Raw genomic sequence first — 110,571 nt, forward strand, 5'->3', positions numbered from 1 at the left:
GGGGTCGCCTTTCTTTGCTTACTTTCTTTGGCGAGACAAAGAAAGTAAGTCGCCCGCCGGGGCGAGACCCGGCCAACTGTCCGTCGCAAGGCAAACAACTCAAATTCAAACCAACACCCACATCAACGTAGCCAAGGGCGGCAAGTCCACAACCACCGAGTCGACTTTCCCATGCCAAGCCAAAGCCTCACTGGCAACCACCCCATTCCCCACCCCACTCCCCCCATAAACAACCCCATCGGTATTGATGATCTCCCGATAGGACCCCGAACAAGGCACCCCCAACCGATACCCATGCCGAACCACAGGCGTGAAGTTGCAGACAGCCAAAACGAACGCCCCATCCCGCCCCCGACGAACAAACGCAAACACCGACTGCGCCGTATCGTCATGCACCAGCCACTCGAACCCCGCCCCTTCATGGTCGAGCTCGTGCAGCGCCGGATAGTGCCGATACACGTTGTTGAGATCCCGCACCAGCCGCCGCACCCCTTGATGCGATGCGTGCTCGAGTAGATGCCAGTCGAGGCTGCGATCCGCATTCCACTCCGCCACCTGCGCGAACTCGCAGCCCATGAACAGCAGCTTCTTCCCCGGATAGGCCCAGAGATAGCCGTACAGGTTGCGCAGCCCCGCGAACTTCTGCCACTCGTCGCCCGGCATGCGCGCGATCATCGAGCCCTTGCCGTGCACCACCTCGTCGTGCGAGAACGGCAGCACGAAGTTCTCGCTGTGCGCGTACATCAGCCCGAAGGTGATCTCGCGGTGGTGATGCGGCCGGTACAGCGGGTCCTTGCCCGCGTAGGCCAGGGTGTCGTTCATCCAGCCCATGTTCCACTTGTAGTGGAAGCCCAGCCCGCCGTCCTCGGGCGGCCGTGTCACGCCGGGGAAGCTGGTCGACTCCTCGGCGATCGTCACCGCGCCGGGGCGCTCGGTGCCCACCACGCGGTTCATGCGGCGCAGGAACTCGATCGCCTCGAGGTTCTCGCGCCCGCCCTGCGCGTTCGGCACCCACTCGCCGGGCCCGCGGCTGTAGTCGCGGTAGAGCATCGAGGCCACGGCATCCACGCGCAGGCCGTCGATGCCGTAGCGCTCGAGCCAGTACAGCGCATTGCCCACGAGGTAGTTGCGCACCTCCGTGCGCGACCAGTTGAAGATCAGCGTGTTCCAGTCGTTGTGGAAGCCCTCGCGCGGATCGGCGTACTCGTACAGCGCCGTGCCGTCGAAGCGGCCCAGGCCGTGCGCGTCGGTCGGGAAGTGCGCGGGCACCCAGTCGAGGATCACGCCGAGCCCGGCCGCATGGGCCGCGGCCACGAAGAAGCGGAAGTCGCTCGGGGTGCCGAAGCGCGAGGTCGGCGCATAGAGGCCGATCGGCTGGTAGCCCCAGGAGCCGTCGAACGGATGCTCGGTGATGGGCAGCAGTTCGATGTGCGTGAAGCCGAGGTCGCGCACGTAGGGCACCAGGGTGTCGGCGAGCTCGATGTAGTCCAGCCATTCGTGGCCGTTCTTGCGCCGCCACGAGCCCAGGTGCACCTCGTAGATGCTGATCGGCGCATCGCGCCCGTTGGCCTTGGCGCGGCCCGCGGGCATGGTGGCGACCGGCGGCAGCGGGCGCACCACGCAGGCGGTGTCGGGCCGCAGCCGCGACGAGAAGGCGAAGGGATCGGCCTTGCGCAGCAGCTCGCCCTGCGCCGACAGGATCTCGAACTCGTAGGCATCGCCCACCGCCACGTGCGGCGCGAAGACCTCCCACACGCCGCATTCGCGGCGCAGCCGCATCATGTGGCGCCGGCCGTCCCAGTTGTTGAAGTCGCCGACCACCGACACGCGGCGCGCATTCGGCGCCCAGACCGCGAAGGCCACGCCCTTGACGCCGTCCATCTCGCGCAGGTGCGCGCCCAGGCGCTCCCAGGGCCGCAGGTGCGTGCCCTCGGCCAGCAGCCAGATGTCGGTGTCGCCGAGCACGAAGGGAAAGCGGTAGGGGTCGTCGATGCGCGAGACGTGCGAGCCCCAGTCGACCTGGAACGCATAGCCCATGCGCGCCTCGGCCGCGGGCACCAGGCCCGCGAAGATGTCGGAGCCCTCGTGCCGCTCGAGCGTGGCCAGCGGCCAGCCGGTGCGCGCATGCAGCACCGTCACGCCCTGCGCGCCGGGCAGCAGGGCGCGCACCACCAGGCCGCGCGAGGTCTCGTGCGGGCCGAGCACGCCGAAGGGGTTGCCGTGCTCGGCGCGCATCAGCGCATGGACTTCGGCTTCGGGCAACTGCGTCGGGGCCATGGCGTGAGCGACCAATCAATCGGTGGTGGGATGGGCGGCGGGCTCGCCGAAGAAGGCGCCGAAAGGCGCCAGCGCGAGCGTGCGCCCTTCGGCGCCGCCGAGCGTCGCGGTCGAGGCCAGCGGCGCGTCGGCCAGCGGCCGCAGGTCGTCGCGCAGCACGATCGACACCGGCGCCGGGCCGAGGTTGAACACGACCTGCAGTGAACGCGCGCCCTCGCGCCGCTCGAACCACAGCACCGGCTCGGGCGCGTCGAAGAAGGCGATGGCGGCCGTGTGCAGCAATGGCTGCGCGCGGCGCCAGTGCAGCATCGCGCGGCTGAAGGCCAGCATCGAGTCGGGATCGGCCTGCTGGCGGTCGACCGCCAGCGGCAGGTGCGCGGGCGACATCGGCAGCCACGGCGTGCCGGTGGTGAAGCCGCCTTGCGCATCGTCGCCGCGCCAGGGCATCGGCGTGCGGCAGCCGTCGCGGCCCTTGAACTCGGGCCAGAAGGCGCGGCCGTAGGGGTCCTGCAGCAGCTCGAACGGCACCTCGGCCTCGGGCAGGCCCAGTTCCTCGCCCTGGTAGATGCCGGCGCTGCCGCGCAGCGACAGCAGCAGCGCGAGCCACAGCCGGTCGCGCCGCGCATCGGGCGCGCCGCCGTCGCTCCAGCGCGTGGCCACGCGCGGCACGTCGTGGTTCGACACCGCCCAGCAGCCCCAGCCGCCGGTGGCCGCGAGCGCATGGTCGAGCGCCTCGACCTGCTGGCGCAGGTGCTTCGCCGTGTGGTCGGCGGTCAGCAGGCTGAAGCTGTAGGCCAGGTGCAGGCGCCGGTCGCGCGCGGTGTACTGCGCCATCACGGGCGGCGCGTTCTCGTCGCCGACCTCGCCGAGCGCGACCGCGCCGTGGCGGTCGAGCAGGGCGCGCAGCCGCTCGAGGAACAGCAGGTTCTCGGACTGGCTCTTGTCGTACAGGTGCTGCTGCATCGCATAGGGGTTGTCGGCGCGCACCGTGCTGACCTCGCCCACCGACTGCGCCGAGGCCGGCGGGTTGCTGCGCAGCAGGGCGTCGTGGAACTGGTGGTTGCAGGCGTCGAAGCGGAAGCCGTCGACGCCGCGCTCGCACCAGAAGCCGACCTCGCCGAGCAGCGCGTCCTGCACCGCGGGGCAATGGAAGTTGAGATCGGGCTGCTCGGCCAGGAAGCTGTGCAGGTAGTACTGGCGGCGGCGCGAATCCCATTGCCAGGCCGGCCCGCCGAAGACCGAGAGCCAGTTGTTGGGCGGCGTGCCGTCGGGCTTGGGGTCGGCCCACACGTACCAGTCGGCCTTGGGGTTGTCGCGGCTCGCGCGGCTCTCGGCGAACCAGGCATGCTGGTCGGAGGTGTGCGAGAGCACCTGGTCGATGATGAGCTTCAGCCCCAGTTCGTGCGCCCGCGCGAGCATGGCGTCGAAGTCGGCCAGGGTGCCGAACATCGGGTCGACCGCGCGGTAGTCGGCCACGTCGTAGCCGAAGTCCTTCATCGGCGAACGGAAGAAGGGCGAGACCCAGATCGCGTCGACCCCGAGCGAGGCCACGTGCGGCAGCCGCGCCGTGATGCCGGGCAGGTCGCCGATGCCATCGCCGTTGCTGTCCATGAAACTGCGCGGATAGATCTGGTAGATCACCGCGCCGCGCCACCAGTCATCGCTCTTGCTGCCGTTGCTGCTGCCCATGCTGTCCCTTGGTCTGAAATCATTGTGGCATGCGAAATCCGGGCCAGCGGTACGCTCGTGCGCGCCCCGCGACTCTCTACACTGCACGCCCTCCATGACAGAGACGATTCCCCACGCCGCCGCGGGTTCCCCGCCTCCCGTTCCCGATGCCGAAGGACTGCCCGCGCTCGAGCGCCGGCTCGCGCGCGACCTCGACATCCTGGGCTGGCGCGCCCGCGCCTGGATGCCGCCCTGCGAACACGAGGGCGAGGCGGTGCTCGACGTGGCCATCGTCGGCGGCGGGCAGGCCGGGCTGGCCGCGGCGGCCGCGCTGGCCCACCAGGGCATCCGCGCCGTGGTGTTCGACCGCGCGCCCGAAGGGTTCGAAGGGCCCTGGGTCACCACCGCGCGCATGGAGACGCTGCGCTCGCCGAAGGAACTCACCGGCCCGGCGCTGGGGCTCGCGGCGCTGAGCTTCCGCGCCTGGTTCGAGGCCCAGCACGGCAGCGCCGCCTGGGCCGCGCTCGACAAGATCCCGCGGCTGCAATGGATGGACTACCTGCGCTGGTACCGGCGCGTGATGGCGCTCGAGGTGCGCAACGACTGCGCGGTCACGGCGATCGTGCCCGAGGCCGGCGGCGCGCTGATGCGGCTGAACCTGCGCACGCCGGCCGGCGCGCGGCGCGTGTTCGCGCGCCGCTTGGTGCTGGCCACCGGGCGCGACGGCCTTGGTGGCCCGGCGGTGCCGGATTTCGTGGCCGGCCTGCCGCGCGAGCGCTGGGCGCATTCGTCCGACGCCATGGACTACGGCCGGCTCGCCGGGCTGCGCGTGGGCCTGATCGGCGCGGGTTCCTCGGCCATGGACAGCGCCGCCACCGCGCTGGAGGCCGGCGCCCACAGCGTCGAGCTGCTGATCCGCCGCCTCGACCTGCCGCGCGTCAACAAGGGCAAGGGCGCCGGCGTGCCGGGCCTGACCCAGGGGCACTACGACCTGCCCGACGCGCACAAGTGGCGCGTGCGCCACTACATCAACCGGCTCAACGTGCCGCCGCCGCACGGCAGCACCCTGCGCGTGTCGCGCTTCGCCAACGCCTTCTTCAACTTCGGCTGCCCGGTCGAGGCGGTGGCGCTGGCCGGCGACGGCGCGATCCGCGTGGCGACGCCGCGCGCGGATTTCGAGTTCGACTTCCTGATCGTCTCGACCGGCTTCAAGGTCGACTGGGCCGCGCGCCCCGAGTTCGCCGCCATCGCGCCCCATGTGCGGACCTGGAAGGAGCGCTATCTGCCCGCGCCCGGCGAGGAGGACCAGGAGCTGGCCGATTCGCCCGACCTGGGCCCGGTGTTCGAGTTCAAGGAACGGGTGGCCAGCGCGTGCCCGGGGCTGGCGCGCATCCACTGCTTCTGCTATCCGGCCGCGCTCTCGCACGGCACGGTCTCGGGCGACATCCCGGCCATCAGCGACGGCGCCAAGCGGCTGGCCGCGGGCATCGCGGGGCTGTTCTATCGCGAGGACTTCGAGCGGCATTTCGCGAACATCGAGGCCTATGCCGAGCCCGAGCTGTACGGTGACGAATGGACGCCCGCGCCACCGCCCGACCGGCGGCCGGCACCCAAAGCCCGCTGAATGGCCCGGCCCGGCGGGAGCCCGGCGGCCGGGGCGCGATAATCCGCCTTCCCGGCCGCCCCGCGCCGGGCTCCTGCCGAAGCCCCGTCATGAACCCCAGCTACAAACCCAGCGACGTCGAGTCCGCTGCCCAGGCGCAATGGAGCGCCGCCGATGCCTACCGCGTGACCGAGGACGCGAGCCGCAAGAAGTACTACGCCTGCTCGATGCTGCCGTACCCCAGCGGCAAGCTGCACATGGGCCACGTGCGCAACTACACGATCAACGACATGCTCACGCGCTACCTGCGCATGAGCGGCTACAACGTGCTGATGCCCATGGGCTGGGACGCCTTCGGCCTGCCGGCCGAGAACGCGGCGCTGAAGAACGGCGTGCCGCCGGCCAAGTGGACCTACGAGAACATCGCCTACATGAAGGGCCAGCTCCAGGCCATGGGCCTGGCGATCGACTGGAGCCGCGAGATCGCCACCTGCGATCCGAGCTACTACAAGTGGAACCAGTGGCTGTTCCTGAAGATGCTCGAGAAGGGCATCGCCTACCGCAAGACCCAGGTCGTGAACTGGGACCCGGTCGACCAGACCGTGCTGGCCAACGAGCAGGTGATCGACGGCAAGGGCTGGCGCACCGGCGCCACGGTCGAGCGCCGCGAGATCCCGGGCTACTACCTGAAGATCAGCGACTACGCCGAGGAACTGCTCGAGCACACCCAGCACAAGCTGCCGGGCTGGCCCGAGCGCGTCAAGCTGATGCAGGAGAACTGGATCGGCAAGAGCGAGGGCGTGCGCTTCGCCTTCACCCATGACATCCAGGGCGCCGACGGCCAGCCGATCCAGGACGGCCGCATGTACGTGTTCACCACGCGCGCCGACACCATCATGGGCGTGACCTTCTGCGCCGTCGCGCCCGAGCATCCGCTGGCCGCGCATGCCGCCACGCTCGATCCCAAGGTCGCGGCCTTCATCGAGGAATGCAAGAGCGGCGGCACCACCGAGGCCGAGCTCGCCACGCAGGAGAAGAAGGGCGTGCCCACGGGCCTGACCGTGACGCACCCGATCACCGAGGAGCAGGTACCGGTGTGGGTCGGCAACTACGTGCTGATCGGCTACGGCGACGGCGCCGTGATGGGCGTGCCCGCGCACGACGAGCGCGACTTCGCCTTCGCCAACAAGTACGGCATCGAGATCATCCAGGTGGTGCTGGTCGACGACGAGCCGCACTTCGACTATCACAAGTGGCAGGACTGGTACGGCGACAAGCAGCGCGGCGTGACCATCAACTCCGACAACTTCAGCGGCATGTCGTACAAGGAGGCCGTGGCCGCCGTGGCGCATGCGCTGGGCCAGAAGGGCCTGGGCGAACTGCAGACCACCTGGCGCCTGCGCGACTGGGGCGTGAGCCGCCAGCGCTACTGGGGCACGCCGATCCCGATCATCCATTGCGAGGAGCACGGCGCGGTGCCGGTGCCCGAGAAGGACCTGCCGGTGGTGCTGCCCACCGACTGCGTGCCCGACGGTTCCGGCAATCCGCTGAACAAGCACGAAGGCTTCCACGCCGGCGTGGTGTGCCCGGTGTGCGGCAAGGCCGCGCGGCGCGAGACCGACACGATGGACACCTTCGTCGACTCGTCGTGGTACTTCATGCGCTACTGCGATCCGAAGAACGACCAGGCGATGGTGGCCGAGGGCGCCGACTACTGGATGCCGATGGACCAGTACATCGGCGGCATCGAGCACGCCATTCTTCACCTGCTGTATGCGCGCTTCTGGACCAAGGTGATGCGCGACCTCGGCCTGGTGAAGGCCGACGAGCCCTTCAGCAAGCTGCTGACCCAGGGCATGGTGCTCAACCAGATCTTCTACGCGCGCAACGAGAAGGGCGGCAAGGACTACTTCCCGCCCTCGGAAGTCACGCCGGAGCTCGACGCGCAGGGCCGCATCGTCGGCGGCACCGCGGCCGACGGCACCAAGGTCGAGTACGGCGGCGTCGGCAAGATGGGCAAGAGCGAGCGCAACGGCGTCGACCCGCAGGACCTGATCGAGAAGTACGGCGCCGACACCGCGCGCCTGTACACCATGTTCACGGCGCCGCCCGAAGCCACGCTCGAGTGGAACGACGCGGCCGTCGAGGGCAGCTACCGCTTCCTGCGCCGCGTGTGGAATTTCGGCGCGGCGCAGTCGGGGCTCGCGGCCCCCGCGGGCGGCAAGCCGGCCTACGGCAAGCCGGCCCAGGCGCTGCGCCGCGAGGTGCACACCGTGCTGCGCCAGGTCGACTACGACTACCAGCGCATGCAATACAACACCGTGGTGTCGGGCGCGATGAAGCTGCTCAACGCGCTCGAGGGCTTCAAGCCCGACGGCAGCGCGGGCGACGCGGCCGCGCTGCACGAAGGCTTCGGCATCCTGCTGCGCTGCCTCTATCCCGCCACGCCGCACATCGCCCAGCAGCTGTGGACCGAGCTCGGCTACGACCAGGCGCTCGGCGCCCTGCTCGACGCGCCCTGGCCCACGGTCGACGTCGATGCGCTGGCGCAGGACGAGATCGAGCTGATGCTGCAGGTCAACGGCAAGCTGCGCGGAAAGCTGCTGGTGCCGGCCGGCGCCTCCAAGGACGAGATCGAGAAGCTCGCGCTGGCCTGCGAGGACTTCACCACCTTCGCGCCGGGCGCGAGCGCCAAGCGCGTGATCGTGGTGCCGGGCCGCCTGGTCAACGTGGTCATTTGAACAAGCCAAGCATGAACATCCGCACTGTCTCGCTGCCGCGCCGCGGCTTCCTCCTGGGCCTGGCGGCCGGCGGCGCCTCGCTGGGCCTGGCCGGTTGCGGCTTCGAGCTGCGCAAGCCGCCGGTCTTCGCCTTCAAGTCGATCGCGGTCTCGGGCAACTCGGCGCTGGTCAACCAGATCCGCCGCAACCTGCGCGCGGCGGGCACGGTGACCTTGCTGCCGGGCGACGACAAGAGCGCCGAGGCGGTGCTCGACATCCTCGGCGAGGACCGCGAGCGGCTGGTGGTGTCGACCAACTCGGCCGGCCTGCTGCGCGAGATCCAGCTCGTGCTCAAGGTGCGCTTCCGGCTGCACGCGCAGGGCGGCAAGGACCTGCTGGCGGCCACCGAGCTCATGCAGACGCGCGACCTGACCTTCAACGAGACCAATGCGCTGGCCAAGGAAGGCGAGGCCGACCTGTTGTTCCGCGACATGCAGATCGACATCGCCCAGCAGCTGGTGCGCCGCCTCGGGGCGGTGAAGACGCTGTGACCGGCCGCTGACGCGATGCAGCTTGCCAGCGCCCAGCTTTCGGCCCACCTGCAGAAGGGGCTGAAGCCGCTCTACACGATCCACGGCGACGAGCCGCTGCTCGCGCAGGAAGCGGCCGACGCCATCCGCGCGGCGGCACGCGCGCAGGGCTACACCGAGCGCAGCTCGTACACCGTGGCCGGCGCGCACTTCGACTGGAGCGCGGTGCTCGCGGCCGGCGGCTCGCTCTCGCTGTTCGCCGACAAGCAGATGGTCGAGATCCGTATCCCCTCGGGCAAGCCCGGCAAGGACGGCAGCGCCGCGCTGCAGCAGATCGCCGAGGGCGCGGCCGCCAACGACAGCACGCTCACGCTGGTGATGCTGCCGCGGCTGGACAAGGCCACGCGCACCGGCGCCTGGTTCTCGGCGCTCGAGAACAACGGCGCCAGCATCCAGGTCGACCCGATCGAGCGCGCCGCGCTGCCGCAGTGGATCGCGCAGCGCCTCGCGCTGCAGGGCCAGCGCGTGAAGCCCGGCGACGAGGGCCAGCGCACGCTGCAGTTCTTCGCCGACCGCGTCGAGGGCAACCTGCTCGCGGCGCACCAGGAGATCCAGAAGCTCGCGCTGCTGCATCCGGGCGGCGAACTCGGCTGGGAAGAGGTCGAGGGCGCGGTCAACAACGTCGCGCGCTACGACGTCTTCAAGCTGTCCGAGGCCGTGCTGGGCGGCAACCCGCAGCGCGTGGCGCGCATGCTCGACGGCCTGCAGGCCGAGGGCGAGGCCGAGGTGCTGGTGCACTACACGCTGGCCGAGGACATCCGCGCGCTCAAGCGCGTGAAGGACGCCATGGCCGCGGGCCGGCCGCTGCCGATGGCGCTGCGCGAGAACCGCATCTGGGGCCCGCGCGAGCGCGCCTTCGAGCGCGTGCTGCCGCGGCTGGACGACCGCATGCTGGCGCGGCTGCTGCGCGCGGCGCACCTGGTCGACGGCATCGTCAAGGGCCTGAAGCAGCCCGACTGGCCGGCCAGCGGCTGGCAGGCGCTGCAGCGGCTGGCGCTGATGCTGTGCCGGGCCTGCGGCAACGGTGGCGCCGCGGCACCGCGCCGCGCCTGAATTCCCGGCGTCAGCCGCCCGCAGGGTTGGCGTGGGAAAATGCCGCCCATGAACGCGTTCAATGTCAGTGAACACATGCAGACCCTGGGTCTGCAGGCAAAAACGGCCACCGCCCTCATGGCGCGAGCGGATGCAGCTACCAAAAACGTAGCGTTGAAGGCGCTGGCCCGGCGCCTGCGCGAAGCCGGCGCGGTGCTCGCCACGGCCAACCAGAAGGACCTCGAGCGCGCCACGGCCGCCGGCCTGTCGGCGCCGATGGTCGACCGCCTGAAGCTCGGGCCCAAGGTGATCGAGACCGTCGCCCTCGGCTGCGAGCAGCTCGCGGGCATGGCCGACGTGATCGGCGAGATCATCGGCATGAAGCAGCAGCCCAGCGGCATCCGCGTCGGCCAGATGCGCGTGCCGATCGGCGTCTTCGGCATGATCTACGAGAGCCGTCCCAACGTGACCATCGAGGCCGCGAGCCTGGCGATCAAGTCGGGCAACGCCGCCATCCTGCGCGGCGGCTCGGAGGCCATCGAGTCGAACAAGGCGCTGGCCCTGCTGGTGTCCGAGGCGCTGGCCGAGGCCGGCCTGCCGGTGGAGGCGGTGCAGCTGGTGCAGACCACCGACCGCGAGGCCGTCGGCCAGCTGATCGCGATGCCGCAGTTCGTCGACGTGATCATTCCGCGCGGCGGCAAGGGCCTGATCGAGCGCATCAGCCGCGACGCCAAGGTGCCGGTCATCAAGCACCTGGACGGCAACTGCCACGTCTACGTCGACGACACGGCCGAGTTCGGCATGGCGCTGCGCATCGTCGACAACGCCAAGACCCAGAAGTACAGCCCCTGCAACGCCGCCGAAGGCCTGCTGGTGGCGGCCTCGGTGGCCGAGGACTTCCTGCCGAAGATCGGCGCCATCTTCGCCGCCAAGGGCGTCGAGATGCGCTGCGATCCGGCCGCGGCCCAGATCCTGCGCGCCGATGGTGCTATCGATCCGGGAGCAAAGGTGGTGGACGCGGTCGAATCCGACTGGTCCGAGGAATACCTGGCCGCGGTGATCAGCATCAAGGTGGTGGCGGGCCTCGAGGAGGCCATCGCGCACATCAACCACTACTCGAGCCACCACACCGACGCGATCGTCACGCGCGACCACGTGAATGCCCAGCGTTTCCTGCGCGAGGTCGATTCGGCCAGCGTCATGGTCAATGCGAGCACACGCTTCGCCGATGGTTTCGAGTTCGGCCTGGGGGCCGAAATCGGCATCAGCACCGACAAGTTCCACGCCCGCGGACCGGTGGGCATCGAAGGGCTGACCTCGCTCAAGTACGTGGTGCTGGGGCAGGGCGAAGTCCGGACCTGAGGGGGCGCGACGGGCGCCGTCCGGTGCTCTTCGCGTCGGTGGTGCGTGTGGATTCCACGTAGGCCGTGGTGCTTGTCATCGGGGGGCGCGTCCCCAAATCCTAGAATCCCGCATACCTTTAAGTAGAAAACAAAGAAGGCCGCCGCATGGTTCCGCATCTCGTCACAGCCTTGACCGGCCCGATCAACGAACTGGAGCAGCGGGTGCTCGACTCGATGCCCGCCATCGAGCGCTGGTTCCGGCTCGAATGGATGGAGCACACGCCGCCGTTCTACAGCGCGGTCGACATCCGCAACGCGGGCTTCAAGCTGGCACCGGTCGACACCAACCTCTTCCCCGGTGGCTGGAACAACCTCACCAAGGAAATGCTGCCGCTGGCGGTGCAGGCCGCGCAGGCCGCGATCGAGAAGATCTGTCCCGAGGCGCGCAACCTGCTGGTGATTCCCGAGAACAACGCCAAGAACAGCACCTTCTACCTGGCCAACGTGGCGCAGATGGTGCGGATCTTTCACATGGCCGGGCTCAACGTGCGCGTGGGCTCGATCGATCCGGCGATCAAGTCGCCCAAGAAGATCGAGCTGCCGCACGGCGACACCGTCACGCTCGAGCCGGTGGTGCGCACCAAGCGCCGCCTGGGCCTGAAGAACTTCGATCCCTGCACCATCCTGCTGAACAACTCGCTCTCGGCGGGCACGCCGGGCATCCTCGAGGACCTGCACGAGCAGTACCTGCTGCCGCCGCTGCACGCGGGCTGGTCGGTGCGCCGCAAGAGCAACCACCTGCACAGCTACGAGGAACTGTCCAAGCGCTTCGGCAAGCTGCTGGGCATCGATCCCTGGCTCATCAACCCGATCTACGCGCGCGCCGACGGCGTCGACCTGGCCGAGGGCCGCGGCCTCGACGTGCTGACCAGCCACGTCGACGCGGTGCTGACCAAGGTGCGCCGCAAGTACAAGGAATACGGCATCAACGAGAAGCCCTTCGTGGTGGTCAAGGGCCAGAGCGGCGCCGAGGGCCCGCGCGTGCTGACGGTGCGCGACGCCAAGGAGGTCGAGGGCCTGGCGGGCAAGGTGCGCGCCGCGGCGGCCCGGCCGGCCGGTGCGCGCGAGCCCGGCGAGATCATCGTGCAGGAAGGCGTGCTGACCAACGAGCGCGTGCACAACGGCGTGGCCGAGCCCGTGGTCTACATGATGGACCGCTACGTGGTCGGCGGCTTCTACCGCGTGCATGCCGACAGTGCGCCCGACGAGAACCTCAAGCTGCCCGGCGCGAGCTTCGTGCCGCTGGCCTTCTCCGAGAGCGCGCACCTGCCGCAGCCCGGCGCCAAGCCCGGCGCCAGCGCGCCCAACCGCTTCTACATGTACGGCGTGGTCGGCCGGCTCGCGATGGTCGCCGCCAGCTACGAGATGGAAGCCACCGACCCGGACGCCGAAGTCTACGAATGACCCCCACCGCGCGCCGTGTTTGCGGCCCGCGCGGGTGACGGCAGAATAGCGGCCCCACAGCAACGGAAATCAAAGGGCGGCGAGGGCGAGGATCGAGGCGCGGCGGATGCCACCGTCCGCCGATGCGCGCCCCCTGGCATACCTGATGCGTCGTCATCGCGAGCCGCCGGCCCTTTTCCCATCGACCTCGTGTCAGCCCCCAAATCCCTCTCCGCCGGCCTGATCGTCGGCGCCATCGGCGTCGTCTATGGCGACATCGGCACCAGCGTGCTGTATGCCGTCAAGGAAGTCTTCGGCCACGGCCACGTTCCCTTCACCGTCGAGAACGTCTACGGCATCCTCTCGATGTTCGTCTGGACGCTCACCACCATCGTCTCGCTCAAGTACGTGGTGCTCGTGCTGCGTGCCGACAACGAGGGCGAGGGCGGCCTGGTCGCGATGCTGGCGCTGGCCTCGCGCGCCGTGGCCGACAAGCCGCGGCTGCGCCACCTGCTGCTGGTGATCGGCATCTTCGGCACCTCGCTGTTCTACGGCGACGGGGTCATCACGCCGGCGATCTCGGTGCTCTCGGCGGTCGAGGGCCTGGAGGTGGTGTCGCCGCACTTCAAGCACTACGTGATCCCGATCACCCTGGTGGTGCTGTTCTGCCTGTTCGCGGTGCAGAAGCACGGCACCGCGGGCATCGGCCGCTTCTTCGGGCCGATCACGGTGGTGTGGTTCCTGGCGCTGGCGGTGCTCGGCGTGTGGCACATCGTCGACCACCCCGAGATCCTGAAGGCCCTGAGCCCGTTCTACGCGCTCAAGTTCATCTGGGACAACCCCGGCACCAGCTTCATCCTGCTGGGCGCCATCGTGCTGTGCGTGACCGGCGCCGAGGCGCTGTACGCCGACCTCGGCCACTTCGGCAAGGCGCCGATCCGCATCGCCTGGTTCACCGTGGTGATGCCGGCGCTGATCCTCAACTACTTCGGCCAGGGCGCGCTGCTGCTGGCCAACCCCGAGGCGGTGAAGAACCCGTTCTTCATGATGGCGCCCGAGTGGGCGCTGATCCCGCTGGTGCTGCTGGCCACCGCTTCCACGGTGATCGCCTCGCAGGCCCTGATCACCGGCGCCTTCAGCGTCACGCGCCAGGTGATCCAGCTCGGCTACCTGCCGCGCCTGAACATCGAGCACACCAGCGTGCGCACGGCCGGCCAGATCTACATCCCGCTGGTCAACTGGGGTCTGTTCGTGGCGATCGTGCTGGCGGTGGTCATGTTCCGCTCCTCGAGCAGCCTGGCCGCGGCCTACGGCATCGCCGTGACCACCGACATGCTGATCACCACGGTGCTGACCTTCTTCGTGATCCGCTACGCCTGGAAGCTGCCGCTGGCGCTGTGCATCGCCTCGACCGCGGCCTTCTTCTTCATCGACTTCATGTTCTTCGCGTCGAACCTGCTCAAGCTGCCCGAGGGCGGCTGGTTCCCGCTGGTGATCGGCGGCGCGGTGTTCGTGCTCATGATCACCTGGAAGGAAGGGCGCCGCCTCATGGGCGAGGTGCAGCGCTCCGATGCGATCGAGCTGAAGGCCTTCCTCGATTCGGTGTTCGAGAACCCACCGGTGCGCGTGGACGGCACCGCCGTGTTCCTCACGGCCGAGCCCGGCGTGGTGCCCAATGCGCTGCTGCACAACCTCAAGCACAACAAGGTGCTGCACGAGCAGAACCTGTTCGTCACCGTGCGCAACCACGAGGTGCCATGGATCCCGATGGACAAGCGCATCGAGATCGAGCCGCTGGGCCGCCATTGCTGGCAGGTGATCGTGCACTACGGCTTCAAGAACGACATCGACCTGCCGCGCGCGCTCGACAACGCGCGCCTGCGCGGCTGCCAGCTCGAGCCGATGCTGACCAGCTACTTCCTCTCGCGCGACGTCGTGATCCCCACGCTGGGCAGCGGCATGGCGCCCTGGCGCGAGAAGCTGTTCGCGCAGATGCACCACAACGCGAGCGGCGCGGCCGCCTTCCTGGGGCTGCCGAACAACGCGGTGGTGGAGCTGGGCTCGAAGATCGAGATCTGAGGCCGGCCCGCGCGCCTCAGCGGAAGTCGTCCGGCCGTTCCTGCGCGAGCCGCGCCATGTGCGCCGCGATCGCGCCGGGCGTGGTGAACCAGATCTCGCCGCGGTCGCGCGCGAGCGCCAGCTGCGCCAACACGCCGCGCAGGTGGCGCAGCCGGTAGGGCTGGCCCACGATGTAGGGATGTAGCGCGAGGCCCATCACCAGCGGCTGGGCGCGCGACTGCAGCAGCATTTCCTCGAAGTTGTCGAGCACCATCGCGCAGAAGTCCTTCGCGTCCATCAGCCGGCCCACGATCATCGGGATGTCGTTGAGCTCCTGCGGATAGGGCACCGACCAGATCGCGCCGCCGCCGCGCGTGCGCATGCGCACCGGCTGGTCGTCGTGGCACCAGTTGAGCGTGTAGCCGTAGCCGGTCTCGGCCAGCAGGTCGGGCGTCAGCGGGCTCTCGGAGATCCATGGCGACAGCCAGCCCGCGGGCGCCTGCCCGCTCTCGCGCGCCATGCGTTCGCGGCAGCGCACCAGCAGCGCGCGCTCGTGGTCTTCGCCGAGCGCGCCCTGGCGCTCGGCATTGCTGTGGCCATGGCCGATCAGCTCGTCGCCGCGCGCCACCACCGCCTGCACCAGTTCCGGGCAGTGGTCGTACAGGGCCGTGTTGACCAGCGCGCCCGTTGGCAGCGCGAGCGCGTCGAACAGCTCGAGGCAGCGCCAGGCGCCCACGCGGTTGCCGTATTCGCGCCAGCCATGGTTGAGCACGTCGGGCTGTGGCGAGGCCGGGCCGAGGCAGGCGCCCAGCCCGTCGCCGAAGGCGAAGTGCTCGAGGTTGAAGCCGAGGTAGACCGCGAGCCGCGCGCCGTTGGGCCAGCGGTAGTCGGGCCGGCGCGTGATCGGCCGGTAGTCGAAGCGGTCGTGCGAGGGCAGCAGTTCGGGCCAGCGTGTCGTCATGCCCAGGCCGCCTGCAAGCCTCGTGCCCGATGGTCGACATATCGATCGGAAATTGTTGACCATCGTTCGGCCAGCGCGGGCCGGCGCGGGCGGCCCGGCACAATCGCGCGATGCGTTTCTTCAAGGACCTGAGCCTCTCCGCTTTCACCGCCGGCTTCGTCGCCGTGCTCGTCGGTTTCACGAGTTCGGTGGCCATCGTGTTCCAGGCCGCGCAGGCCTTCGGCGCCACGCCCGAGATGGTGGCCTCGTGGATGTGGGCGCTGGGCATCGGCATGGGACTGGCCTCGGTGCTGCCCTCGCTGTGGTGGCGCAAGCCCGTGATGATCGCCTGGAGCACGCCCGGCGCCGCGGTGCTGGCGGTGGCCGGCGCGGGCCATGGCATGGGCGAGGCGGTCGGCGCCTTCGTCGTCTGCGCGCTGCTGATCGTGCTGGCCGGCGCCACCGGCTGGTTCGAGCGCGTGATGAACCGCATCCCGATGGCCATCGCCTCGGCGCTGCTGGCCGGCGTGCTCGCGCGCTTCGGACTCGCGGCCTTCACCGCGGCGCAGACCGCGCTGCCGCTGGTGCTGCTGATGCTGGCCACCTACCTCGTGGGCAAGCGCTGGCTGCCGCGCTACGCGGTGCCGCTCACGCTGCTGGTGGCGATCGCCTTCGCGGCCGCGCGCGGCGAGCTCGCCTGGTCGGCGGTGCATTTCTCGCTGACCTGGCCGGTGTTCGTCATGCCGGTGTTCCACTGGCAGGCGATCGTGAGCCTGGCGCTGCCGCTGTTCGTCGTCACCATGGCCTCGCAGAACCTGCCGGGCGTGGCGGCGATCCGCGCCGCCGGCTATGGCGAGCTGCCGGTCAGCAAGCTCATCACGATCAGCGGCCTGACCACGCTGGTGCTCGCGCCCTTCGGCGCCTTCGCGCTCAACCTCAGCGCCATCACCGCCGCGATCTGCATGGGCCGCGAAGCCCACGAGGACCCTGCGCGGCGCTACACCGCGGCCGTGAGCTGCGGCGCGATCTACGTCGTGATCGGCCTGTTCGGCGCGGCCGTGACCGGGCTGCTCACGGCCTTTCCGAAGGAGCTGGTGGCGGCCATCGCGGGGCTCGCGCTGCTCGGCACCATCGGCGGCGGGCTGGCGGCCGCGGTGCGCGACGAGCCGCACCGCGAGGCCGCGCTGATCACCTTCCTGGTCACGCTCTCGGGCGTGACCATCGCCGGCATCGGCTCGGCCTTCTGGGGCGTGGTGGCGGGCGTGTTCGCGCTCGCGGTGCAGCGGCTGGGCAACCGGCCGGGCCCGCCAAAAGCCCCGGCCGGCCAGGGCCTCGCCGCTTCCGGCAACATCGCGACCGACAGCAGCAACATGGCGGCCCCGCCGGGCGCCGGAAAGACTTCCTGATGAAAAACATCCTCTTCGTGGCCGACCCGCTCGATCACTTCAAGATCTACAAGGACACCACCTTCTCGATGATGCGCGAGGCCCAGCGCCGCGGCCACCGCATCGCGGCCTGCCTGCCGCAGGACCTGCAGTGGGTGTCGGGCGGCAAGGTCACGGCCACGGTGCGACAGGTCACGCTGACCGGCGACCCCAAGGACTGGTACGCCGTGGACATCGTCGAGAGCAAGGCGCTGGCCGATTTCGACGCCGTGCTGATGCGCAAGGACCCGCCCTTCGACGCCGAGTACATCTACGCCACCCACCTGCTCGAGCAGGCCGAGCGCGAGGGCGCGCGCGTGGTGAACAAGCCGCGCGCGCTGCGCGACCACCCCGAGAAGCTCGCGATCATGGAGTTTCCGCAGTTCACCGCGCCCACGCTGGTCACGCGCAGCGCGCAGGCGGTGCGCGACTTCCATGCGCAGCACGGCGACATCATCCTGAAGCCGCTCGACGGTATGGGCGGCATGGGCATCTTCCGCGTGAAGCAGGACGCGCTGAACCTCGGCTCGATCGTCGAGACGCTCAACAAGGACGGCGCCGAAACCATCATGGTGCAGCGCTTCGTGCCCGACGTGGTCGAGGGCGACAAGCGCATCCTGATCATCGCGGGAGAGCCCGCGCCCTTCGTGCTGGCGCGCATCCCGCAGGGCACCGAGGTGCGCGGCAACCTCGCGGCCGGCGGCAAGGGCGTGGCCCAGCCGCTCACGCCGCGCAACCGCGAGATCGCCGAGATCGTGGGCCGCGCGCTCGCGCCGCGCGGGCTGCTGCTGATCGGCCTCGACGTGATCGGCGACTCGGTGACCGAGATCAACGTGACCAGCCCGACCTGCTTCCAGGAGATCACCGAGCAGACCGGGTTCGACGTGCCGGCGATGTTCGTCGATGCGCTGGAGGCGCATCTGAAGCAGGCGGCCTGAGGGCCATGAAAAAGGCGCCCGGGGCGATCTTCGCCCCGGGCGCCTTTTTTTCGATCCCGAGGAAGCCGGGATCGCCGATCAGAAGTCGACCGTGGCCGACAGGCTGAAGGTGCGCGGGTTGCTCAGCACCAGGTAGCCCGAGCCCGGATAGCCGCCCACCGAGGCCCAGTAGTTGCGGTCGGCCACGTTCTCGATGCGCGCGCGCAGGGTCAGCAGCTTGCCGTTGCCGACTTCGGTGACGTAGCGCGCACCCACGTCCAGGCGCGTCCAGCCGGGCACGCGCAGCGTGTTGATCGCATCCGCGTAGCTCGAGCCGCTGGTCACGACGCGGCCGTTGAGCGACAGGCCCTGCACGCCCGGCACGTCCCATTCGACGCCGATGCTGCCCTGCGCCTTCGGCACGCCGATCACGCGCTTGCCATCGGTGGTGAGGCTGCCCGTTTCCTTCTGCTTGGCGTCGAGCCAGGTCACGCCACCGAGCACGCGCAGGCCCTTGGTCGCCTCGCCGAAGACGTTGAGCTCGACACCGCGGTGGCGGTCCTCGCCGCCGGCCTGGAACGAGCCGTTGGCCACGAAGGCGCGCGGCTTCGCGGTGCTGAACAGCGCCAGGCTGCCGCCGATGCGGCCGGCGTCGTACTTGACGCCGATTTCCTTCTGCTTCGACACGTAGGGACGCAGCGACTGGCCGGCGTTGAGCACCGGCTGGCCGTTCGATTGCGCGGGAGCGCTCTCGCCGGGCGACAGGCCCTCGATGTAGTTCGCATAGACCGACAGGTCCTCGCGCGCCTTGAACACGATGCCGGCCACTGGGCTGGTGCGGCTCTGGTCGTACGAGGTGACGGTGCCGCCGGCCGAGGTCAGCTTGCCGCCGCTCACGATCTGGTAGCTGATGTCGCTGGTCTCGATCGACTGGCGGCGCACGCCGAGCGTGACGAGCAGGCGGTCGTCCAGGAAGGACATCGTGTCGCCGATCGCCACGCTCTTGAGCGTGATGGTGCCGTTCAGGCGCGGGCTCGCGAGGTTGTTGCCCAGGTAGGTGAGCTGCGTGGGCAGGTAACCGCGCGGGTAGTAGATGTTGCTGGCGAGCGTCCCGCCGGTGCCCAGGCCCAGGCCGTAGGCGTTCTTCTTGTCGAGGTCGAAGTAGGAGTAGCCCAGCACCCACTCGTGGCCCACGCTGCCGGTGCGCGCCTTGCCGCGGATGCCGAGCTCGGCGGTCTTGACCTTGTCCTCGCGCGTGTTGTCGAAGCGGCTGGTGGTGAAGGCGCCGGTCAGGCCGTTGGACACCGTCGGGCCCGCGAGCGAGTTGTTCTCGTAGCTGCTGCGCGCGCCGGCCGCGGCCCAGGCCGTGATGTTCGGCGTGATGTCGTATTCGCCGCGCACCGAGCCGAAGGTGTCGCGCTCGTAGGAATAGGTCCAGGGCTGGGCGAAGTTGGTGTCGTTGTCGGGCGCCTTGGGCACCACGGTGACGGCGCTGCCGAGCGTGACGTTGGGGCGCGTGTTGCGCAGGCGGTGCTCCTGGTGGCCGATGTCGGCCGAGATGCGCGCGTCGCGGCTGCGCCAGTCGAGGCCGACCGCCAGCGCATCGAGCTTGACGCCTTCGCCGTTCACCGCCGTGCCGCCGTCGCGGTGGACGGCATTCACGCGCACGCCCACGCTGTCGTCGGGACCGAAGCGGCGCGCGATGTCGGTCGCGGCATAGGACTGCGAGCCGCTCGCGGTGCCGAGCGTGAACTGCGTGAGCGCTTCGTTCGGCGCGCGCTTGGGCAGCAGGTTGATGGTGCCGCCGATGCCGCCGCCCGTGGGTGCCGCGCCGTTGAGGAAGGCGCTCGCGCCGCGGAACACTTCCACGCGCTCGAACAGCTCGGAGGCGATGTACTGGCGCGGCAGCAGGCCGTACAGGCCGTTGTAGGCGATGTCGTCGGAATTGACGATGAAGCCGCGGATGAAATAGGACTCCTGGAAGTTGCCGAAGCCGCGCGCCACGCGCACCGAGGGATCGTTCTGCAGCACGTCGGCCACGCTGCGGGCCTGCTGGTTCTGGATCAGCTCGTTGGTGTAGTTGTTGCTCGAGAACGGCGTTTCCATCATGTCCCGGGTGCCCAGGATGCCGGCGCGGCCGCCGCGCGCCACCTGGCCGCCGGCGTAGGGCTTGGCCAGGCCTTCGGCCGAGGCATCGGCACTGGCTTCGACGGTGATGGTGCCCAGCGCGGCGCCGGGGGCGGTGGGAGCGGTCGCGGCAGCCGGTGCCGGCGCGGCGCTCTGCGCCGAGGCCGTCAGGGCATGGAGGGCGAGCAGCGTCGCGGCGACGGTCGGGCGGAGGCTGGCGCGGAGAAGGGCGGAGGAGGCGGGCATGGACGGTTCGATTTCACGCAAATGAGAACCGTTATTGTTAACGGACTCCGTCCAGCCGCCGATACTTTCTTGCAGTGTTGCAAAAATGTGTCAGAAAAAACGTTTCATTCGAAGGGCCATCGGCCGCGAGTCAGCAAGCTCGCTGCAGGAAGGCCGCACTGGCCGATCCTTCAATGCCCCGAGCGCCGCCCGTCCACGAACACGTGCAGCTCGCCTGGCTCGAACGCGGTCCATTCCTCGTTGGTGGTCAGCGGCGCCGTCACCACCACGGCGACGCGGTCGTTGGGCGTGGTGTGCTGGGCGAAGTCGATCTCGAGGTCCTCGTCCGACAGCTGCGCGGTCACGAAGGGATGGCGCCGTTCCACGTACCAGAGGTGCGTGGAGGCATGGGCCCACAGCGCCTGGCCGTTGGAGAGCATGAAGTTGAAGGTGCCGTGCCGCGCGAGCTGGGGCGCGAGTTCGCGCAAGGTGAGCGTGAGCTCCTCGACGCTCGGCACGCCCACATGCGACTTCGCGAGCTCCTGCATCAGCCAGCAGAAGGCGTGCTCGCTGTCGGTGTTGCCCACCGGGTGGAAGTTGCCGTGCAGCCGCGGGCGGAAGTCCTTCAGGTCGCCGTTGTGCGCGAACACCCAGTAGCGGCCCCACAGCTCGCGCACGAAGGGGTGGCAGTTCTGCAGGTTGACCTCGCCCTGGGTGGCCTTGCGGATGTGGGCGATGACGTTGCGGCTCTGGATCGGGTAGCGCCGGATCAGCTCGGCCACCGGCGACTCGCAGGCCGGCTGGTGGTCGACGAAATGGCGCAGGCCGCGGTCCTCGAAGAAGGCGATGCCCCAGCCATCGGCGTGGTGGTCGGTGCGGCCACCGCGCTGCGCGAACCCCGTGAAGCTGAAGGTCACGTCGGTCGGCGTGTTGCAGTTCATCCCTAGCAATTGACACATGGGGGCCATTAGACACCGCCCCCGCTTACCCGAGCGCCCGGGTTTGCTTCCGCGTCAGCGCAGGAAGCGGCCTTCCTTGGTCACGCGGACCATCTCGATGAAGCGCGAGCCGGTGTTGCTGGCGCCGGTGAAGTCGAGCTCCATGCCGGCGATGCGCAGCTTCATCGCCTTGAGCGCCGCATGCAGCCGCGCGCGCGTGAGGTCGCGCCCGGCGCGGCGCAACGACTCGATCATCACCAGCGCGTTCACGTAGCCCTCGAAGCTCAGGTAGCCGATGTCGACCTTGGCACGCTCGGCGAGCTGGCGGTAGTCGCGCGCCACCGGCTCGACCTCGCTCCAGGGATAGGGCACCACCTGCGAGATCGCCAGCCCGCTGGTCTTGTCGCCCACCAGTTTGGCCGTGACGTCGCCCGGCACGATCGACATGCCGTAGAACATCTGGCGCCCGCCCGCGTCCCAGGCGCTCTTCATCACCTCGCCGCCGATGGCGCCGCCCAGGTACATGATCACCGCCTGCGCCTTGCTGTCGGCCAGCGCCTTGCCCATGGCGGCGTTGGTCGAGCCATCGCCCTTGACCGCCACGGCCGCCACCGGCTTGAGCTGGTGTGCCGCGAGCGCGGCCTCGACCAGCTTCGTGACCTCGGCGCCGCCCGGGTTGTCGAGGCAGGCCGAGGCGATGCGCGTCACGCCGATGGTCGTGAGGTGCTGCACCAGCGCCTGCGCCTCGCGCGCGAAGGTGGCGCGCACGAAGTAGCCCGAGCCCATGACCTTCTCGCGCGCCGAATCCGACACCGCGTAGCCCGCGACCATCGGCGCGCCGCTTTGCGACAGCACCTTGGCCGCGGCCGCGGTGGTGGCCGAGCCGACGCAGCCGAAGAACGCGAACACGCGGTGCTCGCCGAGCAGCTTCTCGTAGTTGGCCACCGCTTTCTCGGGCGAGAGCTCGTCGTCGAGCGACACCAGCCGGATCTTGCGGCCCGAGACGCCGCCCTGCGCGTTGACGGCGTCGAACGCCAGCCCGGCGCCGGCCATCACCACCTTGATCGGCGCGCCCAGCGGGCCGCTCAGGATGCCGGTGTGGCCGAGCACCACCTCGGTGTCAGTGACCCCGTTCTCGGCCGCGCGGGCCACGGAAAAAAGGCCAAGGCTGGCCGCGGCCGCCGAGGCGGCCATGAAGTTCCGACGATGCATGGGAGAAAACCGTCCAATCGATACAACTGATAACAATTGAAATCGATGGGCGCGTGTTTGCCCGCAGGGGTTTACCCCGGCTTGCGGGGCGCGTCGCCGGGATTCGCGCGGATGCGCAGCTGCCAGGCCGCGCAGATCGCGAGCGCGCACAGGCCGGCCAGCATCGCGAACACCTCGTCGAAGGCCGCCAGCCGCGCCGGGCTGGTCTGCGGGTTGGCGAGCGAATCGCCGTGCGCCGCCAGCCGCCACTCGAGCACGATCGCGCACAGGCTCACGCCGGCCGCGCCGCCGAGCATGCGCACGAAGTTGATCGCGCTCGCGCCCTGCGGGATCAGCGGCTTGGCCAGCGGCCGCATCGAGCCCAGGTTCAGCGAGGGCAGGATGAAGCCCAGCCCGATGCGCCCGACGATCGCGAACGCCACCAGCAGCCACAGCGCGCTGTCGGCGCGCAGCACCATCATCAGCGCGAACGAGGCCGCCAGCAGCGCCAGCCCGATGCTCACCAGCGCCCAGGTCGGCTGCCGGTCGGCCAGCCGGCCCACGCCCGCGATGGTGGCCGCCAGCACGAAGCCGGCCGGCAGCAGGATCGTGCCCACGTGCGAGGCCGAGAGGTGCAGCCCGACCTGCATGTAGACCGGCAGCAGGTAGGTGGAGCCGAACAGCGCGGTGCCGTAGATGAAGGCGACCACGCTGCCCATCGCGAACTGGCGGTAGCCGAACAGCGCGAGGTTCATCAGTGGCGTGCCGCCCGCGGCCGCCAGCCGCCGCTGCCACCAGATGAAGAGCCCGAACGAGAGGAGCGCGCCGCCCAGCAGCGCGGCCGCCTCGAGCGGCGAATCGCCGCGCAGCGCCACCAGCCCGTTGAGCAGGCACAGCGTGCCCACGGTGCCGAGCGCGAGGCCGCGCACGTCGAGCCCGCCGCTGCGCGCCGCGACCGCGCCGCCGGGCGCGGTGGTCGGCACGAACTTGTAGGCCAGCCACAGCGAAGCGAGGCAGAACGGCACCACCATGTAGAAGATCGAGCGCCAGCCGAACAGGTCGACCAGCACGCCGCCGATGCTCGGGCCGATGGCCGGCGCCAGCACCACGCCCATGCCGAAGATGCCGCTCGCGCGGCCCTGCTCGTGGGGCTCGAAGGCGCGCAGGATGATGATCGCGGGGATCGGCTGCACCACGCCCGCGGCCAGGCCCTCGGCCACGCGCGCCAGCAGCACCAGCGAAAAATCGTTGGCCATGCCGCCCGCGACACCGCCGGCCAGCAGCAGCAGCATCGTGCCCACGTAGGTGCGCCGGTAGCCGTAGCGCGCCAGCAGCCAGGGCGTGGTGAGCATCGAGACCGTCATCGCCACCATGAAGCCCGAGCTCACCCACTGGGCGCGCTCCTGGCCCAGCGAGAAGTGGTGGCTCATGCCGGGGATCGCCACGTTGACGATGGTCGAGGACATGATCGACGCCATGGTGCCGACCATCACCGACAGCAGCAGGTACCAGCGGTAGCGTTCGCCGTAGCGCGCGCGCAGCGGGCCCATGGCGGGTGTCGGGGCCGGCGTGGCGGCTTCGGGCGTCTCGTGGTGGGTCATCGGCGGTGGGGGAGCGGCGGGCGTGAAGGTCGGCGATGCCGGGCCCGTCGTCCTACAAGCATATCGGGCTTTGCGCGGCGGGCCGCATCGAAGGCGGCTCCACAATGCCCGGGCTGTCCCGCATCCGACCCTCCGCCGACATTACACAAAGACGACCATGGATCACTCTCCCCCCGCGACGAACGACGAAACGACGCCCGAGTTCGCCGAGGGCGCGACCACCCTGGCCGCCGAGCTCGCCGCGCCCACCGTCACGCGCGCCTACCGCTGCCAGTGCGGCCGGCCCGTGTTCCTGCGCAACAGCGAATGCCTGGCCTGCCACACGCCGCTGGGCTACGTGGAGGACAGCCTCGGCGTGGTGCCGCTCGCGCCCGCTGCGGCCGAGGACGCCAGCGGCAACGCCGTCGCCGAGCCCGACAGCTACACGATCTTCGGCGACCCGCAGGGCCCGACCTACCGCCGCTGCGCCAACCTGATGACGCCCGCGGCCTGCAACTGGATGGTGCCGGTGGCGCGCCCCGGCCAGGCGCTCGCGCCCGACACGCACGGCCTCGCGCCCGGCTACTGCCTGGCCTGCAGCGTCACGCGCACCATTCCCGATCTCTCGGTGGCCGGCAACGACGAACTCTGGCGCAAGCTCGAGCAGGCCAAGCGGCGCCTGATCTCGCAGCTGCTCGCGCTGCGGCTGCCGGTGGTGAGCCGCCATGCCGATCCGGTGCATGGCCTGGCCTTCGACTTCCTGAGCAACGTGCCGGGCGGCCCGCACGTGATGACCGGCCACGACACCGGCATCATCACCCTCAATGCCGAGGAGGCCGAGGACGCGGTGCGCGAGCGCATCCGCACCGAGATGCGCGAGCCCTACCGCACGCTGGTGGGCCACTTCCGCCACGAGATCGGCCACTACTACTGGGACCTGCTGGTGCTGCCCTCGGCCTGGCTCGAGGACTTCCGCACGCTGTTCGGCGACGAGCGCGCCGACTACGGCGCCGCGCTGCAGCAGCACTACAACCAGGGCCCGCCGCCCGACTGGGCGCAGCGCTTGGTGAGCAGCTACGCCAGCATGCATCCGTGGGAGGACTGGGCCGAGACCTGGGCCCACTACCTGCACATGGCCGATTCGGCCGACACCGCGATGAGCTTCGGCGTCGATGCCACCAACGTCGAGCTCACGAGCGACCTCTTCACGCCCGAGGACCTGTGGCGGCCCGAGCATCCCGAGGCCGCGAAATTCCTCGACTTCATCAACAGCTGGGTGCGGCTGACCAACGTGCTCAACGAGCTGTCGCGCAGCATGGGCCAGCCCGACTTCTATCCCTTCGTGCTGCCGCGCACCGCGGTCGGCAAGCTGCAGTTCATCCACTGCGTGGTGACCGAGCTGCGCGGCGACGGCGGGCCTTCGCTGGTGACGGCGCAGGACGTGGAGGCGGCGGCCGAGGCCGCTGCGGAAGCGCAGGAGCAGGCACAGGAGCAGACGCAGGTGCAGGGACAGCAGCAGTCGCAAGGGCAGACGGCTGAGGCGCCGGCCCAGCCCGCGGTTCAGTCGCCCTGAGCGCCCGCCGCGCAGCGCGCGCAGATGCAGGCCTGGCCGCGCAGCGCCTCGGGCAGGCGCTCGAGTGGCGCCAGCGAGAAATCCACCGCCATGCACCAGCACGGCGGCTGCGGCTGGCCGGTCTCGCGCTCGATCTCCATCGCGCAGCGGTTCGCTTCGCCGCACAGCGGGCAGCGCGTGGCGTCGAGCGCCTGCACCGTGTTCGCCATCACGCGAGCTCGAACGGCGGCAGCTTCTTCGGCACGGCCACGTTGTTCAGCGTGGCGTAGACCGGCAGGCCGCCGCGGTAGGCCGGGTAGTCCTCGCCCTCGATCAGCGGCAGCAGGTAGCGCCGGCATTTCTCGGTGATGCCGTAGCCGTCGTCGGAGATGAAGTCGCGCGGCATCGGCTTCTCGACATTGGCCACCGAGGCCAGCGGCGCGCTGCCGATGGCGTAGGCATAGGGCAGGTCGGAGGTGCGCTCGATCGTCGGCATCACCGCGTTGTGGCCCTCGAGCGCGAGCTCGACCGCGCGCTGACCGAGTTCGTAGGCCTGGCGCACGTCGGTGGCCGAGGCGATGTGACGCGCCGCGCGCTGCAGGTAGTCGGCCACCGCCCAGTGGAACTTGTGGCCCAGCGCGTCCTTCACCATCTGCGCCACCACGGGCGCCGCGCCGCCGAGCTGCGCATGGCCGAAGGCGTCGCGCGTGCCCTGCTCGGCGAGGAAGGTGCCGTCGGGATGGTGGCAGCCCTCGGACACCACCACCGAGCAGTAGCCGTGCTGCTTCACCAGCGCATCGACGCGCGCGAGGAAGCGTGTCTTGTCGAACTCGATCTCGGGGAACAGCACCACCACCGGAATGCCCTGGTCGGCCACGAGGCCGCCGGCCGCCGCGATCCAGCCCGCGTGCCGGCCCATCACCTCGAGCACGAACACCTTGGTCGAGGTGGCGGCCATCGAGCGCACGTCGAACGAGGCCTCGAGCGTGGACACCGCCACGTACTTCGCGACCGAGCCGAAGCCCGGGCAGCAGTCGGTCAGCGGCAGGTCGTTGTCGATGGTCTTGGGCACGTGGATGGCTTGCAGCGCATAGCCCATCGACTGCGAGAGCTGGCTCACCTTGAAGCAGGTGTCGGCCGAATCGCCGCCGCCGTTGTAGAAGAAGTAGCCGATGCCGTGCGCCTTGAAGACCTCGATCAGCCGCTCGTACTCGCGCCGGTTCTTCTCGAGCGATTTAAGCTTGTAGCGGCAGGAGCCGAAGGCGCCCGCGGGCGTGCTGCGCAGCGCGGCGATGGCCTCGGCCGGCTCGGCGCCGGTGTCGATCAGGTCCTCGGTCAGCGCGCCGATGATGCCGTTGCGCCCGGCATAGACCCGGCCGATGCGATCGGGATGTCGGCGCGCCGTCTCGATCACGCCGCAGGCCGAGGCATTGATGACCGAGGTGACACCGCCCGACTGGGCGTAGAAGGCATTGGTGGGGTTCGTGGGCATGCGGGGTTCCTTCGCGCGGAGAGGAGAGAGGCATTCTGGCGCAGTCGCCGTCGGGCGGCCAACCGGCACGTGTCGTCACCGTCCGCGATTACAGTGCGTCGTGCAGCCTCGCACCCTACGCCGCGTGCATGAAAGCGTCGTGCATCGCCTCGCGTCGCTGCCCATCTTGTTGCACACCTGACCCTGTCTGGAGTTCATGCATGAGCATCTTTTCTCGCTTCTTCGGCCGCAAGAGCGAGTCCGCCGACGCCGATGACGCCCATGACGTCGGCGCGCTGGCGGCGAATCCCGACGTCGAGAACCCCGTTGCGCTGACCGTGGTGTTCGCGCAGCCGCTGCAGCTCGACATCGCCGCGTTCGGCCAGGCACTGCGCGGCTTCCATGCCTCGACCGCCGATGCGCGCAGCGAGATCTCTCCCGATCCCGGTCCCTTCATCGCGCTGGCGGGATGGAAGAAGCACGTGGTGCGCATGGTCGGCTTCGACGCGCCGATGCAGGCCGAGGCGCTCGAGAACTGCGTGGCGCCTGCGCACTATCCGCAAGCGCTGAAGGCGCAGGTGCGCGCGCACCGGGGCCATGTGATCCTCTACTACGGGGGGTACGAGGCCTCGGTGCTCGAGCAGTACGTGGCGCTCGCGACCGTGGCCGGCGCGCTGGCCCGACTCGGCGCGCTCGCGGTGCTCAATGAAGCGGCACGTACCTCGCTGCCCGCGGCGGTGTTCGATGCCGAGGTCGAGGGCGATCGCATCGAACTGCTGCGCTACCTGGACCTGACCGCGCTGTATTGCGGCTTCGTCAAGTACGAGGTCGAGGGCGTGCAGGGCGTGTGGATGCGCACCTATGGCGCCGATCGCTTCGGCCACGCCGACCTCGCCGTGCTGGCCGAAGGCCATCACGAGGGCGAGATCTACTTCCAGATGTTCAGCAACGTGCTGCGGTACCTGATCGACAGCGGCGCCGAGCTGGGCGCGGGCCACACCATGCAGGCCGACAAGAACAGCTTCCTGCGGCTGCGCGCGCCCTTGGCAACCGAGTACTTCCTCGACGGTCCCGGTCCGGTGCTGGTGGTCGAGGTGATCGGCGCGGACGAGATCAACCAGCGGCCGCACTGAGGCGCGCCGCTCAGCGCCCCGGAAACTCCGGCGCGCGCTTTTGCAGGAACGCGCTCACGCCCTCGCGAAAGGTCGCTCGCTCGATCAGCTCGCGCTGGCGCTCGCTCTCGTAGTGCAGCTGCTCGGGCAGCGTGTGGCGCTCGGCCGCGGCGAAGGCGGCGCGCGCCTCGGTCACGGCGTGCGCGGGCAGGCGCGCGAGGCGCTGCGCGGTCTCGCGGGCCTCGGCCATCAGGTTCTCGTCGTCCACGCAGCCCCAGATCAGGCCCCACTGCACCGCGCGCCCGGCGCCGAGCCGCTCGTCGAGCAGCGCCATGCCCATCGCGCGCGCCCGGCCCGCGCGGTGCGGAATGGCCCAGGTGCAGCCCAGGTCTGGCACGATGCCGAGCTTGGGCAAAAAGGGCAGGTAGAAGTAGGCGCTGCGCGCCGCCAGCGTGATGTCGGCCGCGAGCGCGAGGCCCACGCCGGCACCGGCGGCCGCGCCGTTGACGGCGGCCACCACGGGGATCGGCATCGACTGCAGCGTCTCGATCAGCGGGTTGCTCAGCGACTGCATCCACTCGGCGGTCTGGTCGCCGAGCGTCTTGCCGTCCTGCGGCGGGCGCATCGCGCTGAGGTCGGCGCCCACGCAGAAGGCCTTGCCCGCGCCCGTGAGGATCAGGGCGCGCACGGCGCGGTCGTCGCGGATGCGTTCGAGGTGGGCGCGCAATTCCTGCTGCAGCTCGATCGCCAGCGGGTTGAGCTTGGCCGGCAGGTTGAGCGTGAGAGTGGCGATGCCCTCGTCGAGCGCGTAGAGCACGCAGGGCTGCGCGCCCGGGTCCTGTGGTGGCTGCTGCGTCATCGGAATCTCTCCACGTGTTCGTCGGCTCGGATGTTCGGCGGGAATGGATGACCGTGCACGGCGCCCAAAGAAAAAGCCGCCCGTCGACGGGGCGGCGCTGGCTGGCGTGCTCCGGTTCCCTGGCATCGATGGTTCGATGCTGGGGGGCCAGGGTCAAGCCGGGGACAACCCGTGGGGCAGCAGTCGCCAAGGCGACCGCCGGCGCGCGGGCACTGGCAGCGGGATCGCGGCCGGCTGCGCGTCCGACACCGTGATGCGCGCGGGCTCGAGCGCCGACACCAGGATGCGGCGGTGCTCGGTGCCCTCGAAGCGCTCGCCGGGCTCGAGCACGATGTCGCGCGGATCGCGGTCCAGGGTGACCCAGACCGAGCCGCTGCGGCATTCGATACCCACGCCGGCGCCATCGGCCACGGCGAAGACCGCGCGCGCCGGCAGGCTGAGCTGGAAGCAGGAAGGGAAGGGGGTGCTCATGGCAAGCTCCATTGCATTCGTCATGCGAATGAATATATTGAGCGCCCAGTCCTTTACAAACGGTCTTTTGGAACTCATTGCATGCGTATCGAGAATGCAAAGAAGGCCTCGCCGGCCCAGCCCCAGAGCGTGGTCGACCTGCCGCCGCTGGAACTCATGCGCAGCTTCGAGGCGGCCGCGCGCCGGCTGAGCTTCACGCTCGCCGCGACCGAGCTGCACCTCACGCAGTCGGCCGTGAGCCGGCAGATCCAGCAGCTCGAGGCCAGCCTGGGCGTGCTGCTGTTCGAGCGCCGCCATCGCGCGCTGGTGCTGACCGAGGCCGGTGGCGTGATGCAGCGCGCCGTCACCGACAGCCTGGAGCGGCTGCGCGATGCCACCGCGCGCGTGCGCGCCGGCTCGGCGCCGCGCCAGGTCGCGATCACCACCACGCCGGGCTTCGCCTCGCTGTGGCTGATCCCGCGGCTCGCGCGCTTCACCGGCAGCCATCCGCAGGTCGATGTGCGCGTGTCGGCCACGCTCGAGGTGCTCGACCTCGAACGCAGCCGCGTCGACGTGGCGGTGCGGCTGATGCCGGTCTCGCGCGGCAAGGGGCCGGCGCTGTTCGAGGAGAGCGTGGTGCCGCTGTGCTCGCCCGCGCTTGCCAAGTCGCTGCGCAAGCCGGCCGATCTCGCGAACCTCACCTTGCTCACGGTCGAGTACCCCGACCACAGCGAAGCACCCACGATCGACTGGGAACCCTGGCTCAAGGTGATGGGGCTGCACGACCTGCGCATGAAGAGCACGCTGCGCTTCACGCAGTACGCCGACGCGGTGGGCGCGGCGGTGGCGGGGCAGGGCGTGGTGATCGGGCGCCTGCCGCTGCTGCGCGAGCTGATGCGCGAGGGTCGGCTGGTGGCGCCGCTGGGCGAGGGTGCGGCCTCGCAGCGCGGCTACTTCGTCGAGACCTCGCGGCGTGCCGCGGGCAACCGCGACGCGCTGGAGTTCGCGCAGTGGCTGCGCGAGGAGGCCGAAGAGGCCGAAGCAGCGCAGCGCGCCTGAGCACGCCGCGCCGGCGGGCGATCAGCCCGGCAGCAGCACCTTGTTCACGACGTGGATCACGCCGTTCGACTGGTAGACGTCGGCGATCGTCACCATCGCGGTGCCGCCCTTCGCGTCGGTCACGAGCACGTTGCTGCCGCTCATCATCGCGGTCAGCGTGCCGCCGCTCGCGGTCTTCAGGGTGGCCTTGCCGCCGCCGGCCTTGATCGCGTTCATCAGCGCGGCGCTGTCCATGCGGCCGGGCACCACGTGGTAGGTCAGCACCGTCGTCAGCGTGCCCTTGTTCTCGGGCTTGAGCAGCGTGTCGACCGTGCCGGGCGGCAGCGCGGCGAAGGCCGCGTTGGTCGGTGCGAACACGGTGAACGGGCCGGGGCTCTTGAGCGTGTCGACCAGGCCCGCGGCCTTCACCGCCGCGACCAGCGTCGTGTGGTCCTTCGAATTCACCGCGTTGTCGACGATGTCCTTCGTGGGATACATCGGTGCGCCGCCGACCATGGGCGTGTTCGTGTTGCTGCTGCCACCCATGCCCATGCCGCCCGCGCAAGCGCCGAGCAGGACCGAGACACCGAGTGCGATGACGAGTTTCTTCATGAAGGTCTCCTTGAGGAGTGCGCCATGCGCGCACCGCCGTGTGTCTGTGGAACCGCCAACAGCGCGGAGGCGCGATGCGCTTGAGACCAGTACGGGGCACATGCGCGGCTGGATTCGCGCGCCGGTTTTTTTCTTCGCTGCCGGCGCATGGGACACGTCGCCTTCGCGCCACAGCGTTGCACAACGGTCTTGCGCGCCGCGCGCGGCCTCGCCAGAATCCGGCCTTCATTTTTCAGCGACAGTTTTTCCTTCACGCGCGCACGGCGACGATCGACCTCCCGGGCGCCCCACCACTTCAATGAACCGTTCTCTGAACTCCTGACCGCACACCGACCGCCCCGGCCGGATGTGCATCCACGCATCCCGCCGCGGCCGTATCGACAAGGGCCCCGCGCGCAAACGTTCGCCGGGGCCTTTTTGTTTTTGATCCGGAGTGTGTGCACATGAGTGCTCAGCGAAAGGCCCGCGACGACGAGAAGCGTCTGGGCCGGTTCTATTTCTCGGTGCCGGGCGAAGCCCCGCGCAATCCCGTCGTGGCCGCGATGGCACGCCGCGCATCCAGCCAGGGTGCGGGCCGCCACCTGCGCACGCATCGCGCCGAGCGGCGCGCGCAGAAGGTCGCGCTGCAGAAGGCGGCGCGCGGACTGAAGGAGGACTGACCATGCGTGAAGACATGGACAAGGTGATCGTCGAACGCCCGCGCGGCGGCTGGCGCGTGCAGGGCGACGGCCGCCCCTGGCGCAACAGCCCCGAGCGCGGCTCGCACCTGGGCATGCGGCGCGGCTACCAGCGCCCCAAGTGGCTCAGCGAGAACCTGCAGCCGCTCAAGCGCTGGCTGCACAAGCAGGTGCATCGGCCCTGGGACAAGGTGTGGAGCGAACTCTGCGAAGGCATCGACCGGCGCAACACGGTGCAGGCGCACATCTTCGTGCACATCGACCAGTTCGTCGAACGCCAGGCCGAGCTGCGCGAGGGCGAGGTGTGGGTGCCGGGCCGCATGTGGCAGCAGCGGATGGTGCCGTTGCGCGAGTCGGCGTCGGTGGAGCTGTTCGTGCATCCCGGCACGGGCATCCTGCTGCCCAACCGCCACCTGCAGCGCGCGAAGCAGCAGCGCAAGGCCGAGTGGGCCGAGCGCTATGGCAGCCGCGACACGGTGCGGCCCTATGCGCCCTATCACGTCATCGATGCCGTCACGCAGTGGCACCGCATCGATGGCGCCTGGTGGGAGGTGAGGCTCGCGCGCTTGCCCGAGGCGCGCGGCGGCGAGGCCGAGCCGCGGCGCTACGACGTGCTGCGCCGCTGCTTCGTCACGCGCAAGGGTTGCGAGGCGCCGGCCTTCGGCAGCACCGATGCGCAGGCCATGTACGGCCGGCCGCACGTGTACGCGCAAGGCATGCGCCGGCTGGGCCGGGTGGAGGTGCGCTCGCGGCTCGGTTGAGCCTCAGCGTCCCGCGGCGATCGCGCCCGTGCGTTCGTGCGCGCGCGGCAGCAGCAGGAAGGCCGTGGTGCCCGCGGCCAGCATCAGCGCGATGGTGAGGAACACCGCGCGGAACGGCTCGACGCCGTTCGTGGCCGCCCACGAGGCGGCCACGCCGGTGGTCCACTGCATCAGCGAGACGCCGAGGAACATCGCCATGTTGAGCAGCGACAGCGCGCGCCCGGTCATCGCGGCTGGGTAGGCGGCGCGCGTGTACGAGTACTGCAGCACCGAGTAGCCCGAGAGCAGGCCGTAGAGGATCGGCAGGCCGATGTCGACCGCCAGCGACTGCGTGAACGCCATCAGCGCGAACATGATCGCGGCCGCCGAGGCGCAGCCCATGAGCCAGCGCCCGCGCCGCGCGCCGCCGGGATCGAGTCGGCCGAACAGGGCCGGGCTGATCATGCCCGCGACGGTCATCACCAGCGCCACGTTGCCGCTGCTCACGAGCGAGAGCCCGTGGCGGTCGTGCAGCACCGGGCCGAGCCATAGGCCGCGCAAGGTGATGAAGGCCGCGTACGAGACGCAGGCGAAGCACAGCAGGCCCAGCGTGTGCGGCATCGCGAACAGCGGCAGCAGCTCGCGCACCGCCTTGCCCACCGTCTGGCGCTGCGTGGCCTGCGCATGCGGCGGCTCGTGCACGCGCCAGAACACGAAGCCCCACGACAGCACCGCGAAGCCCGCGAGGCAGGCATAACCCGCGCGCCAGCTCGCGGCCTCGATCAGCAGCGCCAGCGGCGTGCCGGTGAACAGGATGCCCAGGCCCGCGAGGCTCATGACCAGGCCCGACATCGCGGTGAAGCGCGCGGCCTCGAAGTGGCGCGCGATGAACACGGTGCAGGCCAGGAAGGCCGGCGCGCAGCCGACGCCGATCATCGCCTGGCCGAGCAGCAGCGCATGGAAGCTCGGCGCCAGCGCGCACAGCACCGCGCCCGCGATCGCGAGCGGAAAGGCCGTGAGCACCGTGCGGCGCACGCCGTACATGTCGATCGAGACGCCCATCGCGAGCTGCGTGGCGCCGAACATGAAGTGGAAGGTGCCGGCCCACAGGCCGAGCGCCTGCGCCGTGAGGCCGAAGTGCTGCGCGAGCGGCGTGGCCATCATCGCGCCGACGGTGCGGAAGGCCTGGCTCAGCGCGAAGGCCGAGGCCAGCACGATCAGCATCGAGGTGGCCGAGCGTGCGCGGGCCGGGGAGAACGTCATGGGACAGCAGGAAACGGAGAGCGGCACGCATCCTAACCAGCCATGAAAAACGGCGCCCGAAGGCGCCGCGGTTCGCGAGTCCTTCGCTCGGCGATCAGGCTTCGCCCTTGACCTTCAGGCGCCAGGCGTGCAGCAGCGGCTCGGTGTAGCCGCTGGGCTGCTCGATGCCCTTGAACACCAGGTCCTGCGCGGCCTTGTAGGCGGCCGAGCTGTCGAAGTGGCCGGCCATCGGCTGGTACAGCGGGTCGCCGGCGTTCTGCTCGTCGACCACCTTGGCCATGCGCTGGAAGGTCTCGTCGACCTGCGCCTTGGTGACCACGCCGTGCAGCAGCCAGTTGGCGATGTGCTGGCTCGAGATGCGCAGCGTGGCGCGGTCTTCCATCAGGCCCACGTTGTGGATGTCGGGCACCTTCGAGCAGCCCACGCCCTGGTCGATCCAGCGCACCACGTAGCCCAGGATGCCCTGCACGTTGTTGTCGATCTCCTGCTGCTTCTCGGCCTCGGTCCACTTGGCTTCGGCGGCGATCGGCACCTGCAGCAGCGCGTTCAGGATGTTGTCGCGCTCGGCGTCGGCGTCGATCTTCTCGAGCTCCTGCTGCACCGCGGTCACGCTGACCTGGTGGTAGTGCAGCGCATGCAGCGTGGCGGCGGTGGGCGAGGGCACCCAGGCGGTGTTGGCACCGGCCTTCGGATGGCCGATCTTCTGCTCGAGCATGGCGGCCATCAGGTCGGGCATGGCCCACATGCCCTTGCCGATCTGCGCCTTGCCGCGCAGGCCGCACGACAGGCCGACCAGCACGTTGTTCTTCTCGTAGGCGCCGATCCAGGCGCTGGCCTTCATGTCGCCCTTGCGGATCATCGGGCCGCCCTGCATGGCGGTGTGCATCTCGTCGCCGGTGCGGTCGAGGAAGCCGGTGTTGATGAAGGCGACGCGCGCGGCGGCCTCGGCGATGCAGGCCTTGAGGTTCACGCTGGTGCGGCGCTCCTCGTCCATGATGCCGAGCTTCACGGTGTTGGCCGGCAGGCCCAGCAGCTGCTCGACGCGGCCGAACAGCTCGCTCGCGAAGGCCACTTCGGCCGGGCCGTGCATCTTGGGCTTGACGATGTAGATGCTGCCGGTGCGCGAGTTGCCCTTGCGCTTGAGGTCGATCATCGCGATGGTGGTGGTCACCACGGCATCGAGGATGCCTTCGGGGATCTCCTTGCCGCCGTCGTACAGCACGGCCGGGTTGGTCATCAGGTGACCCACGTTGCGCAGGAACATCAGCGAGCGGCCATGCAGCTTGATCGGCTGGCCGTTGGCGCCGGTGTATTCGCGGTCGGGGTTGAGGCCGCGCGTGAAGGTCTTGCCGCCCTTGGCGACTTCTTCCGTCAGCGTGCCCTGCACGATGCCGAGCCAGTTCGCATAGGCGACCACCTTGTCGGCGGCATCGACCACGGCCACCGAGTCCTCGAGGTCGAGGATGGTCGACAGCGCGGCCTCGAGCACCAGGTCGCTGACGCCGGCGGCGTCGCTCTTGCCGATCGGGGTGGAGCGGTCGATGCGGATGTCGAGGTGGATGCCGTTGTGCTTGAGCAGCACCGACGACGGGGCCGAGGCATCGCCCTGGTAGCCGATGAACTGCGCGGGATCGGCCAGCGCGGTGCTGCTGCTCTGCAGCGCGACGACCAGCTGGCCGTCCTTCACGCTGTAGCCGGTGGCGTTCTTGTGCGAGCCGTTGACCAGCGGCGCGGCCTGGTCGAGCACGTTGCGCGCGAACTCGATGACCTTGGCGCCGCGCACGGGGTTGTAGCCCTTGCCCTTCTCGGCGCCGCCGGTTTCGGGAATGGCATCGGTGCCGTACAGCGCGTCGTACAGCGAGCCCCAGCGCGCGTTGGCGGCGTTGAGCGCATAGCGTGCGTTGAGGATCGGCACCACCAGCTGCGGGCCGGCCTGCTGTGCCAGTTCGGCGTCGACGTTGGCGGTGGTCGCCTTCGCGCCCTGGGGCTGCGGCAGCAGGTAGCCGATCTTCTCGAGGAAGGCGCGGTAGGCCGGCATGTCGGCGATCGGGCCGGGGTTCTTCTTGTGCCAGGCGTCGAGCTCGCTCTGCAGGCGGTCGCGCTCGGCGAGCAGCGCCACGTTCCTGGGCGCGAGGTCGGTGACGATGGCGTCGAAACCCTTCCAGAAGGTCTCGCTGGCCACGCCGCTGGCGGGCAGCACCTTCTCCTCGACGAAGCGGTGGAGTTCGGTCGCGACCTGGAGTCCGTGGGCGGTAGTGCGGGCGGTCATGTTTTCTCCTCGGGGACGAAATGCAAAGCGATGCGGTGGGGTGTATTCGGATTCGGGGCGCGCGCATGCGCGATCCATAACCTCCACTTTATTGCATACCGTAGTGAAGAGTAATAGCTCAAAGCGGGATTAATCGATGACAAAAATGAATGTAATCGGCGCCGCTCACCGTCATTGCGTTCACCCGCGGCCTGCAATGCGTTCACCGGCCCGCGGCTTCGGGAAGGGTAGGCCCCGATGGCCGCGCCGGGCCGGCCGGATAAATTTAACTTCTTAAATAAATCCGCCTTTTTGCACCGACGACATGACCGCCCCGAAGATCCTCCTGGCCTCCAACGAAAACCCGCTCGGCATGCCCGAGTCGGCGCGCCGCGCGGCCGCCGACGCGCTCGCGGGCGCCGGCACCTACCCCGACAGCAACGGCAGCGCGCTCAAGCAGGCGCTGGCCGCGCGCCTGGACGTGCCGCCCGAATGGCTGGTGCTGGGCAGCGGCTCGAGCGAGATCCTCGAGCTGGCCGCGCAGGTCAGCCTGAAGCCGGGCGAGAGCGTGGTCTATTCGCAGTACGGCTTCGTGGTCTACGCCCAGGCCACGGCGCACGCCCATGCGCGCGCCACCGTGGTGCCGGCGCGCGACTTCGGCCACGACCTCGACGCGATGCGCGCGGCGATCGGCGAGGACACGCAGCTGGTCTTCGTCGCCAACCCCAACAACCCCACCGGCAGCTTCATCGAGGCCGCGCCGCTCGAGGCCTTCCTGCAGTCGGTGCCGGCGCACGTGACGGTGCTGCTCGACGAGGCCTACACCGAGTACCTCGCGCCCGCGCAGCGCTACGACAGCATCGGCTGGGCGCGGCGGCTGCCGAACCTGATCGTGGCGCGCACCTTCTCCAAGGCCTTCGGCCTCGCGGGCCTGCGCATCGGCTACGGCGTGGCGCAGCCCGCGCTGGCCGCGCGCATGAACGCGCAGCGCCCGCGCTTCAACGTCACGACGCCGGCGCTGGCCGCGGCCACGGCCGCGCTGGGCGACGCGGACTTCCTCGCGCGCAGCTACGAACTCAACACCGCCGGGCGCGCGCAGCTCGCGGCGGGCTTCGACGAACTCGGCCTCGCGCATCTGCCTTCGTCGGGCAACTTCCTGGCGGTGAAGGTGGGCGACAGCGCCGCGGTGCATGCGCGGCTGCTGGCCGCGGGCATCGAGGTCTCGCTGCTGGGCAACTACGGCCTGGGCGAATGGCTGCGCATCTCGGTCGGCCTGCCCGAGCAGAACCGTGCGTTGCTGGCCGCCTTGCGCTGAGGAACGAAGAGATCCAGGGACGACGACACGACAACAACGCGACAGACCATCCACCCCCGAGGAGACAGACCCCCATGAAACGCCGTCAGTTCGCAGCGCAGGCCGCTGCATTCGCCGCCGCCGCCGCCATCGCGCCGCGGTCCTTCGCGCAGGAGCGCACCCTGCGCATCCTGGTGGGCTTCCCGCCCGGCGGCTCGGCCGACGTGGTCGCGCGCCTGCTGGCCGACAAGATGCGCGTGACGCTCAACCAGAACGTCATCATCGACAACAAGCCCGGCGCGGCCGGCCGGCTCGCGCTCGCCGAGGTCAAGCGCTCGGCGCCCGACGGCAACACGCTGGTGTTCTCGCCGAGCGGCGCGCTGGTGATCCATCCGTGGCTCTACCCGAGCCTCGGCTACGACCCGGTCAAGGACTTCACGCCGGTCGCGCTCGCGGGCACCTTCGACTTCGCGGTCACGGCCGGCCCCGGCGCGCCGGCCGGCGACCTGAAGGCGGTGCTGGCCTGGATGAAGGCCAACCCCACCAAGGCCAACTACGCGACCTCGGGCGCGGGCACGGTGCCGCACTTCGCGGGCCAGCTGCTGGCGCAGGCCTCGGGCGTGCCGATGACGCACGTGGCCTACCGCGGCGGCGCGCCGGCCGCGCAGGACCTGATCGGCGGCCAGGTGCCGCTGATGGTCGACACGGCCTCGGAGACCATCGAGCACCACCGCGCGGGCAAGGTGCGCATCCTCGCGATGACCGGCGCGCAGCGCAACCGCTCGCTGCCCGAGGTGCCCACGCTCAAGGAGGCCGGCATCGACGTCACGGCCAATGCCTTCTTCGGCCTCTATGGCCCGGCCGGCCTGCCGGCCGACACGGTGCAGCGCCTCGACCGCGCCGTGGCCGAGGCGCTGCGCGCGCCCGACGTGCAGGAGCGCATCTACGCGCTGGGCCTGGTGCCCACGCACGCCGGCCCGGCCGAACTCGCGGCCACGCAGGCGGCGCACCTGAAGATGTGGGAGCTGCCGATCAAGAACTCGGGCTTCAAGGCCGAGGGCTGAGCGAGGCGCTCAGACCAGCCCGGTCAGCTCGCGCGCCGCCGAGAGCACCGCCTCGGCATGGCGCGCTTCGTAGCGATGCGCGGGCATGGTCAAGGTGACCGCCGCGGCCAGGCGGCCGTCGCCATGGAACACCGGCGCCGAGATGCCCGCGAGTTCGGCGCTGCGGTCGCCTACCAGCGCGCAGAAGCCCAGCGCGCGGATCTCCTCGTAGCGCCGGCGCTCGGCCGCGGCGCGCGGCAGCTCGGCCTCGGGCCCCCAGGCGATCAGCACGCGCGCGCCCGCGCCGCGGTCGTTGGGCAGCAGGTCGCCGGCACGCACGTGGTCGCGCACCACCTGCGGCGAATCGACGCGGAACTGGCACAGCCGCACCCAGCCCGTGCCCTGCGGCTGCCGCACGTGGTAGGCCGCGCTCTCGCCGGTGGCCGCGACCAGCGCGCGCAGCACCGGCAGCACGATGCGGTCGAGCGACTGCGCGGCCGCGTAGAGCCCGTGCAGCCGCGCGATCTCCGAACCGAGCGCATAGCGGCCGTCGTCCTGGCGGCGGATCAGCCGTGCGTGCTCGAGCGAGGCCAGCAGGCGCAGCACCGTGCTCTTGTAGAGCTGCGTGCGCTCGGCGAACTGCGCGAGCGACAGCGCCTCGTCGCCGGGGCGGAAGGCACCGAGCAGGCTCAAGGCGCGGTCGACCGCGGCCGCGCCTCCGGGCGCGGCATCGCGGTCGGACATCGATTCAGTCTGGGCTTTGCGGGGCATGGGCAGGGCCTGTGGCTTGACAGCGATGCCGGGGCCGGCGTCTAATTCTGTTCTGCAAAATATAGTTCTGTCAGATAGAACTGTCAAATTTCCGATGACAACCCCAGATGTGCTCATCAGCGAGGTCGGTCCGCGCGACGGCCTCCAATCGGTCGCGGCCACCATGCCCACGGCCGACAAATTGCGCTGGATCGATGCGCTGCACGCCGCCGGCGTGCGCGAGATCGAGGTCGCCTCCTTCGTGCCCGCGAAGCTGCTGCCCCAGATGGCCGACGCGGCCGAGGTGGTGCGCCATGCGATCACCTTGCCGGGCCTCGTCGTGATGGCGCTGGTGCCCAACCGCAAGGGCGCGCAGGCCGCGCTCGAGGCCGGCGTGCACAAGCTCACCATGCCGGTGTCGGCCAGCGTGGCGCACTCGCTGGCCAACGTGCGCAAGACGCCCACCGAGATGGTCGAGGAGGTGCGCGCCATCGCCGAGCTGCGCCGCGCGATCGCGCCGCAGGTGAAGCTCGAGGCCGGCATCTCCACCGCCTTCGGCTGCACCCTGCAGGGCCTGGTGCCCGAGGACGACGTGATCCGCCTCGCGGCCCAGTGCATCGAGGCCGGCGCCGACGAGTCGGGCCTGTCGGACACCGTGGGCTATGCCAATCCCGCCCAGGTGCGGCGGCTGTTCAAGCGGCTGCGCGCCGAGCTCGGCGCCCATGCCGGCGCGGCCCACATGCACAACACGCGCGGCCTCGGCATCGCCAACTGCCTCGCGGCCTGGGACGAGGGCGTGCGCACCTTCGACGCCTCGCTCGGCGGCCTCGGCGGCTGCCCCTACGCGCCCGGCGCCTCGGGCAACGCGGTCACGGAGGACCTGGTCTTCATGTTCGAGGCCATGGGCGTGCGCACCGGCATCGACATCGAGAAACTCATCGCGGCGCGCGCGCCGCTCATGGCCGGCCTGCCCGGCGAACCGGTCTACGGCATGACGCCCGAGGCCGGCCTGCCCAAGGGCTTCGCCCAGGAGAACACCGCACATGGCTGACACCAATCCGCTGCCCTACGCCGGCGTGCGCGTGGTCGAGTTCACCCACATGGTGATGGGGCCGACCTGCGGCCTGATCCTGGCCGACCTCGGCGCCGAGGTCATCAAGGTCGAGCCGGTCGAGGGCGACAACACGCGCCGCCTGCTCGGCTCGGGCGCCGGCTTCTTCCCGACCTTCAACCGCAACAAGAAGAGCATCGCGCTCGACCTCAAGCAGCCCGAGGGCATCGAGGCCGCGCTGCGGCTGATCGCCACGGCCGACATCGTGAGCGAGAACTTCAAGCCCGGCACGATGAAGAAGCTGGGCCTCGACTACGACACGCTCAAGACCCTGCACCCGGGCCTGATCTACGTGAGCCACAAGGGCTTCCTGCCCGGTCCCTACGACCATCGCACCGCGCTCGACGAGGTGGTGCAGATGATGGGCGGCCTGGCCTACATGACCGGCCGCTCGGGCGATCCGCTGCGCGCGGGCACCAGCGTCAACGACATCATGGGCGGCATGTTCGGCGCCATCGGCGCGATGGCCGCGCTGCGCCAGCGCGAGCTCACGGGCAAGGGCTGCGAGGTGCAGTCGGCGCTGTTCGAGAACAACGTGTTCCTGGTGGCGCAGCACATGATGCAGTTCGCCGCCACCGGCAAGCCGGCCGACCCGATGCCCAGCCGCATCTCGGCCTGGGCGGTGTACGACGTGTTCACGGTCAGGGACGGCGAGCAGATCTTCCTCGCGGCCGTCAGCGACAAGCAGTGGGCCGTGTTCTGCCAGGCCTTCGGCCTCGAGGAACTGGCGGCCGACCCGCGCCTGAAGACCAACAACGACCGCGTGCTGGCGCGCGAATGGATGATGCCGATCCTGCGCTCGCACCTCGCCGAGCGCAGCGCGGCCGAGCTCGCCGCGGTGTTCGAGCAGAACGAGCTGCCGTTCGCGCCCATCACCAAGCCGCAGGCGCTGTTCGACGACCCGCACCTCAACGCCACCGGCGGCCTCGCGCCGGTGCGCATGAACGACGGCCACATGGCCAAGGTGCCGCTGGCACCGTTCACCCTCGACGGCGTGCGGCCCGGCATCCGCCTGCAGCCGCCGCGCCTGGGCGAACACACCGTCGAGCTGCTGCGCGAAGCCGGCTACGACGACGCAGCGATCGAGGCGCTCCGGCGCCGCCACATCACCACAGGAGACTGATCCCATGACATCCATCCCACGGCGCGGCCTGCTGGCCGGCGTCGCGACCGCGTTCGCCTGCGCCCTGGCGCTCACCGCCTGGCCGGCCCATGCCGACACCGCCTGGCCCGACAAGCCGGTGCGCCTGGTCGTGCCCTACACGCCCGGCGGCGCCACCGATATCGTTTCGCGGCTGGTCGCGCAGAAGCTCGCCGAGGACACGAAGTGGAGCTTCATCGTCGACAACCGCGCGGGCGGCAACGGCAACATCGGCATCGACGTGGTCGCCAAGGCCAAGCCCGACGGCTACACCATCGGCATGGGCCAGACCGCGAACCTCGCGATCAACCCGACGCTGTTCCCGAAGATGCCCTACGACGCGCTGAAGGACGTGGTGCCGGTCTCGGTCGTCGCCGCGCAGCCCGTGGTGCTGGTGGTGCGCGCCGATTCGCCCTACCGCTCGCTGGCCGACTTCGTCGCCGCGGCCAAGGCCAGGCCCGGCGAGATCAAGCAGGCGCTGGCCGGCACCGGCACCCTGGGCCACATGGCCGGCGAGGTGCTCGCCAAGCGCGTGGGCTTCAAGGTGCTCAACGTGCCCTACAAGGGCGCGGCGCCGGCCATCACCGACCTGCTCGGCGGCCAGACCGACTGCATGTTCGCGACGCCGCAGGGCGCACTGTCGATGGTCAAGGCCGGCAAGCTGCGCGCGCTGGCCGTGACCTCGGCGAAGCGGCTGCCGGTGATGCCCGACATCCCCACCGTGGCCGAGACCTACAAGGGCTTCGAGGCGGTCGACTGGAAGGCGGTGGTGGTGCCCGCGGGCACGCCGAGCGAGATCGTGAAGAAGCTCAACGCCGCGATCGACAAGGCGCTGGCCAAGCCCGCGACCATCGCGCAGCTGCAGGCCGAGGGCAGCATGCCGGTGGGCGGCAGCCCCGAGCAGGCGGCGCAGTACGTGCGCGCCGAGCATGCGCGCTGGGGCGCGGCGGTGCGCGAGGCCGGGGTGCAGCCCGAATAGCCGGTCCCCGGGATGAGCCCGCGCGGCGCCGGGCTTCCCGCCGCCTCTATATAGTTCGGGCGCCATGGACCGCCTGAAGCAGCTCGAATCCTTCGTCTCGGTCGCCACGCGCGGCAGCCTCACCGCGGCCGCCAAGGCCGAGGGCGTGGCGCCCGCGATCATGGGGCGCCGGCTCGATGCGCTCGAGGAGCGCCTGGGCGTGAAGCTGCTGGTTCGCACCACGCGGCGCATCACGCTCACGCACGAGGGCAGCGCCTTCCTCGAGGACTGCCAGCGCCTGCTGGTGGAGTTCGCCAATGCCGAGGCCAGCGTGAGCGCGGGCGGCGTCAAGGCCAGCGGCCACCTGCGCGTGACCGCGCCCGCGGGCTTCGGCCGCCGCCATGTCGCGCCGCTGGTGCCGCGCTTCCATGCGCTGCATCCCGAGGTGACGATCTCGCTGAACCTCAGCGACCGCGTGGTCGACGTGGCCGGCGAGAGCTTCGACTGCGCGGTGCGCGTGGGCGACCTGCCCGATTCCTCGTTGGTCAGCGTGCGGCTGGCCGACAACCGGCGCCGCTGCGTGGCCACGCCCGAGTTCGTGCTGCGCCACGGCGCGCCGCGCCATCCGAACGAGCTGTCGCGCTTCGCCTGCCTCGCGCTCACCAGCGATGCCTCGCAGACGCGCGGCTGGGCCTTCCGCATTCCCGACGAGCAGGGCGGCCACGAGCTGATCCACCTGCGGCCCAGCGGCCCGCTCGACTGCTCCGACGGCCAGGTGCTGCACGACTGGTGCCTGGCCGGCCACGGCATCGCCTGGCGCAGCACCTGGGAGGTCGAGGCCGAGATCGACGCCGGTCTGCTGGTGCCGCTGCTCGACGAGTTCGCGGCACCGCCCAACGGCATCTACGCGGTGTTCGCGGGCGCCAAGCACCTGCCGCTGCGCGTGCGACTGTGGCTTGATTTCCTCAAAGACCAATACGGGCGGCCCGAATTCTGGGGTGGACGGACCTGAGCCGGGCGCGTGGCTGCACAATCTGTTTGCATTTGCAAACCCCACGCGCCCCGACGAAGAGAACGCCACGATGACCCTCGAAGCCATCCTCGCCTACCTGCATCTGCTGGCCATCCTCACGATGGTCGTCTTCATCGCCAGCGAGGCGGCGTTGTGCCGCGTCGAGTGGCTCAATGCCGCGGTGGTCGAGCGGCTCGCGCGCGTCGACATGGTCTACGGCATCGCCGCCGTGTCCGTGCTGCTGACCGGCATCGCGCGCACCCTCTGGGGCGTGAAGGGCACGGCCTGGTACTGGACCAATCCGCTGCTGCACCTGAAGCTGGGCCTGTTCATCGTGGTCGGCGTGCTGTCGATCTTCCCGACCCTGAACTACCTGCGCTGGCGCAAGGCGCTGCGCGCCAGCGGCACGCTGCCTTCGGAGGCCGAGGTGAAGAAGACGCGCAAGCTGGTGATGATCCAGGCCCACCTGATCGCCGTGATCCCGCTGGCCGCGGTGTTCTTCGCGCGCGGCTTCGGCAGCAAGTAGCCGCATGGCGAGCGCCGGCATCCAGCTCCTGTTTGCCGGCACGATCTTCGGCAGCGCCTTCCTTCTCTTCCTCGTCCAGCCGCTGATCGCCAAGCAGATCCTGCCGTGGTTCGGCGGCTCGGCCGCCGTGTGGTCGATCTGCATGGTGTTCTTCCAGGTCGCGCTGCTCGCGGGCTATGCCTATTCGGACTGGATCTCGCGCCACCTGCGCATGCGCGCGCAGGCGCTGCTGCATGTGGCGCTGCTGCTCGCGAGCCTGGCCTTCCTGCCGATCGTGGCCGGCGCGCAGTGGAAGCCGGCCGGCGCCGAGGACCCGGCTTGGCGCATCCTCGGGCTGCTGGTGGGCACCATCGGCCTGCCGTATTTCCTGCTCTCGACCACCGGGCCGCTGGTGCAGTCGTGGGTGTCGCGCACGCCCTGGGGCGCGCGCGTGTACCGCTACTTCTCGCTGTCGAACCTCGCATCGCTGCTCTCGCTGCTGAGCTACCCGGTGCTGATCGAGCCGCGCAGCACGCTGATGCAGCAGGCCATCGGCTGGTCGTGGGGCTACGCGGGCTTCGTCGTGCTCTGCGCGGGCACCACGCTGTACATGGCGCGCCGCTGGAGCCACGACCTGCCGGCCGCCGCCGCATCGACCGATGCGCCGGTCGCGGCGCCGCGCCGCATCGACCAGCTGCTGTGGCTCGCGCTGCCCGCGCTCGGTTCCTGGCTGCTGCTGGCCGTCACCAACCACATCACGCAGAACATCGCGGCCGTGCCCTTCCTCTGGGTGCTGCCGCTGTCGCTCTACCTGCTGACCTTCGTGCTGTGCTTCGAGAGCGACCGCTGGTACCGGCGCGGCCTGTTCGTGCCGCTCGCGGCCGCGATGCTGGCGCTGTGCGCCTACCAGCTGCAGGACGGCGCCGGGCTCAAGATCCACACCGCGCTGACGATCCACGTGGCGGGCCTGTTCGTGCTGTGCATGTTCCTGCACGGCGAGACCGCGCGGCTGCGGCCCGGTCCCGCGCACCTCACGCGCTTCTACCTGATGCTCTCGCTGGGCGGCGCCATCGGCGGCGTGACGGTCGGGCTGGGCGCGCCCTACCTGCTGCCGGCCTACTACGAGCTCGGCATCGGGCTGGTGCTGGCGGCGCTGCTCGGTGCGCTGGTGCTGCGCGCGCGCTGGCTGCTGTGGGTGCCCGGCGTGGGGCTCGCGGCCTGCTGCGCCTGGCTGCTCTCGGAGCAGGTGCGCAGCGACCACGAGGGCCTGCGCACCCTGGGGCGCAACTTCTACGGCTCGATGCACACCTACGACGTGCGGCGCCAGGACCCGCCCGACTACGTGCGCCAGTTCGTCCACGGCTCGATCAAGCATGGCGAGCAGTTCCTCTCGCCCGAGCGCCGCCGCGAACCCACCACCTACTACGGCGCCACCTCGGGCATCGGCCGCGCCATCGAGGCGCTGCCGATCGGCGCGCGCCGCGTCGGGCTGATCGGGCTGGGCGCCGGCACGCTCGCGACCTACGGGCGCACGGGCGACGTCTACCGCTTCTACGAGATCAATCCCGAGGTGTTCGACATCGCGGACCGCGAATTCACCTTCCTGCGCGACAGCCGCGCGCGGATCGAGCGCGTGCTCGGCGACGCGCGGCTGGCGCTGGAGCGCGAGAGCGCGCAGGGCTTCGACGTGCTGGCGGTCGATGCCTTTTCGGGCGATTCGGTACCGGTGCACCTGCTGACCGCGCAGGCCATGCAGGTCTATCTGCGGCACCTGCGGCCCGACGGCGTGGTGGCTTTCCACGTCACCAACCACTTCCTCGCGCTCGCGCCCGTGGTGGCCCGCATCGCGCAGTCGCAGGGCCTGCACGCGGTGCTGGTCAGCGACGACGCGGAGGATTCGGCCTGGCTGCACGCCACCGACTGGGTGCTGGTGGCGCGCGATCCGCAGGTGCTCACGCGCGCGCCGATCGCGGCGGCGGCCCAGCCGATCGCGGTCGACCCGGCCGCGCGGCCCTGGACCGACGACTACAACAACCTCTTGGGGGTCCTCAAGTAACAAAGCCCGCACGAGGCGGGCTTTGTTCACAAAGGTTGCTCAGAAACGCGGTTTCGGGTCTCAGCCCTTGGCGGCGTCCGCTTCGCACTTCTTGACGAAGCTGTTCTTGGCGGCACCGGCGAGCGCCTTGCCGTTCTTGTCGACCGCCTTGGCGGCGCAGGCGGGAGCGGCGGCGGCCTTGGCTTCCTTCTCGCACTTCTTGATCGAGCTGGCCTTGGCGGCGCCGGCCAGGGCCTTGCCGTTCTTGTCGACGGCCTTGGCTTCGCAGCCGCCGGCGGCTGCGGCGGGTGCCGCCGCGGCGGGAGCGGCCGGGGTGGCGGCCTTGTCCTGGGCCTGGGCGGCGCCGAAGGAAAGGCAGGCGCCGAGCGCGATGGTGGAGGCGACCAGGGAAAGGAGCTTCTTCATGGTGTGTGTCCTTGCAAATGGGTTGTGACAGTGGCTGCCCCGCCTCGGGGTTGACCATCGTAACGGGCGAAGGGGACGGTCGGATGACGATCGTCAACTGCGACCGAGTTTGCCCCCGGTAAAATTCGCCGATGCTATTGGTCAAACAGGAGCTGCTCGCGGCGCTCGCGAACACGCTCGAATCCCTCTCGCCCGGCGCCGGCCTCAAGGCCGCGTTCGAGTCTCCCAAGGTCGCGGCCCACGGCGACTTCGCCAGCAATGCCGCCATGCAGCTGGCCAAGCCGCTCGGCCGCAAGCCGCGCGAGCTCGCCGAGGAACTGAGCGCCGCGCTGCTCGCCACCCCCGCCTTCGCCCAATGGGTGCAGGCGGTCGAGATCGCCGGCCCCGGCTTCCTCAACATTCGCCTGAAGACCGCCGCCAAGCAGCAGGTGGTGCGCGAGGTGCTCGACGCCGGCGCCGCCTTCGGCCAGCGCCCGGCCACCGGCGAGAAGGTGCTGGTCGAGTTCGTCTCGGCCAACCCCACCGGTCCTCTGCATGTGGGCCACGGCCGCCAGGCCGCGCTCGGCGACGCCATCTGCAACCTGCGCGCCTCGCAGGGCGAGCAGGTCTGGCGCGAGTACTACTACAACGACGCCGGCGTGCAGATCCAGACCCTGGCCAACAGCACGCAGCTGCGCGCGCGCGGCTTCAAGCCCGGCGACGCCGAATGGCCGAGCGGCGAGAAGGCTGCGGCCTACAACGGCGACTACATCGCCGACATCGCGGCCGACTTCATCGCGAAGAAGACCGTGAAGTCGGAGGACCGCGAGGTCACGGCCAGCGGCGACATCGAGGACCTGGAGGCGATCCGCGAGTTCGCCGTCGCCTACCTGCGCCGCGAGCAGGACCTGGACCTGCAGGCTTTCCGCGTGCGCTTCGACCAGTACTACCTCGAGTCCAGCCTCTACACCAGCGGCCGCGTCGAGCGCGCGGTGGCGCAGCTGGTCGCCGCGGGCAAGACCTACGAGCAGGATGGCGCGCTGTGGCTCAAGTCGACCGACTACGGCGACGACAAGGACCGCGTGATGAAGAAGCAGGACGGCACGTACACCTACTTCGTGCCCGACGTCGCCTATCACATCGCCAAGTGGGAGCGCGGCTTCCACAAGGTCATCAACATCCAGGGCACCGACCACCACGGCACCATCGCGCGCGTGCGCGCCGGGCTGCAGGCTGCCGGCGAGGGCATTCCCGAGGGCTACCCCGACTACGTGCTGCACACCATGGTGCGCGTCACCAAGGGCGGCGAGGAGGTCAAGATCAGCAAGCGCGCCGGCAGCTACGTCACGCTGCGCGACCTGATCGAGTGGACCAGCACCGACGCCGTGCGCTTCTTCCTGCTGAGCCGCAAGCCCGACACCGAATACACCTTCGACGTCGACCTGGCCGTGGCGCAGAACAACGACAACCCGGTGTACTACGTGCAGTACGCGCATGCGCGCATCTGCTCGGTGCTCGCGGCCTGGGGTGGCGACGCGGCCGTGCTGCAGGGCGTCGACCTGTCGCCGCTCGAGAGCCCGGCGGCCCAGTCGCTGATGCTGCTGCTGGCCAGGTACCCCGAGATGCTGAGCGCCGCGGCCAAGGATTTCGCGCCGCACGACGTCACCTTCTACCTGCGCGAACTGGCGGCCACGTACCACAGCTACTACGACGCCGAGCGCATCCTGGTCGACGACGAGGCCGTGAAGCTGGCGCGCCTGGCGCTGGTCGCCGCGACCGCGCAGGTGCTGCACAATGGCCTCGCGATCCTCGGCGTCACCGCGCCGCGCAAGATGTGAACCCCCTCCCCATGAAGAAGACAACCAGACAACGCGGCAACATCGTCATCGGCCTGATCATCGGGCTGGTGCTCGGCCTGGGCGTCGCGCTGGGTATCGCGGTCTACGTGACCAAGGTGCCGATCCCCTTCGTCACCAAGACGCAGCGCGGCGGTGCCGAGCAGGACGAGGCCGAGGCGCGCAAGAACCGCGACTGGGACCCGAACGCCCCGCTGGCCGGCAAGCCGCAGCAGCCGCGCCCCGCGGCCGCCGGCCCGGTCGGCGCGCCGCCTTCGGGCGACGGCAGCAATCCCGCCACCGCCACGGTCTCGCCCGGCACCCCGCCGCCCACGGCGCCGGTGCCGGTGGTGGTCGCGCCCAAGCCCGCGCGGCCCGCGCCGGTGCCGGCCGAGGCCAACGCGCTGCCGCCCTCGAACGATCCGCTCGGCGACCTGGCCCGGGCCCGCGCCGGCAGCGTCGGCGGCAGCACCACGGTGGCCGCCGCCCCGTCGTCGAGCAGCGGCAATGCCGCGGCCGCCACCGGCTCCGGCGGTGCCGATCCCTTCATGTACTTCGTGCAGGCCGGCGCCTTCCGCACCACCGAGGACGCCGAGGCGCAGCGCGCCAAGCTCTCGCTGATGGGCGTCGAGGCCCGCGTGACCGAGCGCGAGCAGGCCGGCCGCACCGTCTACCGCGTGCGCGCCGGTCCGTTCAACAAGAAGGACGACGCCGACCGCCTCAAGGAGCGGATGGACGGCGCCGGCCTCGACTCGGCGCTGGTGCGCGTCCAGCGCTGAGCGCCGTCCGGCCGGAGAGCGCCGCCGCCGGGTGGCCTCTCCCGACAACGGTCATGGTTTTTCTTTAAGCTTCGCCGCGGTCCGCGCCGCCCCCGGTTTCCCGGAGCCCCGAGCACCGCGCGCGGGAACTCCGCTTCACCGGCCCGGCTCAGTCTGCCGTCTACCAACTGGAGAGCTCTTTCCCATGAAACGTCGTGATTTCTCGCTGGCTGTCGCCGCTGGCTCGCTCGGCCTGATGGCCCATCTGCCCGCGCAAGCCCAAGCCCGCGCGCCCAAGGCCGGCACCGAATACCTCGTGCTCGACAAGCGCGTGCCGGTCGACGCACCGGCCGGCAAGATCGAGGTGATCGAGTTCTTCTCGTACAACTGCCCGCATTGCAACGACTTCGAGCCCGCGCTCGAGGCCTGGGCCAAGGGCCAGCCCAAGGACGTGGTGCTGCGCCGCGTGCCGGTGCCCTTCGTGGGCAACGACGTCGAAGCCAAGCAGCGCCTGTACTACGCGCTCGAGGCGCTGGGCAAGGTCGACGAGTACCAGCCCAAGGTCTTCAACGCGATCCACGCCCAGCGCCAGAACGTGAACGGCGACGCCAACATCGTGGCCTGGGCCGAGAAGAACGGCCTCGACGGCGCGAAGTTCAAGGAGCTGTTCACCTCCTTCGGCGTGGCGAGCAAGGCCAAGCGCGCCTCGCAACTGACCGAGGCCTACAAGGTGGCCGGCGTGCCCGCGCTGGCCGTGGCCGGCCGCTGGTACGTGGACGGCGAACTCGCCGGCAACATGAACAAGGCCTTGGCCGTGACCAACTATCTGATCGGCGAAGCCCGCAAGGGTTGACAAGGTGTGAATAAACCTACTGCGCGCCCCGATCTCGCACCTGCGGTCCTCACCGTACAGAGTACGGCTCCGGTCCTCGGCGCGACCTCGGGGCGCTCGCTACGGTTTCTTCACACCTTGTAGCCGCTCCGCCGCCGGGAGGCCGGAATCCCTTCGAGGGTTCCGGGGCGGCCGGGCCGTCATCCGGCCGGTCGGCAGAACGCGGGGCGATCCCGCGGGGTGCCGTGCCCGGGTTCGCCGCCCCGGGGCTTTTTCATCCGCGCGCATGGGTCTGGCGCGATGGGCCGCATACAATGCAGAGCAAGTTTCGTGCCTCTATGACATCGCACTCTCACCCCACCTCCTCCCTTCGCCGCACCGGTCGCCTCGTGCTGGCCGCGCTGCTGCTGGCCGGCTCCGCCGCCGCCGCCCTGGCCGAAACGGCCGACCGGACCAAGCCGATGAACATCGAATCCGATTCGATGCGCTACGACGATCTCAAGCAGACCAGCGTCTTCACCGGCAACGTGGTGGTCACAAAGGGCACCATCATCATCCGCGGCGCGCGCATCGACGTGCGCCAGGACCCCGAGGGCTACCAGTACGGCGTGGTCACCGCGGCGCCCGGCAAGCTCGCCTATTACAAGCAGAAGCGCAACGGCAACGGCGACGAGTGGATCGAGGGCGAGTCCGAGGTCATCGAGTACGACAGCCGGGCCGACAACGTCAAGTTCATCCGCCGCGCCGTCATGCGTCGCCTGGTCGGCGCCACGCCCAACGACGAGAGCAGCGGCGCGCTGATCGTCTACGACCAGAGCAACGACACCTACACCGTCAACGGCTCGACCGTGCCGCCCAACGCCGGCGTGTCGGCGCCGGGTGGCGGCGGCCGCGTCAAGGCCATCCTCACGCCGAAGTCGGCCGCGCCCGCCGCACCGGGTGCGCCCGGCGCCGCGGCGCCGGCCACGCGCCGTCCCGCGGCCCCGGCGCCCACGCCGGCACCGGGCGCCGGACTGCGCTCCACCACCACGCTGAGCGGCGAAGGGGAAGAACGCAAGTGATCGAAGCCGCCGGAACCCAGGAAGCCAACGGCGTGCCGGGCAGCCGCCTCGTCGCGCGCGGCCTGCAGAAGAGCTATGGCAGCCGCAAGGTGGTCAAGGACGTCTCGCTCGACGTGCAGAAGGGCGAAGTGGTCGGACTGCTCGGGCCCAACGGCGCCGGCAAGACCACCTCGTTCTACATGATCGTCGGGCTGGTGCGCGCCGACGCGGGCGAGATCTCCATCGACGGCGAGCCGATCGCCCACATGCCGATCCACCGCCGCGCGCGCATGGGCCTGAGCTACCTGCCGCAGGAAGCCTCGATCTTCCGCAAGCTCACGGTCGAGGAGAACGTGCGCGCGGTGCTCGAGTTGCAGCGCGAGCCCGATGCCAACGGCCGGCCGCAGGCGCTGTCGAAGCAGCGCATGGAAGAGCGCCTGTCGGAGCTGCTGGCCGACCTGCGCGTCGACCACCTGCGCGATTCGCCCGCGCTCGCGCTGTCGGGCGGCGAACGCCGCCGCGTCGAGATCGCGCGCGCGCTGGCCACCCAGCCGCGCTTCATCCTGCTCGACGAACCCTTCGCCGGCATCGACCCGATCGCGGTGATCGAGATCCAGCGCATCATCAGCTTCCTGAAGGAACGCGGCATCGGCGTGCTGATCACCGACCACAACGTGCGCGAGACGCTGGGCATCTGCGACCACGCCTTCATCATCAGCGACGGCCATGTGCTGGCACAGGGCACGCCCTCGGAGATCGTCGACAACGCCGAAGTGCGCCGGGTCTACCTGGGCGAGCACTTCCGGATGTGATGACCCTCGTGCAAGTCATTTCCTGAGGGCATGAAACAAGGCTTGTCGCTGCGCGTTTCGCAGCATCTCGCGCTGACGCCTCAGCTGCAGCAGTCGATCCGGCTGCTGCAGCTCTCCACGCTCGAACTGAGCCAGGAGGTCGAGCAGATGCTCGACGAGAACCCCTTCCTCGAGCGCACCGCCGAGGAAGCCGCGCGCGAGGAGTTCGGCCTCGACGCCGCCGACACGCCCGCGCCGCGCGAGGACACCGAGCGCGAAGCCGAGAGCGACTACGCGAGCGCCGCGCCCTCGACCTCGAGCAGTTCCACCGAGACCACCTCGTCGTCCGAGGCCGAGCCGGCCCTCGACTCGCCCGAGCGCGAGCCCGACTGGGAAGGCGACGGCACCGTCGACATGGCGCCCGACGACAGCGAATGGGGCAGCGACGCGCCCGCGCGCAACAACAGCAGCACCGGCGACGACGAGCGCGCCGATGCCACCGAGCTCGCGCGCAGCCAGGAATCGCTGCAGTCCTTCCTGCACCGCCAGGCGCTGAGCCTGCGGCTCAACGAGAACGACAGCGCCGCGCTGCGCTTCTTGATCGAGTCGCTCAACGACGACGGCTACCTCGAGGATTCGCTGCCGGCGCTGGCCTCGGGCCTCGCGGGCGACGACAACGACCAGTTCGACGAGCTGGTGCACCACTTCCAGGTCGCGCTGGGCTTGCTGCAGAGCCTGGAGCCCGCGGGCGTGGGTGCGCGCGACCTCGGCGAATGCCTCGCGATCCAGCTGCGCGCGCTGGCCGACGAAGACGAGACCGAGGACGAGGAGCTGGTGCGCAAGACCGCGCTCGCCATCTGCAAGCAGCCGATGGAGCTGCTCGCGCGGCGCGACTTCAAGCGCCTGGCCACGCTCACGCGCACCAACGAGGAGCTGGTGCGCTCGGCGCTGCAGATCATCGCGCGGCTCGAACCCAAGCCGGGCCGCCGCTTCGTCGACGTCGAGCGCAACATCGTCATTCCCGACGTGATCGTCACCAAGACCGGCCGCGGCACCAACGTGAAGTTCCGCGTCATGCTCAACCCCGAGGTGATGCCGCGGCTGCGCGTGCACGACATCTACGCCGGCGCGCTCAAGTCGCACAAGGGCGAGGGCAGCCAGGCGCTGTCGCAGCGGCTGCAGGAGGCGCGCTGGTTCATCAAGAACATCCAGCAGCGCTTCGACACCATCCTGCGCGTGAGCAACGCCATCGTCGAGCGGCAGAAGAGCTACTTCGTGCACGGCGAACTCGCGATGCGCCCGCTGGTGCTGCGCGAGATCGCCGACGAGCTCGGACTGCACGAGTCCACCATCTCGCGCGTGACCACCGCGAAGTACATGTCCACGCCCTTCGGCACGGTCGAGCTCAAGTACTTCTTCGGCTCGGCGCTGGGCACCGAGACCGGCGGCAATGCCTCGAGCACCGCGGTGCGCGCGCTGATCAAGCAATTCGTCGGTTCGGAGAGCGTGAAGAAGCCGCTGTCGGACAGCCAGATCTCCGAGATGCTCAAGGAGCAGGGCATCGAGTGCGCGCGCCGCACCGTCGCCAAGTACCGCGAGGCGCTGCGCATCGCGCCCGCCAACCTGCGCAAGGCCCTGTAGAAAGCCCCCGATGGCCCGACGCCTGCTGTCGCGCTGTGGGCCCTGGGTGTTTGCCATCGCGGCCGCGCTGCTGGCCGCCGGTTGCGCCACCTTGCCCGACGAGGCCCCGCGCGCGCCTACCAAGGCCATCGCCGTGTCGAAGGACACCGCGCTCGGGCGCATCGCGCTGGCCGCGCAGCCCGACCCCGACCTCAGCGGCTTCCGCCTCATGCCCGGTGGCGACTTCGCCTTCGACACCCGCATCCAGCTCGCGCGCCGGGCCCAGCGCACGCTCGACGTCCAGTACTACCAGATCGAGAACGACGAGACCGGCCGCTACCTGCTGCGCACCCTGCGCGATGCCGCGCAGCGCGGCGTGCGGGTGCGCGTGCTGATGGACGACCTCTACACCGCGGGCGAGGACGAGCTGCTGCGCGGCTTCGCGGCCACGCCCAATGTCGAGCTGCGCCTGTTCAACCCCTTCCCGGCCGGCCGCGGCAGCCTGCTCGCGCGCTTCACGGCCTCGCTGTTCGACTTCAGCCGCGTCAACCGGCGCATGCACAACAAGCTGTTCATCGCCGACGGCGCGATGGCCGTGGCGGGCGGGCGCAACATCGGCAACCAGTACTTCCGGCGCACCGCGGGCGAGAACTTCATCGACCTCGATACCTTCGTGACGGGCGCGCTGATCCCGCGCCTGGGCAGCCTGTTCGACCAGTACTGGAACAGCCCCTACGTGCGGCCCGTCGAGTCGGTGGTGGCGAGCGCGCTGCCACCGGACGAACTGCGGCGCCGCTTCGAGGTCGCCACCGGCCCCGACACCACGCCGCCGCCGCCGAAGCCCGCGCCCAACGACCTGCTGGGCTACGGCCCGATCGCCGAGGACCTCGACGCCGGCCGGCTCGGCCTGATCTGGACCACGGCCGAGGCCTATGCCGATTCGCCCGACCGCGTGATCGGCAAGACCGCCTCGTATGGCGGCGTGCCGCTGCTCGACGTCGACAGCGTGCGCTACAACGTGGTCGAGCAGATGCGCCGCGCGCGCAGCGAGGTGACCATCGTCTCGCCCTACCTGATCCCGGGCGCCGCGGGGCTCGAGGTGATGAACGAAATCCGCCGACGCCAGGTGAGGATCAGCGTGGTGACCAACTCGCTCGCCGCCACCGACGAGCCGCTGGTGCACACCGCCTACCGCCGCTACCGGCCCGAGATGCTGCGCCTGGGCGCCGAACTCTACGAACTCAGCACCAACCGCACCCGCCGCAGCGTGCGGCTGGGCCTGTTCGGCACCTCGGTCGGCCGGCTGCATGCCAAGTCGGCGGTGATCGACCAGCGCATCCTGTTCGTCGGCTCGATGAATTTCGACCCGCGCTCCGAGGTCCACAACACCGAGATCGGCCTGTTCATCCGCAGCCCCGAGATGGCGCAGCAGGCGCTGAAGCTGCTCGAGGTGCTCAAGCAGCAGGGCGCCTACAGGCTGCGTTTCGCCGAAGGCAGCGACTCGCGCCTGGAGTGGGTCAGCGAGGAGGCCGGCAAGACCACGGTGCTGAGCGAGGAGCCCGACTCGGGCTTCTGGGATCGCACCATGCTCGAGCTGCTGGCGCCGCTGACGCCGGAGAGCCTGCTCTAGGCGGTTTGGGCGGCTTTCGCAAACCGTCGGTTTCCGTTCCGCAAACCTCGGCCTGTCATGCTGTGGTGCCCCTGCGAGCAGGGGGCCCGAACACCACCGACAGGAGCACGCGCATGAAATGGATCCACTACACCGCGCCCGGCGCGGCCGCCAGCAGCTATGGCGTGCTGGAGGACGATCGCGTCCGCGCGGTGAACGGCAGCCCCTTCGGCGGCCACGATTTCACGGGCGCCGTGCATCGCCTGGCCGACGTGAGGATCGAGGTGCCGCTGCTGCCGCGCACCTTCTATGCGGCGGGGCTCAACTACGTGCGCCACATCAAGGAATACGCCGAGCGCAGCGGCCAGACGCTCGCGATCCCCGAGAAGGCCGACATCGGCTACCGCGCGGTCAACGCCCTGGTTCCGCACGAGGCGGCCGTCGTCATTCCGTCCAACGCGAAGCAGGTGGAGTACGAGGGCGAGCTGGTCGTGGTGATCGGCCAAAAGGCCCGCCACCTGAGCGAGGCCGACGCGTTGTCGTGCGTGCTGGGCTACACCATCGGCAACGACGTGAGCGAGCGGCTCTGGCAGGCCTCGGACCGCACCTTCTGGCGCGCCAAGAACAGCGACACCTTCAAGCCGATGGGGCCGTGGATCGAAACCGATTTCGACCTGGAAGCGGCCCGCACCACGGTGCGCGTCAACGGCGAGGTGAAGACGCAGTTCCGCACCGGCGAGATGCTGTTCGGCATCGCGACCTTCATCAGCGCGATGACGCGGCATCTCACGCTGTACCCGGGCGACGTGATCTGGATGGGCACCGACGGCAAGTCGCCGCACCTGAAGGCCGGCGATGTCGTCGAGGTGGAGATCTCGGGCCTCGGCTGCCTGCGCAATCCCTTCGTCGCCGAAGAGGCCTGAGGGCGACCGTTCAACGGCCCGCGGTGCCGCGCGCCGCGGTGGTGGCCGGCAAGGCCCAGTCGGGCGGATGGCGCGACCATTCGCGCAGGAACTCCAGCAGGTGGCGCACGCGGCTGGGCATGTTGCGCCGGGTCGAGAACACCACGTGGATGTCGAGTTCCTCGGGCACCGCGCCGGGCAGCAGGGCCTCGAGCGTGCCGGCCTTCAGTTCCTCCGACACCATGTAGTGCGGGTGCAGCGAGATGCCGGTGCCCAGCAGCGCGCACTGCTTGATCGCATCGCCCATGTTGGCGCGCACGGTGCCGCGCACGCGCACCTCCTGCGGCGGATTGCCGGCGAACTTCCACACGCCCGAGCCCGACTTGATGATGTGCACCAGGCAGTTGTGGCGCGCCAGGTCGGCCGGCGTGGCGGGGCGGCCGTAGGCCTTCAGGTAGGCCGGCGACGCCACCACCACCTGCGGCGCCTTCAGCAGCGATTGCGCGACGTAGCTCGCGTCCTCGAGCGAGGGCGCGATGCGGATCGAGAGATCGAGCGCCTCGGCCACCAGGTCGGAGCGGCCGTCGTCATGGACCACCGTCACCTCGATGTCCGGATAGCGGTGGGTGAACTGCGCCACCACGCGCATCAGGTGGTAGGCGCCGAACGAGGGCGGCGTGCCCACGCGGATCGCACCGCGCGGCAGCTGCACGGCATCGCGCACTTCGCCCTCGATCGCCTCGTAGCGCTCCAGCAGGTCGCGCCCCGAGTCGAGCACGCGCGCGCCGGCCTCGGTCAATGCCACCTGCTTGGACGTGCGCTTGAGCAACTGCGCGCCCATCGAGGCTTCGAGCCAGGCCACGTGCTTGGTGATGGTGGCGCGCGACACCGAGAGCTGCATGGCGGCGCGCGCGAAGCTGCCGCAGCGCGCGACCTCGGTGAATATCTGAAGGCAGCGAAGGCGATCCACGTCGTTCGACCCGGTTCAAGGTTTCCAAATCGCAAACCTTGGATTGTCGAACAGGGTGTGTCAGCGGGCAAGCCGACTCCTAGACTCGTCCGCCACATGACCGCCGATGTTTCCATTCCCGACGCCGCGCGCCTGCTGCCCGAGCTGACGCAGGCGCTGCACCGCTTCTTCCATGCGCTCGACCGGCGCGACTACGACGCGATGCTCGCGCTGTTCGCCGACGACTGCCGCTGGCTGCGCCAGGGCCGGTGGCTCGAGGGCAAGCCGGCCGTGCGCGCCGCGCTCGAAGCGCGCGCCGCCGATGTCGAGACGCGCCATGTGCTCACCAATGCCCATGTGAGCGCGCAGGACGGCACATCGGCCGAGGTCGAGGCCTACATGACGGCCTATCGCCATCCCGCCGCAGCGCAGCCCGACGGCGCGCCGCCGCGCATCGCCGGGCCGCTGCGCTTCAACCTGACGACCACCGTCTTCCGCCGCGATCCGGGCCATGGCTGGCGCATCGCCGAGCAGCGCATGGTGACGGCCTTCGACTTCGCCTCCGCCGAATGAAGAACGCCTTGCCCGCCTCCTTCGTCCACCGCGGCGTCGCCACGCGGCTGGTGATGCGCGAAGGCGCCATCGACGGCCTGCGCGCCGAGCTCGATGCGCTGGGCATCGCGCGGCCGCTGGTGCTGGGCGGTGCGCGCACGCAGCGCTCGGCCCTGTTCGCGCGCAGCCTCGCGGCGCTGGGCGACCTGCCGCATCTGCTGGCCGACCCGGTGCCCGCGCATTCGAGCGTGGCGCTGGTCGAGCAGCTGGCCGCGCGGGCGCTGGCCGAGGGCGTCGACGGCTTCGTCGCCATCGGCGGCGGCAGTGCCTCCGACACGGCCAAGGCGATCGCGCTGCTGATGGCGGAGGGCGGTGCGCTCGCCGACCACGCGGTGCGCTTCACGCCGCCCGATTCGCTGGTGGCGCCGCGCCTCCTCGCGCCGAAGCTGCCGATCGTGGCCATTCCGCAGACCGCCTCCGGCGCCGAGGTCACGGTGTCGCTCGGCGTGCGCGGCGGCGACGGCGCCAAGCTGTTGTTCACCGATGTGCAGCTCGCTGCGCGGCTGGTGCTGATCGACCCGCGCGCCAACCTCGAGATCCCCGCGGCGCTGATGTGCGCCACCGGCATGAATGGCCTCGCGCATTGCCTCGAGGGCCTCTATTCGATGGAGCGCTCGCCGCTGGCCGAGACGCTGGCGCTCGATGCGATGGCGCGCTTCGCGCAGGCGCTGCCCGACGTCCACCGCGATCCGCGGGACGTCGCGGCGCGCGCCGCGCTGCTCTATGCCGCGCACCTTTCGGGCCAGGTGCTGGTCAATGCGCGCACCTGCCTGCATCACGCCGTGTGCCATGCGATCGGCTCGGTGACCGGCGTCGGCCACGGCGATGCCAATGCCGTGATGCTGCCGCACGCCATCGCCTTCAATGCCGAAGCCGCGGCCGGGCCGCTGATGCGCGCCGCCGCGGCGTGGGGCGCGCCCGGCGTGCCTGCGCTGGTGGACGCCCTGCGTGCGCTGCAGGCGGCCATCGGCGTGCCCATGCGGTTGCGCGACATCGGCGTGCCGCGCGATGCGCTCGACCGCATCGGCGCCAAGACGATGCGCGAACGCGGCCTCTACTACAACCCGCGGCGCGTCGCGGGCGCGCACGAGATCCGCGCGCTGCTCGACGCCGCGTACTGACGGCCTTCCCCGAACACGACCCCCTTCATTCGCCAGAGGACTCCATCCATGACCATCCGCATCGTTCCCGGCGGCGCCACCCTCGGTGCCCGCGTCGAGGGACTCGACCTGTCGCGCCCGCTGTCCGCCGAGGTCTTCGAACAGCTGCTGCAGGCGCTCGGCCGCCACGGCGTGCTGAGCTATCCGCGGCAGGAACTGTCCGCGACCCAACTGCGCGACTTCTCGGCGAACTTCGGCCGGCTCGAGGTCAACGTGGCGGGCGCCTACCAGGAGCCGGGACTGCCCGAGGTCATGGTGCTGTCGAACATCGTCGAGAACGGCAAGCCGCTCGGACTCTCCGACGCGGGGCAGGACTGGCACACCGACATGTCCTACAACCGGATGATCGCGTTCACCAACGTGCTCTACGGCATCCGGATTCCGCACCGCGACGGCCAGCCGCTCGGCAACACCGAGTTCTGCAACATGCATGCGGCGCACGAGGCCTTGCCCGATGCGTGGAAGCGGCGCCTCGAGGGCATGACCGTGCTGCACGACTTCGACAAGTTCTGGGAAATGATGCGCCGCGAGCGCGGCAGCACGCGTCCGCCGCTCACGCCCGCGCAACGCGCGGCGCGGCCGCCGGTCTCGCATCCGCTGTTCCTCGTGCACCCGATCACGGGCCGGCGCGTGCTCTACGCCAACCCGGGCTATGCGATCCGCATCAACGAGATGGACGAGAAGGAAAGCGCCGAGGCGCTCGAATTCCTCTTCGCGCACCAGACCCGGCCCGAGTTCCGCTACGCGCATCGCTGGGAGGTCGGCGACGTGCTCATGTGGGACAACATGGGCACGATCCACAACGCGATCCCCGACTACCGGCCCGACGAGCCGCGCTACATCAAGCGCTGCCAGGTGATGGCGACGCGCTTCTTCCATGACGACGGCACGCCGCGCGCGGTGGCCGACACGGCGCTGGCCGGCGCATGACGCACAGCGCGGCCGCCTGCTATTCGATCGCCGACCTGCGCACGCTCGCGCGCCGGCGGCTGCCGCGCGCCGTGTTCGATTTCTTCGACGGTGGCGCCGAGGACGAGCGCACGCTCGCCGGCAACGGCCGCGCCTTCGAGCGCTGGCAGCTCGCGCCGCGCGTGCTGGTCGACGTGGCGGATGCCTCGTCCGCCTGCAGCCTGCTGGGCGCGCCCGCGGGCATGCCGGCCGCCATCGCGCCGACCGGCGCGGCGGGCTTCGGCTGGCGCGGCGCGGACCTGGCGCTCGCGCGCGCGGCGGCCAGGATGGGTTTGCCCTACACCCTGTCGAGCAGCGCCACCACCGCCATCGAGACCATCGCCGAGCAGGCGCCCGGGCGCCTGTGGTTCCAGGCCTATGTGCTGCGCAACCGGGACTTCTTCTGGCAACTGGTCGACCGTGCCCGCGAGGCCGGGTACGAGGCGCTGGTGATCACCGTCGACCTGCCCGTCGGCGGCAAGCGCGAGCGCGATTTCCGCAACCACTTCTCGATCCCGTTCCGCTTCACCTCGCGCAACGTGCTCGACTTCGCCTCGCGGCCGCGCTGGGCCCTCGACATGCTGCTGCGCGGCCTGCCCGCGATGGAGAACCTGCGCGGGCTCGAGACGGCGGCGACCAGCGCGGGCGCCATCGCCTCGTCCGTCGGCCGCAGCTACGACCCCTCCTTCGACTGGGCGCGGCTGGCCGAGGTGCGCGAGCGCTGGCCGCGCAAGCTGATCGTCAAGGGCTTGAGCCGCGCCGACGATGCCACGCGCCTGGCCGCCATGGGCGTGGACGCCATCGTCGTCTCCAACCATGGCGGCCGGCAGCTCGACGGCGCCGTCCCCAGCCTGCAGGCGCTGCCCGAGGTGCTGCAGGGCGTGGCCGGGCGCTGCCCGGTGCTGGTCGACGGCGGCATCCGCCGCGGCGCGGACATCGCGAAGGCGCTGGCTCTGGGCGCGCACGGCGTGCTGCTGGGCCGCGCGACGCTGTTCGGCGCGGTGGCCGCGGGCGACGCCGGTGCGCAGCGCGCCCTCGACATCCTGCACGACGAACTGCTGCGCACGATGCGCCTGTGCGGCGCCCCGGGCGTGGCGCAGCTTTCGGCCGACCTGCTGCGGCCGTCCCCGTGAATCCCCGAACCGAAAGGAAAAACAAGATGACGAGACATCTCCCCACCCGCCGCCTGCTGCTGATCGCCGCCGCGCTGCTCGGCAGCGCCGGCCTCCACGGCCGCGCGCAGGCCCAGAACGACTACCCCGACAAGCCGATCAAGCTCGTGGTCGGCTACAGCGCCGGCGGCCCGACCGACATCCTGGCGCGCGTGTTCGCGCAGGACATCGGCACCGCGCTCGGGCAGTCGGTCATCGTGGAGAACAAGCCGGGCGCCAACGGCAACATCGCCACCGAGTACGTGCAGCGCGCCGCGCCCGACGGCTACACGCTGGTCGTCAACACCATCTCGCACAACGTGAATCCGCTGCTGCAGCCCGAGCGCGTCAAGTACGACCCGGTCAAGGACTTCACACCCGTGAGCATGGTCGCGGTGCTGCCGCAGCTCATCGTCGTGGCCGGCGACTCGCCGTACCGGACGCTCGGCGACCTGGTGAAGAAGGCGCAGAGCGGGCCGAGCGCGGTCAGCTACGGCACGGCCGGCGTGGGCGGCTCGGCGCACCTGGCGGCCGCGCTGCTCGAGCAGCGCACGAAGACGAAGATGAACCACATCCCGTTCAAGGGCAACGCGCCGGCGCTGACCGAGGTGATGGCGGGCCGGGTCGACTTCATGTTCTTTCCGATGGTCGGCGTGTCCGACTTCGTCGCGAGCGGCCGCATCCGCATCCTGGCCGCCACCACGGCCCAGCGGCATCCCGACTATCCGCAGGTGCCCACCACCGCCGAGCTCGGCTTCAAGGGCTTCGAGGACTATGCGCAGCCGATCGGCTTCATCGCGCCCGCGGGCCTGCCCGCGCCCATCGCGGCCAAGCTCGACACCGCCATCGCCGCGGCGCTCGCCAAGCCGGCCATGCAGGCCAAGCTCAAGTCGCTGGGCGCCGAGGTCAAGCACCTCGGGCCGGCCGCGTACCGCCAGTGGCTCGGCGAGGACCGGACCCGCTGGGCCCAGCTGATCCAGAGCGCCGGCATCAAGGGCGAGTGAGCGTCCCGCCTCAGGTCCCGCGCACCGCCGACCACACCAGCCGCAGCCCCAGCAGTCCCATCACGCCGCCGGCCGCGCGGTCGATCCAGGTCTTGTAGCGCAGGTAGGCCGAGCGCGGCGCTGCCGACGACAGCGCGAGCGCGACGATGGTGTACCAGCCGGTCTCGATGCAGAAGATCACGGCCGGCACCGCGAGCGCCAGCACCAGCGGCACCTCGCGCGGCAGGAAGGCCGCGAAGATGCTGGCGTAGACCACGGCCGTCTTCGGGTTGCTGACCTGCGTGGCCAGCCCGAGCAGGAAGGTGCGCTTGCCGCGGCCGCCCGATGCGGCGGGCGTGCCCGCCTCCGGCACCATCGCGAGCGGCTGCCGAGCGCCGCGCCAGATGCGGATGCCCAGGTAGACCAGGTACGCGCCGCCGAAACCCTTGATCGCGAGGTAGAGCGCCGGCACCGCGAGGAACGCGGCCTGCAGCCCCGCGAGCGCCGCGATCGCGAATACCAGCCCGCCCGCGCCCATGCCGAGCGCGGCCGCGAGGCCGTCGGCGCGCGAGGCCACGGCCGTGCGCGCCACCATCACGAAGCTCGGGCCCGGGCTCATCGCGCCCACGGCCATGGCGCCGGCGATGCCGAGCAGGGAAAGGGTGGTGTCCATCATCGGGAGTGCTCTCTTTCGGAATTCATTGCTGCACGTTCACCGCCTCGACCTGCACCAGCAGCTTCACCTTGTTCTCGAAGCCGAAGTTCAGCCCCCAGGTGATGCCCCAGTCGCTGCGCTCGACGGTGGTCTCGAAGTCGCCGCCGCAGACCTGGCGGTTGATCAGCGGGCTCAGGTAGCAGTTGAAGCGCACGGCCTTGAGGGTGACCGGTTTGGTCTGGCCCATCAGCGTCAGCGTGCCGGGCACCTCGGCCACCTTGTCGCCGCTGAAGGCGATGCGCTCGGCGACGAAGCGGCCGGTGGGGAATTCGGCGACGTTGAAGAAGTCCTTGCTCTGCACGTGCCGGTTCAGCAGGTCGACGCCGGTGTTGATCGAACTGATGTCCATCGTGATGTCGACCTTGCCGCTGGTGCCGGCGGCATCGATCTGCACCGAGCCGTCCTTGGTGCTGAAGCGGCCGCGGTTGGTGGTGGTGCCGTAGTGGCCCATCTCGTACATGACGAAGGTGTGGGTCGGGTCGACCACGTAGCTGGCGCCCTTGACCGGGCCGCCCGCGGGCTTGGCCGCGACGGGCGGGGCGGTGTATTCCTGCGCGGCGGCAAGGCCGGACGCGGCGAGCGCGAAGCCCAGCAGGGCGGCGGAAAGCAGTGTCTTGTTCTTCATGGCGGGTGCTGCATGCGGGGGAGTGTGTGGGGTCAGGGCGTGCCGAGGCCGTCGACGACGAGCTTGAAGCGCACCTGCACGTCGTTGGCGATCACCGAGGTGTCGGTCCATTCGCCGTCGCCGACCTTGTAGTCGATGCGTTGCAGCACGAAGCTGCCGCTGGCCACCGACTGGCCGTTGGCGGCCGGCGCGATCGTCACGGGCACGGTCAGCGGCCTGGCGATGCCCTTGAGCGTGAGCTTGCCGGCCATCTCGAAGCGGCCGTCGCCGAGCGCCTTGATGGCCGTGGTCTGGAAGCCGGCCTGCGGGAAATGCGCGGCATCGAACCATGGCGCCTTGGGCAGCTCGGCATCGGTCATCGGGATGCCGAAGGCCGCGCTCGCGGTGTCGATCTGCAGCGCCACGCTGCCGCCCTCGGGCTTCTTCGGGTCGAAGGCGATGCGCGCGTCGAACTTCTTGAACGAACCCTCGACCGGCACGCCCATCTGCTTGCTCACGAACACGATCTGGCTTTTCTCGGGCACCAGCCGCGCGGGCGGTGGCTCGGCATGGGCCGCCGGAAGGAGGAGCGTGGCGAGCGCCAGCGCGCCGTGCCAGCGGTGAAGAAGGAAAGTCATGCGTTGGGTTTCCTGGAAGTCGACGACGGCCCGGGCCACATGCGCCGCAGCAGGCCGTCGCGCGCGATCCACTGGTGCTTGACGACGGCCGCGACGTGCAGCACCGAGACGGCGGCCAGCAGGTAGGCGCCGGCCCGGTGCAGCGGCTGCAGCCACTGCTCGGCGAGCGCGCGGTCCACGGGCACGAAATCGGGCAGCGGCAGCACGCCGAACCACACCACCGGCACGCCGAGCGCCGAGCTCTGGGCCCAGCCCAGCAGCGGCACGGCGAAGAACAGCAGGTACATCAGGCGGTGGCTGACCGTGCGGCCCGTGCGCTGCCAGCGCGGCATGGCGGCCAGCACGAAGTCGGGCACGCCGGGCGGCGGATGGCCGAGCCGCCACAGCAGGCGCACGGCGGACAGCAGCAGGATCGCGATGCCGGTCCACTTGTGCCAGCTGTAGAAGCGCACGCGCTGCGGCGAGAACGGCAGCCCGGTCATGTACAGGCCCAGTGCGAGCGCGCCGAGGATCAGCAGCGCCAGCAGCCAGTGCAGCCCGATCGCGACCGGCGTGTAGCGGGCCGCCTTCAGTTCGGCGAGGGTCGGGGCGGAGGGGGCGCTAGGCATCGGCGGGCGGGCCGGCATCGGGGATGGCGCGCAGCATAGCTCGGAACGCCGCGCCCGGTGGCGCCGCGCCCAGGCTTCTGCCGCGCAGACTCCTACCGCGGCGGCGCCTGCTGCGCGCGCCGCAGCAGCGCATGCAGCTCGGCCGGCTGCACCGGCTTGCGCAGCGCATGCCAGCCGCGCTCGTTGGCCAGCCGCTGCGTGGCCTCGTCGATGTCGGCCGACACCAGCGAGATGGCCAGCGCGGGCTTGAGCTGCTGCAGCCGGGTGGCCAGCGCGATGCCGTCGAGCGCGCCCGGCAGCCGGATGTCGCACAGCGCGAGGTCGAGCGCCTGCAGGTCGGCCAGCGCCAGCGCCTCGGCGGCGCTGCCGTAGACGCGCGGCTGCGCGCCCCACTGGCGCAGCAGCGACTGCAGGCTGTCGGCGACCACGGCGTTGTCCTCGACCACCAGCACCGCGAGGCCGGGGCGCAGCGCGGGCGCGGCCTCGGGCGGCGGCTTGAGGGCGGCCGGCGCCAGCGGCACCGCGTCGGCGGGCGCGGCCGCGAGCTCGAAGGCGAACACCGAGCCGCGGCCGGGCGCCGAGCGCAGCACCACCTCGATGCCCAACTGGGTCGCGAGCCGCCGCACGATCGCCAGCCCCAGGCCGTGGCCGCGCTGCAGGTTGCGCTCGACGTTGCCGATCTGCTCGAAGTCGCCGAACACGCGCTCGTGCGCCTCGGGCGCGATGCCGATGCCGCTGTCGCGCACCTCGACGCGCCAGGCGGCTCCGCCTTCGCCCTCACCCTCGCGCCGGCGCGCGCGCACCGCCAGCAGCACGCGGCCCGCGGGCGTGAACTTGACGGCGTTGTCGACCAGGTTGGCGAGCACGCGGCGCAGCGAGACCGCGTCGCTCCAGGCCACCGCGTCGCTCGGGCAGCGCACCAGCACGCGGCGCTCGCCGGCCTGGCGCGCGAGCTCGTGCAGCAGCGGCGCCAGCGCGACCGCGGCCGGGCGCAGCGGGTCGGCCGCGGCCTCGATGCGGCCGATCTCCAGCAGCTGGTTGGTGAGTCCTTCCAACGCCTGCTGGGCGCGTGCCAGCGAGCCCACCGTGTGCTGCACCGCCATCGTGTCGGCGCCTTCGCGCAGCTGCTGGCGCAGCACCTCGGCCTGCAGGCCGATCGCCATCACCGGCTGGCGCAGGTCGTGGTTGGCGGCCGAGAAGAAGCGCAGCCGCTCGGCCTGGGCCTGCTCGGAGGCGCGCAGGCCGGCCAGCGCCTGCTCGCGCAGGGTGCGCTCGTTGAGGCGCAGGCCGATGTTCTCCTCGAGCTGGCGCGAGCGCTCGGCCACCAGCTTCCACATCATGGCGGTGAGGCCGGCGCCGATGACGGCGACCGCGATCATCATCGGCGGCCCGAGCCAGATGCCCATCACGATGATCGGCGCCAGCAGCAGGGTGATCGCGAGCTGCGTGGCCGGCGTGTAGAACGAGACCGAGAAGGCGGCCGACAGCGTCATGCCCATCACGATCACGCCGAGCAGCAGCTGCAGCTCGATGCGCGAGGGGTCGAACAGCAGCACGCCGGCCGCGCCGTGCGCCAGCTCCCAGATGCCGGTGCGCAGCACGTGCACGCGCTGGGCGCGGCGCAGGCTGTCGGGGGTGAAGGGCTCTGGCAGGCGCTGCGGCACGAAGGCGCGCATCACCGTCACCAGCGTGATCAGGCCCAGCCAGGCCAGCGACAGCGGCAGCGAGAACTGCCAGGCGAACAGCGCCGCGATGCCGCAATTCAGCAGGTACTGCACCGCCAGGATCGGGCCGATCGGCTGCACCGAGATGCGCAGCACCTCGCACTGGATGGCGAAGCCGTCGTCCCGCGCGGCCCCTGGCGCTTCGGGGTTTCCGCCAGCGCTGGCGGGGCGGGCGGCGGGCGCCGCGGAGTCGTGCAAGGGCTTCATGGACCGGACCACTATAGGCAAGCAGGGCGACACAGCGACAATGGCAATCCCGTAGCCGGCCGTCGACCAAGCGAACTTCCGTGAATGATCTCTCCCTTTTCCTGCCTTGCGCCGCCGGCGTCGAGGAGTTTCTCGCGCAGGAGGTGCATGCGCTCACCGGCCGTGCCGGCGACGACCTGCTGATGCTGCGCGGCGGCGTGCGGGTGCGCGCCGACTGGCGCGAGGTGCTGCAGCTCAACCTGCACTGCCGCCTCGCGCAGCGCGTGCTGGTCGAGCTGGCCCAGGGCCTGTACCGCAACGAGAACGACCTCTACGGGCTGGCCAGCGGCGTGGCCTGGGAGATCTGGTTCACGCCCAAGCAGACCTTCAAGATCGAGACCACGGCCCAGCACAGCCCGCTGCAGAGCCTGAACTTCGCCACCCTGCGCATCAAGGACGCGATCGCCGACCGCTTCCGCGCCCGCGCCGGCGGCGTGCGCCCCAGCATCGAGACCCAGTGGCCCGACTGCCGCGTGTTCGCGCACCTGACCACCGACACCTGCACCCTCTACATCGACACCTCGGGCGAGCCGCTGTTCAAGCGCGGCTGGCGCCAGGACAAGGGCGACGCGCCGCTGAAGGAAACCCTGGCCGCCGCCATGCTGGCCGCCAGCGGCTGGTGGAACCCCGAGACCGGCGAGGTCGCCGACAAGCCGCTGTACGACCCCTGCTGCGGCAGCGGCACCATCGCCATCGAGGCGGCCCAGATCGCGCTCGGCATCCCGGCCGGCTGGCTGCGCCGCTTCGGCTTCGAGAAGCTGCTGCCGTTCCAGCCCCACGTGTGGGCCGCGGTGCGCGCCGCCTCCGAACCGCCGGCGGCCGAAGCGGGCGCCGCGCCGCGCATCTTCGGTTCCGACGTCTCGCACCGCATGGTCGATTTCGCGCAGCGCAACGCCGAGCGCGCGGGCGTGGACCAGGCGGTCGAGTTCCGCGGCGGCGACGCGCTGCAGCGCATGCCGCCCGCCGAGGCCGGCCTGATCGTGCTGAACCCGCCCTACGGCGAGCGCATCGGCATCGGCGGCGTGGCGCGCAGCGGCGCGCGCGAGACCGCGCAGGTGGCGGCACCCGCCGAGGGCGAGGCGGAGGGCGACGGCGGCGAATTCTTCCCGCAGCTCGCGAGCCACTGGAAGAAGAACTACCCGGGCTGGACCGCCTGGGTGCTCACGCCCGACCTCAAGCTGCCCAAGCGCATGCGGCTGAAGGAATCGCGCCGCGTGCCGATGTGGAACGGCCCGATCGAGTGCCGGCTGTTCCGCTTCGACATGGTCGCGGGTTCGGCGCGGGGCTAGCGGCTTCATGCGCGTGTCCGCAGACAGCCCGGCGCTGCCCGCGCCGCCGTCGATCGTCATCGACACCAACATCGCGCTCGACCTGCTGGTGTTCGAGGACCCGGCCTGGGCCCCGCTGGCCGCCGTGCTTGCGGCCGGCGAACTGCGCTGGGTCGCCACCGAGCCGATGCGCGGCGAGCTCGCGCGCGTGCTGCGCTATCCGCTGATCGCGCGCCGCATGGCGCAGCGCGCGCTCGAGTTGCCGGCCGTGCTGGCCGATTTCGATGCGCGCGCGCGGCTGGTGGAGGGTGTGCCGAAGCGCGCGCCCTACGTTTGCAGCGACCCCGACGACCAGATGTTCGTCGACCTCGCGGTGGCGCACCGCGCGCGGCTGCTCAGCAAGGACAAGGCGGTGCTCTCGATGCGCAAGCGGCTGGGCACGCTCGGGGTGGCGGTGCAGGCGGCCTTCGAGCCGCTGCCATAGCTGGCTGGCGCTCAGGCGTTGTGCCAGCGGCCCAGAAGCCGTGCCACCGCCCGCACGCGCTGCGTGTCGCGGCCCCAGCGCCGGCTCGCGGGCAGCTTCTGCGCCCACTTCATGCGCCGCGCCGCGTTCGCGATGCGCTCGCGCACGTCGGCGTTCACGTCGGCCAGCGCCGCATGCCAGTGCTGGCCGGCGGCGTCGGGCGCGGCGGCCTCGAGCATCATGGCCGTGGAATGCAGGTAGCTGAGCCAGTCGCGCGCCTGGCATTCGGCCAGCGTCATCACCTCGGAAGGGTCGTCCTCGAAGTCGATGTAGCCGATCACGCCGTCGGGGCACTGCACCAGGTTGCGGTCGAAGGCCTGGCTCAGGTGCTGGCCGTGCGCATGCACGGTGGCGATCGCCGCCAGCCCTTCGCGCCAGACCGCGAGCAGCGCGGCCGGGCCGGCGGTGGCGGCCTGGTCGAGCCGCTCCTGCAGCACCACGGTGCCGCGGCCGCTGGCGCCCAGGTCGGAGATCAAGAGGCCGTCGGCCTGCTCGGCCAGCACCCGGGGCACGCGCAGGCCGGCCGCGGCCAGCTGGCGCAGCCGGCGCGCCTCGGTCGCGATGGCGGCCTCGCCGCCGGGGTTGGGCACCGGCTTGATGATGTCCAGCCGCGCCATGCGCGCCACCGCGGCCATCACCCGGTAGCCCCACTTGCCGTGGCGCGGGCCGGCCTTCTTGAGCCACACGCGCTCATCGCCGAAGCGGTGGCTGGCCACGTTCTTGGCCTGGCGCGGCAGGGTGGTGCGCAGGAAGGCTGCGTAGTCGCCCGGCGCGGGCGGGGAGGGGATCGCATCCAGCGGGGCCGGGCCCGAGGCCACGCCCTTGCGCATCGAAAGGCGCGCGCCGGCGCCGCCACGTCGCAGCGGATTCATGCGGCCAGCGCGAGCCCCTGGGATGCGGCGGGAGCGCTCTGCATGCCCTGCATTCCCTGTGTCAGGGGTTGGAAACTGTCGGCACTGGCCAGCGGCCAGTAGGTGCGGAACACGTTGTGCTGCTCGTCGAGCGGGCCCAGCAGCGCGCCCGGCTGCACCTGCATCACCAGGTTGCTCAGCAGGCGCACCTCGGTGTCGGAGATGCGGCGCACGATGTGGTGGGCGGTGATCTGCTGCGGATGGTCGAGGCCGGCGGCCTGCACCAGCTCCTGCAGCGCATGCAGCGTGCTGCGGTGGAAGTTGCGCACGCGCTCGGCCTTGGTCGGCACCACCAGCGCCTGCTGGCGCACCGGGTCCTGCGTGGTCACGCCGGTCGGGCAGTGGCCGGTGTGGCAGCTCTGCGCCTGGATGCAGCCCAGCGCCATCATGAAGCCGCGCCCCGCGTTGCACCAGTCGGCGCCCAGCGCCATCATGCGCGCCAGGTCGAAGGCGGTGATGACCTTGCCGGCGCAGCCCAGCTTGATGCGGTGGCGCAGGTTCACGCCCAGCAGCGTGTTGTGCACCAGCAGCAGGCCTTCCTGCAGCGGCGCGCCCACGTGGTCGCTGAACTCGACCGGCGCCGCGCCGGTGCCGCCCTCGGCGCCGTCGACCACGATGAAGTCGGGCGTGATGCCGGTGGCCTGCATCGCCTTGACGATGCCGAACCATTCCCAGGGATGGCCGAGGCAGAACTTGAAGCCGGTGGGCTTGCCGCCCGAGAGCTCGCGCAGCCGGGCCACGAAATGCATCATCTCGGTCGGCGTGGAGAAGGCGCTGTGCGAGGAGGGCGAGATGCAGTCCACGCCGATCGGCACGCCGCGCGCGGCCGCGATCTCGGGCGTGACCTTGGGCGCCGGCAGCACGCCGCCGTGGCCGGGCTTGGCGCCCTGGCTCAGCTTGATCTCGATCATCTTCACCTGCGGATCGCGCGCATTGGCGATGAAGCGTTCCTCGCTGAAGGTGCCGTCCTCGTTGCGGCAGCCGAAGTAGCCCGAGCCGATCTCCCAGATCAGGTCGCCGCCGTGCACCCGGTGGTGCTGCGAGATCGAGCCCTCGCCGGTGTCGTGCGCGAAGCCGCCGCTCTTGGCGCCCTGGTTGAGCGCGAGGATGGCGTTGGCCGAGAGCGCGCCGAAGCTCATGGCGGAAATGTTGAACACGCTGGCGCTATAGGGCTGCGTGCAAGGATGGTTGGCCCCCCGGCTTGCCACTTCGTGTGCTTCGCCACCCCCCGAGGGGGAGGCTCGGCCGCCTTGGGGCGGCCCGGCGGCGGCCGATTGTGCCGGGTTGGCATCGGCCGGCTGCGGCGTGCCGCCGATCACGATGCGGAAGTCGTGGTTGGCGAGTTTCGTCGGCTGCATCGAGTGGTTGATCCACTCGTAGCCCGCGATGGTCACGTTGAGCTGGGTGCCGAAGGGCCGGTTGTCGGGCTCGCCCTTGGCGCGCTGGTAGACCAGCGAGCGCTGGGCGCGCGAGAAGGGCGCGGCCTCGGCATCGCTCTCGATGAAGTACTGGCGGATCTCGGGCCGGATGAATTCCAGCAGGAAACGCAGGTGCCCGATGACCGGGTAGTTGCGCAGGATCGCGTGCCGGGTCTGCCGCAGGTCGTGCACGCCGGTGCCCGAGAGCACCGCGAACACCACCAGCGCGAGCCAGGCGAACCAGAGATGGGGGGAGGCCAGGACGAAGGCCAGGCTGGCCGCGAAACCGGCCACGCACAGGGCGAAGGCGGTGTAGCGGACCGGAAACGGAGTGATCGTGGGCATGGTTGTGAGGGGCTGCCGGAGCCTGCTGCATCATAGAGGGCTGCTTCGAACTTGCCATGACGACCACCCCACCCGACTCCGCCGGCACGAATCCGGCCCCCACCCCCGACCTGCAACCCCTCGGTCCCGACGACTTCGACGCCCTCGACCGGGCGCTCGACGCGATGCGCGAGCACGACGAGGAAATTCCCCAATGGGAGTTCTGCGAGGGCTTCCTGGCAGCGCTGGTTTGTACCCGCCGCGTCATCGAGCCCGCGGAGTACTGGCCCGTGCTACTGGGCGACGGCTTCGTGCCGGCCCAGCAGATGGAATTCGTCTGGCACTGGAAGCGCCGCTGGCGCGAGATCGAGACCGGTCTCGATGCCGACGTCGAGACGCTCGAGGACGAGCGCAGCTGGCAGCCCGAGGTGCTCGACACCCGCGGCGCCGTCGCCGCGCTGCCGCCCGAGGAGCGCGCCGAGATGGAGGGCGAGGCGCTGCCCTCGTTCGCCCAGGTCTGGGCGCTGGGCTTCATGTACGCGGTCGAGAACTGGCCCGAGGACTGGACCCCGCCGCGCGACAAGGAGGCGGCCCAGATGCTCGACGACGCGCTCGAGAACATCGTCGTGCTGACCGAGGACGACAAGGCCAAGCCGGTGCTCTCGATGTACGACGAGAACGGCCCGCCCAGCGTGAGCCAGCAGCGCCTGGACGACTTCGGCGCCGCCATCTGGGCCGTGTACGACCTGCGCCAGCTCTGGAAGAGCCTGGGCCCCAAGGTCGAGACCCTCCGCAAGGAAGCCACGCCGGGCCGCAACGACCCCTGCCCCTGCGGCAGCGGCAAGAAGTACAAGAAGTGCCACGGTGCCGGCTGAGGGCGCCAGTACCGCTTCACCACCGGCCGCGGCGCTGAGCGCGCGCGCGGCCTGGGCCATGGTGCTCGCGTTGTGCGCGGGCGTGGCGCTGAGCCAGGCCTTCCGCACCGTCGGCGCCATCATGGCCAGCCCGCTGCAGGCCGAGTTCGGCCTGTCGCCGCAGGCGCTGGGTATCTTCTCGGGCGCCTTCCATTTCGCCTTCGGCGCGATGCAGCTGTTCATGGGCATCGGCATCGACCTGCACGGCGTGCGGCGCACCGTGCTGGTGGCCTTCCCGGTCGCGATCGCGGGGGCGCTGCTGTCGGCCCTGTCCTCGAACTACCTGGTGCTGGTGCTGGCCCAGGCGCTGATCGGCGTGGGCTGCGCGCCGGCCTTCCTGGTCTGCACCGTCTTCATCGCGCGCCACTTCCCGGCCGAGCGCTTCGCCACCGTCTCGGGGCTGGTGCTGGCGATCGGCGGCCTGGGCATGCTGGTCACCGGCACGCCGCTGGCGTGGCTGGTGCAGGCGCACTCCTGGCGCGCCGGCTTCGTGCTGCTGGCGCTGGCGGCCGCGCTGGCCTGGCTCGCGATCTGGCACTGGGTGCGCGAGCCCGCGGCGGCCGTGCCGGCGCGGCGCGAGTCGGTGCCCGAGGCGATCCGCCAGTTCGGCGCGCTGCTGATGCTGCGCCACACGCTGGGCATCGTGGTGCTGGGCGGTGTGACCTACGCCGCCTTCATCTCGCTGCGCGGGCTCTGGCTCGGGCCGCTGATGATCGAGCGGCACGGCTTCTCGCTGGTGCAGAGCGGCAACGTCGCGCTCGCGGTGTCGGTGATCTCGCTGGTCGGCGCGCCGCTGTTCGGCCGGCTCGACAGCACCGATCCCGCCGCGCGGCGCCGCCGCATCGTGCTCTGGGCGCTGGCCTACACGGGCCTGTTCGCGCTGATCGCCTTCGTGCACTCCGCCTGGCTCGACATCGCGGGCATGCTGCTGATCGGCGTGCTCTCGGGCTTCATCGTCTGGCAGTACGCCGACGTGCGCGGCGCCTACCCGGCGGCGCTCACGGGCCGCGCGATGGCGGTCTTCACCATGGCGATGTTCATGGGCGTGGCGCTGATGCAGTGGGGCACGGGCGTCGCCGCCTCGGTGGCGGCGGCGCACGGCGGCGATCCCCTCACGGCCGTGCTGGCGACCATCGCCGTGCTGCTGCTGGCGGGCATCGCGGCCTTCGCCTGGCTGCCGGCGCCGACCGCGAAGCCGCGTTCCTAGATCTTGAACGCGCGCTGGATGTCCGGCCGCACCAGGTCGGCGTACTCGCGGTGCTTGCGGATGTAGCCCGCGATGAACTGGCACACCGGGATCACGTGCAGGCCGCGCGCGCGGGCCTCGTCGAGCACGTGCTTCGCGATCTTCGAGCCCAGGCCCTTGCCCTCGTGCGCGGGCATCACCTCGGTGTGGGTGAACATGATCGCGTCGGTCAGCAGGTTGTATTCGGCCAGCGCGGCGAGTTCGCCGCCGATGCGGGCCTCGTAGCGGTGCTCGGCCTCGTTGTTCGAGAGGATCGGGGCGTTGTCGTCGGTGCTCATGGTTGTCCTTGCAATGGTCGTGTTCAGGCGGGCCGGCTCGCGAGGTATTTGGCGAGGTTGGCGGCGGCGGTGGCGCGCACCTTCTTGCGCAGCATCGGCGACCAGCCCAGCAGCAGCCCCGGCGTGCCCAGCGCCTGGCGCGACCAGGTCCAGAACGGGAAGCTGTCGCGGTGGGTGGCGATCAGGCCCTCGGGCGTGAAGCCGAAGCGCGCGTCGATGCTGTTGTCGACCAGGCGGCCGGTGGCGCTGAAGCGGTAGTGGGCGTCCCAATGGGCGCTGCCGCCGCGTTCGTCGGCGCGCACGTCGCGATGGCTCAGGCGCCAGACGTCGGCGCCCTTGGCCTTCGTGGCCTCGCACAGCATGCGCCACATGCCGCCGACCTCGCGCCGCCCGCGCAGCGAGAAGGCCTCGTCGTCGAACACCGCGTCGGGTGCGTAGCAGGCTTCCATGGTGGCGGCGTCGAGCTGGGCGAACGCGCCGTAGAAGCGCTCGATGGTCTGCGCATTGGTGGTGGCTGTCATGGGGCCTCGGGCGCCGGGAGCGCGGTGGTTGGAGATCTCGGGGAAGAGGGTCAGAGCGCGGCCGGAAGGGTGCGCACCAGGAAATCATAGACCGCGCGGATGCGCCGGTCGGTGCGGACCTCGCGGTGCACCGCCAGCCACACCGGCAGCGCGGGCAGCTTGAGCGCGGGCAGCACGCGCACCACCTCGGGGTCGCTGCGCGCCAGCGATTCGGCCACGAAGCCGATGCCCATGCCGTGGCGCAGCGCCTCCCAGTAGACGCTGACGTCGTCGGTGCGGAAGCAGAAGTCCTCGCGCTGCAGCGGCGCGCCGAGCTCGGCCGAGCTGCGCAGGATGCTCTCGTCGCGGTCGTAGCCCAGCAGGTCGTGCCGCAGCAGGTCGGTCCAGTGGCGCGGCGTGCCGCGGCGGCGCAGGTAGTCGCGCTGCGCGAAGGCGCCGAGCGCGAAGCGGCCCACGCGCCGCGCCACCAGGCTCGCGGTCTCGGGCCGGGTCATGCGCAGCGCGATGTCGGCCTCGCGCCGCAGCAGGTTGCTGACCTCGTTGCTGGCCACCAGCTCGATCTGGATCTCGGGCAGCTCCAGCCGCATGCGCGCCAGGATCGCCGGCAGCAGGTGGCGCGCCGCCGCCTGGCTGGCCGACAGCCGCACCGTGCCCGCGGTGGCGGCATTGGCGCCGGCCACGCCGCGCGACAGCGCCAGCGCGCCGTTCTCCATGACGCGCGCCGATTCGGCCAGCTGCGTGGCCATGGCGGTGGGAAGCAGGCCCTGGCCGGTGCGCTCGAACAGCACCACGCCGAGTTGCGACTCGAGCTCGGCGATGTGCCGCCCCAGCGTCGGCTGGCTCGCGTTGAGCAGCCGCGAGGCGGCCAGCAGGCTGCCGCTGTCGAGCGCCGCGAGGAAGGAGCGGATCAGTCGCCAGTCGAAATCGAGGTCGGTGCCGCGCCGCATGGGGTATTCAATTCTGAATATCTGTTGTCAATGGTTGTCTAATTGTGAAGTCAATCTTGACTTCCGATAATCCCCGGCATGGACGAGCGAAGAAACTTTGTCCGGCTGCTGGGAGGCGGTGTGGTGTTGGCCGCGGGCGCCGCGGCACTGGCCACCTGGTGGCTGCACGACGACATGCCGGCCGCGGCCCTGGAGATCTGGAACGGTCCGGGCGACGAGCCCGATGTGCGCCGGCGCGCGATCGCCTATGCGGTGACCGCGCCCTCGGCCTACAACCACCAGCCCTGGCGCGTCGACCTGCGCGAGCCCGATGCGATCGTCCTGTACTGCGACCGCGAGCGCCTGCTGCCCGAGACCGACCCCTTCGGCCGCCAGGTGGTGATCGGCCAGGGCGCCTTCCTCGAGCTGCTGGTGATGGCGCTGGCCCAGCAGGGCGTGGCGGCCAGCGTGCAGCTGTGGCCGCAGGGCGAACTGCCAGCCGACCCGCGGCAGTGGGGCCACCTGCCGGTGGCGCGGCTGCGGCTCGCGGGCGGCGGCACGCCCGATCCGCTGTTCTCCCAGGTGCTGCGCCGGCGCACGCCGAAGCAGCGCTTCGACACCGCGCGCCCGGTCTCGGCCGAGCTGCTGCAGGGCGTGAGCGCGGCGGTGCCCAACGGCGGCTCGCTGCGCGCCGACGGCACGGTCGAGATGGCGCGCGTGCTGCCGCTGCGCCGGCTCTGCCTGGCCGCGGCGCGGGTGGAGATCACCACGCCCCACACCGCGCGCGAGAACCTGCGGCTGCTGCGCGTGGGGCCCGAGGAGATCCTCGCGCACCGCGACGGCTTCTCGCTCAACGATCCCGCGCTGCGCGTGGCCGTGGCGCTGGGCCGCTTCGACCGCGAGGTGCCGGCGCGCGAGGGCAGCCGCGCCTTCGAGCGCACGCTGGCGCTGTATGTCGACCAGGCCAGCACGGCCATGGGTTTCAGCTGGATCAGCACCGCGGGCAACAGCCGCACCGACCAGCTCAACGCCGGCCGCGCCTACCTGCGCCAGCAGCTGCGCGCCACCGATCTCGGGCTGGGCATGCACCCGATGAGCCAGCCGCTCGAGGAGTTCGCGGAGATGGCTGCGCACCACGCGGCGGCGCACGAGATGCTGCTGGGCCTGCCGCCGCCGCGCGACGCGCGCAGCCGCACGCTGCAGCTGCTGTGCCGGATCGGCTATCCGATGGCGCTGGTGCCGCCCGCGCCGCGCCGTCCGCTGGGCGAGTTCGCGCTGGCCTGATCAGGCCGCGTTCGGGGCTTCGAGCAGCTGCACCAGCGTGTGCAGCGCATGCCGCACCGTGGCCGCGCGCACCGTGGCGCGGTCGCCGTCGAAGCGGCGCCGCTCGGTGCGCACCTGGCCGTCGACCGACCAGCCGAACCACACGGTGCCGACCGGCTTGTCGGGCGTGCCGCCGGTGGGGCCGGCGATGCCGGTGACCGCCACCGCGACGCGCGCCGGCGCCGAATGCGCGATCGCGCCCTGCGCCATCGCGCGTGACACCGGCTCGCTGACCGCGCCGTGCGCCTCGACCAGCGAGGCGTCCACGCCCAGCAACTCGGTCTTGGCCGCGTTGGAGTAGGTCACGAAGCCGCGCTCGAACCAGGCGCTGGAGCCCGCGAGCTCGGTGCAGGCGGCGCCGATCAGGCCGCCGGTGCAGCTCTCGGCGGTGGCCAGCAGCCAGCCCTTCTTCAGCAGCAGGCCGGCCAGGGCCTCCACCAGCTCGGGCGTGTCGAGGTCCTGCGATGAAGGGGGCGGGAAGGAGGATTCCATGGGTCGGGGTCTCACCAGGCGCGCCAGAGCGCGATCACCAGCAGCGAGCAGAAGGCCGCCACCAGGTCGTCGAGCATGATGCCGAAGCCGGCGTGCCACCAGCGCACCTGCGCGGCATCGCGCTGCTTGAACAGGCCGTCGGCCCAGGCCACGGGGCCCGGCTTGGCGGCATCGAAGAAGCGGAACAGGGCGAAGGCGACGATCTGCGCCCACAGGCCGGCCGGCGTCACCAGCCACAGCACGATCCAGAACGCGACCACCTCGTCCCACACCACCGCGCCGGGGTCGGCCAGGTTCATGTCGCGCGCCGTCAGCGTGCAGGCCCACCAGCCCAGCGGCAGCGAGACCCCGATGATCCAGCCGATGGCGGCCGGCGACAGCCAGTTCTGCATCACCGAGAACGCGGCCCAGGCCCACAGCGTGCCCACGGTGCCGGGCGCGAAGCGCGACAGGCCGGAGCCCAGGCCCAGCCCGACGAAGTGCGCCGGATGCGAGAACAGGAAGCGCGCGCTCGGGCGGCGGATGGAGGGCGGGGGCATGGCGCCGGAAGTGGGCATCGGACGGGCGGGATCGGAGACGGGAACGGCGGCGTGCATCAGCCGGGAGTGTCGCGCATCTTGCCGCAGCGGGTGCCGGCGGGGCGCGCGGCTCGCCGTCTTCGATTTTATTTATCAAAGCAATTGCTTGTTTAATTCGAGGTGGCGGCCTAGTATCCGGGCACCTTTCCAGATCTGGGCCCGGGCGTTTTCTCCGCCGGGGCCGACGCTTCCACCATGGCCTCTTCCTCCTCCCCCGCCCTCGACCGCTCCCGCGCCGATCCGCCGGCCACCGCCGGCTGGGGCGAACTCTTCAGCGGCCGCAACGGCTGGCGCGCGCTCGCGCTGACCGGCGGCGTCGCGCTGCATGCGGTCAACGTCCATATCGTCACCACCGTGCTGCCCTCGGTGGTGCGCGAGATCGGCGGGCTCGACTGGTACGCCTGGAGCACCACGCTGTTCGTGCTCGGCTCGATCCTCGGCGCGGCGCTGTCGGTGCGCCTGCTCGCGGTGCTGGGCCCGCGCGGCGCCTGCCTCGCGGCGCTGGCGGTGTTCAGCGCCGGCTCCGTCGGCTGCGCGCTCGCGCCGGCCATGCCGTGGATGCTGGCCGGCCGCACGGTGCAGGGCCTGGGCGGCGGGCTGCTGGCGGCGCTGAGCTACGGCCTGATCCAGCTGGTGTTCGCGCCGCGGCTGTGGCCGCGCGCGGTGGCGCTGGTGTCGGGCATGTGGGGCGTGGCCACGCTGTGCGGGCCGGCGGTGGGCGGGCTGTTCGCGCAGGGCGGCCACTGGCGCTGGGCCTTCTGGACCCTGCTGCCGGTGGCGGCCGCGCAGGCGCTGCTGGTGACGCTGCAGCTGCGCCCCGCGGCCGGCGTGCGGCACGAGCGCCCCGCCACGGCGCCGCGCATCGCGCTGCCGCAGATCGCGCTGCTGCTGGCCTCGGTGCTGGTGATCGCGGCCAGCGAGTTCGGCGCCTCGCTGCCGGCGCAGGCCGCGGGCGTCGCGCTGGGGCTGGCGCTCGGCATCGCCGCCACGCGCGTCGACCGCGCCTCGGCCGTGCGACTGCTGCCCACGGGCGCCTATTCGATCGCCGCGCCGCTGGGCGCGATCTACGCCAGCGTGGCGCTGCTGCTGATCGGCACCACCACCGAGATCTTCGTGCCCTATTTCCTGCAGCTGCTGCACGGCCACACGCCGCTCGCGGCCGGCTACCTCACGGCCGCGATGGCCGGCGGCTGGAGCGTGGGCTCGCTGCTCTCGTCGGGGCGCAGCGGCGCGGGTGCCGACCGCATGCTGCGTGCCGGCCCGGTGGTCTGCACGCTGGGCCTGGCGGCGCTGGCCGTGCTGCTGCCCGCGCCGGGGCATCTGCCCGCCGGGCTCGAGACGCTGGCCGTCGCGCTCGCGCTGGCGGCCGTGGGGCTCGGCGTGGGCATCGGCTGGCCGCACCTGCTGACGCGCGTGATGTCGCGCGCACCGGCCGGCGAGGAAGGCCTGGCCTCGGCCTCGATCACCACGGTGCAGCTCTACGGCATGGCGGTCGGCGCCGCGGTGGCCGGGCTGGTGGCGAACGCGGCCGGGCTCACGCAGCCGGGCGGCGTCGAGGGCGCGCGCTCGGCGGCCGTGTGGCTGTTCGCGAGCTTCGCGATCGCGCCGGCGCTGGTGGTGCTGCTGGCGCGGCGCGTGGTGTCGGCCACGCGCGACGCCTAGACGCTAGGCCAGCACCCCTTCCCACGGCAGCGCGCGCTTGGTCGCGCGCTCGCGCTGCGGCTCGCCGCGCAGCCGCGCTACCAGCTCGTACACGTCGGCCGGGATGTAGGCGCCGCGCCAGGCCACGTGCTGGTCGGCGCGGCACAGCACCAGGCGATGCGCGTAGGCCGGCGGCACCACGGCGGCATCGATGTCGAGCACCGTGAGCGGCATGCGGTAGGTGTCGGCCGCGCGTTCCAGCGCGCGCACGTCGGCGCTGCGGTCGAAGCGCAGCAGCGTGTAGCCCGGGCCGAAGGCGTCGTACAGCGAGCGGCCGTCGGCCAGCCAGAAGTGCGGCGCGCGGCAGCCCGGCACGGTCGAGGCCGTGAAGGCGCCCATCGAATAGACCGGCGGCACGTGCTCGCCGTCGGGCACGATGATCGGCGAGCCGGTGTAGAAGTAGCCGAAGTTCAGGCCCGCGCAGCAGAACTGCTGCACGTTGAGCTCGTAGGCCTCCTGCCCGATGTCGGCGCGCAGCGCGTCGCCCTCGGGGCCGGGTGCCTCGATGTTCGGAGGCACCGCGCGGCGCGCGCGGATCATCTTCTGTGCATGGTCCATCGCGAACTGCGAGACCTGCTCGGTGATCGGCAGCCGCTCGGCCTCGTAGGCGTCGAGGATGCCCTCGTCGGCCCAGCCCTGCACGCAGGCCGCGAGCAGCCACGAGAGGTTGAGCGCGTCGGCGATGCCGGCGTTCATGCCGTAGCCCGCGTAGGGCACCCACAGGTGGGCGGCGTCGCCCGCGAGGAACACGCGGCCGTTGCGGAAGCGGTCGGCCACCAGGCGGCGGCCCACCCAGTCCTCCTTGCTGAGGATCTCGTACTCGAAGTCGGGACCGACGCCGAGGATCTCGCGCAGCGAGCGGTCGCGGTCGACCGAATCGAACTCGGGCTCCTCGGCGTTGAGGTGGTTGTGCACCAGCCAGGTCTCGTGGCCGTCGATGGCGAACATGGTGCCGCAGCGGCGCGGGTTCATCGCGTAGTACGACCACGCGGGCTTGCCCGGGATCAGCGCGCGCAGGCCGGGCGCGCGGATGCAGGTCGACTGCACGCGCTGGATCACCGCCGTGCCCTCGAGCTTCGCGCCCATCTGCTTGCGCACCGCCGAGCTGCCGCCGTCGCAGCCCACCATGTAGCGCCCGCGCAGGCTGCGCGTCACGCCGCTGTCGAGGTCGGTGGCGATCGCCGTCACGCCCTCGGCGTCCTGCGTGAAGCCGCCGACCTGCGTGCGGTTGAGCAGGGTCACGCCGGGCAGCGCGGCCGTGTGGCGCAGCAGGATGGGCTCGAGATAGATCTGGTTGATGCGGTGCGGCGGCTCGGGCGTGGGCCACCAGGCATCGGGGCCCTCGGTCTCGGTGTAGCGGTCGCGCCGGCAGGGAATCGGGATGCGCGCGAGCTCCGTGCCCGTCACGCTGGTGCGGAACACCACGTCGTTCGGATGCTCGGCCGGCAGGCCCGCGTCGCGCAGCTTCTGCGCCACGCCCAGGCGGCGGAACTGCTCCATGGTGCGCGACGCCACATGGTTGCATTTCACGTTCGGCGGCTCGGCGAAGCCGCGCGTCTCGCAGACGATCGTGCTGACGCCGCGCGAGGCCAGGTCCATCGCGAGCGAGAGGCCCACCGGGCCGGCGCCGACGATCAGCACGTCGGCCTGGAGATCGAGGTCGTTCTTCATGCGCACGGGGTCTATTCGAGCTTGATGTTGGCGGTGCGGATCACCTGCGCCCACTTGCGGGTCTCCGCGCGGATGTAGGCATCGAAGGCCTCGCTCGACCCCGGCGCGGGTTCCACGCCGAGGTTGCGCATCGCGGCCTTGATCTGTTCGTCGCCGAGCGCTGCGTTGATCTCGGCATTGAGCCGCGCGACCACCGGCGCCGGCGTGGCCGCGGGCGCCACCACGCCGAACCAGCCGGTCGAGTCGTAGCCGGGCAGGCCGGCCTCGGCCACCGTCGGCACCTCGGGCAGCATCGGCAGCCGTGCGGGGCTGGTGACGGCGAAGGCAATCAGCTTGCCTGCCTTGATCTGCTGCAGCGCCGAGGGCAGGTCGACCACCGCGAGCGGCACCTGTCCCGCGAGCGCGTCGAGCGCGGCCGGGCCCGAGCCGCGGTAGGGCACCTCGACCAGCTTGACCTCGGCCATCTGCGCGAACAGCGCGGCCGACAGGTGCATCGCCGTGCCGTTGCCGCCATGGCCGATCGACAGCCCGCCGGGCTGCGTCTTCGCGAGCGCGATCAGCTCGCGCTGGTTGCGCGCCGCGATCGAGGGATGGCCCACGATCACGAACGGGATCGCGGCCAGCATGCCCACGGGCTTGAAGTCCTTCAGCGGATCGAAGGGCATCTGCGCATAGAGGCTCGCGTTGGCCGCGAGCGCGCCCGCCGCGCCCACGCCCAGCGTGTAGCCGTCGCCCGGTGCCTTGGCCACCAGCGTGAGCCCGACGTTGCCGCCTGCGCCGGGCCGGTTGTCGACCACCACCGGCTGACCCAGCTTCTCGTTGAGCCGCGGCACCAGCATGCGCACCACCGCGTCGGCGCTGCCGCCGGGCGGGAAGGTCACGACCACGCGGATCGGCTTGTCGGGAAAGGCGCCCGCAGCGGGTGCCTGCGCGAAGGTGGGGCCGCCGGACAGCGCGGCGGCCGCGGCCAGCAGCAATTGCCTGCGCAGCGGTTGTGTCGCGCCGCGGGCGATCGTTGCGGTCATCGGTACTCCTTGAATGTTCATGTCTGTTCTGCGTCCGATTGAACGATGGGCGGATTCATTCGTAAATCAAGAAATTCAGAACCAAATATCATGTTTCCTGATGAAAGCGAACTTCAGTCCTACGATCCGCCAGCTGCGCGCCTTCCTCGCCGTCTACCAGCTGCGGCAGCTCAGCGCCGCGGCGCAGCGGCTGTTCGTCACGCAGTCGGCCGTGAGCATGCTGCTGCGCCAGCTCGAGGACGGATTGGGCACGCGGCTGTTCGACCGCACCACGCGCTCGCTCAAGCCGACGGCCGCCGCGCAGGAGATGCTGCCCGCGGCCGAGCGCATCCTGCGCGACGTCGATGCGCTCGCGGCCGGCTTTCGCGACCTCGCCACGCTCGAGCGCGGCCGCGTCTCGATCGCGATCACGCCGACGCTGGCCTCCTTCCTGCTGCCCGAGGCGATCGGACTGTTCCAGCAGCAGCATCCCAAGGTGCGCGTGGTGGTCAGCGACTGCGCGCCCGACCAGTTCATCGCGCGCATCCTCGGCGAGCACGTGGACTTCGGCATCGGCACGCCCGAGCGGCCCGGTGCCGAGGTCGAGACGCAGCGCCTCTTGCGCGACCATCTCGCGCTGGTGTGCCGCAGCGACCATCCGCTGGCGCAGGCACGCGTGGTGCGCTGGACCGACCTCGGCCGCCATCCGGTGATCACGGTACGGCCCGGCTATGGCGTGCGCCCGTTGATCGACGGCACCGCCAGCGATGCGGGCGTGGCGCTCGAGGTCGCGCACGAGGTGTCTTTTCTCTCGACCGCGCTGTGGATGACCGCCTGCGGCATGGGCCCGTCGATCATGCCCTCGGCCTTCGCGCGCGCGGCGGGCGATCCCGCGCTGGTCATCAAGCTGCTGAGCGCGCCGCGCGTCTCGCGCGACATCTCGGTGGTCACCAAGCGCGGCCACACGCTGTCGGAGGCGGCGCGCCAGTTCATCGACGTGCTCAAGCGCACGCTGTGAGGCGGACTGGCGTTCAGGCGAAGTGATCGAAGGAGCCGAAGCGCTGCGCCACCGGCGCGCCCGCGGCATCGACGAAGCGCAGCCCGCTCTCGGCATCGATGCGCCCGATGCGCGTGACCGGCGTCGCGCTGTCGCGGCCGGCCTGTTCCACCGCCGCGCGCGCCGAGGCCGGCGCGGTGAACACCAGCTCGTAGTCGTCGCCGCCCGAGATCGCCATCGCGCGCAGCGTGTCGCGTTCCAGCCCCGCGGCGGCCGCCGAGCCGTCGGCCACGGCCGCGATGCAGTGCATCGCCGCGTCGACGTCGAGCGTCGCGCCCACGCGGCTCGCGCGCAGGATGTGGCCGAGGTCGCCCGCGAGGCCGTCGCTCACGTCGGCCGCCGCGCTCGCGATGCCGCGCAGCGCCTGGCCCAGCGCCACGCGCGGCGCGGGTTGTTCCATGCGTGCGCGCGTGCGCTCGAACAGCGGGCCCGGCAGCGACAGCGTGCCGCGGAAGTTCTCGAGCGCCAGCCGCGCATCACCGAGCGTGCCGCTGGTCCACAGCTCGTCGCCCGCGCGCGCGCCCGAGCGCAGCAGCGCCGCGCCGGCCGGCACCTCGCCGAACACGGTGATGCAGATGTTGAGCGGGCCGCGGGTGGTGTCGCCGCCCACCAGCTCGCAGCCGTGCTCGTCGGCCAGCGCGAACAGGCCGCGCGAGAAGCCCTCGAGCCAGTTCTCGTCGACGCCCGGCAGCGCCAGCGCCAGCGTGAAGGCCAGCGGCTTCGCGCCGCAGGCCGCGAGATCGCTGAGGTTGACCGCCAGCGCCTTGTGGCCGAGCCGCACCGGATCGACGGTCGAGAGGAAGTGCCGGCCCTCGACCAGCATGTCCGAGGAGACCGCGAGCTGCATGCCCGGCGCGGGCGCGAGCAGCGCGCAGTCGTCGCCCACGCCCAGCGGCGAGCGTGTGGCGGGGCGCTGGAAGTAGCGCTGGATCAGGTCGAATTCACCCATGCGCCGAGCATAAGCGGGGAAAGGCATGCGCCGATGGCCGACACGCGGCGCCGCCGCGATGCATTAGATTGGGGGACTGTCCGAGGAGATCCGCCGAATGCCCGATACCCTGACCCTGTCCGCGACCGAACGCGTCGGCGAAGCCATGCGCCGCTCGCTCCCGCTGCTGCCCGGCGAGGCGCGCGGCACGGTCGAGGCGATGCTGCAGCCCGAGGCGCTGGCGATCGTCGCCGGCACGCTGGTGGTGTGGGCCGGCTCGCATTTCTTCGGCGTGGGCGAGGTGGTCGACATCATCCTGCTGGTGGTCGGCTTCGCGGCGCTCGGCATGTCGGTGTTCTCGGGCGCGGGCGAGCTGTCGGAATTCACCACCAAGGCCGTCAACGGCCGCACCAGCGCCGACCTCGACGAGGCGGCCGGCCACTTCGCGAAGGCCGTGATGCTGCTGGGGATCTCCGCGATCCAGGCGATGCTGCTGCGCAGCGCCGCGAAGCCCGTGGTCCAGCGCGGCATGCCGCGCGTCGAACCGCTGCCCGACGTGGGCACGCCGCCGCCGGCCGGCAACGGGTTGTCGCTGAGCCGGCCGCGCTCGCTGCCCGGCGGCGAGCTCGGCGGCACCACCATGTACGGCGAGATCGCGGTCTCGCGCGCCCAGAGCCTCAGCGAGCAGAAGGTCACGCTGTTCCACGAGCTCGTGCACCGCTACTTCTCGCCGCGCACCGGCCCGCTGCGGCAGCTGCGCGCGCAGTTCCGCTGGAACGCCTATTCGAAGTCCTCGCTGCTGCGCTACCTCGAGGAGGCGATGGCCGAGGGCTACGGCCAGCTGCGGGTGCACGGCCTGTCGCAGGCGCTCGGCGCCTACCGTTTCCCTATCCAGTTCGGCTACGTCACCGTGTCGCAGATGCGCGCCGAGGGCATGGCCATCGGCACCATCTCGCTGGGCGGCACCCTGTTCTGGGTCGGCGTGAGCGACGGGCCGATGCCCACGCATCCCCGCATGCCGCAGGCGCTGCCGCCCTTGCCGCCGCTGCCCGCGCAGGCTCCGGCCCAACCGTCCTCGCCGCGGCTGCAGCCCGCGCCCGCGCGATGATCGACGAAGCCACCGCGATCGGCGTCGCGCGCCGCATCGCGCTGCAGCAGGGCTGGGCCTTCGTGGAGCCGGTACAGGCGCGGCTGCGCAAGCCCTGGTTCTTCTCGAAGCAGTCCGCGCGCTGGGAGATCGAGAGCAATGCCGTCGCCTTCGGCGCGCGCGCGCGCTTCGTGATCGATGCCGAGGACGGCACGGTGCTCGAGAAGGGCTACGTGCCGCGCTGAGGCGCCCGCTACGTCGCCCCGCGAAAGCGCAGCGACGCCTGCCGCACCACCTCGGCCAGCAGCCGCTCGCGCCCCTGCCGCTCGCGCAGCCAGCGCGCGTCGTTGCGGTTGGTCTCGACGCTGGTGCGCAGTTCGCCCAGCGCCTGCGTGGCGTTGAGCGCCTCGCTGTGCCATTCGAGCTGGGTCATGGTCATCAGGATGTGGTCGCGCAGCGGCATGTGCTGGCCGCTGGCCGGGTCGACGTAGACCGCGTCGAGGCCGAAGCGGCAGGCCTGGAAGCGGTTGTAGGTGTAGACCAGGTAGTCGTCCTCGCTGGGCTCGAAGGGCTGCTCCTGCAGGAACCAGGCGGCCAGCGACTGCACGTAGCCTGCGAGCGCGGCGGCGCGCGCCACGGTCAGCGGGGTGTCGAAGACGCGGATCTCGATGGTGCCGAACTCGGGCTTGGGCCGGATGTCCCAGTAGAAGTCCTTCATGCTGCGCACGACGCCGGTGCGGGTCATGCGCTCGAAGTAGGCCTCGAATTCCTTCCAGCTCGTGGTGAAGGGCGCGCGGCCCGACAGCGGGAAGGCGAACACCGAGTTCAGCCGCGCGGAGTCGAACTGCGTGTCCTGCCCCTGCACGAAGGGCGAGGAGGCCGACAACGCGATGAAGTGCGGGATGTAGCGCGACATGCGGTGCAGCATCAGCAGCGCCGAGTCGGCATCGGGGCAGCCGATGTGCACGTGCTGGCCGAAGATGGTGAACTGCTTGCTCAGGTAGCCGTAGAGCTCCGACAGCTCGCGAAAGCGCGGCTTGTCGTAGATGCGCCGCTCGTGCCATTGCTGGAACGCATGCGTGCCGCCGCCCACCACCGCGATGTTGAGCTTGTCGGCGTTCTTGATCAGCGCGTCGCGGATCGGCGTGAGCTGCGCGATCACGTCCTGCGCCGAATGGCAGATGCCGGTCGAGATCTCGATCATGCTCGAGGTCATCTCGGGCACCACGCTGCCGGGCAGCGGGGTCTGCGCCATCAGCCGCAGCATGTCTTCCGCATACGGCGCGAGGTCGTAGTCGTGCGTGTTCACGAGCTGCAGCTCGAGCTCGACGCCGAGCGACAGCGCTTCCGACTTGTTGAAGGGCTCGAGCTTGACGGCGCGGCTCGCGGGATCGGCCGGCAGCGGTGCCGAGCGCACGTCGTCGCTGTCCGGGTCGATCGCGGGGCTCGGGGGAGTGGTCGTGTTGCTGCTGCTCATCGCTGCGTGTCCTCGGCGGTGCTGCTGAAGGCCTCGGGCGCCCAGCGCACCGAGCTCTCGCCGACCGCATGGATCGCGACCGTGGCGAGCACCGCGCCCAGCAGCTCCATCAGCAGGATCGAGGGCAGCGCGACCTGGGTGATCATGGTGCCGAGCAGCGGCGAGGCGGTGGCGAAATTGGAGGCGATCAGGAGCGCGATCGAGGACAGCGGCGACATCGCGCAGCCGACCCAGAAGGCCTGCTTCCAGCTCGCGCCGCTGCCGGGGTTGGCGATCGCCACGCCAGCGATCTTGGCCACCATGCGCACGGCGATCAGCGCCAGCACCACGCTGGCCACGGGCAGCGTCCAGTCGGCCTGCGCCGCGACGATCGACACCAGCACGAACATCAGCATGGTGAGCAGCGAGGACGCGGTGCCGAGCTGGCGCTGCCAGGCCCAGGGCTTGGGATTCAGCGTCTTGAGCAGCACGCCGCCGATCAACGCGGCCAGCGGCGCGGAGCCGCCGATGTGCGCGGTGACGGCGGCGCCGGCCGCGATCAGCGCCAGCAGCAGCAGCGAGGTGTTCTCGCTGGTCGGGCTCATCACGCGCAGCGCGGTGCGCAGCGCCAGCGCCATCAGCGCGCCGACCACGAAGGACAGGCCCAGCACCACCGCGATCGGGTAGAGCTTCTGCAGCACGGTCTGCGGCGCGCGCTCGATCAGGCCGGCCTGCGCATAGCCGAGCGCGAGCGCGTAGAAGGTGTTGAGCGTGGCCAGCGTCATCGCGCGCTCGGTCACCGGGCCGGCGGCGCGGGTGTCGATGATCACGCGGCTCAGCACCGCGGGCGAGGCGACGATCGCCATCAGCGCGAGCGGGTTGGCCACCGGGTCGGGCAGGCCCAGCAGGCGCAGCACCCAGAACACGCCGAAGTAGGTCAGCGTGGCTTCGAGCAGGCTCTGCACCAGCACCATCGGGTTGTGGCGGAACCAGCGCAGCGGCAGCCGGCCGCCGGCCTCGAACAGCACCACGGCCACGCCGAGCTCGAGCAGGAACAGGCTGATGCCGCGCAGCGGCCAGATCGCGCCCTCGAAGCCGGCGAAGCCGACGATCGTGCCGACGATCGAATAGCCGACCACCTTGGGCATGCCCATGTAGCGGCGCACCAGGTGGCCGGAGGCCGCGGCCGCGGCCAGCAGCAGCGACCACAGCACGGTGGGAAGGCCGGCCGACGGGCGGGCCCATTCGGACCAGAAGCCCATCAGGTCGGCGGTGAGACTCGTCAGATTCATGCGGGTAGGAAGAAGCTCATGGGCCGGCTGCGCCAGCGCGCCCGCAGCGCGCCGCGGATGCGGGCGCGATCGGCGAGGCTCACGCTGTGCGCGCGCAGCGCCAGCCGGAATGCGAAATAGAAGCTCACGCTCACATTGAGCGCACCGATCACCGGGATCGCCGCCACCGCCCACCACAGCAGCGGCTGCTGCAGCACCGGCAGGCCGAGCGACACCACGGCCGCGCCGATCTGGCCGGCCGACAGCGTCACGTGCCGCACGTCGAGGCCGAGCCCGAAGAAGCCCGCGACCGCTGGCAGCAGTCCGAGCATCAGGCCCAGCGAAATGTTGGCGGCGAAACCGGAGATGTGGGTGCGCATGAAGTCGGCCCATCGACGGGCCCGGGCGGCGCCCAGGACGGCGCCGATGCGGGGGTTGTACCGCATGGCGGAGTCCAGCCGATGCAGGACAAAGGCGTTTTCTGCCCAGCCCGCGAGCAGGCTGGAGGCGAACAGCAGCACGCCGGTGAAGGCCGCGAACAGCGCCGTGGGGCCCGCGAGCGACAGCGACTGCAGCACGGCGGCCGCATGCGCGGCATCGAGCAGCGGCTGGTGCAGCGCGAGCCGCCAGGCGATGGCGAGCGCGGCCACCGCCGGCACCACCACCAGCACGTTGCCCAGCACCGCCGCCACCTGCGAGCGCACCAGGTTGGCGACCTCGTCGACGAATTCGTCGAGGCCGCTGTCGGCGCGGATCTCGCGCAGCCGCGCGGCCAGCGCCGGCGCCGTCATGGCCGGCTGCTTGGTGGCGAGCGTGAGGTGCAGCAGCTGGATCGCGACGAAGCTGGCGGCGTACATCACGCCCGAGCCCAGGCCGCTCCAGAAGGCCGACAGGCCCAGCGCGTAGATGCCGAACTTCGCGAGCACCGTGAGCGAGGTCAGCGCGCCGCCGCCCGCGGCCTTGCGCACCATCTGCCGGTAGCTCGCGCGGTCGCGCGTGATGTAGTGCTCGCCGGTCTCGGCGCTGCGCTCGGTGACCTTGGCCGCGAGCATCGACGAGTTCGAGGCGATCAGCGCGCGGATGCTGTTGCGCTCGCTGCCGGCCTGCACCAGCCGGCCGACCAGCCGCGCGATGCTGACCGCGGGCGTGGGCGACATCAGCCCGTCGAGCAGCTCGCGGATGCGCAGCACCCGTTCGCGCATCTGGCGCACGCGGAACACCAGGCCGACCGAGATGCCGTTGTCTTCCAGGTGCGCATAGACCGAGGCGGCGCTCGCACGGCAGGCATCGAGCCGGTCGCGGAACGCGACGAAGGCCGCCTGCACCGCGGCCTCGTCGCGCGGGCGGTCCTCGAACAGGCGCTCGCGCAGTTCGTCGAGCTCGGCCATCAGCGCATGGAAGGGCCGGCTCTCCTCGGTGCTGCGCATGCGCAGCCGCAGTTCGGACGAGAAGCCCGCCGCCACCAGCTGGCTCGCGCAGTAGGTGATGGCATCCATCAGCGTGGCGCGCCAGCGCGGCACGGTGGCGCCGTCGTCGGCCGTTTCATCGGCCAGCAGCGCGCCGATGCGCACCAGCTGCGGCGCTTCCAGCAGCGCGATCCAGCGTGCATCGAAGTTGCCCGGCAGCACCATGCGGAACAGCTCCGAGGCATCGGTGGTCTCGGGCGTGCCCGGCAGGATCTTGCGGCGCAGCCGCTCGTTGAATTCGCTGAGGAAGGCGGTGCGCGGCGCGAAGCCGTAGTCGGCCAAGAGCGTCGACAGGTCGACGTCGCGCGTGAAGGCACGCCACCAGGCGCGCACGCGCTCGCGCAGCTCGGGTCGCGCCTCGATGGCGTCGAGCAGCAGCTGCACGCGGCCCATGGCCGCCTGCGGCGAGGCACGGTCGCCGCGCAGCCAGTCGAACAGGTCGATGAGCCAGATGTGGCGCCGAGCCACGTCGGCGGAAGGATCGAGGCCGGCGAGCAGCCCCTGCAGGTCGCGCGAAGCGGCAGCCATGGGAGGAGGGAATCGAAAGGGAGAAGAGGAGGGCGATGCCGCAGCGGGAGAAATTCCGTGCGGGTGCCCGAGCGGGAAAGGCTAGTGCAGCACGCGCGAGACCGGCGCGCCGCCGATGTCGGCCTCGAGCACGAACATCGGGATCGGCACGTCGAAGCGCTCGCCGTCCTCGGTCACCACGAGGTAGCTGCCGTGCATGGTGCCGCTGGCGGCCTGCAGCCGGCAGCCGCTGGTGTAGCGGAAGCTCTCGCCCGGCGCCAGCAGCGGCTGCTGGCCGATCACGCCCAGGCCCTTGACCTCCTGCGCATGCCCCGAGGCGTCGTTGATCAGCCAGTGCCGCGCGATCACCTGGGCACCGGTCGAGCCGGTGTTGGTGATCGTGATGGTGTAGGCGAAGGTGTAGATGCCTTCCTTCGGCGAGGACTGGTCGGCGAGGTAGCGCGGCTCGACCTCGATCGAAAGGGGGCTGTGTGACATGCGCGCGATGGTAACTGCTGGGTTTTGGCGCGGGGAGAGCTTCCCGGTGTCGGGCCGGCTTTCTTGCGGAAATGGCGATGAAGGGATATTCTGGTCGGTATGACCAGAATTTCACTTCCAGGCCATTGGCCGCTGCAGGACGCCAAGGCGCGTTTCAGCGAACTGGTGCGCCGCGTCCACAGCGAGGGGCCGCAGCACGTCACGGTCCACGGGCGCGACGAGGTCGTGGTGATCGCGGCCGAGGATTTCCAGCGCCTGCAGGGCGCGCGCACGGGCCAGGCGCTGGTCGACGTGCTGCAGGCCTCGCCGCATCGGGACATCGAGTTGTCGGTCGGCGCGTCCGAAGCCTCGCCGGTGCGCAGCGTCGAGCTGTGAATGCCGTGAGCGCCATGAGCGCGATGAGCGGCTTCCTGCTCGACACCAACGTGCTGTCCGAGCTGCGGCGCCCGCGTCCCGAGCCCCGGGTCGTCGCCTTCGTCGGCGCGCAGCCGCTCGAAAGCCTGTTCGTCAGCACCGTCACCTTCGCGGAGATCCGCTTCGGCATCGAGCTGGTGGCCGACATCCACAAGCGCGCCCAGCTCAACGACTGGCTGCAGCTGCAACTGCGGCCGATGTTCGGCTACCGCGTGCTGCCGGTCAGCGAGGACGTGATGTTCAAGTGGCGGCTGATGGTCGAGCAGGGCCGCAAGGCCGGGCGCACCTTCTCGCAGCCCGACCTGATCATCGCCGCCACTGCCGCGCAGCACGGCCTCGCGGTGGTCTCGCGCGACGCGGGCGGCTATGCCGGCACCGGCGTGGCGCTGGTCGATCCCTGGCAGGCATAGAAGAAGTCCGGGAGCTTCGCTGCGCCTTTGGCCGGCTGCGACAATCGCCGCCCATGACCTTCCGCATCGCCCCTTCCATCCTTTCCGCCGACTTCGCCCAGCTCGGCCAAGAGCTCTCGGACGTGATCGCCGCGGGCGCGGACTGGATCCATTTCGACGTGATGGACAACCACTACGTGCCGAACCTGACCTTCGGTCCGATGATCTGCCAGGCGCTCAAGCCGCATGCCAAGACGGCGGACGGCACGCCGGTGCCGATCGACGTGCACCTGATGGTGCAGCCGGTCGACGCCCTCGCGGCCTCGTTCGCGCAGGCCGGGGCCGACTACATCAGCTTCCATCCCGACGCCACGCCGCACGTGCACCGCAGCATCCAGGCGATCCGCGCGGCCGGCTGCAAGCCGGGGCTGGTGTTCAATCCGGCGCGCGGGCTCGAGGTGCTCGACTGGGTGATCGACGACATCGACCTGATCCTGATCATGAGCGTCAACCCCGGCTTCGGCGGCCAGAGCTTCATCGACTCGGCGCTGCGCAAGATCGAGCAGGCGCGCAAGCGCATCGAGCAGAGCGGGCGCGACATCCGCCTCGAGGTCGACGGCGGCATCAAGGCCGACAACATCGCGCGCGTGGCCTCGGCCGGCGCCGACACCTTCGTGGCCGGCAGCGCGATCTTCAACGCCAAGGACTACGGCGCCGTGATCGCGCAGATGCGCACGCAGCTCGCGGGCGCGGCCGCCGCCTGAGCGGCAGCAGGCCTTCGAATCAGCGCTTGGCCTGCTCGCCGACCTTGTCGGCGCGCAGCCCCTGGTCGGTGTCGACCAGGCCGCGTTCCACGTCGTCATGCGCGCGGCGGCCGCGCTCGGTCGGCTTGCCGTCGCGGGTCTGCTGGCTGTCCGAGGACTGGTCGCGTTCGTGCGGCAGCCGCGGCGACGACTCGCCGCCCTGTTCGATCTTGGTCTTGCCGCCGCCCGCGTCCTTCTGCGGATCGGCGGGCTTGCGGGTCGTGGTGCTGTCCTTGGCCATGGGGCCTCCTTCGGTCGTTGGTGGGCACCAGCTTGCGCGGCGGCCCTCGCAGGGCCGGTAGGACAGCCCAGGGCACGGCTGTAGGCTGCGTGTCGATCGCGGGCGTGGCCTCGTGGCCGCGAGGATCGGTGCTATGAAAAGCGAAGCATCTTTGCACCTGTCAAGACGCCTCCTCATAATCCCCGCATGGCTTCCTCTCCCTTCGACGCCGTCGCGCACGACAGCATCCGCCTCCACGCCTTCGCCTCCCTGAACCCCGGCCCCCGGCTGCTCGTGATGGGCGGCGTGCATGGCGACGAGACCAGCGGCACCGCCGGCATCGAGCGGGTGCTGGCCGAGTTCGCGGCGGGCGAACTCGCGCTGCTGCGCGGCGAGCTCACGCTGGTGCCGGTGGCCAATCCACTGGCGCGCCGGCGCCTGCAGCGCGAGGGCGAGCGCAACCTCAACCGGCTGTTCAAGCCCGCGGCCGAGCCGGCCGACTATGAGGCCCGCGTGACCAACGTGCTGGCGCCCGTGATCGCGCGCCACGAGGTGCTGCTCGACCTGCATTCGTTCCAGAGCGCGGGCGAGGCCTTCGCGATGATCGGCCCGCGCGACAACACCGGCACGCTCGAGCCCTTCGCGCGCGCCGCCGAGGAAGGCCGGCTTGCGCTGCACCTGGGCACGCCGATCGTGGTCGAGGGCTGGCTCGACATCTATGCCGCGGGCCTCGCGCAGCGCGGCGCCGCGGTCGACGAGGCCGCCATCGACTTCGGCCGCGGCACCAACGAATACATCCGCAGCTGCGGCGGCTACGGCGTCACGCTCGAATGCGGCCAGCACCAGGATCCGCAGGCGCCCGAGGTGGCCTGGCGCGCGATCCGCCGCACGCTGGCGCTGCTGGGCATGGCGGCGCTGCCGCCGGGCCTGTCGGCCGGGCCCGACGTGCCGCCACGCCTGCTGCGCCTGGCCAGCGTGACCGACCGGCTGCATGCCGACGACCGCTTCGCGCGCGACTGGGCCACCTTCGATCCGGTGCGCCGCGGCGAGCTCATCGGCACGCGGCACGACGGCACGCCCGTGGCCGCGCCCGACGACGGCTGCATCGTGTTCCCCAACGCGCTCGCGCTGCCGGACACCGAGTGGTTCTACTTCGCGCGGCCCAGCGAACGGCGGCTCGACGGCACGGCCTGAGCGCCAGGGAATACACGGCGCGCCGTCGCGTTCCTACATCCGTCGCCGCGGGCGCCGGTGACCATGGCGGACCAAGGAAACGAACCATGGCCGCCGACCGCAAGCAATCCACGCCGCGCATCACCCATGCCGACCGCCTCATCGACGCGAAGAGCGGCATCACCAAGGGCGAGCTCGCCGCCTACTACGCGCGCGTCGCACCGCTGATGCTGCAGCACCTGCGCGGCCGGCCGGTGGCGCTGGTGCGCGCGCCCGACGGCATCGCGGGCGAGCTGTTCTTCCAGAAGCATGCGCAGCACGGCGAGATGGCCGGCGTTGGCCTGCTCGACCCGGCGCTCGATCCCGGCCACGAGCCGCTGCTGCAGATCGACGTGGCCGAGGGCCTGCTCGGCGCGGCGCAGTTCAACGTGGTGGAGTTCCATACCTGGAACGCGCTGTCGCGCGCCTTCGCCCAGCCCGACCGCATGACCTTCGACCTCGACCCCGGCGAGGGCGTCGAGTGGCCGCGCATGCAGGAGGCCGCGCTGCTGGTGCGCACCCTGCTCGACGAGCTCGGGCTGCCGTCCTTCCTCAAGACCAGCGGCGGCAAGGGCCTGCACGTGGTGGTGCCGATCCGGCGCGCGCACGGCTGGGACGAGGTCAAGGGCTTCTCGCAAGCGATCGTGCAGCAGCTCGCGCGCAGCGTGCCCGAGCGCATCGTCGCCAAGAGCGGGCCGCGCAACCGCGTCGGCAAGATCTTCGCCGACTACCTGCGCAACGGCTTCGGCGCCACCACCATCAGCGCCTGGTCGGCGCGCGCGCGGCCGGGCCTGGGCGTGTCGGTGCCGCTGGACTGGGACGAACTGTTCGAGGTCGACAGCTCCGACCACTGGACCGTGGCGACCATCGCCGAGCGGCTCGAGATCGGCAATGCGCCCTGGGCCGCGATGGAGCGCAGCCGCAAGGGGCTTGGCGACGCGATGCGCAGGCTCGGCTACCTGGTGAACTGAGCGCTGCCGCTCGCGCGGGCGGCCGATTCCGATCGCGCGACGTCACATCGAATTCATCGATGTGTAACTCCGATTCCATCGATTGGGCAAATGAACAGGTACTCCTAAAGTCCCCGTCCACGAGCCACCCACGATGAAATGCGGCGCTTCCCGCGGCGCCGGCCGGAGACAAAGAACACCATGGAGCGATCCTTCGCCGAAGAAGTCAAGCGCCTCTCGCTGGGCGCGAACGAGGAATTCCACGGCGAGGGCATCCTGGCCGTCACCAAGGCCCTGCTGCAATCGGGCGTGAGCTACATCGGCGGCTACCAGGGCGCGCCGGTCTCGCACCTGATCGACGTGCTCGGCGATGCGCGCGAGCTGCTCGACGAGCTCGGCATCTACTTCGAGAACAGCGCCTCCGAGGCCGGCGCGGCCGCGATGCTCGGCGCCTCCATCAACTACCCGGTGCGCGGCGCCGTCACGTGGAAGTCCACGGTGGGCACCAACGTCGCGTCCGATGCGCTGTCCAACCTCGCCTCGGCCGGCGTGCAGGGCGGCGCGCTGGTGATCCTCGGCGAGGACTACGGCGAGGGCTCGAGCATCATCCAGGAGCGCACCCACGCCTTCGCGATGAAGTCGCAGATGTGGCTGCTCGATCCGCGGCCCAACCTGGGCTCGATCGTCGAGGCGGTGGAGCACGGCTTCGAGCTGTCCGAGGCGAGCCAGACGCCCGTCATGCTGCAGCTGCGCATCCGCGCCTGTCACGTGCACGGCAGCTTCGTCTGCAAGGACAACCGCGCGCCGGCCATCTCCACGCGCGAGGCCATTTCGCAGCCGCGCTTCGACTTCGCCAACATCAACCTGCCGCCCTCGATCTACGCGCAGGAGCGCATGAAGATCGAGTCGCGTTGGCCGGCCGCGCTGGCCTACATCCGCGACGCACGGCTCAACGAGCGTTTCGACGGCGACTGTGCCGACGTCGGCCTGGTGCTGCCGGGCGGCCTCTACAACGGCACCCTGCGCGCGCTGCAGCAGCTGGGCCTGGCCGATGCCTTCGGCAACAGCCGCATTCCGCTGCAGGTGCTCAACGTGGTCTACCCGATGGTGCCCGACGAGCTCATCGATTTCTGCCGCGGCAAGCGCGCGGTGCTGATGGTGGAAGAGGGCCAGCCCAACTACATGGAAGACGCGCTGCACGCGATGCTGCGCAAGGCCGGCTGCGACACGCGGCTGCACGGCAAGGACATCTTCCCGATGGCCGGCGAATACACCGGCGAGGTGCTGGTGCGCGGCCTGGCCGAGTTCATCCGCCAGGCGCGGCCCGAAGCACTGGGCGACCAGGGCGCCGTGCAAGTCGCCGACAGCGCCGCGCCGCTGGCCGCGCTCAAGCCGCGCGCGGTCGAGGCGCTGGGCGTGCCGGTGCCGAGCCGGCCGCCGGGCTTTTGCATCGGCTGTCCCGAGCGCCCGGTGTTCGCGGCCATCAAGCTGATGCAGAAGGAACTCGGCAGCGTGCACGTCAGCGCCGACATCGGCTGCCACACCTTCGGCACCCTGCCGCCGTTCAACACCGGCAGCACGGTGCTCGGCTACGGCCTGGGCCTCGCGAGCTCCTCGGGCATCGCGCCGCTGATGGGCAACCGGGTCGTCAGCATCATGGGCGACGGCGGCTTCTGGCACAACGGCTTCACCAGCGGCGTGGTCAACGCGGTCTACAACGGCCAGGACTCGGTGCTCGTGATCTTGAAGAACGGCTACACCTCGGCCACCGGCACGCAGGCCATTCCCTCCTCGCCCACGCAGCCCGCGGCCAGGCCGCTGACCTTGGACATCGAGGCCGCGCTCAAGGGCGTGGGCGTGGGCTGGGTGCGCAAGGTGCGCAGCTACAGCGTGGCCGAGATGCGCGACACGCTGCAGGAGGCGATGACCACCGAGGAGGGCGGCCTCAAGGTCATCATCGCCGACGGCGAATGCCAGCTCGAGCGCCAGCGCCGCATCAAGCCCGTCACGGCCGCGAAGCTCAAGCGCGGCGAGCGCGTGGTGCGCACGCGCTTCGGCATCGACGACGACGTCTGCACCGGCGACCACTCGTGCATCCGGCTGTCGGGCTGCCCCTCGCTGACCATCAAGCCCAACCCGAGCGCGCTGCGCACCGACCCCGTGGCCACCGTCAACCAGGGCTGCGTGGGCTGCGGCCTGTGCGGCGAGAACGCGCATGCCGCGATCCTCTGCCCTTCGTTCTACAAGGCCGAGATCGTGCAGAACGCCGGCACCTGGGAGCGCCTGCTGCACCGGCTGCGCAGCGGCGTCATCGGCCTCATGGCCGGCAAGGCGCGCGACCGCGCGGAGGCACTGGCGGCATGAACCACGACGCCTTCGAAGACGCACCGCGCATCGTGACCGTGCTGGTCGCCGCCATGGGCGGCGAGGGCGGCGGCGTGCTGGCCGACTGGCTGATCGCCGCGGCCACGGCCCAGGGCTTCCCGGTGCAGAGCACCTCGGTGCCCGGCGTGGCGCAGCGCACCGGCGCCACCAACTACTACATCGAGATCTACCCGGTCGAGGCCGCGCGGCTCGGCGGCGCGCGCCCGGTGTTCTCGCTCACGCCGAGCCCGGGCGACGTCGACATCGTCGCCGCCTCCGAGCTGATGGAGGCGGGGCGCGTGCTGCAGGGCGGCTTCGTGCATCCGCGGCGCACCACGCTCGTGGCCTCGACGCACCGCGAGTTCGCGGTGGCCGAGAAGTCCGCCATGGGCGACGGCCGCTACGACGGCCGGCGCGTGAGCGAGGCCGCGCGCGAGCTCGCGCGGCACAGCCATCTGTTCGACATGCGCGCGCTGGCCTGGCGCCACGGCACGGTGATCAACACCGTGATGTTCGGCGCCATGGCCGGCAGCGGCGCGCTGCCGTTCTCGCGCGAGGCCTGCGAGCAGGCGATCCGCGCCTCGGGCAAGGCGGTGGAGGCCAGCCTCAAGGGTTTCGCGGCGGGCTTCGAGCAGGTGACTCGTCCTGCGCCGGAAGCCGCCGCCAGTGCCGCTGCAGCGCCGCCGCGCGCGCCCGTCGACCCGCGCATCGCCGCCATGCCCGAGCGACTGCACGAACTGCTGGGCCACGGCCTGCAGCAGGTGCTCGACTACCAGGACGCGCGCTACGGCACGCTCTACCTGCAGCGCGTCGACGCGGTGCTCGCGCTCGAGCGGCCCTTCGGCGGCGAGCTGCCCGTGACGCGCGAGACCGCGCGTTATCTCGCGCTGTGGATGAGCTACGAGGACGTGATCCGCGTGGCCGACCTCAAGACCCGCGGCGAGCGGCTGCAACGCGTGCGCGAGGAAGTGGGCGCGCGCCAGGGCGAGCCGCTGCGCCTGACCGAATACCTGAAGCCCGGCCTCGACGAGGTCTGTTCGCTGCTGCCGCCGCGCGCCTCGGCCTGGCTGCGCCGGCGCCTGGCCCACAAGGCGCACCGGCTCAACGTGGGCCTGCACATGCGCACCGACACCGTGCTGGGCTTCGCGCTGCTGTGCGGCCTGCGCTCGCTGCGCGTGCTGCGCCGCACGGGCGCGCGCTATGCGATCGAGCAGGCCATGATCGAGCGCTGGCTCGACACCGTGCGCGCCGCGCTCGCGCTGAGCCCGCGGCTGGCCTACGAGATCGCGCTGTGCGGCAACCTGGTCAAGGGCTACGGCGAGACCAGCGAGCGCGGCCACCGCAACCTCGGCGCGGTGCTCGACGACATGCAGGCCCAGTTCGCCGCGCCCCCCGGCGATGCCGCCGCGCTCGCGCAGGCGGCCGAGCGCGTGCGCGCCGCGCGCGAAGCCGCGCTGGCCGACCCCGAGGGCCGCACCCTGGCGCGCGCGCTGGGCCTGCCGCCGCCCGCGCCGCGTGTCCACCCCATCCACATCGTGCGGCGAAAGCCGGCGCGCTGAGGGTCCGCATCCCTTCCCCCAAAGAGAACGACGACAGGAGACAAGACGATGAGAAACAGCAAGACTTCCACCTTCCTCGGCCGCCGCGCCGTCAACGCGCTGCTGGCCGGCGCGCTGCTGCTGCCGCTGGCCGCGCAGGTCCATGCGGCCGAACCGATCAAGATCGGCGCCGTGGTCTCGGCCACCGGCCCGGCCTCCTTCCTCGGCGATCCGCAGCAGAAGACGCTCGAGATGTACGTGCGCAAGATCAACGCGGCCGGCGGCGTGCTCGGCCGCAAGCTCGAGCTGGTGCTCTACGACGACGCCAGCGACGCGAACAAGGCCAATGCTTTCACGCGCCGCCTCATCATGCAGGACGAGGTCGACGCGATCCTCGGCGCCTCCACCACCGGCTCCACCATGGCGATGGTGCCGCAGGCCGAGGCCGCGAAGATGCCGCTGATCTCGCTGGCCGCCGCCTCGGTCATCGTCGAGCCGGTCAAGCCCTATGTCTTCAAGATGCCGCACTCCGACCGCATGGCGGCCGAGAAGGTGCTCGGCGAGATGAAGAAGCGCGGCTTCACGCAGTTCGCGCTGCTGTCGGACACCGGCGGCTTCGGCAAGTCGGGCCGCACCGAGACGCTCAAGCTCGCCGAGTCGCTGGGCCTGAAGGTGGTGGAGGACCAGACCTACGGCGAGAAGGACACCGACGTCACGCCGCAGCTCACGCGCATCAAGTCCTCGGGCGCGCAGGCCGTGTTCGTGTTCGGCACCGGCCAGGCGCCGGCCATCATCGCGCGCAACCACCAGCAGCTCGCGATGAAGCAGCCGCTGTACACCTCGCACGGCCAGGCCTCGACCGAGTTCATCCGCATCGCGGGCAAGTCCTCCGAGGGCATCCGCATGCCTTCGCCCGCGCTGCTGATCGCCCAGGCGCTGCCCGATGCCGATCCGCAGAAGAAGGTCAGCGTGTCGTATGCCAAGGACTACGAGTCGACCGCGAAGATGGACGTGTCGACCTTCGGCGGCTACGCGCACGACGCGCTGTACCTGCTGATCGACGCGATCCAGCGCGCCGGCGGCACCGACAAGCAGAAGCTGCGCGATGCCATCGAGGCGACCAAGGACTTCGTCGGCGTGAGCGGCATCTACCGCATGTCGGCCACCGACCACATGGGCCTGGACGTCTCCGCGTTCCGCATGGTCGAGATCAAGGACGGCAAGTTCGTGGAAGTCCGCTGAGGTCGCGCGCGTCACCGGAGAGCGCATGAAGCTCAATGCGAACGATCACCGCCGGCATGCCCGCCGGCGGCTGCCGCGCTTCGTCTTCGACTATGTCGACGGCGGCGCGGAGACCGAGGACTGCCTGCGGCGCAACGAGGCCGACCTGGCCGCGCTGCACCTGGTGCCGACCGCGCTGCGCGACACCCGCCATGCCGACCCCGGCATCACGGTGTTCGGCCGGCGCTGGGCCGCGCCGCTGGGCGTGGCGCCCGTGGGCTTCTCGGGCCTGGTGCGCCCGCATGGCGACACCCTGCTGGCCTGCGCGGCGGCCGCCACCGGCGTGCCGCACGTGCTGTCGACGCCGTCGAACGACCGGCTCGAGGCGGTGCGCGAGGCCGCGCTGCGGCGCGACCCCGAGGCGCTGCAATGGATGCAGCTCTACGTGATGGGCGATCGCGCCATCGCCGAGCAGCTGGTGCGCCGCGCGCGCGCCGCCGGCTATTCGGCGCTGGTGCTGACGGTCGACGCGGCGGTGAGCGGCTATCGCGAGCGCGACGTGCGCAACGGCTTTCGGCTGCCGTTCCGCTTCACGCCCTCGACCCTGCTCGACCTCGCGCTGCATCCGCGCTGGTCGCTCGCGATGGCGATGCAGGGCCGCTCGCCCTCGTTCGTCAACCTGGCCGAGGCCGACGACGGCGCCACCTCGGCCCAGCTGCAGGCCGCGCTGCTGTCGCGCACCATGGACCGCACGCTGGCCTGGGAGCACCTGGCCTGGCTGCGCCGGCTGTGGGACGGCCCGCTGCTGGTCAAGGGCCTGCTGCATCCGGGCGATGCCGCGCTGGCCGTGCGCCACGGCGCCGACGGCATCGTGGTGTCGAACCACGGCGGGCGCCAGCTCGACGCGGCGCCCTCGACCATCTCGGTGCTGCCGCGCATGGTCGATGCCGTGGCCGGGCGCATCCCGGTGTTCGTCGACGGCGGCTTCCGCCGCGGCAGCGACGTGGTCAAGGCGCTGGCCGCCGGCGCCACCGCGGCCTTCGTCGGCCGCGCCGCGGTCTGGGGCATGGCCTGCGACGGCGAGGCGGGCGCGCGCGGCGTGCTCGCCGGCCTGGTCGACGACATCGCCCGCACCCTGGTGCTGCTGGGCGCCGACCGCGTGGACGAGATCGCGCCCCACCACCTGCTCGCCAACCTTCCCTTCCCCGGCAGTGCCGGGCTTTCCCACGCCGGAGCACGCCATGGCTGACTTCATGCAATTCGTCTTCTCGGGACTCACCACCGGCGCGATCTACGCGCTGGCCGCGCTGGGCTTCTCGCTGATCTACAACGCCAGCGGCGTCATCAACTTCGCGCAGGGCGACTTCCTCATGCTCGGCGCCATGATCACGGCCGCGCTGCTCGGTGCCAGCCTGCCCTACGGCGTGGCCGTGGCCGGCGGCGTGCTGGCCACGGTGGTGGCGGGCCTGCTGCTGTACCGGCTGGCGATCAAGCCCGCGGGCGAGGCCAGCGTGGTGTCGCTGATCATCATCACCATCGGCGCCTCGATCTTCATCCAGGGCGTGGTGCAGATCGTGCTCGGCAAGAACCAGCAGACCCTGCCGGCCTTCAGCGGCGACGCGGCGCTGTCGATCCTCGGCGCCTACGTGCTGCCGCAGAGCCTGTGGGTGCTGGGCACGGCGGCGCTGCTGGTGGCGCTGTGCTTCGCCTTCTTCCGCTTCACCATGGTGGGCAAGGCCATGCTCGCGGTCGCGGCCAATGCGCTGGCCGCGCGCGCGGTCGGCATCCCGACCTCGCGCGTGCTGCAGCTCTCGTTCGGCCTGTCGGCGCTGCTGGGCGCCGTGGCCGGCGTGGTGGCCGCGCCGATCACCACCACGGTCTACGACATCGGCCTGATGCTGGGCATGAAGGGCTTCGTCGCGGCCACGCTGGGCGGGCTCGGCAGCGCGGGCGGCGCGGTGGTGGGCGGCCTCATCGTCGGCCTGCTCGAGGCGCTGATGGCAGGCTACGTCTCCTCGGCCTACAAGGACGCCGTGCCCTTCGTGCTGATCGTGTTCATCCTGCTGGTCATGCCGCACGGCCTGTTCGGCAGCAAGGGAGCGGAGCGCGTATGAAGGCGTCCTCGCGGGCGCTGCTGCGTCCCTCCCTGCTGCTGCTGGCCCTGGTGCTGGCGCTGCTGCCGCTGGCCATGCCCAACAACTACGTGATCGACGTCGCGGTGCGCATCGCGCTGGCGGCCATCGCCGCCATCGGGCTCAACCTGCTGATGGGCTTCGCGGGCCAGATCAGCATCGGCCACGCGGCCTTCGTCGCCATCGGCGCCTACGGCAGCGGCATCGTGACGGCGCGCTTCGGCTGGCCCGCGCTGCCGGCCATCGGCGCCGCGGCCGTGGGCGCGGCGCTGGTGGCCTGGCTGATCGCCAAGCCGATCCTGCGCCTCAAGGGCCATTCGCTGACCATGGCCACGCTCGGGCTGGGCGTCATCGTCAACATCGTGCTGATCAACGAGGTCGACTGGACCGGCGGCCCCGACGGCATGCCGGTGCCGCCGCTGGCGGTGGCAGGCTTCGCCTTCGCCAAGGTGCTGCACTGGTATGCGCTGGCGGCGGTGCTGCTGTGGCTCGCGGTGCTGCTGTCGCTCAACCTCTACGAATCGCCGGCCGGGCGCGCGCTGCGCGGGCTCAACGGCTCCGAGGTGGCGGCGCGCGTGATGGGCGTGGACGTGGCGCGCTTCAAGGTGCGGGCCTTCGTGGTGTCGGCCGTGTTCGCCGCGGTCTCGGGCAGCCTCACGGCGCACTACCTGGGCTTCATCAGTCCCTCGCTGGCGGCCTTCACGCATTCGGTGGAGCTCGCGACCATGGTGGTGCTCGGCGGCATGGCCTCGACCTTCGGCGCGCTGCTCGGCGCCGCGCTGCTGACCGCGCTGCCGCAACTGCTGGGCGGCCTGCACGGCTACGAGATGGTGTTCTTCGGCCTGGTGCTGATGCTCACCATGATGTTCCTGCCCAAGGGGCTGGTGCCCACGCTCGCGCTGCGGCTGCGCAGGAAGGGCTGAGCCATGCTCGAAGTGAAGAACCTCAGCAAGTCCTTCGGCGGCGTGCACGCCATGCAGGACGTGAGTTTCAGCGTGCGCGCCGGCTCGGTGCATTCGGTGATCGGGCCCAACGGCGCGGGCAAGACCACGCTGTTCAACCTGATCAGCGGCGTCTACGAGCCCACGCGCGGCGAGATCCTGCTCGACGGCGAGAACGTGGCGGGCATGGCGCCCGATCGGCTGGCGCGGCGCGGCATGAGCCGCACCTTCCAGAACCTGCAGGTGTGCATGAACATGACGGCCTGCGAGAACGTGATGCTCGGCGCGCACCTGCACACGCGCAGCTCGCTGCTGGGCGGCATGACCGGCGCCACGCGCCGCGCCGACGCCGCGCTGCGCGAGGAGGCGCTGCGGCTGATCGACTACGTGGGCGTGGGCCGCCATGCGCATGCCCATGCCACGCAGCTCTCGTTCGGCCTGCTCAAGCGGCTGGAGATCGCGCGCGCCCTCGCGAGCCGGCCGCGCCTGCTGCTGCTCGACGAACCGGCCGCGGGCCTCAACGACACCGAGACCCACGAGATCACCGAACTGATCCGCAGCATCGCCGCCTCGGGCGTGACGGTGCTGCTGGTGGAGCACGACATGAAGCTGGTGATGAACATCTCCGACCACCTGCTGGTGCTCGACTACGGCCGCAAGCTCGCCGAGGGCACCGCCGCCGAGGTGCGCGCCAACCCGCAGGTGATCGCGGCCTACCTCGGCACCGAGGCGGAGGCCTCGGCATGAGCGGCATCGCACTGGAAGTCAGCGGCCTGCGCGCCGGCTACGGCCGCATCGAGGCGCTGCACGGCATCGACCTGCAGGTCGGCGCGGGCGAACTGGTGGCGCTGGTCGGCGCCAACGGCGCGGGCAAGACCACCTTGCTGCGCGCGGTCTCGGGCCTGATCCGCGGCAGCGCCGGCAGCGTGCGCCTGTTCGGCCGCGAGATCGCGCGCGACAGCGCCGACGCGCGCGTGCGCGCCGGCCTGGCGCAGGTGCTCGAGGGCCGGCAGGTGTTCGGCCCGCTGTCGGTGCAGGACAACCTGCTGCTGGGCGGCTACACGCGCGCCGAGCGCCGCGCGCAGCGGCTGGACGAGATGTACGCGCTGTTCCCGGTGCTCGGCGAGAAGCGCCTGCTGGCGGCCGGCACGCTCTCGGGCGGCCAGCAGCAGATGCTGGCGATCGCGCGCGCGCTGATGTGCGAGCCGCGCATGCTGCTGCTCGACGAGCCCTCGATGGGGCTGGCGCCGCTGCTGGTGAAGGAGATCTTCGGCGTCATCGCGCGGCTGAAGTCGCGCGGCATCCCGATCCTGCTGGTGGAGCAGAACGCGCATGCCGCGCTCTCGGTGGCCGACCGCGGCTACGTGCTCGAGACCGGCGCCATCGCGCTCGGTGGACCGGCCGCGCAGCTGCTCGGCGACGAGCGCGTGAAGGCCGCCTACCTGGGCCTGTGAGGAAGGACGCACGCATGAACTCCCTTCCCGATACCGGCCTGCGCGTGGCCGACGTGCAGGCGCGCTGCGTCAACGTGCCGCTCGAGCATCCGGTGCGCACCAGCGTGGGCGTGGTGGCGACCGCGCCGCTGGTGCTGGTCGACCTGCACGCGGACGACGGCACCGTCGGCCATGCCTACCTGTTCACCTACACACCGCTCGCGCTGCGCGCCACGCGGCGCATGGTGCTGACCCTGGGCAGTGTGCTCAAGGACCAGCCGCTCGCGCCCTTCGACCTCGACCGGCTGCTGGCGCAGCGGCTGCGCCTCTTGGGCCGCGCCGGCATCGCGCTGATGGCCGGCGCCGGGCTCGACATGGCGGCCTGGGACGCGCTGGCCAGGGCGCGCGGCGTGCCGCTGGTCGAGCTGCTGGGCGGCACGCGCCGCGCCATCGCGGCCTACGACAGCCACAGCATGGACGGCCTCGCGCTCGGCACGAAGCGCGCCGCGCTCGCGGTGGCGCAGGGCTTTCGCGCCATCAAGACCAAGATCGGCCATGCCACGCTGGCCGAGGACCTCGAGGTGGTGCGCGCGCTGCGTGCCGTGGTCGGCGAGCGCGTCGAACTGCTGGTCGACTACAACCAGGGCCTGAGCGTGCCGGAGGCGGTGCGCCGCATTCGCGCGCTCGAGGACGAGGGCATCGGCTGGGTCGAGGAACCCACCTTGCAGGAGGACTACGCGGGCCATGCGCGCATCCGCGAACGCGTGGCGCTGCCGCTGCAGATGGGCGAGAACTGGTGCGGTCCCGAGGAGATGGCCAAGGCGCTGCAGGCCGGTGCCTGCGATCTCGCGATGCCCGATGCGATGAAGATCGGCGGCGTGACCGGCTGGTTGCGCGCCGCCGCGCTGGCGCAGGCGCATGGCGTGCCGATGTCGAGCCACATCTTCCAGGAAGTCAGCGTGCACCTGATGGCGGTGACGCCGACGGCCCACCTGCTCGAGCGCATGGACCTCGCGGCGCCGGTGCTGGCGCGGCCGCTGGCCTTCGAGGACGGCATGGCGACCGCGCCGGCCGAGCCCGGCACCGGCATCGCGTGGGACGAGGAGGCCGTGCGGCGCTATCTGGTCTAGAGCTTGCCGAGCGTGCGCACGATCTCGTCGACCAGCCAGCGGTGCGCCGCGCTGTACTCGTGGCGCGCATGCCAGTGCGCCTGCACCTGGAAGTCGGGCAGCGCCAGCGGCAGCGGCAGCGCCTTGAGCCCGCCCTGGCGCACGTAGAGGTCGGCCACGCGCGAGGGCAGCAGCACCAGCAGGTCGCTCTGCGACAGCAGCTGCGGCAGCACGGTGAACTGCGGCACGCGCGCCACGATGTTGCGGTTGATGCCGCGCTCGGCCAGCATGTCCTCGATCAGGAAGTGGCCCGAGCGCGGCGACGACACCATCACGTGGCGCGCCGCCGAGAAGGCCGCGAGGCTCATGCGCTCGCCGATGCTCGGATGGCTGGCCGACATCAGGCACACGTAGTGCTCGCGGAACAGCAGCGCGCCGTGCATCGGCGAACCCAGCGAGGGAATGTTGCCGACCGCCATGTCGAGGCGCCCGGTCGACAGCTCCTCGCCCAGCGTGTCGGAGATCTGCGCGATCTCGATCTCGATGCGCGGCGCCACCTCCTGGAAGCGGCGCAGCAGCGGCGGCACGAAGTACAGCACGCCGATGTCCGACATCGCGAGCCGGAAGCGCCGCGTCGAGCGCAGCGGGTCGAAGGAGGCGTTTTGCTCGAGCGTGCCTTCGACCATGGTCAGCGCCTCGCGAAAGCGCTGGAACAGCTGCTCGGCCATGCCCGTGGGCACCAGGCCGTCGCTGCCGCGCGAGAACAGGCGGTCGAGGTAGACCTTGCGCAGCTTCGCCAGCGCGTAGCTCACGGTCGACTGCGTGACATCGAGCCGCTCGGCTGCATGGGTCACGCTGCGGGTTTCGTAGATCGCGACGAACACGCGAACGAGGTTCAGGTCGAGGTGGCTCATGCGCGGCTGGCGGTTCGTGGGGCGGCGCCTGAATGTGCCACAAGGCCGGCCCCGCGGGCCGCCGGCGCTAGCGCTCTTCTTCGGTCGTCACGTCGAAGCGCGCCAGCGTGTGCGCGCCGAACATCATCGTGATCGGCACGTCGGCCGCGTCGCGCCCGCGCGCCACCGTCACGCGGCCGATACGGCGCTGGTTGTGGCGCGCGTCGAAGGTGTGCCAGCGGTCGCCGAGGTAGACCTCGAACCAGGCGCTGAAGTCCATCGGCGAGCGCACCGGCGGCACGCCGATGTCGCCGAGGTAGCCGGTCACGTAGCGCGCCGGGATGTTCATGCAGCGGCACAGCGTGATCGCCAGGTGCGCGAAGTCGCGGCACACGCCGGTGCCTTCGCGCAGGCCCTGCGCGGCGGTGCGCGTGGAGCGCGCATTGGCGTAGTCGAAGCGCAGGTGGCCGTGCACGAAATCCGAGATCGCCTGCACGCGCGACCAGCCCGGCGCCACGGTGCCGAAGCGGTCCCAGGCGAACTGCAGCAGCTCGCTGTCGACCTCGCAGTAGCGGCTGGGCAGCAGGAAGGCCAGCGTTTCCACCGGCAGCGCGGCGGGGTCGTGCTCGACGGCGCCGCGGTCCACCGGGTCGGGCGTGCCCGGGTCGGCGATCACGGCCTGGTTGCGCAGCCGCACGTTGGTCACGCCGGCGGGGATCTGCACCCGGGCGCAGGCGTTGCCGAAGGCGTCGAAGTAGTGGTCGGTGAACAGCGGCGGCTCGATCGTGAGCTGCTCGCCGCCGCCGCGCAGGTCCGCCACGCGCGACGGATGGACCTGCAGCATGTAGACCAGCGCGGTGGGCGCGATGGGGGCCGTGGCGAGCGCGAGCTCGATGTCGTAGCCGATCCGGATGAGCATGGGTTCTTTCGCGGGGGAGATTCCCCAACGCCGATCTTGGGGCCTGCGACCCCCGCACGCGCGGGGTCAACGCGCGCATCGGTCGTAGGCCGTCGCGCTGTCGGTGCCTTCCTACCGCAGGGGCGCTCCCTCTCCCACAGACGGGGGCGGGGCGCCACTACGGGTTTCGCGCGGTGCCGACCCTACGCTTCGTTTCCGCTCGTATCCGAAGCCAGGCGGGGAGATGTCGCAAGTCCTGGCCAGCGATCTTTCGACAGGTCGTACGGGCGCGTTCAACCGGTCTGCTGGAGGGAATCATGGAGTTTTCGTCGCTGTTCGACTCGTTCGCCACCAACTGGGGCGACGAGATCCTGATCTGGTCCGTTGCCGCCGTCGCCGGCTGCATCTGCCTGGTCGCCGTGGTGAATGTGCTGGACATGCTTCTCGACAACGGCGGCGCCGGATGAGCCTGAGCTCCCTTCACGACACCTTGAAAGCCCCTCGATGACGCCACAGAACAAGGCCGCCGCCCGGCGCGCCAAGCCCGCCAAGACTTCCAAAGCGGGGGACGCCAGCGATGCCAAGCAGCAGCAGCTCGAGGGCTTCACGCTCGACCACGGGGCCGAGCTGACGACCAACCAGGGCCTGCGGATCCCCGACAACCACAACTCGCTGAAGGCCGGACGGCGCGGACCCACGCTGCTCGAGGACTTCATCCTGCGCGAGAAGATCACGCACTTCGACCACGAGCGCATCCCCGAGCGCGTGGTGCATGCGCGCGGCGAGGCGGCGCACGGCTACTTCCAGGTCTACAAGTCGATGTCGCAGTTCACCAGCGCCGACTTCCTGCAGGACCCCGAGGCGAAGACGCCGGTGTTCGTGCGCTTCTCGACCGTGGCCGGTTCGCGCGGCTCGGCCGACACCGTGCGCGACGTGCGCGGCTTCGCCGTCAAGTTCTACACCCGCGAAGGCAACTACGACCTGGTGGGCAACAACGTGCCGGTGTTCTTCATCCAGGACGCGATGAAGTTCCCCGACCTGATCCACGCCGTGAAGCCCGAGCCGCACCACGAGATGCCGCAGGCCGCGAGCGCGCACGACACCTTCTGGGACTTCGCCTCGCTGATGCCCGAGACCACCCACATGCTGATGTGGGCCATGAGCGACCGCGCGATCCCGCGCAGCCTGCGCATGATGGAAGGCTTCGGCGTCCACACCTTCCGCCTGGTCAATGCGCGCGGCGAGAGCCACTTCGTCAAGTTCCACTGGAAGCCCAAGCTCGGCATCCACGGCCTGGCCTGGGACGAGGCGCAGAAGATCGCGGGCAAGGACCCCGACTTCCATCGCCGCGACCTCTGGGAGGCGATCGAGAACGGCGACTTCCCCGAATGGGAACTCGGCGTGCAGATGATCCCCGAGGGCAAGGAAGGCACGCTGGGCTTCGACCTGCTCGATCCCACCAAGCTGATCCCCGAGGAGATGGTGCCGGTGCAGAAGATCGGCCGCATGGTGCTCAACCGCAACCCCGACAACTTCTTCGCCGAGACCGAGCAGGTGGCGTTCCACCCGGGTCACCTGGTGCCGGGCATCGACTTCACCAACGACCCGCTGCTGCAGGGCCGGCTGTTCTCGTACACCGACACGCAGATCTCGCGGCTGGGCGGTGCCAACTTCCACGAGCTGCCGATCAACAAGGGCGTGTGCCCGTTCCACAACTTCCAGCGCGACGGCATGCACCGCCAGACCATCGCGCGCGGCCAGGTCGCCTACGAGCCCAACACCCTGGGCACGGGCGCCGAGTTCCGCGTGGACGGCGACAGCGCCGGCTTCCAGAGCTATCCCGACGCCGACTACGAGGCGCCCAAGCTGCGCCGCCGCAGCCACACCTTCGACGACCACTTCACGCAGGCACGCCTGTTCTTCGAGAGCCAGAGCGCGCCCGAGAAGGAGCACATCGTCGCGGCCTTCCGCTTCGAGCTGTCGAAGGTGGAGGTGCCGGCGATCCGCCAGCGCATGGTCGACAACCTCGCGCACGTCGACGAGAAGCTGGCGCGCCGCGTGGCCGAGCCGCTGGGCATCGGCGAGCCCGATGCGCGCGCCGCCGCCGGGCGCGCGGGCTTCCGCGAGCACCGCATCCACCTGCCGATCGAGGAATCGCCCGCGCTCAGCATGGCGGGCACCGGCGACGGTTCGATCCGCACGCGCAAGATCGCGATCCTCGTGGCCGACGGCATCGACTCGGCCTCGCTCAAGCCGATCCGCGAGGCGCTCGAGCAGGCCGGCGCCCAATGCAAGGTCGTGGGCCCGCGCCTGGGTTCGGTGGTCAGCGGCTCCAAGCGCCAGGTCGACACTGACGCCACCTTCGCCAACATGCCTTCCGTGATGTTCGACGCGGTGCTGGTGCCCGCGGGTGCCGAGGGCGCGCGCGCGCTCGCCGCCAGCGGCGACGCGGTGCACTTCGTGCTCGAGGCCTTCAAGCACTGCAAGGCCGTGTGCACGGTGGGCGAGGGCGTGCAACTGCTTTCCACCCTGGGCATCGCCGCCGACACGCCGGCCGACAGCCTGCCGCCGGGCGTGGTGGTGGCGGCCACGCCGGTCACCAACCTCGGCGATGCCAGCGCCGCGCAGCAGATCGCGCAGGACTTCGTCGCCGCGATCGCGAAGCACCGGCACTGGGACCGGCCGAACATCGACGCCGTGCCGGCCTGAGTCCGCTCAGAACGTGTTTGTGATCTATTCATGGTGCCCGCAAGGCAGCAAAGCGTCGCAATCTAGGCGCGCGCCGCCGTCCAGGCTGATGCCTGGACAAGGTGCGCAACGACGAGTGCGGCGCTTTGCTGCCTTGCCCTTCGGGTTGCCCCGCAAAGCTGGCATCTGCGGCGTTGCAAATGCTCGCCGGGCCACCAGCCCGGCTGCGCTTTGCGCCTTGCACCTGCCAGCTTTGCGGGGCAACGGGCACCATGAATAGATCACAAACACGTTCTCAGACCCGTGCCGAGCGCCGCAGCTGCTTGAGCAGCAGGCCCAGGTACGGGTTCGGGTCGGCCTCGCGGTAGCCCAGGTGCAGCGCCGACACGGCGCTCTTCTCGCGCAGCCGCTGGTAGACCACGCCCTCGAGCCGGATCGACTCGGTGCCGCTGGGCACGATCGCGAGGCCCACGCCGGCCGACACCAGGCCGACGATGGTCGAGGCGTCGCGCGCCTCCTGCACCATGCGCGGGCGGAAGCCCGCCTTCGAGCACAGCTCCTGCACCTTCCAGTACAGCCCGATGCCCGAATGGCGCGGGTAGAGGATCAGCGGCTCGTCGCGCAGGTCGGCGATGCGCACCGGGGCCTGGCTCAGCGGATGGGTGGCCGGCACCGCCACCATCAGCGGCGCCTGGTACCAGGCCTCGATCGCGATGCCCGCGGGGATCGGCACGTTGGGATGGCGCAGGATGCCGAGGTCGAGCCGGTGGCCGTGCACCGCGTCGAGCTGGTCGAGCGAGGTCATCTCGTGCAGTGCCAGCGCGATGCGCGGATGCGCGGCCTGGAACTCGCGGATCGCGGCCGGCAGCGTGGCCGAGAGCATCGACGAGGCGGTGTAGCCCAGCGCGATCTTGCCGATGCCGCCCGTGGCCGCGTCGCGCGCCTCGCCCTTGGCCGACTCGACCGACGCGAGGATCGCCTGCGCGCGCTCGAGGAAGTGGCGCCCGGCCTGCGTGAGATGCACGCGGCGCTTGTCGCGGTCGAGCAGGCGCACCTGCAGCTCCTCCTCGAGCAGGCGGATCTGCGTGCTCAGCGGCGGCTGCGCCATGTGCAGCCGCTGCGCCGCGCGCGTGAAGTTCAGCTCCTCCGCCACCGCCACGAAATAGCGCAGATGCCGTAGTTCCATCGATATCTCCTGCGTATGGAAATCTGTGACCAATCAGTATTTCCAAATATAAGGCCGACTGCCTACAGTCGCCGCCATGGAGACAAGAGACACCCCTTCGCCGGCCTCCGCCGGCAGCACCAGCCCCGTGATGCAGCGGCTCGCGCGCCGCCAGTGGGTGGCCGCGCTCGGCGTGCGCCATGCGCGCGGCGCCGAGATCGCGCGGCTGGCCAAGGCCAGCGGCCACCATGCGATCTGGGTCGACCTCGAGCACAGCGCGATGCCGATCGACGCGGCCGGCGCCATCTGTGCCACCGCGCTCGACATCGGCCTGGCGCCCTTCGTGCGCGTGCCGGAACGCGAATACGGCGTGATCGGCCGGCTGCTCGACGCGGGCGCGGCCGGCATCATCGTGCCGCGCGTGGAAACGGCCGAACAGGCGGCCGACGTGGTCGCGGCCTGCCGCTTCCCGCCCGAGGGCCATCGCTCGGCCATCGCCGCGCTGCCCGCCTTCGGCTACCGCCGGCTGCCGGCCGCCGAACTGCGCGAGCGCGCCAACCGTTCGACCGTGGTCAAGCTGCTGATCGAGAGCCCGCGCGGCATCGAGAACATCGAGGCCATTGCGCGCGTGCCGGGCGTGGACCTGCTGGCGATCGGCAGCAACGACCTCAGCGCCGAGATGAACCTCGCGGGTGGATCCGCCGTGCATCCGCGGCTGCGCGAGGCGCACGACGCCGCGCTCGCGGCCTGCGCGCG

General features: G+C 70.8%; 99 protein-coding genes and 2 pseudogenes (1 of these 101 only partly in view). 61 read left to right on the forward strand and 40 right to left on the reverse strand.

Features of this window, described 5'->3' with window-relative positions; translation table 11 throughout:
- Window positions 1–105: 105 nt before the first annotated feature.
- The gene (gene glgB / locus AC07PU_RS38445; RefSeq protein WP_495323154.1) at window positions 106–2,277 is read right to left on the reverse strand and encodes a 1,4-alpha-glucan branching protein GlgB; all 2,172 of its coding nucleotides are present in this window, start codon (window positions 2,275–2,277) and stop codon (window positions 106–108) included.
- Between the two features lie 15 nt (window positions 2,278–2,292).
- Window positions 2,293–3,966, reverse strand: coding sequence for an alpha-amylase family glycosyl hydrolase (locus AC07PU_RS38450; RefSeq protein WP_495323156.1), 1,674 nt, complete (start codon window positions 3,964–3,966; stop codon window positions 2,293–2,295).
- A gap of 94 nt (window positions 3,967–4,060) precedes the next feature.
- Here AC07PU_RS38450 and AC07PU_RS38455 point away from each other — a divergent pair, with 94 nt between their 5' ends.
- The 7 genes from AC07PU_RS38455 (at window position 4,061) to AC07PU_RS38485 (ending at window position 14,755) form a co-directional block, all read left to right on the forward strand.
- Entirely contained in the window at window positions 4,061–5,569 is a 1,509-nt protein-coding gene (locus AC07PU_RS38455; protein ID WP_495323157.1) for a SidA/IucD/PvdA family monooxygenase, read from the forward strand.
- 89 nt (window positions 5,570–5,658) lie between these two features.
- Window positions 5,659–8,289: a leucine--tRNA ligase gene (gene leuS / locus AC07PU_RS38460; protein ID WP_495323158.1), complete on the forward strand. Its 2,631-nt coding sequence runs from the start codon at window positions 5,659–5,661 to the stop codon at window positions 8,287–8,289.
- Window positions 8,290–8,300: 11 nt separating this feature from the next.
- Window positions 8,301–8,819 (forward strand): LPS-assembly lipoprotein LptE, encoded by a 519-nt coding sequence (locus tag AC07PU_RS38465; RefSeq protein WP_495323159.1) that lies wholly within the window; start codon window positions 8,301–8,303, stop codon window positions 8,817–8,819.
- A 15-nt stretch (window positions 8,820–8,834) separates the two neighbouring features.
- Window positions 8,835–9,911 carry a DNA polymerase III subunit delta gene (holA, locus tag AC07PU_RS38470; RefSeq protein ID WP_208513423.1) on the forward strand — a complete coding sequence of 359 codons (1,077 nt, stop codon included), beginning with the start codon at window positions 8,835–8,837 and terminating at the stop codon, window positions 9,909–9,911.
- 48 nt (window positions 9,912–9,959) lie between these two features.
- On the forward strand, window positions 9,960–11,252 hold the full coding sequence (locus AC07PU_RS38475) for a glutamate-5-semialdehyde dehydrogenase (protein WP_495323160.1): 1,293 nt from the start codon (window positions 9,960–9,962) through the stop codon (window positions 11,250–11,252).
- Between the two features lie 146 nt (window positions 11,253–11,398).
- The gene (gshA, locus tag AC07PU_RS38480; RefSeq protein ID WP_093350539.1) at window positions 11,399–12,697 is read left to right on the forward strand and encodes a glutamate--cysteine ligase; all 1,299 of its coding nucleotides are present in this window, start codon (window positions 11,399–11,401) and stop codon (window positions 12,695–12,697) included.
- Between the two features lie 189 nt (window positions 12,698–12,886).
- The gene (locus tag AC07PU_RS38485) at window positions 12,887–14,755 is read left to right on the forward strand and encodes a potassium transporter Kup (RefSeq protein ID WP_093350542.1); all 1,869 of its coding nucleotides are present in this window, start codon (window positions 12,887–12,889) and stop codon (window positions 14,753–14,755) included.
- Between the two features lie 16 nt (window positions 14,756–14,771).
- Here AC07PU_RS38485 and AC07PU_RS38490 read toward each other — a convergent pair whose 3' ends face one another.
- Complete coding sequence (locus AC07PU_RS38490) at window positions 14,772–15,695, reverse strand: polysaccharide deacetylase family protein (protein WP_495323161.1); 924 nt, start codon at window positions 15,693–15,695, stop codon at window positions 14,772–14,774.
- A 107-nt stretch (window positions 15,696–15,802) separates the two neighbouring features.
- Between AC07PU_RS38490 and AC07PU_RS38495 the strand changes: the two are divergent.
- Window positions 15,803–17,080 (forward strand): annotated as a pseudogene (locus tag AC07PU_RS38495) (benzoate/H(+) symporter BenE family transporter); the annotation flags it as partial.
- The gene (gshB, locus tag AC07PU_RS38500) at window positions 17,080–18,036 is read left to right on the forward strand and encodes a glutathione synthase (RefSeq protein ID WP_093350548.1); all 957 of its coding nucleotides are present in this window, start codon (window positions 17,080–17,082) and stop codon (window positions 18,034–18,036) included. The pseudogene AC07PU_RS38495 and the gene gshB, both read left to right, overlap by 1 nt.
- 78 nt (window positions 18,037–18,114) lie before the next feature.
- On the opposite strand, the gene AC07PU_RS38505 is transcribed toward gshB, so the two are convergent.
- The 4 genes from AC07PU_RS38505 to AC07PU_RS38520 form a co-directional block, all read right to left on the reverse strand.
- Window positions 18,115–20,388 (reverse strand): TonB-dependent receptor, encoded by a 2,274-nt coding sequence (locus AC07PU_RS38505; protein WP_398495410.1) that lies wholly within the window; start codon window positions 20,386–20,388, stop codon window positions 18,115–18,117.
- A 170-nt stretch (window positions 20,389–20,558) separates the two neighbouring features.
- Window positions 20,559–21,326, reverse strand: a complete 768-nt coding sequence (locus tag AC07PU_RS38510) for a class II glutamine amidotransferase (RefSeq protein ID WP_495323162.1) — start codon at window positions 21,324–21,326, stop codon at window positions 20,559–20,561.
- Between the two features lie 54 nt (window positions 21,327–21,380).
- Window positions 21,381–22,517 carry an ABC transporter substrate-binding protein gene (locus AC07PU_RS38515; protein WP_495323163.1) on the reverse strand — a complete coding sequence of 379 codons (1,137 nt, stop codon included), beginning with the start codon at window positions 22,515–22,517 and terminating at the stop codon, window positions 21,381–21,383.
- Between the two features lie 71 nt (window positions 22,518–22,588).
- Window positions 22,589–24,097 carry an MFS transporter gene (locus AC07PU_RS38520; protein WP_495323164.1) on the reverse strand — a complete coding sequence of 503 codons (1,509 nt, stop codon included), beginning with the start codon at window positions 24,095–24,097 and terminating at the stop codon, window positions 22,589–22,591.
- Between the two features lie 157 nt (window positions 24,098–24,254).
- Between AC07PU_RS38520 and AC07PU_RS38525 the strand changes: the two genes are divergently transcribed.
- Entirely contained in the window at window positions 24,255–25,649 is a 1,395-nt protein-coding gene (locus AC07PU_RS38525) for a zinc-binding metallopeptidase family protein (RefSeq protein WP_495323165.1), read from the forward strand.
- Here the strand turns inward: AC07PU_RS38525 and AC07PU_RS38530 are convergent.
- Window positions 25,637–25,858, reverse strand: a complete 222-nt coding sequence (locus AC07PU_RS38530; protein ID WP_495323166.1) for a cysteine-rich CWC family protein — start codon at window positions 25,856–25,858, stop codon at window positions 25,637–25,639. The genes AC07PU_RS38525 and AC07PU_RS38530 overlap by 13 nt on opposite strands.
- On the reverse strand, window positions 25,858–27,120 hold the full coding sequence (locus tag AC07PU_RS38535) for a 6-phosphofructokinase (RefSeq protein WP_495323167.1): 1,263 nt from the start codon (window positions 27,118–27,120) through the stop codon (window positions 25,858–25,860). The genes AC07PU_RS38530 and AC07PU_RS38535 overlap by 1 nt, the downstream gene beginning before the upstream one ends.
- Before the next feature lie 200 nt (window positions 27,121–27,320).
- On the opposite strand from AC07PU_RS38535, the gene AC07PU_RS38540 reads away from it, so the two are divergent.
- Window positions 27,321–28,232: a DUF4261 domain-containing protein gene (locus AC07PU_RS38540; RefSeq protein ID WP_495323168.1), complete on the forward strand. Its 912-nt coding sequence runs from the start codon at window positions 27,321–27,323 to the stop codon at window positions 28,230–28,232.
- Between the two features lie 10 nt (window positions 28,233–28,242).
- On the opposite strand, the gene AC07PU_RS38545 is transcribed toward AC07PU_RS38540, so the two are convergent.
- Window positions 28,243–29,070 carry an enoyl-CoA hydratase-related protein gene (locus AC07PU_RS38545; protein ID WP_296801685.1) on the reverse strand — a complete coding sequence of 276 codons (828 nt, stop codon included), beginning with the start codon at window positions 29,068–29,070 and terminating at the stop codon, window positions 28,243–28,245.
- A gap of 153 nt (window positions 29,071–29,223) precedes the next feature.
- Entirely contained in the window at window positions 29,224–29,541 is a 318-nt protein-coding gene (locus AC07PU_RS38550; protein ID WP_256222837.1) for a DUF2917 domain-containing protein, read from the reverse strand.
- An 81-nt stretch (window positions 29,542–29,622) separates the two neighbouring features.
- On the opposite strand from AC07PU_RS38550, the gene AC07PU_RS38555 reads away from it, so the two are divergent.
- A complete protein-coding gene (locus tag AC07PU_RS38555) occupies window positions 29,623–30,579 on the forward strand; it encodes a LysR substrate-binding domain-containing protein (protein WP_398495396.1) in 957 nt (318 codons plus the stop codon).
- Window positions 30,580–30,600: 21 nt separating this feature from the next.
- Here the strand turns inward: AC07PU_RS38555 and AC07PU_RS38560 are convergent, their stop codons facing one another.
- Entirely contained in the window at window positions 30,601–31,110 is a 510-nt protein-coding gene (locus tag AC07PU_RS38560; protein ID WP_296781751.1) for a fasciclin domain-containing protein, read from the reverse strand.
- Window positions 31,111–31,613: 503 nt separating this feature from the next.
- Here AC07PU_RS38560 and AC07PU_RS38565 point away from each other — a divergent pair.
- Entirely contained in the window at window positions 31,614–31,829 is a 216-nt protein-coding gene (locus tag AC07PU_RS38565) for a hypothetical protein (protein ID WP_093350583.1), read from the forward strand.
- A gap of 2 nt (window positions 31,830–31,831) precedes the next feature.
- A complete protein-coding gene (locus AC07PU_RS38570; protein WP_495323170.1) occupies window positions 31,832–32,608 on the forward strand; it encodes a hypothetical protein in 777 nt (258 codons plus the stop codon).
- A 3-nt stretch (window positions 32,609–32,611) separates the two neighbouring features.
- Here AC07PU_RS38570 and AC07PU_RS38575 read toward each other — a convergent pair whose 3' ends face one another.
- Together AC07PU_RS38575 and AC07PU_RS38580 are read right to left on the reverse strand one after the other, a co-directional pair.
- Entirely contained in the window at window positions 32,612–33,850 is a 1,239-nt protein-coding gene (locus AC07PU_RS38575; RefSeq protein WP_495323171.1) for an MFS transporter, read from the reverse strand.
- A gap of 94 nt (window positions 33,851–33,944) precedes the next feature.
- Complete coding sequence (locus tag AC07PU_RS38580) at window positions 33,945–36,119, reverse strand: malate synthase G (protein ID WP_495323172.1); 2,175 nt, start codon at window positions 36,117–36,119, stop codon at window positions 33,945–33,947.
- 304 nt (window positions 36,120–36,423) lie between these two features.
- Between AC07PU_RS38580 and hisC the strand changes: the two genes are divergently transcribed.
- Window positions 36,424–37,413: a histidinol-phosphate transaminase gene (gene hisC, locus AC07PU_RS38585; RefSeq protein WP_495323173.1), complete on the forward strand. Its 990-nt coding sequence runs from the start codon at window positions 36,424–36,426 to the stop codon at window positions 37,411–37,413.
- A gap of 74 nt (window positions 37,414–37,487) precedes the next feature.
- Complete coding sequence (locus tag AC07PU_RS38590) at window positions 37,488–38,456, forward strand: Bug family tripartite tricarboxylate transporter substrate binding protein (protein WP_495323174.1); 969 nt, start codon at window positions 37,488–37,490, stop codon at window positions 38,454–38,456.
- Window positions 38,457–38,465: 9 nt separating this feature from the next.
- Here the strand turns inward: AC07PU_RS38590 and AC07PU_RS38595 are convergent, their stop codons facing one another.
- Complete coding sequence (locus AC07PU_RS38595) at window positions 38,466–39,206, reverse strand: IclR family transcriptional regulator (RefSeq protein WP_495323175.1); 741 nt, start codon at window positions 39,204–39,206, stop codon at window positions 38,466–38,468.
- 94 nt (window positions 39,207–39,300) lie between these two features.
- On the opposite strand from AC07PU_RS38595, the gene AC07PU_RS38600 reads away from it, so the two are divergent.
- From AC07PU_RS38600 to AC07PU_RS38625, 6 genes are all read left to right on the forward strand, one after another.
- Complete coding sequence (locus AC07PU_RS38600) at window positions 39,301–40,236, forward strand: hydroxymethylglutaryl-CoA lyase (protein WP_495323176.1); 936 nt, start codon at window positions 39,301–39,303, stop codon at window positions 40,234–40,236.
- On the forward strand, window positions 40,229–41,419 hold the full coding sequence (locus AC07PU_RS38605; RefSeq protein WP_495323178.1) for a CaiB/BaiF CoA transferase family protein: 1,191 nt from the start codon (window positions 40,229–40,231) through the stop codon (window positions 41,417–41,419). The genes AC07PU_RS38600 and AC07PU_RS38605 overlap by 8 nt, the downstream gene beginning before the upstream one ends.
- A gap of 4 nt (window positions 41,420–41,423) precedes the next feature.
- Window positions 41,424–42,416, forward strand: a complete 993-nt coding sequence (locus AC07PU_RS38610; protein ID WP_495323179.1) for a Bug family tripartite tricarboxylate transporter substrate binding protein — start codon at window positions 41,424–41,426, stop codon at window positions 42,414–42,416.
- A gap of 64 nt (window positions 42,417–42,480) precedes the next feature.
- Window positions 42,481–43,407 (forward strand): LysR family transcriptional regulator, encoded by a 927-nt coding sequence (locus AC07PU_RS38615; RefSeq protein ID WP_495323180.1) that lies wholly within the window; start codon window positions 42,481–42,483, stop codon window positions 43,405–43,407.
- Between the two features lie 70 nt (window positions 43,408–43,477).
- Complete coding sequence (locus tag AC07PU_RS38620; protein WP_093350618.1) at window positions 43,478–43,933, forward strand: DUF2214 family protein; 456 nt, start codon at window positions 43,478–43,480, stop codon at window positions 43,931–43,933.
- Window positions 43,934–43,937: 4 nt separating this feature from the next.
- On the forward strand, window positions 43,938–45,968 hold the full coding sequence (locus AC07PU_RS38625; RefSeq protein WP_495323181.1) for a spermidine synthase: 2,031 nt from the start codon (window positions 43,938–43,940) through the stop codon (window positions 45,966–45,968).
- A gap of 60 nt (window positions 45,969–46,028) precedes the next feature.
- Here the strand turns inward: AC07PU_RS38625 and AC07PU_RS38630 are convergent, their stop codons facing one another.
- Window positions 46,029–46,373 carry a hypothetical protein gene (locus tag AC07PU_RS38630; RefSeq protein ID WP_203204058.1) on the reverse strand — a complete coding sequence of 115 codons (345 nt, stop codon included), beginning with the start codon at window positions 46,371–46,373 and terminating at the stop codon, window positions 46,029–46,031.
- 131 nt (window positions 46,374–46,504) lie between these two features.
- On the opposite strand from AC07PU_RS38630, the gene argS reads away from it, so the two are divergent.
- The 8 genes from argS to AC07PU_RS38670 all read left to right on the forward strand — a co-directional run bounded on the left by argS (window position 46,505) and on the right by AC07PU_RS38670 (window position 55,760).
- The gene (argS, locus tag AC07PU_RS38635) at window positions 46,505–48,190 is read left to right on the forward strand and encodes an arginine--tRNA ligase (protein WP_495323182.1); all 1,686 of its coding nucleotides are present in this window, start codon (window positions 46,505–46,507) and stop codon (window positions 48,188–48,190) included.
- An 11-nt stretch (window positions 48,191–48,201) separates the two neighbouring features.
- Complete coding sequence (locus AC07PU_RS38640) at window positions 48,202–48,966, forward strand: SPOR domain-containing protein (protein ID WP_296781723.1); 765 nt, start codon at window positions 48,202–48,204, stop codon at window positions 48,964–48,966.
- A 184-nt stretch (window positions 48,967–49,150) separates the two neighbouring features.
- The gene (locus AC07PU_RS38645) at window positions 49,151–49,798 is read left to right on the forward strand and encodes a thiol:disulfide interchange protein DsbA/DsbL (RefSeq protein ID WP_093350631.1); all 648 of its coding nucleotides are present in this window, start codon (window positions 49,151–49,153) and stop codon (window positions 49,796–49,798) included.
- A gap of 317 nt (window positions 49,799–50,115) precedes the next feature.
- Complete coding sequence (gene lptA, locus AC07PU_RS38650) at window positions 50,116–50,838, forward strand: lipopolysaccharide transport periplasmic protein LptA (protein WP_296797608.1); 723 nt, start codon at window positions 50,116–50,118, stop codon at window positions 50,836–50,838.
- Complete coding sequence (lptB, locus tag AC07PU_RS38655; protein WP_057595581.1) at window positions 50,835–51,629, forward strand: LPS export ABC transporter ATP-binding protein; 795 nt, start codon at window positions 50,835–50,837, stop codon at window positions 51,627–51,629. The genes lptA and lptB overlap by 4 nt, the downstream gene beginning before the upstream one ends.
- Window positions 51,630–51,659: 30 nt before the next feature.
- Window positions 51,660–53,249 (forward strand): RNA polymerase factor sigma-54, encoded by a 1,590-nt coding sequence (locus tag AC07PU_RS38660; RefSeq protein WP_495323183.1) that lies wholly within the window; start codon window positions 51,660–51,662, stop codon window positions 53,247–53,249.
- Window positions 53,250–53,259: 10 nt separating this feature from the next.
- Window positions 53,260–54,858, forward strand: coding sequence for a phospholipase D family protein (locus AC07PU_RS38665; protein ID WP_495323184.1), 1,599 nt, complete (start codon window positions 53,260–53,262; stop codon window positions 54,856–54,858).
- A gap of 113 nt (window positions 54,859–54,971) precedes the next feature.
- Complete coding sequence (locus tag AC07PU_RS38670) at window positions 54,972–55,760, forward strand: fumarylacetoacetate hydrolase family protein (RefSeq protein WP_495323185.1); 789 nt, start codon at window positions 54,972–54,974, stop codon at window positions 55,758–55,760.
- A gap of 10 nt (window positions 55,761–55,770) precedes the next feature.
- On the opposite strand, the gene AC07PU_RS38675 is transcribed toward AC07PU_RS38670, so the two are convergent.
- Window positions 55,771–56,709 carry a LysR family transcriptional regulator gene (locus AC07PU_RS38675; RefSeq protein WP_093350643.1) on the reverse strand — a complete coding sequence of 313 codons (939 nt, stop codon included), beginning with the start codon at window positions 56,707–56,709 and terminating at the stop codon, window positions 55,771–55,773.
- Window positions 56,710–56,805: 96 nt separating this feature from the next.
- Between AC07PU_RS38675 and AC07PU_RS38680 the strand changes: the two genes are divergently transcribed.
- Genes AC07PU_RS38680 through AC07PU_RS38700 form a run of 5 tightly spaced genes read left to right on the forward strand, consistent with a single transcriptional unit; the run spans window position 56,806 to window position 61,563 of the window.
- Entirely contained in the window at window positions 56,806–57,261 is a 456-nt protein-coding gene (locus AC07PU_RS38680) for a nuclear transport factor 2 family protein (protein ID WP_495323186.1), read from the forward strand.
- Window positions 57,258–58,421, forward strand: coding sequence for an iron-containing alcohol dehydrogenase family protein (locus AC07PU_RS38685; RefSeq protein WP_495323187.1), 1,164 nt, complete (start codon window positions 57,258–57,260; stop codon window positions 58,419–58,421). The genes AC07PU_RS38680 and AC07PU_RS38685 overlap by 4 nt, the downstream gene beginning before the upstream one ends.
- A gap of 48 nt (window positions 58,422–58,469) precedes the next feature.
- A complete protein-coding gene (locus tag AC07PU_RS38690; RefSeq protein WP_281081046.1) occupies window positions 58,470–59,390 on the forward strand; it encodes a TauD/TfdA dioxygenase family protein in 921 nt (306 codons plus the stop codon).
- On the forward strand, window positions 59,387–60,541 hold the full coding sequence (locus tag AC07PU_RS38695) for an alpha-hydroxy acid oxidase (RefSeq protein WP_495323189.1): 1,155 nt from the start codon (window positions 59,387–59,389) through the stop codon (window positions 60,539–60,541). The genes AC07PU_RS38690 and AC07PU_RS38695 overlap by 4 nt, the downstream gene beginning before the upstream one ends.
- A 26-nt stretch (window positions 60,542–60,567) precedes the next feature.
- Complete coding sequence (locus AC07PU_RS38700) at window positions 60,568–61,563, forward strand: Bug family tripartite tricarboxylate transporter substrate binding protein (protein ID WP_495323190.1); 996 nt, start codon at window positions 60,568–60,570, stop codon at window positions 61,561–61,563.
- A gap of 10 nt (window positions 61,564–61,573) precedes the next feature.
- Here the strand turns inward: AC07PU_RS38700 and AC07PU_RS38705 are convergent, their stop codons facing one another.
- From AC07PU_RS38705 to AC07PU_RS38725, 5 genes are all read right to left on the reverse strand, one after another.
- Window positions 61,574–62,218, reverse strand: a complete 645-nt coding sequence (locus tag AC07PU_RS38705) for a LysE family translocator (RefSeq protein WP_495323191.1) — start codon at window positions 62,216–62,218, stop codon at window positions 61,574–61,576.
- Between the two features lie 22 nt (window positions 62,219–62,240).
- The gene (locus AC07PU_RS38710) at window positions 62,241–62,882 is read right to left on the reverse strand and encodes a YceI family protein (protein WP_495323192.1); all 642 of its coding nucleotides are present in this window, start codon (window positions 62,880–62,882) and stop codon (window positions 62,241–62,243) included.
- 32 nt (window positions 62,883–62,914) lie between these two features.
- A complete protein-coding gene (locus AC07PU_RS38715; protein ID WP_495323193.1) occupies window positions 62,915–63,499 on the reverse strand; it encodes a YceI family protein in 585 nt (194 codons plus the stop codon).
- Window positions 63,496–64,107, reverse strand: coding sequence for a cytochrome b (locus tag AC07PU_RS38720; protein WP_495323194.1), 612 nt, complete (start codon window positions 64,105–64,107; stop codon window positions 63,496–63,498). The genes AC07PU_RS38715 and AC07PU_RS38720 overlap by 4 nt, the downstream gene beginning before the upstream one ends.
- A 92-nt stretch (window positions 64,108–64,199) precedes the next feature.
- Window positions 64,200–66,038: an ATP-binding response regulator gene (locus tag AC07PU_RS38725; RefSeq protein WP_495323195.1), complete on the reverse strand. Its 1,839-nt coding sequence runs from the start codon at window positions 66,036–66,038 to the stop codon at window positions 64,200–64,202.
- 80 nt (window positions 66,039–66,118) lie between these two features.
- On the opposite strand from AC07PU_RS38725, the gene AC07PU_RS38730 reads away from it, so the two are divergent.
- Together AC07PU_RS38730 and AC07PU_RS38735 are read left to right on the forward strand one after the other, a co-directional pair.
- Entirely contained in the window at window positions 66,119–67,366 is a 1,248-nt protein-coding gene (locus AC07PU_RS38730) for a THUMP domain-containing class I SAM-dependent RNA methyltransferase (protein WP_431511255.1), read from the forward strand.
- Window positions 67,367–67,373: 7 nt separating this feature from the next.
- A complete protein-coding gene (locus AC07PU_RS38735) occupies window positions 67,374–67,829 on the forward strand; it encodes a PIN domain-containing protein (protein ID WP_093350670.1) in 456 nt (151 codons plus the stop codon).
- Between the two features lie 11 nt (window positions 67,830–67,840).
- On the opposite strand, the gene AC07PU_RS38740 is transcribed toward AC07PU_RS38735, so the two are convergent.
- Window positions 67,841–68,740 (reverse strand): BUD32 family EKC/KEOPS complex subunit, encoded by a 900-nt coding sequence (locus tag AC07PU_RS38740; protein WP_495323196.1) that lies wholly within the window; start codon window positions 68,738–68,740, stop codon window positions 67,841–67,843.
- Window positions 68,737–70,542 (reverse strand): FMN-binding glutamate synthase family protein, encoded by a 1,806-nt coding sequence (locus tag AC07PU_RS38745; protein ID WP_495323198.1) that lies wholly within the window; start codon window positions 70,540–70,542, stop codon window positions 68,737–68,739. The genes AC07PU_RS38740 and AC07PU_RS38745 overlap by 4 nt, the downstream gene beginning before the upstream one ends.
- A gap of 56 nt (window positions 70,543–70,598) precedes the next feature.
- Here AC07PU_RS38745 and AC07PU_RS38750 point away from each other — a divergent pair, with 56 nt between their 5' ends.
- On the forward strand, window positions 70,599–71,396 hold the full coding sequence (locus tag AC07PU_RS38750; protein ID WP_495323199.1) for a UPF0149 family protein: 798 nt from the start codon (window positions 70,599–70,601) through the stop codon (window positions 71,394–71,396).
- Window positions 71,397–71,454: 58 nt separating this feature from the next.
- The gene (locus tag AC07PU_RS38755) at window positions 71,455–72,642 is read left to right on the forward strand and encodes an MFS transporter (RefSeq protein ID WP_296781750.1); all 1,188 of its coding nucleotides are present in this window, start codon (window positions 71,455–71,457) and stop codon (window positions 72,640–72,642) included.
- On the opposite strand, the gene AC07PU_RS38760 is transcribed toward AC07PU_RS38755, so the two are convergent.
- From AC07PU_RS38760 to AC07PU_RS38770, 3 genes are read right to left on the reverse strand one after another with little or no spacing between them, the layout of a single operon-like run.
- The gene (locus AC07PU_RS38760) at window positions 72,639–72,959 is read right to left on the reverse strand and encodes a GNAT family N-acetyltransferase (protein ID WP_057595774.1); all 321 of its coding nucleotides are present in this window, start codon (window positions 72,957–72,959) and stop codon (window positions 72,639–72,641) included. The genes AC07PU_RS38755 and AC07PU_RS38760 overlap by 4 nt on opposite strands.
- A gap of 23 nt (window positions 72,960–72,982) precedes the next feature.
- Window positions 72,983–73,480, reverse strand: a complete 498-nt coding sequence (locus tag AC07PU_RS38765) for a nuclear transport factor 2 family protein (RefSeq protein WP_495323200.1) — start codon at window positions 73,478–73,480, stop codon at window positions 72,983–72,985.
- A gap of 50 nt (window positions 73,481–73,530) precedes the next feature.
- On the reverse strand, window positions 73,531–74,427 hold the full coding sequence (locus AC07PU_RS38770) for a LysR family transcriptional regulator (RefSeq protein ID WP_296781706.1): 897 nt from the start codon (window positions 74,425–74,427) through the stop codon (window positions 73,531–73,533).
- A gap of 78 nt (window positions 74,428–74,505) precedes the next feature.
- Between AC07PU_RS38770 and AC07PU_RS38775 the strand changes: the two genes are divergently transcribed.
- On the forward strand, window positions 74,506–75,690 hold the full coding sequence (locus AC07PU_RS38775; RefSeq protein ID WP_495323201.1) for an Acg family FMN-binding oxidoreductase: 1,185 nt from the start codon (window positions 74,506–74,508) through the stop codon (window positions 75,688–75,690).
- Here the strand turns inward: AC07PU_RS38775 and AC07PU_RS38780 are convergent, their stop codons facing one another.
- Complete coding sequence (locus AC07PU_RS38780; protein ID WP_495323202.1) at window positions 75,691–76,221, reverse strand: CinA family protein; 531 nt, start codon at window positions 76,219–76,221, stop codon at window positions 75,691–75,693.
- A gap of 11 nt (window positions 76,222–76,232) precedes the next feature.
- Entirely contained in the window at window positions 76,233–76,760 is a 528-nt protein-coding gene (locus AC07PU_RS38785; protein ID WP_495323203.1) for a phosphatidylglycerophosphatase A family protein, read from the reverse strand.
- A gap of 234 nt (window positions 76,761–76,994) precedes the next feature.
- Between AC07PU_RS38785 and AC07PU_RS38790 the strand changes: the two genes are divergently transcribed.
- Window positions 76,995–78,461, forward strand: coding sequence for an MFS transporter (locus AC07PU_RS38790; protein WP_495323204.1), 1,467 nt, complete (start codon window positions 76,995–76,997; stop codon window positions 78,459–78,461).
- 3 nt (window positions 78,462–78,464) lie between these two features.
- Here AC07PU_RS38790 and AC07PU_RS38795 read toward each other — a convergent pair whose 3' ends face one another.
- Both AC07PU_RS38795 and AC07PU_RS38800 read right to left on the reverse strand, forming a co-directional pair.
- Window positions 78,465–80,171 carry an FAD-dependent oxidoreductase gene (locus AC07PU_RS38795; protein WP_495323231.1) on the reverse strand — a complete coding sequence of 569 codons (1,707 nt, stop codon included), beginning with the start codon at window positions 80,169–80,171 and terminating at the stop codon, window positions 78,465–78,467.
- Window positions 80,172–80,182: 11 nt separating this feature from the next.
- Window positions 80,183–81,196, reverse strand: a complete 1,014-nt coding sequence (locus AC07PU_RS38800; protein WP_495323205.1) for a Bug family tripartite tricarboxylate transporter substrate binding protein — start codon at window positions 81,194–81,196, stop codon at window positions 80,183–80,185.
- A 100-nt stretch (window positions 81,197–81,296) separates the two neighbouring features.
- Here AC07PU_RS38800 and AC07PU_RS38805 point away from each other — a divergent pair, with 100 nt between their 5' ends.
- Window positions 81,297–82,193 carry a LysR family transcriptional regulator gene (locus AC07PU_RS38805; RefSeq protein ID WP_296781701.1) on the forward strand — a complete coding sequence of 299 codons (897 nt, stop codon included), beginning with the start codon at window positions 81,297–81,299 and terminating at the stop codon, window positions 82,191–82,193.
- 13 nt (window positions 82,194–82,206) lie between these two features.
- Here AC07PU_RS38805 and thiL read toward each other — a convergent pair whose 3' ends face one another.
- Window positions 82,207–83,181 (reverse strand): thiamine-phosphate kinase, encoded by a 975-nt coding sequence (thiL, locus tag AC07PU_RS38810; RefSeq protein ID WP_495323206.1) that lies wholly within the window; start codon window positions 83,179–83,181, stop codon window positions 82,207–82,209.
- Between the two features lie 97 nt (window positions 83,182–83,278).
- On the opposite strand from thiL, the gene AC07PU_RS38815 reads away from it, so the two are divergent.
- Window positions 83,279–84,268, forward strand: a complete 990-nt coding sequence (locus tag AC07PU_RS38815) for a hypothetical protein (RefSeq protein ID WP_495323207.1) — start codon at window positions 83,279–83,281, stop codon at window positions 84,266–84,268.
- A complete protein-coding gene (locus tag AC07PU_RS38820) occupies window positions 84,265–84,492 on the forward strand; it encodes a hypothetical protein (RefSeq protein ID WP_093350714.1) in 228 nt (75 codons plus the stop codon). The genes AC07PU_RS38815 and AC07PU_RS38820 overlap by 4 nt, the downstream gene beginning before the upstream one ends.
- Window positions 84,493–84,500: 8 nt before the next feature.
- Here the strand turns inward: AC07PU_RS38820 and AC07PU_RS38825 are convergent, their stop codons facing one another.
- The 4 genes from AC07PU_RS38825 to apaG all read right to left on the reverse strand — a co-directional run bounded on the left by AC07PU_RS38825 (window position 84,501) and on the right by apaG (window position 89,445).
- Window positions 84,501–85,724: a YbdK family carboxylate-amine ligase gene (locus AC07PU_RS38825; protein WP_495323208.1), complete on the reverse strand. Its 1,224-nt coding sequence runs from the start codon at window positions 85,722–85,724 to the stop codon at window positions 84,501–84,503.
- A complete protein-coding gene (locus AC07PU_RS38830) occupies window positions 85,721–86,995 on the reverse strand; it encodes a cation:proton antiporter (protein WP_296781697.1) in 1,275 nt (424 codons plus the stop codon). The genes AC07PU_RS38825 and AC07PU_RS38830 overlap by 4 nt, the downstream gene beginning before the upstream one ends.
- On the reverse strand, window positions 86,992–88,968 hold the full coding sequence (gene tlpB / locus AC07PU_RS38835) for a transporter-like protein TlpB (RefSeq protein WP_495323209.1): 1,977 nt from the start codon (window positions 88,966–88,968) through the stop codon (window positions 86,992–86,994). The genes AC07PU_RS38830 and tlpB overlap by 4 nt, the downstream gene beginning before the upstream one ends.
- Window positions 88,969–89,049: 81 nt before the next feature.
- On the reverse strand, window positions 89,050–89,445 hold the full coding sequence (apaG, locus tag AC07PU_RS38840) for a Co2+/Mg2+ efflux facilitator ApaG/CorD (protein WP_057593319.1): 396 nt from the start codon (window positions 89,443–89,445) through the stop codon (window positions 89,050–89,052).
- A gap of 99 nt (window positions 89,446–89,544) precedes the next feature.
- On the opposite strand from apaG, the gene AC07PU_RS38845 reads away from it, so the two are divergent.
- The 3 genes from AC07PU_RS38845 to rpe are packed head-to-tail and all read left to right on the forward strand — an operon-like array spanning window position 89,545 to window position 91,012.
- Entirely contained in the window at window positions 89,545–89,820 is a 276-nt protein-coding gene (locus tag AC07PU_RS38845; RefSeq protein WP_203204093.1) for a type II toxin-antitoxin system Phd/YefM family antitoxin, read from the forward strand.
- A gap of 14 nt (window positions 89,821–89,834) precedes the next feature.
- Complete coding sequence (locus AC07PU_RS38850; RefSeq protein WP_208511524.1) at window positions 89,835–90,269, forward strand: type II toxin-antitoxin system VapC family toxin; 435 nt, start codon at window positions 89,835–89,837, stop codon at window positions 90,267–90,269.
- A 53-nt stretch (window positions 90,270–90,322) separates the two neighbouring features.
- Window positions 90,323–91,012, forward strand: coding sequence for a ribulose-phosphate 3-epimerase (rpe, locus tag AC07PU_RS38855; protein WP_495323210.1), 690 nt, complete (start codon window positions 90,323–90,325; stop codon window positions 91,010–91,012).
- Window positions 91,013–91,031: 19 nt separating this feature from the next.
- Here the strand turns inward: rpe and AC07PU_RS38860 are convergent, their stop codons facing one another.
- Window positions 91,032–91,292, reverse strand: coding sequence for a hypothetical protein (locus AC07PU_RS38860; protein WP_495323211.1), 261 nt, complete (start codon window positions 91,290–91,292; stop codon window positions 91,032–91,034).
- A gap of 186 nt (window positions 91,293–91,478) precedes the next feature.
- On the opposite strand from AC07PU_RS38860, the gene AC07PU_RS38865 reads away from it, so the two are divergent.
- From AC07PU_RS38865 to AC07PU_RS38915, 11 genes are all read left to right on the forward strand, one after another.
- The gene (locus tag AC07PU_RS38865) at window positions 91,479–92,465 is read left to right on the forward strand and encodes a succinylglutamate desuccinylase/aspartoacylase family protein (RefSeq protein WP_495323212.1); all 987 of its coding nucleotides are present in this window, start codon (window positions 91,479–91,481) and stop codon (window positions 92,463–92,465) included.
- A gap of 86 nt (window positions 92,466–92,551) precedes the next feature.
- On the forward strand, window positions 92,552–93,454 hold the full coding sequence (gene ligD, locus AC07PU_RS38870) for a non-homologous end-joining DNA ligase (protein WP_495323213.1): 903 nt from the start codon (window positions 92,552–92,554) through the stop codon (window positions 93,452–93,454).
- Window positions 93,455–93,634: 180 nt separating this feature from the next.
- A complete protein-coding gene (locus tag AC07PU_RS38875; protein ID WP_495323215.1) occupies window positions 93,635–95,797 on the forward strand; it encodes a thiamine pyrophosphate-dependent enzyme in 2,163 nt (720 codons plus the stop codon).
- Window positions 95,794–97,356 carry an indolepyruvate oxidoreductase subunit beta family protein gene (locus AC07PU_RS38880; protein WP_495323217.1) on the forward strand — a complete coding sequence of 521 codons (1,563 nt, stop codon included), beginning with the start codon at window positions 95,794–95,796 and terminating at the stop codon, window positions 97,354–97,356. Before AC07PU_RS38875 ends, AC07PU_RS38880 begins: the two co-directional genes overlap by 4 nt.
- A gap of 48 nt (window positions 97,357–97,404) precedes the next feature.
- Window positions 97,405–98,577 carry an ABC transporter substrate-binding protein gene (locus AC07PU_RS38885; protein ID WP_495323218.1) on the forward strand — a complete coding sequence of 391 codons (1,173 nt, stop codon included), beginning with the start codon at window positions 97,405–97,407 and terminating at the stop codon, window positions 98,575–98,577.
- Window positions 98,578–98,602: 25 nt separating this feature from the next.
- Entirely contained in the window at window positions 98,603–99,805 is a 1,203-nt protein-coding gene (locus AC07PU_RS38890) for an alpha-hydroxy acid oxidase (RefSeq protein ID WP_495323220.1), read from the forward strand.
- The gene (locus tag AC07PU_RS38895) at window positions 99,798–100,670 is read left to right on the forward strand and encodes a branched-chain amino acid ABC transporter permease (RefSeq protein ID WP_093350744.1); all 873 of its coding nucleotides are present in this window, start codon (window positions 99,798–99,800) and stop codon (window positions 100,668–100,670) included. Before AC07PU_RS38890 ends, AC07PU_RS38895 begins: the two co-directional genes overlap by 8 nt.
- Window positions 100,667–101,611, forward strand: coding sequence for a branched-chain amino acid ABC transporter permease (locus AC07PU_RS38900; protein ID WP_495323221.1), 945 nt, complete (start codon window positions 100,667–100,669; stop codon window positions 101,609–101,611). The genes AC07PU_RS38895 and AC07PU_RS38900 overlap by 4 nt, the downstream gene beginning before the upstream one ends.
- A 3-nt stretch (window positions 101,612–101,614) precedes the next feature.
- Window positions 101,615–102,376, forward strand: a complete 762-nt coding sequence (locus tag AC07PU_RS38905; protein ID WP_203204104.1) for an ABC transporter ATP-binding protein — start codon at window positions 101,615–101,617, stop codon at window positions 102,374–102,376.
- Window positions 102,373–103,083, forward strand: a complete 711-nt coding sequence (locus tag AC07PU_RS38910; protein WP_203204105.1) for an ABC transporter ATP-binding protein — start codon at window positions 102,373–102,375, stop codon at window positions 103,081–103,083. The genes AC07PU_RS38905 and AC07PU_RS38910 overlap by 4 nt, the downstream gene beginning before the upstream one ends.
- 14 nt (window positions 103,084–103,097) lie before the next feature.
- The gene (locus tag AC07PU_RS38915; RefSeq protein ID WP_495323222.1) at window positions 103,098–104,192 is read left to right on the forward strand and encodes an enolase C-terminal domain-like protein; all 1,095 of its coding nucleotides are present in this window, start codon (window positions 103,098–103,100) and stop codon (window positions 104,190–104,192) included.
- Here the strand turns inward: AC07PU_RS38915 and AC07PU_RS38920 are convergent.
- On the reverse strand, window positions 104,189–105,085 hold the full coding sequence (locus tag AC07PU_RS38920) for a LysR family transcriptional regulator (RefSeq protein WP_203204107.1): 897 nt from the start codon (window positions 105,083–105,085) through the stop codon (window positions 104,189–104,191). The two genes, AC07PU_RS38915 and AC07PU_RS38920, sit on opposite strands and share 4 nt — an antisense overlap.
- 67 nt (window positions 105,086–105,152) lie before the next feature.
- Window positions 105,153–105,983 (reverse strand): transglutaminase-like domain-containing protein, encoded by an 831-nt coding sequence (locus AC07PU_RS38925; RefSeq protein WP_093350757.1) that lies wholly within the window; start codon window positions 105,981–105,983, stop codon window positions 105,153–105,155.
- A 296-nt stretch (window positions 105,984–106,279) separates the two neighbouring features.
- Between AC07PU_RS38925 and AC07PU_RS38930 the strand changes: the two genes are divergently transcribed.
- Together AC07PU_RS38930 and katE are read left to right on the forward strand one after the other, a co-directional pair.
- Entirely contained in the window at window positions 106,280–106,429 is a 150-nt protein-coding gene (locus AC07PU_RS38930) for a hypothetical protein (RefSeq protein ID WP_177239491.1), read from the forward strand.
- Window positions 106,430–106,460: 31 nt separating this feature from the next.
- Window positions 106,461–108,671 (forward strand): annotated as a pseudogene (gene katE / locus AC07PU_RS38935) (catalase HPII); the annotation flags it as partial.
- Between the two features lie 274 nt (window positions 108,672–108,945).
- Here katE and AC07PU_RS38940 read toward each other — a convergent pair.
- A complete protein-coding gene (locus AC07PU_RS38940; RefSeq protein ID WP_203204111.1) occupies window positions 108,946–109,836 on the reverse strand; it encodes a LysR family transcriptional regulator in 891 nt (296 codons plus the stop codon).
- 76 nt (window positions 109,837–109,912) lie between these two features.
- Between AC07PU_RS38940 and AC07PU_RS38945 the strand changes: the two genes are divergently transcribed.
- Window positions 109,913–110,571, forward strand: the 5' portion of a protein-coding gene (locus tag AC07PU_RS38945) for an HpcH/HpaI aldolase family protein (RefSeq protein WP_495323225.1). 190 nt of this gene lie beyond the right edge of the window; 659 of the gene's 849 nt are visible here — the first part of the coding sequence; its start codon is at window positions 109,913–109,915; its stop codon lies beyond the right edge, outside the window.

It is taken from the genome of Variovorax sp. GW821-FHT10D07 (assembly GCF_059415325.1).

Excerpts from the sequence above, each read along its gene's own strand:
- glgB (WP_495323154.1), bottom strand. The coding sequence starts at position 2,277 with ATGGCCCCGACGCAGTTGCCCGAAGCCGAAGTCCATGCGCTGATGCGC.
- AC07PU_RS38450 (WP_495323156.1), bottom strand. The coding sequence starts at position 3,966 with ATGGGCAGCAGCAACGGCAGCAAGAGCGATGACTGGTGGCGCGGCGCG.
- AC07PU_RS38455 (WP_495323157.1), top strand. The coding sequence starts at position 4,061 with ATGACAGAGACGATTCCCCACGCCGCCGCGGGTTCCCCGCCTCCCGTT.
- leuS (WP_495323158.1), top strand. The coding sequence starts at position 5,659 with ATGAACCCCAGCTACAAACCCAGCGACGTCGAGTCCGCTGCCCAGGCG.
- AC07PU_RS38465 (WP_495323159.1), top strand. The coding sequence starts at position 8,301 with ATGAACATCCGCACTGTCTCGCTGCCGCGCCGCGGCTTCCTCCTGGGC.
- holA (WP_208513423.1), top strand. The coding sequence starts at position 8,835 with ATGCAGCTTGCCAGCGCCCAGCTTTCGGCCCACCTGCAGAAGGGGCTG.
- AC07PU_RS38475 (WP_495323160.1), top strand. The coding sequence starts at position 9,960 with ATGAACGCGTTCAATGTCAGTGAACACATGCAGACCCTGGGTCTGCAG.
- gshA (WP_093350539.1), top strand. The coding sequence starts at position 11,399 with ATGGTTCCGCATCTCGTCACAGCCTTGACCGGCCCGATCAACGAACTG.
- AC07PU_RS38490 (WP_495323161.1), bottom strand. The coding sequence starts at position 15,695 with ATGACGACACGCTGGCCCGAACTGCTGCCCTCGCACGACCGCTTCGAC.
- gshB (WP_093350548.1), top strand. The coding sequence starts at position 17,080 with ATGAAAAACATCCTCTTCGTGGCCGACCCGCTCGATCACTTCAAGATC.
- AC07PU_RS38505 (WP_398495410.1), bottom strand. The coding sequence starts at position 20,388 with ATGCCCGCCTCCTCCGCCCTTCTCCGCGCCAGCCTCCGCCCGACCGTC.
- AC07PU_RS38510 (WP_495323162.1), bottom strand. The coding sequence starts at position 21,326 with ATGTGTCAATTGCTAGGGATGAACTGCAACACGCCGACCGACGTGACC.
- AC07PU_RS38515 (WP_495323163.1), bottom strand. The coding sequence starts at position 22,517 with ATGCATCGTCGGAACTTCATGGCCGCCTCGGCGGCCGCGGCCAGCCTT.
- AC07PU_RS38520 (WP_495323164.1), bottom strand. The coding sequence starts at position 24,097 with ATGACCCACCACGAGACGCCCGAAGCCGCCACGCCGGCCCCGACACCC.
- AC07PU_RS38525 (WP_495323165.1), top strand. The coding sequence starts at position 24,255 with ATGGATCACTCTCCCCCCGCGACGAACGACGAAACGACGCCCGAGTTC.
- AC07PU_RS38530 (WP_495323166.1), bottom strand. The coding sequence starts at position 25,858 with ATGGCGAACACGGTGCAGGCGCTCGACGCCACGCGCTGCCCGCTGTGC.
- AC07PU_RS38535 (WP_495323167.1), bottom strand. The coding sequence starts at position 27,120 with ATGCCCACGAACCCCACCAATGCCTTCTACGCCCAGTCGGGCGGTGTC.
- AC07PU_RS38540 (WP_495323168.1), top strand. The coding sequence starts at position 27,321 with ATGAGCATCTTTTCTCGCTTCTTCGGCCGCAAGAGCGAGTCCGCCGAC.
- AC07PU_RS38545 (WP_296801685.1), bottom strand. The coding sequence starts at position 29,070 with ATGACGCAGCAGCCACCACAGGACCCGGGCGCGCAGCCCTGCGTGCTC.
- AC07PU_RS38550 (WP_256222837.1), bottom strand. The coding sequence starts at position 29,541 with ATGAGCACCCCCTTCCCTTCCTGCTTCCAGCTCAGCCTGCCGGCGCGC.
- AC07PU_RS38555 (WP_398495396.1), top strand. The coding sequence starts at position 29,623 with ATGCGTATCGAGAATGCAAAGAAGGCCTCGCCGGCCCAGCCCCAGAGC.
- AC07PU_RS38560 (WP_296781751.1), bottom strand. The coding sequence starts at position 31,110 with ATGGGCATGGGTGGCAGCAGCAACACGAACACGCCCATGGTCGGCGGC.
- AC07PU_RS38565 (WP_093350583.1), top strand. The coding sequence starts at position 31,614 with ATGAGTGCTCAGCGAAAGGCCCGCGACGACGAGAAGCGTCTGGGCCGG.
- AC07PU_RS38570 (WP_495323170.1), top strand. The coding sequence starts at position 31,832 with ATGCGTGAAGACATGGACAAGGTGATCGTCGAACGCCCGCGCGGCGGC.
- AC07PU_RS38575 (WP_495323171.1), bottom strand. The coding sequence starts at position 33,850 with ATGACGTTCTCCCCGGCCCGCGCACGCTCGGCCACCTCGATGCTGATC.
- AC07PU_RS38580 (WP_495323172.1), bottom strand. The coding sequence starts at position 36,119 with ATGACCGCCCGCACTACCGCCCACGGACTCCAGGTCGCGACCGAACTC.
- hisC (WP_495323173.1), top strand. The coding sequence starts at position 36,424 with ATGACCGCCCCGAAGATCCTCCTGGCCTCCAACGAAAACCCGCTCGGC.
- AC07PU_RS38590 (WP_495323174.1), top strand. The coding sequence starts at position 37,488 with ATGAAACGCCGTCAGTTCGCAGCGCAGGCCGCTGCATTCGCCGCCGCC.
- AC07PU_RS38595 (WP_495323175.1), bottom strand. The coding sequence starts at position 39,206 with ATGCCCCGCAAAGCCCAGACTGAATCGATGTCCGACCGCGATGCCGCG.
- AC07PU_RS38600 (WP_495323176.1), top strand. The coding sequence starts at position 39,301 with ATGACAACCCCAGATGTGCTCATCAGCGAGGTCGGTCCGCGCGACGGC.
- AC07PU_RS38605 (WP_495323178.1), top strand. The coding sequence starts at position 40,229 with ATGGCTGACACCAATCCGCTGCCCTACGCCGGCGTGCGCGTGGTCGAG.
- AC07PU_RS38610 (WP_495323179.1), top strand. The coding sequence starts at position 41,424 with ATGACATCCATCCCACGGCGCGGCCTGCTGGCCGGCGTCGCGACCGCG.
- AC07PU_RS38615 (WP_495323180.1), top strand. The coding sequence starts at position 42,481 with ATGGACCGCCTGAAGCAGCTCGAATCCTTCGTCTCGGTCGCCACGCGC.
- AC07PU_RS38620 (WP_093350618.1), top strand. The coding sequence starts at position 43,478 with ATGACCCTCGAAGCCATCCTCGCCTACCTGCATCTGCTGGCCATCCTC.
- AC07PU_RS38625 (WP_495323181.1), top strand. The coding sequence starts at position 43,938 with ATGGCGAGCGCCGGCATCCAGCTCCTGTTTGCCGGCACGATCTTCGGC.
- AC07PU_RS38630 (WP_203204058.1), bottom strand. The coding sequence starts at position 46,373 with ATGAAGAAGCTCCTTTCCCTGGTCGCCTCCACCATCGCGCTCGGCGCC.
- argS (WP_495323182.1), top strand. The coding sequence starts at position 46,505 with ATGCTATTGGTCAAACAGGAGCTGCTCGCGGCGCTCGCGAACACGCTC.
- AC07PU_RS38640 (WP_296781723.1), top strand. The coding sequence starts at position 48,202 with ATGAAGAAGACAACCAGACAACGCGGCAACATCGTCATCGGCCTGATC.
- AC07PU_RS38645 (WP_093350631.1), top strand. The coding sequence starts at position 49,151 with ATGAAACGTCGTGATTTCTCGCTGGCTGTCGCCGCTGGCTCGCTCGGC.
- lptA (WP_296797608.1), top strand. The coding sequence starts at position 50,116 with ATGACATCGCACTCTCACCCCACCTCCTCCCTTCGCCGCACCGGTCGC.
- AC07PU_RS38660 (WP_495323183.1), top strand. The coding sequence starts at position 51,660 with ATGAAACAAGGCTTGTCGCTGCGCGTTTCGCAGCATCTCGCGCTGACG.
- AC07PU_RS38665 (WP_495323184.1), top strand. The coding sequence starts at position 53,260 with ATGGCCCGACGCCTGCTGTCGCGCTGTGGGCCCTGGGTGTTTGCCATC.
- AC07PU_RS38670 (WP_495323185.1), top strand. The coding sequence starts at position 54,972 with ATGAAATGGATCCACTACACCGCGCCCGGCGCGGCCGCCAGCAGCTAT.
- AC07PU_RS38680 (WP_495323186.1), top strand. The coding sequence starts at position 56,806 with ATGACCGCCGATGTTTCCATTCCCGACGCCGCGCGCCTGCTGCCCGAG.
- AC07PU_RS38685 (WP_495323187.1), top strand. The coding sequence starts at position 57,258 with ATGAAGAACGCCTTGCCCGCCTCCTTCGTCCACCGCGGCGTCGCCACG.
- AC07PU_RS38690 (WP_281081046.1), top strand. The coding sequence starts at position 58,470 with ATGACCATCCGCATCGTTCCCGGCGGCGCCACCCTCGGTGCCCGCGTC.
- AC07PU_RS38695 (WP_495323189.1), top strand. The coding sequence starts at position 59,387 with ATGACGCACAGCGCGGCCGCCTGCTATTCGATCGCCGACCTGCGCACG.
- AC07PU_RS38700 (WP_495323190.1), top strand. The coding sequence starts at position 60,568 with ATGACGAGACATCTCCCCACCCGCCGCCTGCTGCTGATCGCCGCCGCG.
- AC07PU_RS38705 (WP_495323191.1), bottom strand. The coding sequence starts at position 62,218 with ATGATGGACACCACCCTTTCCCTGCTCGGCATCGCCGGCGCCATGGCC.
- AC07PU_RS38710 (WP_495323192.1), bottom strand. The coding sequence starts at position 62,882 with ATGAAGAACAAGACACTGCTTTCCGCCGCCCTGCTGGGCTTCGCGCTC.
- AC07PU_RS38715 (WP_495323193.1), bottom strand. The coding sequence starts at position 63,499 with ATGACTTTCCTTCTTCACCGCTGGCACGGCGCGCTGGCGCTCGCCACG.
- AC07PU_RS38720 (WP_495323194.1), bottom strand. The coding sequence starts at position 64,107 with ATGCCTAGCGCCCCCTCCGCCCCGACCCTCGCCGAACTGAAGGCGGCC.
- AC07PU_RS38725 (WP_495323195.1), bottom strand. The coding sequence starts at position 66,038 with ATGAAGCCCTTGCACGACTCCGCGGCGCCCGCCGCCCGCCCCGCCAGC.
- AC07PU_RS38735 (WP_093350670.1), top strand. The coding sequence starts at position 67,374 with ATGCGCGTGTCCGCAGACAGCCCGGCGCTGCCCGCGCCGCCGTCGATC.
- AC07PU_RS38740 (WP_495323196.1), bottom strand. The coding sequence starts at position 68,740 with ATGAATCCGCTGCGACGTGGCGGCGCCGGCGCGCGCCTTTCGATGCGC.
- AC07PU_RS38745 (WP_495323198.1), bottom strand. The coding sequence starts at position 70,542 with ATGCCCACGATCACTCCGTTTCCGGTCCGCTACACCGCCTTCGCCCTG.
- AC07PU_RS38750 (WP_495323199.1), top strand. The coding sequence starts at position 70,599 with ATGACGACCACCCCACCCGACTCCGCCGGCACGAATCCGGCCCCCACC.
- AC07PU_RS38755 (WP_296781750.1), top strand. The coding sequence starts at position 71,455 with ATGGTGCTCGCGTTGTGCGCGGGCGTGGCGCTGAGCCAGGCCTTCCGC.
- AC07PU_RS38760 (WP_057595774.1), bottom strand. The coding sequence starts at position 72,959 with ATGAGCACCGACGACAACGCCCCGATCCTCTCGAACAACGAGGCCGAG.
- AC07PU_RS38765 (WP_495323200.1), bottom strand. The coding sequence starts at position 73,480 with ATGACAGCCACCACCAATGCGCAGACCATCGAGCGCTTCTACGGCGCG.
- AC07PU_RS38770 (WP_296781706.1), bottom strand. The coding sequence starts at position 74,427 with ATGCGGCGCGGCACCGACCTCGATTTCGACTGGCGACTGATCCGCTCC.
- AC07PU_RS38775 (WP_495323201.1), top strand. The coding sequence starts at position 74,506 with ATGGACGAGCGAAGAAACTTTGTCCGGCTGCTGGGAGGCGGTGTGGTG.
- AC07PU_RS38780 (WP_495323202.1), bottom strand. The coding sequence starts at position 76,221 with ATGGAATCCTCCTTCCCGCCCCCTTCATCGCAGGACCTCGACACGCCC.
- AC07PU_RS38785 (WP_495323203.1), bottom strand. The coding sequence starts at position 76,760 with ATGCCCCCGCCCTCCATCCGCCGCCCGAGCGCGCGCTTCCTGTTCTCG.
- AC07PU_RS38790 (WP_495323204.1), top strand. The coding sequence starts at position 76,995 with ATGGCCTCTTCCTCCTCCCCCGCCCTCGACCGCTCCCGCGCCGATCCG.
- AC07PU_RS38795 (WP_495323231.1), bottom strand. The coding sequence starts at position 80,171 with ATGAAGAACGACCTCGATCTCCAGGCCGACGTGCTGATCGTCGGCGCC.
- AC07PU_RS38800 (WP_495323205.1), bottom strand. The coding sequence starts at position 81,196 with ATGACCGCAACGATCGCCCGCGGCGCGACACAACCGCTGCGCAGGCAA.
- AC07PU_RS38805 (WP_296781701.1), top strand. The coding sequence starts at position 81,297 with ATGAAAGCGAACTTCAGTCCTACGATCCGCCAGCTGCGCGCCTTCCTC.
- thiL (WP_495323206.1), bottom strand. The coding sequence starts at position 83,181 with ATGGGTGAATTCGACCTGATCCAGCGCTACTTCCAGCGCCCCGCCACA.
- AC07PU_RS38815 (WP_495323207.1), top strand. The coding sequence starts at position 83,279 with ATGCCCGATACCCTGACCCTGTCCGCGACCGAACGCGTCGGCGAAGCC.
- AC07PU_RS38820 (WP_093350714.1), top strand. The coding sequence starts at position 84,265 with ATGATCGACGAAGCCACCGCGATCGGCGTCGCGCGCCGCATCGCGCTG.
- AC07PU_RS38825 (WP_495323208.1), bottom strand. The coding sequence starts at position 85,724 with ATGAGCAGCAGCAACACGACCACTCCCCCGAGCCCCGCGATCGACCCG.
- AC07PU_RS38830 (WP_296781697.1), bottom strand. The coding sequence starts at position 86,995 with ATGAATCTGACGAGTCTCACCGCCGACCTGATGGGCTTCTGGTCCGAA.
- tlpB (WP_495323209.1), bottom strand. The coding sequence starts at position 88,968 with ATGGCTGCCGCTTCGCGCGACCTGCAGGGGCTGCTCGCCGGCCTCGAT.
- apaG (WP_057593319.1), bottom strand. The coding sequence starts at position 89,445 with ATGTCACACAGCCCCCTTTCGATCGAGGTCGAGCCGCGCTACCTCGCC.
- AC07PU_RS38845 (WP_203204093.1), top strand. The coding sequence starts at position 89,545 with ATGACCAGAATTTCACTTCCAGGCCATTGGCCGCTGCAGGACGCCAAG.
- AC07PU_RS38850 (WP_208511524.1), top strand. The coding sequence starts at position 89,835 with ATGAGCGCGATGAGCGGCTTCCTGCTCGACACCAACGTGCTGTCCGAG.
- rpe (WP_495323210.1), top strand. The coding sequence starts at position 90,323 with ATGACCTTCCGCATCGCCCCTTCCATCCTTTCCGCCGACTTCGCCCAG.
- AC07PU_RS38860 (WP_495323211.1), bottom strand. The coding sequence starts at position 91,292 with ATGGCCAAGGACAGCACCACGACCCGCAAGCCCGCCGATCCGCAGAAG.
- AC07PU_RS38865 (WP_495323212.1), top strand. The coding sequence starts at position 91,479 with ATGGCTTCCTCTCCCTTCGACGCCGTCGCGCACGACAGCATCCGCCTC.
- ligD (WP_495323213.1), top strand. The coding sequence starts at position 92,552 with ATGGCCGCCGACCGCAAGCAATCCACGCCGCGCATCACCCATGCCGAC.
- AC07PU_RS38875 (WP_495323215.1), top strand. The coding sequence starts at position 93,635 with ATGGAGCGATCCTTCGCCGAAGAAGTCAAGCGCCTCTCGCTGGGCGCG.
- AC07PU_RS38880 (WP_495323217.1), top strand. The coding sequence starts at position 95,794 with ATGAACCACGACGCCTTCGAAGACGCACCGCGCATCGTGACCGTGCTG.
- AC07PU_RS38885 (WP_495323218.1), top strand. The coding sequence starts at position 97,405 with ATGAGAAACAGCAAGACTTCCACCTTCCTCGGCCGCCGCGCCGTCAAC.
- AC07PU_RS38890 (WP_495323220.1), top strand. The coding sequence starts at position 98,603 with ATGAAGCTCAATGCGAACGATCACCGCCGGCATGCCCGCCGGCGGCTG.
- AC07PU_RS38895 (WP_093350744.1), top strand. The coding sequence starts at position 99,798 with ATGGCTGACTTCATGCAATTCGTCTTCTCGGGACTCACCACCGGCGCG.
- AC07PU_RS38900 (WP_495323221.1), top strand. The coding sequence starts at position 100,667 with ATGAAGGCGTCCTCGCGGGCGCTGCTGCGTCCCTCCCTGCTGCTGCTG.
- AC07PU_RS38905 (WP_203204104.1), top strand. The coding sequence starts at position 101,615 with ATGCTCGAAGTGAAGAACCTCAGCAAGTCCTTCGGCGGCGTGCACGCC.
- AC07PU_RS38910 (WP_203204105.1), top strand. The coding sequence starts at position 102,373 with ATGAGCGGCATCGCACTGGAAGTCAGCGGCCTGCGCGCCGGCTACGGC.
- AC07PU_RS38915 (WP_495323222.1), top strand. The coding sequence starts at position 103,098 with ATGAACTCCCTTCCCGATACCGGCCTGCGCGTGGCCGACGTGCAGGCG.
- AC07PU_RS38920 (WP_203204107.1), bottom strand. The coding sequence starts at position 105,085 with ATGAGCCACCTCGACCTGAACCTCGTTCGCGTGTTCGTCGCGATCTAC.
- AC07PU_RS38925 (WP_093350757.1), bottom strand. The coding sequence starts at position 105,983 with ATGCTCATCCGGATCGGCTACGACATCGAGCTCGCGCTCGCCACGGCC.
- AC07PU_RS38930 (WP_177239491.1), top strand. The coding sequence starts at position 106,280 with ATGGAGTTTTCGTCGCTGTTCGACTCGTTCGCCACCAACTGGGGCGAC.
- AC07PU_RS38940 (WP_203204111.1), bottom strand. The coding sequence starts at position 109,836 with ATGGAACTACGGCATCTGCGCTATTTCGTGGCGGTGGCGGAGGAGCTG.